At 60.1% G+C, this 99,034-nt stretch carries 85 protein-coding genes and 4 pseudogenes; 42 read left to right on the top strand and 47 right to left on the bottom strand.

Going from position 1 to position 99,034, the window contains the following annotated elements; genetic code table 11:
* Positions 1-137 precede the first annotated feature (137 nt).
* The 4 genes from repB to C7U61_RS05790 all read right to left on the bottom strand — a co-directional run bounded on the left by repB (position 138) and on the right by C7U61_RS05790 (position 3,825).
* Positions 138-1,172: a plasmid partitioning protein RepB gene (gene repB, locus C7U61_RS05805; RefSeq protein ID WP_106997203.1), complete on the bottom strand. Its 1,035-nt coding sequence runs from the start codon at positions 1,170-1,172 to the stop codon at positions 138-140.
* Positions 1,169-2,392, bottom strand: coding sequence for a plasmid partitioning protein RepA (gene repA / locus C7U61_RS05800; RefSeq protein ID WP_106997202.1), 1,224 nt, complete (start codon positions 2,390-2,392; stop codon positions 1,169-1,171). Before repA ends, repB begins: the two co-directional genes overlap by 4 nt.
* 403 nt (positions 2,393-2,795) lie before the next feature.
* Positions 2,796-3,032, bottom strand: coding sequence for a hypothetical protein (locus C7U61_RS19470; RefSeq protein WP_181315803.1), 237 nt, complete (start codon positions 3,030-3,032; stop codon positions 2,796-2,798).
* Between the two features lie 43 nt (positions 3,033-3,075).
* A complete protein-coding gene (locus C7U61_RS05790; RefSeq protein ID WP_106997201.1) occupies positions 3,076-3,825 on the bottom strand; it encodes a 2OG-Fe(II) oxygenase in 750 nt (249 codons plus the stop codon).
* A 235-nt stretch (positions 3,826-4,060) separates the two neighbouring features.
* Here C7U61_RS05790 and C7U61_RS05785 point away from each other — a divergent pair, with 235 nt between their 5' ends.
* A complete protein-coding gene (locus C7U61_RS05785) occupies positions 4,061-4,570 on the top strand; it encodes a cytochrome P460 family protein (RefSeq protein ID WP_106997200.1) in 510 nt (169 codons plus the stop codon).
* A gap of 159 nt (positions 4,571-4,729) precedes the next feature.
* Here the strand turns inward: C7U61_RS05785 and C7U61_RS05780 are convergent, their stop codons facing one another.
* The 3 genes from C7U61_RS05780 to C7U61_RS05770 form a co-directional block, all read right to left on the bottom strand.
* A complete protein-coding gene (locus tag C7U61_RS05780; protein WP_106997199.1) occupies positions 4,730-5,881 on the bottom strand; it encodes an MFS transporter in 1,152 nt (383 codons plus the stop codon).
* 383 nt (positions 5,882-6,264) lie between these two features.
* Positions 6,265-7,476, bottom strand: coding sequence for an MFS transporter (locus C7U61_RS05775; protein ID WP_106997198.1), 1,212 nt, complete (start codon positions 7,474-7,476; stop codon positions 6,265-6,267).
* Between the two features lie 12 nt (positions 7,477-7,488).
* A complete protein-coding gene (locus tag C7U61_RS05770) occupies positions 7,489-8,313 on the bottom strand; it encodes an aldo/keto reductase (protein WP_106997197.1) in 825 nt (274 codons plus the stop codon).
* A gap of 165 nt (positions 8,314-8,478) precedes the next feature.
* Between C7U61_RS05770 and C7U61_RS05765 the strand changes: the two genes are divergently transcribed.
* Positions 8,479-9,387, top strand: coding sequence for a LysR family transcriptional regulator (locus tag C7U61_RS05765; RefSeq protein ID WP_106997196.1), 909 nt, complete (start codon positions 8,479-8,481; stop codon positions 9,385-9,387).
* A gap of 71 nt (positions 9,388-9,458) precedes the next feature.
* Here C7U61_RS05765 and cueR read toward each other — a convergent pair whose 3' ends face one another.
* On the bottom strand, positions 9,459-9,908 hold the full coding sequence (gene cueR, locus C7U61_RS05760) for a Cu(I)-responsive transcriptional regulator (protein WP_106997195.1): 450 nt from the start codon (positions 9,906-9,908) through the stop codon (positions 9,459-9,461).
* 538 nt (positions 9,909-10,446) lie between these two features.
* Here cueR and C7U61_RS05755 point away from each other — a divergent pair.
* The gene (locus C7U61_RS05755; protein WP_106997194.1) at positions 10,447-11,781 is read left to right on the top strand and encodes an acetyl-CoA hydrolase/transferase C-terminal domain-containing protein; all 1,335 of its coding nucleotides are present in this window, start codon (positions 10,447-10,449) and stop codon (positions 11,779-11,781) included.
* Between the two features lie 176 nt (positions 11,782-11,957).
* On the opposite strand, the gene C7U61_RS05750 is transcribed toward C7U61_RS05755, so the two are convergent.
* On the bottom strand, positions 11,958-13,049 hold the full coding sequence (locus C7U61_RS05750; RefSeq protein WP_106997193.1) for a porin: 1,092 nt from the start codon (positions 13,047-13,049) through the stop codon (positions 11,958-11,960).
* 463 nt (positions 13,050-13,512) lie between these two features.
* On the opposite strand from C7U61_RS05750, the pseudogene C7U61_RS05745 reads away from it, so the two are divergent.
* Positions 13,513-14,126 (top strand): annotated as a pseudogene (locus C7U61_RS05745) (substrate binding domain-containing protein); the annotation flags it as partial.
* 52 nt (positions 14,127-14,178) lie between these two features.
* Here the strand turns inward: C7U61_RS05745 and C7U61_RS05740 are convergent.
* From C7U61_RS05740 to C7U61_RS05730, 3 genes are all read right to left on the bottom strand, one after another.
* Entirely contained in the window at positions 14,179-15,186 is a 1,008-nt protein-coding gene (locus tag C7U61_RS05740) for an ABC transporter permease (RefSeq protein ID WP_106997192.1), read from the bottom strand.
* 80 nt (positions 15,187-15,266) lie between these two features.
* Positions 15,267-16,808 carry a sugar ABC transporter ATP-binding protein gene (locus C7U61_RS05735; RefSeq protein WP_106997191.1) on the bottom strand — a complete coding sequence of 514 codons (1,542 nt, stop codon included), beginning with the start codon at positions 16,806-16,808 and terminating at the stop codon, positions 15,267-15,269.
* Between the two features lie 107 nt (positions 16,809-16,915).
* Positions 16,916-17,872 carry a sugar-binding protein gene (locus tag C7U61_RS05730; RefSeq protein ID WP_106997190.1) on the bottom strand — a complete coding sequence of 319 codons (957 nt, stop codon included), beginning with the start codon at positions 17,870-17,872 and terminating at the stop codon, positions 16,916-16,918.
* 453 nt (positions 17,873-18,325) lie between these two features.
* On the opposite strand from C7U61_RS05730, the pseudogene C7U61_RS05725 reads away from it, so the two are divergent.
* Positions 18,326-19,384, top strand: a pseudogene (locus tag C7U61_RS05725) (LacI family DNA-binding transcriptional regulator); the annotation flags it as partial.
* A 314-nt stretch (positions 19,385-19,698) separates the two neighbouring features.
* Here C7U61_RS05725 and C7U61_RS05715 read toward each other — a convergent pair.
* The 4 genes and pseudogenes from C7U61_RS05715 to C7U61_RS05700 form a co-directional block, all read right to left on the bottom strand.
* Positions 19,699-20,465: pseudogene (locus tag C7U61_RS05715) on the bottom strand (SDR family oxidoreductase).
* A gap of 155 nt (positions 20,466-20,620) precedes the next feature.
* Positions 20,621-21,382: an ABC transporter ATP-binding protein gene (locus tag C7U61_RS05710; protein ID WP_106997189.1), complete on the bottom strand. Its 762-nt coding sequence runs from the start codon at positions 21,380-21,382 to the stop codon at positions 20,621-20,623.
* Positions 21,379-22,419: an iron chelate uptake ABC transporter family permease subunit gene (locus C7U61_RS05705; protein WP_106997188.1), complete on the bottom strand. Its 1,041-nt coding sequence runs from the start codon at positions 22,417-22,419 to the stop codon at positions 21,379-21,381. Before C7U61_RS05705 ends, C7U61_RS05710 begins: the two co-directional genes overlap by 4 nt.
* The gene (locus C7U61_RS05700; protein ID WP_245410753.1) at positions 22,416-23,426 is read right to left on the bottom strand and encodes an ABC transporter substrate-binding protein; all 1,011 of its coding nucleotides are present in this window, start codon (positions 23,424-23,426) and stop codon (positions 22,416-22,418) included. The genes C7U61_RS05705 and C7U61_RS05700 overlap by 4 nt, the downstream gene beginning before the upstream one ends.
* Positions 23,427-23,656: 230 nt before the next feature.
* Between C7U61_RS05700 and C7U61_RS05695 the strand changes: the two genes are divergently transcribed.
* From C7U61_RS05695 to C7U61_RS05685, 3 genes are all read left to right on the top strand, one after another.
* Positions 23,657-24,130 carry a VOC family protein gene (locus tag C7U61_RS05695; protein WP_106997186.1) on the top strand — a complete coding sequence of 158 codons (474 nt, stop codon included), beginning with the start codon at positions 23,657-23,659 and terminating at the stop codon, positions 24,128-24,130.
* Positions 24,131-24,636: 506 nt separating this feature from the next.
* Entirely contained in the window at positions 24,637-25,758 is a 1,122-nt protein-coding gene (locus C7U61_RS05690; protein ID WP_245410752.1) for an efflux RND transporter periplasmic adaptor subunit, read from the top strand.
* Positions 25,759-25,767: 9 nt separating this feature from the next.
* Complete coding sequence (locus tag C7U61_RS05685) at positions 25,768-28,848, top strand: efflux RND transporter permease subunit (RefSeq protein WP_106997184.1); 3,081 nt, start codon at positions 25,768-25,770, stop codon at positions 28,846-28,848.
* Positions 28,849-28,905: 57 nt separating this feature from the next.
* Here C7U61_RS05685 and C7U61_RS05680 read toward each other — a convergent pair whose 3' ends face one another.
* From C7U61_RS05680 to C7U61_RS05650, 7 genes are all read right to left on the bottom strand, one after another.
* On the bottom strand, positions 28,906-30,009 hold the full coding sequence (locus C7U61_RS05680; RefSeq protein WP_106997183.1) for an ABC transporter substrate-binding protein: 1,104 nt from the start codon (positions 30,007-30,009) through the stop codon (positions 28,906-28,908).
* Positions 30,006-31,400 (bottom strand): sensor histidine kinase, encoded by a 1,395-nt coding sequence (locus tag C7U61_RS05675; RefSeq protein WP_106997182.1) that lies wholly within the window; start codon positions 31,398-31,400, stop codon positions 30,006-30,008. Before C7U61_RS05675 ends, C7U61_RS05680 begins: the two co-directional genes overlap by 4 nt.
* Entirely contained in the window at positions 31,390-32,061 is a 672-nt protein-coding gene (locus C7U61_RS05670; protein ID WP_106997181.1) for a response regulator transcription factor, read from the bottom strand. Before C7U61_RS05670 ends, C7U61_RS05675 begins: the two co-directional genes overlap by 11 nt.
* Before the next feature lie 102 nt (positions 32,062-32,163).
* Positions 32,164-33,225, bottom strand: coding sequence for an ABC transporter ATP-binding protein (locus tag C7U61_RS05665; RefSeq protein WP_106997180.1), 1,062 nt, complete (start codon positions 33,223-33,225; stop codon positions 32,164-32,166).
* Positions 33,218-34,984 carry an iron ABC transporter permease gene (locus C7U61_RS05660; RefSeq protein WP_181315802.1) on the bottom strand — a complete coding sequence of 589 codons (1,767 nt, stop codon included), beginning with the start codon at positions 34,982-34,984 and terminating at the stop codon, positions 33,218-33,220. The genes C7U61_RS05665 and C7U61_RS05660 overlap by 8 nt, the downstream gene beginning before the upstream one ends.
* A 90-nt stretch (positions 34,985-35,074) precedes the next feature.
* The gene (locus C7U61_RS05655) at positions 35,075-36,139 is read right to left on the bottom strand and encodes an ABC transporter substrate-binding protein (RefSeq protein ID WP_106997219.1); all 1,065 of its coding nucleotides are present in this window, start codon (positions 36,137-36,139) and stop codon (positions 35,075-35,077) included.
* 350 nt (positions 36,140-36,489) lie between these two features.
* On the bottom strand, positions 36,490-37,074 hold the full coding sequence (locus C7U61_RS05650; protein ID WP_106997178.1) for a protein-tyrosine-phosphatase: 585 nt from the start codon (positions 37,072-37,074) through the stop codon (positions 36,490-36,492).
* Between the two features lie 468 nt (positions 37,075-37,542).
* On the opposite strand from C7U61_RS05650, the gene C7U61_RS05645 reads away from it, so the two are divergent.
* The 13 genes from C7U61_RS05645 to C7U61_RS05585 all read left to right on the top strand — a co-directional run bounded on the left by C7U61_RS05645 (position 37,543) and on the right by C7U61_RS05585 (position 50,339).
* Positions 37,543-38,238, top strand: a complete 696-nt coding sequence (locus C7U61_RS05645) for a GntR family transcriptional regulator (RefSeq protein ID WP_106997177.1) — start codon at positions 37,543-37,545, stop codon at positions 38,236-38,238.
* 21 nt (positions 38,239-38,259) lie between these two features.
* A complete protein-coding gene (locus C7U61_RS05640; RefSeq protein ID WP_106997176.1) occupies positions 38,260-39,171 on the top strand; it encodes an agmatinase in 912 nt (303 codons plus the stop codon).
* Positions 39,172-39,521: 350 nt separating this feature from the next.
* Complete coding sequence (locus C7U61_RS05635; protein ID WP_106997175.1) at positions 39,522-40,124, top strand: amino acid synthesis family protein; 603 nt, start codon at positions 39,522-39,524, stop codon at positions 40,122-40,124.
* 33 nt (positions 40,125-40,157) lie between these two features.
* Complete coding sequence (locus C7U61_RS05630; RefSeq protein ID WP_245410751.1) at positions 40,158-40,985, top strand: alpha/beta hydrolase; 828 nt, start codon at positions 40,158-40,160, stop codon at positions 40,983-40,985.
* Positions 40,982-41,917 (top strand): flavin reductase family protein, encoded by a 936-nt coding sequence (locus tag C7U61_RS05625; protein WP_106997173.1) that lies wholly within the window; start codon positions 40,982-40,984, stop codon positions 41,915-41,917. Before C7U61_RS05630 ends, C7U61_RS05625 begins: the two co-directional genes overlap by 4 nt.
* Positions 41,914-42,954: an LLM class flavin-dependent oxidoreductase gene (locus C7U61_RS05620; protein ID WP_106997172.1), complete on the top strand. Its 1,041-nt coding sequence runs from the start codon at positions 41,914-41,916 to the stop codon at positions 42,952-42,954. Before C7U61_RS05625 ends, C7U61_RS05620 begins: the two co-directional genes overlap by 4 nt.
* A gap of 5 nt (positions 42,955-42,959) precedes the next feature.
* Positions 42,960-44,423 (top strand): aldehyde dehydrogenase, encoded by a 1,464-nt coding sequence (locus tag C7U61_RS05615; RefSeq protein ID WP_106997171.1) that lies wholly within the window; start codon positions 42,960-42,962, stop codon positions 44,421-44,423.
* Positions 44,424-44,428: 5 nt separating this feature from the next.
* Positions 44,429-44,743: an NIPSNAP family protein gene (locus C7U61_RS05610; RefSeq protein WP_106997170.1), complete on the top strand. Its 315-nt coding sequence runs from the start codon at positions 44,429-44,431 to the stop codon at positions 44,741-44,743.
* Positions 44,744-44,798: 55 nt separating this feature from the next.
* A complete protein-coding gene (locus C7U61_RS05605; RefSeq protein WP_106997169.1) occupies positions 44,799-45,809 on the top strand; it encodes an ABC transporter substrate-binding protein in 1,011 nt (336 codons plus the stop codon).
* 112 nt (positions 45,810-45,921) lie between these two features.
* The gene (locus tag C7U61_RS05600) at positions 45,922-46,794 is read left to right on the top strand and encodes an ABC transporter permease (RefSeq protein WP_106997168.1); all 873 of its coding nucleotides are present in this window, start codon (positions 45,922-45,924) and stop codon (positions 46,792-46,794) included.
* 1 nt (position 46,795) lies between these two features.
* Positions 46,796-47,596: an ABC transporter permease gene (locus C7U61_RS05595; protein WP_106997167.1), complete on the top strand. Its 801-nt coding sequence runs from the start codon at positions 46,796-46,798 to the stop codon at positions 47,594-47,596.
* Positions 47,593-48,672 (top strand): ABC transporter ATP-binding protein, encoded by a 1,080-nt coding sequence (locus C7U61_RS05590; protein ID WP_106997166.1) that lies wholly within the window; start codon positions 47,593-47,595, stop codon positions 48,670-48,672. The genes C7U61_RS05595 and C7U61_RS05590 overlap by 4 nt, the downstream gene beginning before the upstream one ends.
* 368 nt (positions 48,673-49,040) lie before the next feature.
* On the top strand, positions 49,041-50,339 hold the full coding sequence (locus tag C7U61_RS05585; RefSeq protein ID WP_245410750.1) for a divalent metal cation transporter: 1,299 nt from the start codon (positions 49,041-49,043) through the stop codon (positions 50,337-50,339).
* Positions 50,340-50,472: 133 nt separating this feature from the next.
* Here C7U61_RS05585 and C7U61_RS05580 read toward each other — a convergent pair whose 3' ends face one another.
* Positions 50,473-50,676 carry a cold-shock protein gene (locus tag C7U61_RS05580; protein WP_047631453.1) on the bottom strand — a complete coding sequence of 68 codons (204 nt, stop codon included), beginning with the start codon at positions 50,674-50,676 and terminating at the stop codon, positions 50,473-50,475.
* A gap of 323 nt (positions 50,677-50,999) precedes the next feature.
* On the opposite strand from C7U61_RS05580, the gene C7U61_RS05575 reads away from it, so the two are divergent.
* On the top strand, positions 51,000-51,371 hold the full coding sequence (locus C7U61_RS05575) for a hypothetical protein (RefSeq protein WP_245410749.1): 372 nt from the start codon (positions 51,000-51,002) through the stop codon (positions 51,369-51,371).
* 14 nt (positions 51,372-51,385) lie between these two features.
* On the opposite strand, the gene C7U61_RS05570 is transcribed toward C7U61_RS05575, so the two are convergent.
* From C7U61_RS05570 to C7U61_RS19350, 3 genes are all read right to left on the bottom strand, one after another.
* The gene (locus tag C7U61_RS05570; protein WP_106997164.1) at positions 51,386-52,351 is read right to left on the bottom strand and encodes a DUF72 domain-containing protein; all 966 of its coding nucleotides are present in this window, start codon (positions 52,349-52,351) and stop codon (positions 51,386-51,388) included.
* 63 nt (positions 52,352-52,414) lie between these two features.
* Positions 52,415-52,624 carry a hypothetical protein gene (locus C7U61_RS05565; RefSeq protein WP_106997163.1) on the bottom strand — a complete coding sequence of 70 codons (210 nt, stop codon included), beginning with the start codon at positions 52,622-52,624 and terminating at the stop codon, positions 52,415-52,417.
* Positions 52,625-52,735: 111 nt separating this feature from the next.
* Entirely contained in the window at positions 52,736-53,059 is a 324-nt protein-coding gene (locus tag C7U61_RS19350) for a hypothetical protein (RefSeq protein ID WP_112423048.1), read from the bottom strand.
* 166 nt (positions 53,060-53,225) lie between these two features.
* Here C7U61_RS19350 and C7U61_RS05560 point away from each other — a divergent pair, with 166 nt between their 5' ends.
* The 4 genes from C7U61_RS05560 (at position 53,226) to C7U61_RS05545 (ending at position 55,295) form a co-directional block, all read left to right on the top strand.
* Positions 53,226-53,783 (top strand): NADH-quinone oxidoreductase subunit B, encoded by a 558-nt coding sequence (locus C7U61_RS05560; RefSeq protein ID WP_106997162.1) that lies wholly within the window; start codon positions 53,226-53,228, stop codon positions 53,781-53,783.
* 262 nt (positions 53,784-54,045) lie between these two features.
* Positions 54,046-54,603, top strand: a complete 558-nt coding sequence (locus tag C7U61_RS05555; RefSeq protein ID WP_348627036.1) for a sigma-70 family RNA polymerase sigma factor — start codon at positions 54,046-54,048, stop codon at positions 54,601-54,603.
* 222 nt (positions 54,604-54,825) lie between these two features.
* The gene (locus C7U61_RS05550; RefSeq protein WP_106997160.1) at positions 54,826-55,095 is read left to right on the top strand and encodes a DUF982 domain-containing protein; all 270 of its coding nucleotides are present in this window, start codon (positions 54,826-54,828) and stop codon (positions 55,093-55,095) included.
* 2 nt (positions 55,096-55,097) lie between these two features.
* Positions 55,098-55,295 (top strand): hypothetical protein, encoded by a 198-nt coding sequence (locus tag C7U61_RS05545; protein ID WP_106997159.1) that lies wholly within the window; start codon positions 55,098-55,100, stop codon positions 55,293-55,295.
* Between the two features lie 33 nt (positions 55,296-55,328).
* Here C7U61_RS05545 and C7U61_RS05540 read toward each other — a convergent pair whose 3' ends face one another.
* On the bottom strand, positions 55,329-55,682 hold the full coding sequence (locus tag C7U61_RS05540; protein ID WP_106997158.1) for a hypothetical protein: 354 nt from the start codon (positions 55,680-55,682) through the stop codon (positions 55,329-55,331).
* 145 nt (positions 55,683-55,827) lie between these two features.
* Here C7U61_RS05540 and C7U61_RS05535 point away from each other — a divergent pair, with 145 nt between their 5' ends.
* The 4 genes from C7U61_RS05535 (at position 55,828) to C7U61_RS05520 (ending at position 60,174) form a co-directional block, all read left to right on the top strand.
* Complete coding sequence (locus C7U61_RS05535) at positions 55,828-56,472, top strand: UdgX family uracil-DNA binding protein (protein ID WP_106997157.1); 645 nt, start codon at positions 55,828-55,830, stop codon at positions 56,470-56,472.
* Positions 56,473-56,537: 65 nt separating this feature from the next.
* Positions 56,538-57,683 (top strand): HlyD family secretion protein, encoded by a 1,146-nt coding sequence (locus C7U61_RS05530; protein WP_106997156.1) that lies wholly within the window; start codon positions 56,538-56,540, stop codon positions 57,681-57,683.
* Between the two features lies 1 nt (position 57,684).
* Positions 57,685-59,292, top strand: coding sequence for a DHA2 family efflux MFS transporter permease subunit (locus tag C7U61_RS05525; protein WP_106997155.1), 1,608 nt, complete (start codon positions 57,685-57,687; stop codon positions 59,290-59,292).
* A gap of 75 nt (positions 59,293-59,367) precedes the next feature.
* On the top strand, positions 59,368-60,174 hold the full coding sequence (locus C7U61_RS05520; protein ID WP_106997154.1) for a Ku protein: 807 nt from the start codon (positions 59,368-59,370) through the stop codon (positions 60,172-60,174).
* A gap of 36 nt (positions 60,175-60,210) precedes the next feature.
* On the opposite strand, the gene ligD is transcribed toward C7U61_RS05520, so the two are convergent.
* Positions 60,211-62,787 (bottom strand): DNA ligase D, encoded by a 2,577-nt coding sequence (ligD, locus tag C7U61_RS05515; protein WP_106997153.1) that lies wholly within the window; start codon positions 62,785-62,787, stop codon positions 60,211-60,213.
* 2 nt (positions 62,788-62,789) lie between these two features.
* Complete coding sequence (locus tag C7U61_RS05510) at positions 62,790-63,665, bottom strand: Ku protein (protein WP_106997152.1); 876 nt, start codon at positions 63,663-63,665, stop codon at positions 62,790-62,792.
* Between the two features lie 300 nt (positions 63,666-63,965).
* Here C7U61_RS05510 and C7U61_RS05505 point away from each other — a divergent pair, with 300 nt between their 5' ends.
* From C7U61_RS05505 to C7U61_RS19715, 3 genes are all read left to right on the top strand, one after another.
* Positions 63,966-64,583, top strand: a complete 618-nt coding sequence (locus C7U61_RS05505; RefSeq protein ID WP_106997151.1) for a DUF47 family protein — start codon at positions 63,966-63,968, stop codon at positions 64,581-64,583.
* Positions 64,583-65,587, top strand: a complete 1,005-nt coding sequence (locus C7U61_RS05500; protein WP_106997150.1) for an inorganic phosphate transporter — start codon at positions 64,583-64,585, stop codon at positions 65,585-65,587. Before C7U61_RS05505 ends, C7U61_RS05500 begins: the two co-directional genes overlap by 1 nt.
* A gap of 174 nt (positions 65,588-65,761) precedes the next feature.
* Positions 65,762-65,890: a hypothetical protein gene (locus tag C7U61_RS19715; protein ID WP_280952753.1), complete on the top strand. Its 129-nt coding sequence runs from the start codon at positions 65,762-65,764 to the stop codon at positions 65,888-65,890.
* Positions 65,891-65,988: 98 nt separating this feature from the next.
* On the opposite strand, the gene C7U61_RS05495 is transcribed toward C7U61_RS19715, so the two are convergent.
* The gene (locus tag C7U61_RS05495) at positions 65,989-67,440 is read right to left on the bottom strand and encodes an MFS transporter (protein ID WP_181315801.1); all 1,452 of its coding nucleotides are present in this window, start codon (positions 67,438-67,440) and stop codon (positions 65,989-65,991) included.
* A 113-nt stretch (positions 67,441-67,553) separates the two neighbouring features.
* On the opposite strand from C7U61_RS05495, the gene C7U61_RS05490 reads away from it, so the two are divergent.
* The gene (locus C7U61_RS05490) at positions 67,554-68,429 is read left to right on the top strand and encodes a helix-turn-helix transcriptional regulator (RefSeq protein WP_106997148.1); all 876 of its coding nucleotides are present in this window, start codon (positions 67,554-67,556) and stop codon (positions 68,427-68,429) included.
* Between the two features lie 174 nt (positions 68,430-68,603).
* On the opposite strand, the gene dinB is transcribed toward C7U61_RS05490, so the two are convergent.
* Positions 68,604-69,701, bottom strand: coding sequence for a DNA polymerase IV (gene dinB / locus C7U61_RS05485; protein WP_106997217.1), 1,098 nt, complete (start codon positions 69,699-69,701; stop codon positions 68,604-68,606).
* A 382-nt stretch (positions 69,702-70,083) separates the two neighbouring features.
* On the opposite strand from dinB, the gene C7U61_RS05480 reads away from it, so the two are divergent.
* Complete coding sequence (locus C7U61_RS05480) at positions 70,084-70,407, top strand: hypothetical protein (RefSeq protein ID WP_106997147.1); 324 nt, start codon at positions 70,084-70,086, stop codon at positions 70,405-70,407.
* A 12-nt stretch (positions 70,408-70,419) separates the two neighbouring features.
* Here C7U61_RS05480 and C7U61_RS05475 read toward each other — a convergent pair whose 3' ends face one another.
* The 7 genes from C7U61_RS05475 to C7U61_RS05445 form a co-directional block, all read right to left on the bottom strand.
* Complete coding sequence (locus tag C7U61_RS05475; RefSeq protein WP_106997146.1) at positions 70,420-70,980, bottom strand: GNAT family N-acetyltransferase; 561 nt, start codon at positions 70,978-70,980, stop codon at positions 70,420-70,422.
* A 22-nt stretch (positions 70,981-71,002) separates the two neighbouring features.
* Positions 71,003-73,360, bottom strand: coding sequence for an Orn/Lys/Arg decarboxylase N-terminal domain-containing protein (locus C7U61_RS05470; RefSeq protein ID WP_106997145.1), 2,358 nt, complete (start codon positions 73,358-73,360; stop codon positions 71,003-71,005).
* 166 nt (positions 73,361-73,526) lie between these two features.
* Positions 73,527-74,879, bottom strand: a complete 1,353-nt coding sequence (locus C7U61_RS05465) for an NCS2 family permease (protein ID WP_106997144.1) — start codon at positions 74,877-74,879, stop codon at positions 73,527-73,529.
* Between the two features lie 46 nt (positions 74,880-74,925).
* Positions 74,926-76,704 (bottom strand): adenine deaminase C-terminal domain-containing protein, encoded by a 1,779-nt coding sequence (locus C7U61_RS05460; RefSeq protein WP_106997143.1) that lies wholly within the window; start codon positions 76,702-76,704, stop codon positions 74,926-74,928.
* Positions 76,694-77,692, bottom strand: a complete 999-nt coding sequence (locus tag C7U61_RS05455; protein WP_106997142.1) for a LacI family DNA-binding transcriptional regulator — start codon at positions 77,690-77,692, stop codon at positions 76,694-76,696. The genes C7U61_RS05460 and C7U61_RS05455 overlap by 11 nt, the downstream gene beginning before the upstream one ends.
* A gap of 159 nt (positions 77,693-77,851) precedes the next feature.
* On the bottom strand, positions 77,852-79,681 hold the full coding sequence (locus C7U61_RS05450) for an ABC transporter ATP-binding protein (RefSeq protein WP_106997216.1): 1,830 nt from the start codon (positions 79,679-79,681) through the stop codon (positions 77,852-77,854).
* Positions 79,682-79,719: 38 nt separating this feature from the next.
* Positions 79,720-80,916, bottom strand: coding sequence for an aminotransferase class V-fold PLP-dependent enzyme (locus C7U61_RS05445; protein ID WP_106997141.1), 1,197 nt, complete (start codon positions 80,914-80,916; stop codon positions 79,720-79,722).
* A 144-nt stretch (positions 80,917-81,060) separates the two neighbouring features.
* Here C7U61_RS05445 and C7U61_RS05440 point away from each other — a divergent pair, with 144 nt between their 5' ends.
* On the top strand, positions 81,061-81,846 hold the full coding sequence (locus C7U61_RS05440; RefSeq protein ID WP_245410755.1) for an IclR family transcriptional regulator: 786 nt from the start codon (positions 81,061-81,063) through the stop codon (positions 81,844-81,846).
* A gap of 68 nt (positions 81,847-81,914) precedes the next feature.
* On the opposite strand, the gene C7U61_RS05435 is transcribed toward C7U61_RS05440, so the two are convergent.
* The 5 genes from C7U61_RS05435 to C7U61_RS05415 form a co-directional block, all read right to left on the bottom strand.
* Positions 81,915-82,412, bottom strand: coding sequence for a RidA family protein (locus tag C7U61_RS05435; RefSeq protein WP_106997139.1), 498 nt, complete (start codon positions 82,410-82,412; stop codon positions 81,915-81,917).
* Positions 82,413-82,444: 32 nt separating this feature from the next.
* Positions 82,445-83,653 carry an amidohydrolase/deacetylase family metallohydrolase gene (locus C7U61_RS05430; protein WP_106997138.1) on the bottom strand — a complete coding sequence of 403 codons (1,209 nt, stop codon included), beginning with the start codon at positions 83,651-83,653 and terminating at the stop codon, positions 82,445-82,447.
* On the bottom strand, positions 83,654-84,532 hold the full coding sequence (locus C7U61_RS05425) for an ABC transporter permease (RefSeq protein WP_106997137.1): 879 nt from the start codon (positions 84,530-84,532) through the stop codon (positions 83,654-83,656).
* Positions 84,532-85,473 (bottom strand): ABC transporter permease, encoded by a 942-nt coding sequence (locus tag C7U61_RS05420; protein ID WP_181315799.1) that lies wholly within the window; start codon positions 85,471-85,473, stop codon positions 84,532-84,534. The genes C7U61_RS05425 and C7U61_RS05420 overlap by 1 nt, the downstream gene beginning before the upstream one ends.
* A 173-nt stretch (positions 85,474-85,646) precedes the next feature.
* Positions 85,647-87,173, bottom strand: a complete 1,527-nt coding sequence (locus tag C7U61_RS05415) for an ABC transporter substrate-binding protein (RefSeq protein ID WP_106997136.1) — start codon at positions 87,171-87,173, stop codon at positions 85,647-85,649.
* A gap of 178 nt (positions 87,174-87,351) precedes the next feature.
* Here C7U61_RS05415 and C7U61_RS05410 point away from each other — a divergent pair, with 178 nt between their 5' ends.
* Both C7U61_RS05410 and C7U61_RS05405 read left to right on the top strand, forming a co-directional pair.
* On the top strand, positions 87,352-89,772 hold the full coding sequence (locus tag C7U61_RS05410; RefSeq protein ID WP_106997135.1) for a glucan 1,4-alpha-glucosidase: 2,421 nt from the start codon (positions 87,352-87,354) through the stop codon (positions 89,770-89,772).
* A 40-nt stretch (positions 89,773-89,812) separates the two neighbouring features.
* Positions 89,813-90,550, top strand: a complete 738-nt coding sequence (locus C7U61_RS05405) for an ROK family protein (protein WP_181315798.1) — start codon at positions 89,813-89,815, stop codon at positions 90,548-90,550.
* 23 nt (positions 90,551-90,573) lie between these two features.
* On the opposite strand, the gene C7U61_RS05400 is transcribed toward C7U61_RS05405, so the two are convergent.
* The gene (locus tag C7U61_RS05400; protein WP_181315797.1) at positions 90,574-91,500 is read right to left on the bottom strand and encodes a LysR family transcriptional regulator; all 927 of its coding nucleotides are present in this window, start codon (positions 91,498-91,500) and stop codon (positions 90,574-90,576) included.
* Between the two features lie 103 nt (positions 91,501-91,603).
* Between C7U61_RS05400 and C7U61_RS05395 the strand changes: the two genes are divergently transcribed.
* The 4 genes and pseudogenes from C7U61_RS05395 (at position 91,604) to C7U61_RS05380 (ending at position 96,438) form a co-directional block, all read left to right on the top strand.
* Positions 91,604-92,170 (top strand): chromate transporter, encoded by a 567-nt coding sequence (locus C7U61_RS05395; protein ID WP_106997132.1) that lies wholly within the window; start codon positions 91,604-91,606, stop codon positions 92,168-92,170.
* Complete coding sequence (locus C7U61_RS05390) at positions 92,167-92,697, top strand: chromate transporter (RefSeq protein ID WP_106997131.1); 531 nt, start codon at positions 92,167-92,169, stop codon at positions 92,695-92,697. Before C7U61_RS05395 ends, C7U61_RS05390 begins: the two co-directional genes overlap by 4 nt.
* A gap of 327 nt (positions 92,698-93,024) precedes the next feature.
* Complete coding sequence (locus C7U61_RS05385) at positions 93,025-93,240, top strand: hypothetical protein (RefSeq protein ID WP_106997130.1); 216 nt, start codon at positions 93,025-93,027, stop codon at positions 93,238-93,240.
* Between the two features lie 171 nt (positions 93,241-93,411).
* A pseudogene (locus C7U61_RS05380) lies at positions 93,412-96,438 on the top strand (glycoside hydrolase family 38 C-terminal domain-containing protein).
* Positions 96,439-96,490: 52 nt separating this feature from the next.
* Here C7U61_RS05380 and C7U61_RS05375 read toward each other — a convergent pair.
* Together C7U61_RS05375 and C7U61_RS05370 are read right to left on the bottom strand one after the other, a co-directional pair.
* Positions 96,491-97,513 (bottom strand): ABC transporter permease, encoded by a 1,023-nt coding sequence (locus C7U61_RS05375; protein ID WP_106997129.1) that lies wholly within the window; start codon positions 97,511-97,513, stop codon positions 96,491-96,493.
* A complete protein-coding gene (locus tag C7U61_RS05370) occupies positions 97,497-99,017 on the bottom strand; it encodes a sugar ABC transporter ATP-binding protein (protein WP_106997214.1) in 1,521 nt (506 codons plus the stop codon). Before C7U61_RS05370 ends, C7U61_RS05375 begins: the two co-directional genes overlap by 17 nt.
* Positions 99,018-99,034: the final 17 nt, after the last annotated feature.

Here is a 99,034-nt window from a genome sequence, read left to right as displayed (position 1 = left end):
CAAAGACTCTTGACTGTGATTCGAGGAAATGCGATTCTTCAGTTGCTACATTGAAGAGAAGGCTTCCACGACGGCAACGTTTGGGGGCCTTTTTTCTTTTGCTGGGTTCCTTTCCAATCAAAAAACCCTGACAGCTGTCAGGGGTTACGCTTGTCTCTGGAACGAGTGAAGCGCTCCACAAGATCGGGCAGCTCCTCCTCGATAAATCTTACGAATTCTGTACCCAGTTTGCCCTCCACAGAGATTCGAACCTCTCGAGGGGAGGTCATGAGAACGCCCAACCTGGTTCCGGAGAGATCGGAAATCGCAATTTGCATGTTGCGTGCCTCAGGTGGAGGCTTGATCGCCTTCAGCGCCACTTGAAAGCGCTGATCCGAGGTTTCGGTGACCTCATTTGCTTCTGAGAGAGCGGCACGGACAACGTTAAGCGCATCCGGCATTGCGGATATTGCCTTCGCCAGATCCAGCCAACGCGGTCGGCCAACCTTTGGAGCTCTGCCGATCGCTTCGATGATATCCGCTGGGATTGCGCGGTAGACGCTCCGCATTCGCGCAAGCTCCGCATCTTCGATCGATAGGGCCGCATAGATGTGGCGCGCCTTAATGCCGGCATCATCCATGCGTGCGGCGAATAAGGCGCGCTCGATCCAGGTCAGGTCCTGCCTGCTGGCGTTTTCGATGCCCTGCGCTAGAACCAGATCGAGATCGGAAATCTCGACTTCTATGGCACGGACGGTGCGGCCGAGCTCTAGGGCTGCCCGCCATCGGCGATGGCCATAGACGACCTGATACCGATCGTTTGAAGAGGGATGCCGTCGAACCTGGATCGGAACCTTTTGGCCTTCCTCCTCGATGGAGCGCTTGAATCTTTCGAAATCCTGAGGATCGTCATCAGGCAGGCGATCCGGATAGGGAGAGGCATCGATCACCTGGGGATCGAGGTCCTGTATCCAGCCTTCACCGGATTCAACAATGGCGCGCAGCCGGTCACGCTCGGCCCGTATATCGCCGATCGCGCGATGCGCTGCGCCGATCACCCCGGCACCGACCCGGCCGGTCTGCGCGGGGGCAGGGGGCGGAGGCGTTGGATCCGTTTTGTTTTCGCTGCTTTCCAATTCGGCTGAGAGCAGGCCGAAACTGGCGACAATGGATTTTCTCGGGCTTTTGCTCATCCACGTCCCCAGCTTGCATTGATGAGTTGCACGATCGCCTCGTTGACGGCGTCGACGGCTTCACGCGCGCGCTTATGCGTATCTCGGCCGATCTGCCCCATTTCCAGTTCGTAGAGGGAGCGCTTGGCAAGTCCGGCAGCCTCGACTGCAGTGCTCTCGATCGCCGTCGGCAATAATACGTCGGTGCCGAAGAGGTGGCGCAGCATCGCAACGACCTGCGACTGCGGCGCATCGTTCGGATCGTGACGCGTCACCAGATAGCGGATGAAATCCTGATCGAGCTGCGCGCCACTTTCGTTGAGCACGCTGATCAGGTCGCCCATCATGAGCAGGAATTGGCTCATCGATGCCACGTCCAGCATGGCTGGATGTACCGTGATGATCATACTCGTTGCGGCATAAATGGCGCTAAGCGTCAGAAATCCGAGCGAAGGCGGCGTGTCGAGGATGACGATATCGTAATCGCTTTCGACTTCGGCCAGCGCCAGCTTGAGGCGCTCGAAAAAGATTGCACCGGAGCCGGATTTTTGAGCGAGGACGCGAGGCGTCTCATGCTCATATTCCATGACCTCGAGGTTGCCCGGAATAAGATCAATGCCGTCGAAATAGGTTTTGCGGATGATCTCACGAATGGGGCGCCTTTCGGCTGCCTCATATCTGAGCGCGGCATAAATAGTTTCGTTGGCGCCGACATCGATTTCCGGCTGCGCGCCAAACATGGCCGAAAGCGAGGCCTGCGGATCGAGGTCGAGAGCAAGTACGCGATAGCCATGCAGCGCGAGATAATGGGCGAGATGAACGCAGGTCGTCGTCTTGGCGCTGCCACCCTTGAAGTTGGCGATTGCCATGACCTGGAGATGTTCGCCCGGCCGGCGCCGAGGCAGGAAGCGAAGCGCTTCGGCCGGCTTCTGCTGGGCAAACAGCTCTCGCAATTCGTTGATCTGGGCAAGCGTATAGACCCGGTGATTGTTCTCCAACCGGCTGGGAACAGGACCGCGGCCTTCACTCGACATCAGCTTCAATGTCGAATCCGGGATGGAAGTGAGCTTTGACACTTCGTTGGTCAGGAACTGGCGTAGCATCTTCTCGGATTTCGGCGGATACATACGCGTTCTGAGCTGCTGGAGCTGACCAGACAGCACAGTTGCATGCCGCGCGATTTTGCTGGCTGCATTTTCCTTTGAAGGAGCTATTGTCTCCGTGCGGTTTGCTATCGCCATTTATCCCTCTTGGCGGCCTGTTGCCGGTTTGCCGACATTTGCCCGCCAGAAGGTAGAACACGATTCTGTCAGGCCGTCCAGATATTAACGGATAATCAGCGGTTAGCATGTGACAACCGGGGCTTTGCTTTGAGCATTTAATACGCTGCTTTTGCTGGATTTTCTGCGTAAACTGGGAAAAATAGCTGAGGCGGCGACGTATACTTTCGATTGCAGAAGCCCGGTGTTGTCGAATGCTGGACCTCTATCCGGCTAAGATTATCAGGGGCTAGGGCGGCAAGAATCACTCAATTGGGCTACCTGAGTCGGCTTCCTGCGGGTGACCTCACGCGAGATCCCCAGTTTCCAGCGATCATGGCAAAAACGCATTGAGCGAGCATCTATGGCACTTGTCAGGGCATATCTATCTGGTGACCAATTCGTCCGTCCAATATCGCAGGGCGATCTTGTCGAGGCCGAGCATCACCGGCGAGATGTTCGGCTTGCTGACGACATTGCACGCGGGGCAGGGGTCGCACCCCACACCCGTCTCGACGCCGCTCGCCCTGTCGCCTATGCCGGCTTCGCGCAACCGTCGATCGGACGCGTCCTGGCGGGCGACCAGAACCACGACGACGACACATACTGGGCCAACATGCACAGAATTATCCGAGAAACTACGCCGGCTTCGTCGGCTAACGCCCTTAGCGGGCGTCGTGAAAGATGATGCCGGCGGTGTGGCGCATGCCGGAGCGGATCCGGCTTACCCCGTGCCTGAGATTGACGCGGTAGTTTCCCTTCGTTCCCCGCACCGGCCGATTATGGACCGCAAAGGCGACGGCGTCGCCCTGTCGAAGCGGCACGACTTCCACCCGGCTTTGCATGCGTGGGCGCTGTTCTGTCAAAACGAATTCGCCACCGGTGAAATCCCGCCCCGGCTCCGACAGCAGAATGGCGACCTGAATCGGAAAGGCGAGCTCGCCATAAAGGTCCTGGTGCAGGCAATTGAAGTCTCCCGGCACATATTGCAGCAGCAGCGGCGTCGGGCGCCTCTGGCCTGCTTCGTGGCACTGCTTCAGGAAGGCGGCATGTTCATCGGGATAGCGCTCCTCGACGTCCATCCGTTCGTTCCAGCCGTTTGCGATGCCGGCAAGGTGGGGATAAAGCGCTGTGCGCAATCCACCGAGAAGTTCCGGCAGCGGATAGCTGAAGTAGCGGTATTCGCCTCGTCCGAAGCCGTGACGCGCCATGATGACATGGCTTCGGAAATGGCTTTCCTCGGGGTAGAGCGCGGAGATAGCACAGCATTCTTCGGGTGCCAGAAGCCTCGGGAGAACGGCGCAGCCGAAGCCGTCAAGCTCTCTTGCAAGCGACGCCCAATCATAGGCGTCGACTCGAGCCTCTACGGAGCTTTCCGCGAAGGCCGGTGCAAAAATGGATGTCGATGTGGTCATGTCAGATCCTCGGTCTGGGCGGGCCTTCAAGGGCGTTCAAGGCCCTCGGGCGCAGCAAGAGCCTGAAGCCTAGCGTTCGAAGCGGAGCGGTGGCCACCCGATTTCCGATGAGCAGCTCACACGAATGGGGCTTGGCGGAGCTACATTGCGATACAATCGAGCCGCTTCCTGAAATCTCGCGGATACAATTCCGGGCGATTTTCCTGCCAGTTCATCCATCGGGCAGGAGTCCAAAATGAAACTCGCATTCCTTGGCGCATTTGCCGTCTCGAGCCTTGCTGTGGGCGTCGCCGCGTCTCGGTCGGCCGGTTCTGCAACGCCGCCGGAAAATGCATCGCCGATCTACGGCGTGACCATGCCGGAAGGCTATAGGGACTGGAAATTCATTGCGCCGGCGCAGGAAGCTCCGCCGCTCGACGAGCTTCGCGCCGTGCTCGGCAACGATATCGCCATCGGCGCCTATAAGAAGGGCACCTTGCCTTTTCCGGACGGCTCGATCCTCGTCAAACTCGCTTACAAGCGCAAGCAATCGACGGAGTTCGCACCGGCAACGGTGCCGGGAGCGCCGACCACGGTGCAGGTCATGGTGAAGGACTCCAAGAAATATCCTGATAGCCACGGCTGGGGTTTCGGGCGGTTCGTCGACGGCAAACCGGTCGACGTTGCCCAGCATGAGACCTGTCTCAGCTGCCATGTCGGCAACGTTAGGGATCACGACTACGTCTTCACGCGCTATGCGCCGTAACGTCATCGCTTGGGATGCATTGTCGTCCGAGACCGCGCGGTCGGAGCTGGCCATTGTTCCCGGCTGGACGTTTCTCCTGCTGGGGTCAAGTCCGTGAAAGCGTCTAGGCGAGTGCAGCTGGATGCGACCCCTGGAAAAGGCGGAATGGACAACACGTCCTTACGCAAAAGCGCTGCGCCGGGCCGAGAGCGACCCGATGCCCATCAAGGCAGCAAGGATGACCGGGATGCACACGAGGTAGGCGGTACGGATACCGGCATGTTCGGCAACGAATCCAAGCAGCGGTGGTGCCAGGAAGAAGACGACGAAGGACATTTGTCCAAGTGCTGCAACATTGACATGGGCGGGGCGGTCGGTGCGCTGGGCAGCGGCCGAAACCGCAAGCGGATAGACCGCGCTGCAACCAGCGCCCATGAAGGCAAAGCCTAGTAGCGCCACATTGGGATGAGGCGCCAGCCAGACGGCGCAGAGGCCGGCGGTCGAAAGGAGCAGCAGGGAGAGTGCAACGGAGCGGGAGCCGAAGCGATCGACGAACCGGTCCGCAAACAGTCTTGCCAGCGCCATGAAAAAGGTGAACAGCGTCAATCCGAGTCCGCCGACGAACGGCTCGACGTGAAAGACGTCGCGCATGTAGATCGCAGACCAGTCGATGCCCGCGCCCTCGACGAGGAAGGCGGCAATACCGATGACGCAGAGGGGCAGCAGGCCGAATGTCGGAAGCGCGATATGGCCTGCATCGGCGTGGTCATGCGTTGGCCGGGCGGGCGCGTTGCGCATGCCGGCAATGACAAGCGAACCCACGATCAGCACGAAGGTGAATGTCAGGGCAAGGTGCAGATGCATCGAAACGCCCGCCTGGCGGATGGCCGACGATGCGAGCGCGGTGACGAAAAAGCCGAGGCTCCAGAACCCATGGGCGCGGTTCATCACGCCACGACCGAGCTGTGCTTCGATGCGGTCGATCTCGACATTGAGATTGATTTCGAGCGCTCCGGCGAGCAGGCCTTCGCAAATCAGGACGGCGAAAACAAGCGGAGCCAGACCCATCCAGGGTACGAGGGCGAGGGATGCGGACGTTCCGAGCACGGTGATGAATGCCGTATTGCGCGCGCCGAGACGTGCGACGAGGGGGGAGGCGAAAGTGAGCGATATCAGCGCGCCGATCGCTGCGCCGATCAGTGTCAGCCCGAGCTCGGATTTGTCAATCTGCAAGGCGTCCTGCAGGTCTGGAAGGCGTGACAGCAATGCGCCCATCGACACCGCAAAGAGGAAGAAGCAGACATAAATTCGCTGCTGCGGTTCAAGACGCATTTCGATGCTCCGGAAAATCTGAACACGAGAGATGGAAAGGGTCTATCCGAAAGCAACCAGCGCTGGCAATACGAAGCCCCTTAATTCATCAGACAAATTAGACGTGCCGGCCAATTCGGCAAGTGCGCATCGTTCAGCACCATACGATCACGGGTGCCTTCAGAATGAAGCTACAAGCTGCCGCCCAGGGTATCATTGGTCGCGGAGTATCGGCTATGAACGGAAGGTAGCGAGACAAAAGACTCTCGAAGCATCATTGGGGAAAGCGATCACTGGCGGGCACGCATTCCCGGGATGGCGTAAAGCCGCCTGCAGGCGATAAGACTGACCTGCAGACCGCTTAATCCTGCCCCATTGGCGAGGCTTGGGCGCTTGGAGCCTTATCAGGCGTTGCAATTTGCCGGCAGCGACGACGGTTTGCGCGTGCCGATCAACACCAGCACCAAGCCGGCAGCGGCCAGCAGGCCTCCGGCGATCGAGACCGCCGCATAGCCGAAACCAAGACTGATGACGGCTGCACCCGTTGCCGCCCCCAACGCATTGCCGAGATTGAAGGCTCCGACATTGATGGAGGAAGCAAGGCCCGGCGCTTCGGCCGCTGCTTCCATGACGCGCATCTGCACGGGCGGGACGATGGCAAATGCCGCGCCGCCCCAGAGAAGCAGGCCGATGGCGGCTCCCGCGTGAGTGATCATTGCCAATGGCAGCACGAACATGATGGCGGCAAGCAGAGCCAGGAAGATCTTGGTCGCACCGTCGAGCGACCAGTCGGCCAGCCGTCCGCCCAGCCAATTGCCGATCGTGAAGCCGATGCCGATCAGGACCAGTCCCAGGGTGACGAAGCTATTGGATGCGCCGGTGAGTTCGGTAAGGGTCGGAGCGACATAGGTATACAGCGAGAACATCGCGCCTGCCCCCATGACGGTGGTTGCCATGGCAATGAGCACCGTCGGACGGGTAAGCACGGCAAGTTCCCGCCTGACGTTGGGCATCGCACCGCGCTTACCTTTCGGCAGGGCGACCCAAAGCGCGGCGATGGCGGCAATACCGATTAGCGCCGTTCCTGCGAAAGCCATGCGCCAGCCGATCTGCTGACCAACCCAGGTTGCGGCCGGCACGCCGCCGATATTGGCGATCGTCAGCCCCATGAACATGGCGGCAACGGCGCTTGCCTGCTTTTCCTTTGGCACCACGCTTGCCGCCACCACCGCGCCCAGGCCGAAGAAGGCGCCATGGTTGAGGCTGGTGACGAGCCGGGCAAGCAGCAGCGTGAAATAGCCTGGCGCCATGGCCGACATGAGATTGCCGATCGTGAAGATGCTCACCAGCAGCATCAGTGCCGTGCGCTTGCCGAAGCGGCTGAAGGCGAGCGTCATGAAGGGGGCGCCGACCATCACGCCGATCGCATAGGCACTGATAAGGAGGCCGGCGGTCGGGATCGAGACATCGACTCCCTTGGCGATGACCGGGAGAAGTCCCATCGGCGAAAACTCGGTCGTGCCGATGCCAAAGGCTCCGATCGCAAGGGCGAGAAGCGCCCATCGGGCGTGAGAGGATGTTTGGGCCTTTTCGGCCGTCGAAAACTTGGTATCCATGTTGAAATCTCCTTAGGCGTCCCATTCGGGCGCGAGGCCGGGCGGGCTGACGATCCGGCCATCCGGGCGAGCGAGAGTGGCGATGGCGGCCATATCCGCCTCGTCGAGAGTGAAGTCGAAGATTGCGATGTTTTCCTTCACGCGCTCCGGATTGGCCGTCTTGGACAGGGCGATGTGGCCTTGCTGGATCAGCCAGCGAAGTCCGACCTGGGCGGCGCTCTTTCCGTATCTGGCGCCGATCCGCTGCAGTACCGGCTCCTTCGGCACAGCGCCGTCTGCCATGCCATAATAGGCAGTGATTGCAATATCGTTCGCTTTCGCCGCTGCGGCAAGGGCATGTTGGGGCAGATAAGGATGGATCTCGACCTGATTGGTCACGATCGGCGTACTGGAAAGTCTGACCGATTCCCGCATCTGCGCGATATTCTGGTTGCTGACGCCGACGAAGCGGGTCTTGCCGGTGGCCTTGACAGCGTTCAGCATTTCGATCTGCTTCGCGACCGGAACCTTGTCGCCCGGCCAGTGTAGCAGGAGAAGGTCGACGCGGTCGGTCTTCAGCTTGTCGAGGCTTTCGTCGACCGAAGCTGCGAACTTCTCGTTGCTGTAATTGTCGACCCAGACCTTGGTGGTCAGGAACAGATCGTCGCGTCGTGCGCCAGCCGTTTGCAAGGCCCGGCCGAGTGCTGCTTCGTTCTGATAGATCTGGGCCGTATCGAAATGACGGAAGCCGACTTCGAGTGCGGCGGGTATGACGCGTTCGACTTCCGCGTCCGACATGCGGAAGACGCCGAAGCCGAGCGCGGGAATTGTTGTGCCGTGGGCAGTAACGGTGAGCATCGAAAACTCCTTTGAAAACCTCAGCGGCTTTGGCCGCCTTGAATGGATCGGGCGCCGAATTTGAGGGCGCAATCTCTTCGCCTATGAAATAGAGAGAGCATACCCACTTGATAATTGGGCGAGTTTTCACATTATTTGTGAAACAAAATCAAAAATGGTGCTCCAGTGGATAATCGCGCAGGCGAAATGCAGGTATTTCTTCGCGTGGTGGAAGCAGGCAGCTTTTCCGAAGCGGCGCGCCTGCTGCGCATGACACCTTCAACCGTCAGCAAACTGATTTCACGCATCGAAGCCAGGCTAGGCGTGCGGCTCGTCGAGCGCTCCACCCGGCGCTTGTCGCTGACTCCGGAGGGCCAGATCTATTATGAGCGCAGCCAGGCCCTGCTGCATGATCTCGACGAGGTCGAACAGGAGCTGGCACAGGGCGCGACGACGACCGGCGGCACAGTGCGGGTCAATATCTCCGTTGCCCTGGGAGTGCTTGGGCTCGAACCCCTCTTGCCGGAATTCTGGCGGATCTATCCCAACGTCACCGTCGATCTGTCGCTGTCCGACGAGATCGTCGATCTTTACCTCGACCGCACCGACGTTGCTTTTCGGGTCGGGACCCTACCGGCTTCAGGCATGATTGCGCGCCGCATCGGCATTGCCCGCCGCAAGATCGTCGCCGCGCCCAGCTATCTCGATCGCCATGGAATACCGCTGCGTGTCGATGACCTCTCCCGGCACAATTGCCTGGGCTTCAATTTCCGCCGTCTTGCACCCGTCTGGCCGGTGCGGGAAAGCGGCCGCATCGTCGATCGTGCCATGACGAGTTCGCTGCTTGCCAATAACGGCGAAACCGTGCGGCGCATGGCGCTGGCAGGTGTGGGGCTTGCCCGCATGGGTGACTATCACGTCCGGGCCGATATTGCGGCCGGCCGTCTCGTCGAGGTGCTTGCCGATGTCATCGAGCCCGATGAGGAGCAGATCCATGCGGTCTTTCTCGGTGGCGCGCGCATGCCGCAGCGTGTCCGCGTCTTCCTCGATTTCGTCGTGCCGCGCCTCCGGCAATTCCTGGATGGGCGGGCCTGAGCGGCCTTGGCCAGGAGGTTATCCCGAGCTTTACGTCGGCAACGCGCCGCCCAAGAGATCGGGGGCAGGAATTATTGCGGGGGCCGCTCGATCGCGCCGGTTCGAGGCTGGATCGACAGGTTTTCGTCTTCCCGATCGGTCTCGAGGCGCTGCAGAATCGGGCAATGGGGGCGATGATCGCCCCGGCAGGAATTAACGAGCGTGGTGAGCGTATGTTCCATATCCTGCAGGTCCGCGATCTTTTTCTTTAGTGCCTTGATATGGCCTTGGGCGAGGGCCTTGACCTCCGCGCTCTGGCGGCTTTCGTCGCGCCAGAGTTCCAAAAGTTCGCTGATTTCGGCCACAGCAAAGCCGAGATCGCGCGCGCGGCGAATGAAACGCAGCATGTGCACGTCGGTATCCGAATAGTCGCGGTAGCCCGATGCCGTTCTGCCGGCCGCCGGAATAAGGCCGGTTTCTTCGTAATAGCGGATCATCTTGGCCGAAACGCCCGATGCTTTCGCCGCCTGTCCGATGTTCATGAATGTTCTCCCTGACCTGGAGCGGTTCCGCTTTTCACGGAATCTCTGATCCGCTCTGTCTCTTTGTTTGACGCTACTCCGGACGGAAAACCGCTGCGCGTTTTCCCGGAATTGCAAGGCGGCGGGCCCAGCGACCGAGTGCTTTCCTGCGACGCTTGGAAGTCGGCTCGAAGACGCCGCGTCGTACGGGCGCTGCCTCAAGAATACTTCCCATAATGCATCCTCTTCCAGACGACTCGGGTTCAATGATGCACCATCACACTGCGGAACTACACAATTAGTTGGTGGCCTGAAGCGGCGCAGGCACAGTTCGTTGCCGAGCATGAAGACGCTTCCCTAAGGCTGTGGCGCCGGCGGCGGCCTGTCTTGCCGGAAATTCAGCTGATGTTCGGGTCTTGCGCAAACAGCAGGTTCGGCGCTTTTATGTAAGCGCGTTCCACCGCAGCAAGCGCTCGTGGCGGCCTCGGAGGAGGGCCGGCCGCGATTTCGCAGTGGGACGCCAAATTGTGCTGACGGTGGCATTCAGGGGAGGGACTCGATGGCCGCTAATTATCAGACGCAATATCGCGAACGCGTGCGCTCTGCCCACGAGGCCGTTGCCTTGATACCGTCCGGGGCGAAGATCGCCATGCCGATCGCTGCCGGCCAGCCGCCCGCCGTACTTGCGGCATTGGCCCAACATGCGCGGGCCGGCGCGGTGGACAATGTCCGGCTTTACTACCTGCTTTACACGGGTGTTGCCGGTTCCAGCGTGCTCGACTTCGACCTGCGCGACCGCATCGTTCCCATGAGTTATTTTCATGGAGCGGTGGATCGCGCCCTGGATAAGCGGCGAATGACGGAGATGCTGCCTGCCGCCGAAATCGTGCCGTGCCATTTCAGCCAGGTGCCGCGCTCTCTGGTGGAGCATGTCGGCGTCGATACATTGATAGCTACCGTCTCGCTCATGGATGCGGACGGGAATTTCAGTCTTGGCGCCAGCACCGATTATGCCCTGGCGGTCGCCCGCAAGCCCGGCGCCCGGCTGATCCTCGAAGTCAATCCCAGCATGCCCTACATACGGGGCAATTGCATGATCCCGGTCTCAAGCGTCACGGCACTCGTCGAGAACGAGGTAAGCCTGCCGGCGCTCGCTGCCGCGCCTCGTTCGGAAGTCGATGATGCGATCGGCGCCATCATAGCGGGGCTTGTGGATGATGGCGATTGCTTGCAGATGGGCATCGGTGCTTTGCCTGACGCCGTTTGCTCCGGTCTCTCCCAGCACCGCCACCTCGGCATCCACACCGAAATGATGACATCAGGATTGGCCAATCTGGTCAGAACCGGTGTGGTCGACAATAGCCGCAAGCAGATACATGTCGGGCGGACCATCTTCACCTTCGCGCTGGGAGACAAGCCGCTTTACGACTTCCTGAACGATAATCCCGATGTCGAGGCGCATCCCGTCGACTATGTGAACAATCCGTTCGTCATCGCTCAGAACGACCGCATGGTGTCGGTCAATGCGACGCTGCAGATCGATCTCAACGGTGCGTGCAATTCCGAATTCATCAATGGAAGACAGTTCAGCGGTACCGGCGGTCAGGTGGATTTCGTTCGCGGTGCCTATGGCTCACGCGGCGGCCGCTCGATCATCGCCTGTCACGCGACGGCGGCGAAGGGAACGCTTTCGCGTATCGTTCCGACCCTCACAGGTCCGGTAACGACGTCGCGCAACGATATCCATATCGTGGTCACGGAATATGGTTGGGTGAACCTCAAGGGCAAATCGGTGGCAGAGCGGGCGAAGGCGATGATCGCGCTTGCTCATCCCGATTTCCGGGAGGCGCTGGATCGTGCCGCCCATCAGGCGGGATACTACGCGCCGGATTGATGCCGCCGTTTTGATGATGGGGAGGTCATCGGCTTTGCCGGGGCAATAAGAAGGACCCGGAGGGAAACCGGATCCTTCCGGCTTTGATCGGAGGTCAACCGATCGCTATGAGAAGCCTGATGGATCGGTACATCAGGCTTCCCGTACCTGGTCCCAGGTAGACCAGGTAATCGCTATTAGAAGCTGCGCTGGAAGCGCAGGATACCAGCCCACTGATCCTGGTTCACAGAATCGAAGTTGGTGTAGGAGACTTCCGGCTCGATGAGCAGGTTCTTGACCGGGTTCCACTTGACGTTGGTGGTCGCGGCAAAGATCTTCGAGTCGGTGTAAGCGAGCTGGAGGTTCCACTTCAGCTTTTCGTTGATCGGAACGCCAACGCCGCCCCAAACGGCCCAGTCACCCCAGCCGCACTTCGATGCATCGTTAGCCGGGCAAGAAGAACGGGCCAGGTTGGTGCCTGCATACTTGTTGAGGTTGTCGCCATCGGTGTTCCAGCCGCCCATCAGGAAGGCCGAGAATACGCCGAAGTCAGCGTCGACACGAGCCTTGATGGCGCCTTCCGACTTGATGGAGTCGTAACCGCCGACGACCTTGAAGCCCCATGCGCCGGACTTGAAGCCGGCACCGGCAACGACGTCAGGAGCGTAGTGGTTGGCCTTGTCGTCGCTTGCCCAGCTCGCGCCATAACCAGCGCCCGAGCCGGTGGAGTTGCTGTCTTCGAGCGAGACGACAGCCGTGAAGCCGTTGCCGGCGTCGTAGCTGTAGGTCAACTGGTTGAGTTCGTACGGACCGTCATAGATCACGTCGTCGTTGATGACGTCGCCGGCATAACCCGTGTAGTAGTTGAACTGCGAATCGGCCTTACCGACGAGGAAACCGCCGAGGCTGATGTTGGCCCAGAGCAGCTTCGTGGCGGTGGAGTTGCCCTCCTGCCAGTCCCAACGAATGACCGTGTTGGTCTTCAGCGGACCGTATTCGGTGTCGGTCGCTGTGTCGAGGCTCAGCTGAGCGCGGGTATGCCAGAGAGTACCGTTATGGCTATTGGCATTGTAGGCGTCGTACCACTTGCCTTCCGTACGAACCATGCCACCGACCTTGAGGCAGGTTTCAGTGCCCGGAATGAAGAAGTAGCCTGCGCCGTACGCATCGCAGATGCGGACGTATTCCAGCGGCTCCGGCTCAGCAGCGACGATCGCGTCAGCCGCATGGGCGCCGGAAACTGCTGCCAGTGCAGCAGCGGAGCCGAGAAGAAGGCTCTTGATGTTCATTATTAAACTCCTGGTTGTAACTGATCGTACACATTCCAAGGAGCGAGCACAATAGACCATCCTGGAGGAGCCTCTTGCAACAAGAAGCAAACACCAGCAACTGCATAAGACTGCCGGTATCATCCCCACCCCTTTGGAACCTCGTTAGCTGGCGGCTGAAACAACACCCCACCAGATCGCAAGCTAATTAGCTCCCGGTAACACAGCTATATACGTACTGATTGTTTGTAAATCCGTTCCGGAAATATCCGGAAACGGAAAAAAGGGTTGTTGATTTCATGCAACACATGTCAGACGCGAAAAGGGGAAGGAACCGGCCGCCTATAATCTCGAGGGAGGCCGACCGGACAGCGGGCGCGCTTAGAGCAATTCCAGGAGAAGTGCGTAGTGGTTTTCCGTCCGGAATTCCGTAAAACAAAGAGATAGAGCATCTTCGCGATTCGAAGAAAAGCGAAACGGCTCTAGCACTATGCCGCGCGGCACGCTGAAGCTTTATACCAGCGGCGCCATCCTTCGTCCTGCTTCCGGTGGTTAACGAATTCCTGACGCTATATCCGGCGATCTCACTTGATTTCAACGTCGGCGAACGGCCGATCGACATGGTCGCGGAGGGTTACGATCTGATGATCAGAACCCTACCCGCGTCCGATTCGACGCTCGTCGCGTGCAAGCTTGCGCCCTGGCGGCACATGCTCATCCGCTCGCCCGAATATCGCGACATGCATGCCGAAAGTGCCGGCCAATCTCGCGGAGCATAATTGCCTGCAATATACTTATTACCCTTATGGTGATGAATGGCGTTTCGAAGATGCCGCGGCATGCAGGTGGGGTTAAGATCTCGGGCAATGTTGTCTCGAATAGTGCCGGAATGCTGCGTTTTCTCGTGGCGAGCGAGCAGGGCATCTTTCTTACCCCGAGCTTCATCGTCTTCGAAGAGGTCGCTGTGCGGCCTTCGCCCGCGTGTCATGCCCGACTATCGGGCCGCGGAATTTACCATCAGCGCGATCTATCCGAACCGTAGCCATCTGCTGGCCAAGGTGCGATTGTTCATCGACCTGTTGCGGCGCGTTTGTTTAGCATCGCAAGTGGATGACATGAGTGATTTACCGCGGACCTGATCGCCGGTCGGCTAGGCTTGCGGCTGTTCGGCCGGCTGCCTTGCTTCCGCCTGTCGCGCCGCCGATACCAGGCGTCGCTGCGCCCGGATAGCGCTCCATTGCTGGTCGATCAAGACACCGATCAGGATGACGCCGCCCATGACGGCGAAGTTGAGCGAAGAGGGAATGCCGAGCAGATTGACGAGATTCTGCAATTCCTGCAGCAGGATCGTCCCCAGTACCACGCCGATGAGGGATCCTTCGCCGCCACGCAGCGAAAAGCCGCCGAGAACCGCCGCGGCGATGGCATAGAGTTCATAGAACTGCCCGTGGCTCGCCGGCGAGATGGAACGGGTGTACATGGCGAAATAGATCGCCGAAAGCGCCGTCAGCACCCCGCAGATGATGTAGGCCACGGTCACCATCTTCGTGGTGCGGATGCCGGAATATTTTGCCGCCTCCTCATTCTTGCCGATGGCGTAGAGATAGCGGCCATAGACGGAGCGGTGCAGAACGATCCACATGACGGCGGCAATGATCACGAGTGCGATGAAGGTGTTCGGCACGCCGTAGAACCGGCCGGCCGTCAGGAATTCCAGCGTCGGAAAGTTCTGGCCGAAGGCGAAGCCGGCCGTGCCGTCCGCCGTGTAGAAGCGCGCAGCACCACGATAGATCAGGAGGCCGCAAAGGGTGACGACGAAGGGTTGGAGATTGAGCCGGGTAATCAGCCAGCCATGGATCGCTCCCAGCACGCCGCCCAGGACCAGGATCAAGGGCAGGGCAATCGCCCAGGGCATGTTCTGGACGGCGATGAAATCGATGAACAGGACACCCAGCAAGGCAACCAGCGAACCGACGGAAAGCTCGATGCCGCCGGTGATGATGACGAAGGCCTGGCCGATCGACAATATCCCGAAGAGGCCGATGAGGTTCGACGTATTGGCGAGATTGATCGGCAGAAGGAAGCGCGGATTGATGAGCGTCACGACAATGCCGACGACGATGATCAACAGAAGCAGGCCCAGATCTTTCTTACTCATCGATATCAATTCCCATTGGCTGCAGCCGTTAGAACAATGAGATGGAGCAGTTTTATTCTTCCGCGAATAACTAAGCTGCTCTAGTGTAGCGTCTTGCCGACGGCCAGCAAAAGCACGTTTTCCTGACTGAACTGATCCTTCTCGAGGATGCCGGAGATCCGGCCCTCATGCATGACGGCGATGCGGTCGGAGACGCCGATCACCTCCTCCATGTCGCTCGAGATCATCAGGATTGCGACGCCAGCATCCGCAAGCTTGCGCATCAGTCCGTAGATTTCGCTCTTGGCGCCGATATCGATGCCACGGGTAGGCTCGTCGAAGATCAGCACCTTCGGATGCATCGCCAGCCATTTGGCGAGCACGACCTTCTGCTGGTTGCCGCCCGAAAGCGTAGCCGTACGGGTCGCGACCGACGGCGTCTTGATGGCGAGTTGCCGGCGCTGCGTTTCGGCCACGGCGCTTTCGCGCTCCGCTGAAACCATGGAGCGGCGCGCAAAGGCCGGAAGATTGGGTAGCGATATATTCTGCGAGATCGGCATATCGAGCAGAATGCCGTTCAGCTTGCGATCCTCTGGCACGAGGAAAATGCCATTGGCCACGGCATCTCCCGCGGATCGCAATTTCAGGTCGCGTCCGCCGAGGGCGATGTTGCCGCCATAGCTGTGGTCGACCCCGAACAGGACGCGGGCAAGCTCCGTCCGGCCTGAGCCGACAAGACCGGCAAGTCCGAGGATCTCGCCGTAACGAATGTCGAGATTGACGGGCCGTGTCGGATAGGCGGCCGTGCGAAGGGCTGCCACCTTCAGCGCGATATCGCCGGGCGGACGCGCCGCTTCCACGGAGCGTGCGGCCAATGCCCGGCCGATCATCAGCTTCACCATGCGATCGTGGTCGATCGCATCTTTCGGCAATGTGCCGACAAGCGTTCCGTCGCGCAGAACGATGACGCGGTCGGCAACGCGTTCGACTTCATGCAGGCGATGCGAAATGAAGATGACGCTGATGCCATCGGCCTTCAGCGAGGATATGACAGCCAGCAGCTTTTCCGTCTCGGCAAGCGGCAGGCTCGAAGTCGGTTCGTCGAGAATGACGAGGCGGGCGTTAATGGAGAGCGCCTTGGCGATTTCGACCATCTGCTGCTGGGCAAGCGACAGTGCTGAAACCGGCGTATCCGGCGAAAAATTGGCGCCGACGCGCTTCAAAAGAGGGGTGACCATGTCACGCAGGCGGGCGCGGTCGACCAGTTTCAGGGCGCCGCCGCGCAGCGGTTCGCGGCCGAGGAAAATATTGGCGGCAACATCGAGATTTTCAAACAGGTTGAGCTCTTGATGAACGAAGGCAATCCCGGATGCGATGCTGCTTTCGACGGTGAAGGCGCCGTGCTCGGCTCCGTCGAGCCGGATGCTGCCGTGGTCCGGCTTGACGACGCCGCCAAGGATTTTCATGAGCGTCGATTTGCCGGCGCCGTTCTCACCGACAAGGCCGATCACCTCGCCGGGCCTGACGTCCATTGAGAAATTATCGAGCGCTACCACGCCCGGATAGGTCTTGCCGATTCCCGAAAGGCTGAGAAACGGCACAGTGGTTTCACTCGTTACCAATGTATCCGAACGCTGGTTCATAACGAATATCATGCCTGTGCGATGTGGCTGCGAAAGCCGCGGCGACGTGAGCAGTTGCATTCGAGCAGCGCGCCGGTCCCCGCAACCGGCGCTGCTGCGGGCAGGCGTTAATTGCCAGCCATGGCCTTCAGATTGGCCGCATAGGCATCGACGTCATCCTTGCCGATGATCTTCGTCGGGATGATGATGAGCTTGTTGGCTGGAATCCCCGATTTGTCGCCCTTCAGATAGGCGGCCATCAGCTTCATGCCTTGATAGGCCCAGAGGTAGGGCTGCTGGACGACCGTTGCCGCAATCGTTCCTTCCTTGACGCCGCCGAGCGTGATCGGGTCGTCATCGAAGCCGACGACGGTGATCTGGCCGAGCTTGCCGGCTTCGCGCAGCGCTTCATAAATGCGCGGCGTGTTGTAGGAGTAGAAGCCGACCATGCAGGTGACGTCCGGGCTTGCAACGAGCGCGTCTTCGACATTCTTCTTCGCTCTCGTCTGGTCGATGTCGTCGCCGCGCACGTCGGTCAGCTCAATCTTCGTGCCTGCCAGGCCATCCTTCATGCCCTGGATGCGCTCCTTGGCATTGTCTGCGCCGAGAAGTCCCACGAAGCCGATGCATTTGCCCCCGTTTGGCATGGCTTTCTTGGCGATTTCGGCGGCCTGCTTGCCGGCATCGACGTTCGATGAGCCGATATAGGCGATGCGGTTCGTATCCGGTGCGTCGCTATCGGTGGTAAACAGCGCTGTTTCCGAGCCGATCTTGTTCAGCCCTTCCGTCGAGGTCTTGGGATCGACGGCGGAAACCATGATCCCCTTGACGCCGGCTGCCACGAGATCTTCCATCAGTCTCTGCTGGATCGCGACGGACGATTGTTCGGGATATTTCAATTCCATGTTGAAATCCGGCAGTTCGGCCTGAGCCTTTTTGACGCCGGCTTCGGCTGCCTTCCAGAAGTCGGATGCGCCGTTGACCACAAATGCGAGAGTGGGCTTATCGGCGGCGTAGGTCGCCGTAGCATAGCTCATCAGCAACCCTGCCGCAAAGGCGGCAGCGCCCCGTGTTACGTACTTCATGATCGTCCTCCCATAGATCCTCTGATGGGATCTAGTTGCAACCTGCGGCAGGGCGGGCCTGCCCCCTCCTAGGGTTCTCGCAGAACGAGAGATGACACGTCCAACCGCAACAGCGACCGTATACGACTAATTTCAATTAGTAAACAGTATTAGTAATATAATTTCACAGGAGCGAAGCGTTCTGTGCCAGGATTTCGGCAAGCTGCTTTAATTGAAGGCTAACTTCAGTACGAAGATGTGGGTAGCGATCGTATTCGCGTCCGCGCAGTTGCGCAGCTCGAGCAATCGATGATAATAGGTATTAGCGCGCGCGAAACCGGCCGTGGGGATTATAGGCCGATTTTGCCTCAGGGGAGATGAGACGCAGTTATGAAAAAGCTATCGGCCGCAAACGGCGACCGCACGGCCGCCGACAGGAGTCTATCGAAACGAAGCGGCCGCCGTTCCGGCAGCAGGGTCACGATGACTGATATTGCCAAGGCCGCCGGATGTTCGCAAAGCGCGGTGTCCTTCGTCCTCAACAATACGCCCGGCATGCGCCTGTCACAGCAGACGCGCGATAGGGTCATCGACGCAGCCCGCCAACTCGGCTACGTTGCGCCGGTACTTGCCGCGCCGCCGGCACTTCTGTCGCTCTCGAAGCTCGATGGCGTCATCGGCTTCGCCGTCGATCAGCTCGCGACCAGTCCGGAGGCGGTCGTTGCCATCGAAGGTGCGCGTCAGGCTTGCTGGAACGCCGGAAACGTTCTGCTCGTCGCGCAGACCATGAGCGATCCCATCATGGAGCCGAGAGCGATCAAGGCGCTCAGCAACAGCGGCATCTCGGCGCTCATCTACATGACCATATTCACCCGCGAAGTGGAGGTACCGGACTATCTCTACAATCTCGATATCCCGATCGTTCTTCTGAATTGCTATACGTCCGACTACGCCTTTCCGGCTGTCGTTCCAAGCGAGATTGCCGGCGGACAGACGGCGACCCGGCATCTGATCTCGCATGGGCATCATCGTATTGCGACGATCACGGGCGAGCCGTGGATGCAGGCAGCCCAGGACAGGTTGACCGGCTATCGCCGAGCCTTGGCGACGGCCGATATTCCATTCGATCCGGAACTTGTCATCGAAGGCGACTGGTCGGCGAGTGCCGGCTATGCCGGCACGATGAAGCTGCTTTCGCTTCCCGAACGTCCAACGGCGATCTTTTGCCAGAACGACCGTACCGCCATCGGTTGCTACGAAGCCCTGAAGGAGGCGGGGCTCCATATTCCGGAGGATATGTCGGTTATGGGTTATGATGACGAAGATATCTGCCGCCATCTCGTGCCGCCCTTGACGACCTCGGTCCTGCCCCACATGGCCATGGGCCAGTGGGCGATCGAACATCTCGAGACGGCCGTCTTGCCGCGGGAGCGCCGCTACCAGATCACCAAGCTCGAATGCTCGCTTGTCAAACGTGCATCGGTGGCCTCGCCGGCTGGCGTCAAAACCGGGCACAAGGTGCGAAAGGCTTGATGGGACTCCAGGCGGCTGCCATAAAGGTATCCGTTCGCTTGCCGCCTTGTAACAGCGGCTTCGCGGCCGTCGTTCCATTGATCCCTTGGCGGTTCTCTCCCAGGATACCCGCCCGCCGCTCCGGCTCCTGTTCCGGCTGCCATTGCTCCCTCTGCAATCGTGATGGTGCTCCTGGCAAGCGTTCATAAGCTGACCGCAATCACCGCCAATCTCAAACACTTCCTGTCGTTCGGCGTAGCCGTCAAATCGCTGGATCAGGTGGGGCGCTGACGCTGTCTCGACAGAACGTTCGCGGCGTTCCACTGCCTCAGTGATCAGATGGCGGTAAAGCCGTTGTCGACGAAGAGATGGATGCCGTTGACGAAGTTGGATTCGTCCGAGGCCAGATAGAGGGCGGCGCGGGCCACATCCTCGGGCTCGCCGATCCGGCCCTGCTGCGCGGCGATCGCCGCATCCGAGACATCGACGCCGAGGGCCTGTAGCTCGGCGACCTCGCGCAGCCCATGCGGCGTGCAAATGAAGCCGGGGCAGACCGCATTGCAGCGAATATTGCGATCGCGGAACTCGACGGCGATGGCGCGGGCAAACATATGAACCGCCCCTTTCGTCGTGTCGTAGAGCACTTCCATCGGCGTTGCGGCAACTGCCGAAATCGACGAGGTGCAGACGATGGAGCCGCCACCGGCTGCTATCATGCCCGGCAGCACGGCCCTGGTCATCAGGAACATCGAGCGGACGTTGACGCCATGGAGCCATTCCCATTCTTCAAGCGTCGTTTCGAGAAACGGCTTGATGACGATGGTGCCGGCATGATTGAAGAGCACGGTTACCGCACCAAAGCGGTCTTCGATGCTTTGACCGCCGCATTGACGGCCGCTTCATTCGAAACATCGGCAACCCAGTGGTCGGCAACCCCGCCGGCCTCGCGGATATCACGCACGGTCTCGGCTGCCGCATCGCCGTTTCTGTCGATGATCGCGACCTTGGCGCCTTCCGCCGCAAACAGGCGCGACGCTGCACCGCCCATGCCGGTGGCGCCGCCCGAAATGATGGCAATCTTGCCCTTGAGCCTGTCTGTCATGCATTCCCTCATCTGCCGGGCGCCGAAGATCGACGCCAATGCGGTCTCTCGCCAGTGTTGTGCAAAGCCCTCGACCCTGCCGAGGCTATCGCGGAAGATGCGCCCGGTTCTTCTGCGAGGCAAGAACAATCAAGCAAACCGATTCCGGATTCCTGTCATCGCAGGTAGTGAATATGCGGCCGGGAGTGATGGCGAGAAGTTTCGACCCTTGCCTCGACGGCAAAGACGTTTCTCAGGAGATCTTCGCTCAGTACGCCTTCCGGGGTCCCGGAGGCGACGATCCTGCCGTGCTGCATGATGATCAGCTCATCGCAGAACATGGCGGCATGGTTGAGATCGTGAAGAGCGATGATGCTGGTGACCGGCAGGCCCGCAACCAGGCGCATCAGACCGATCTGATGCTGGATATCGAGGTGGTTGGTCGGTTCGTCGAGGATCAGTTCCTTCGGCGCCTGTGCCAGGGCTCGTGCGATATGGGTGCGCTGCTTTTCGCCGCCCGACAGGCTCTGCCATCGATCGTTGCGTTTCTGTCTCATGCCGGCGCGTTCGAGAGCGTCTTCCACTGCTTCGTCATCCGCCGGCGTCCAGCCGGAAAACATTGAGCGATGCGGAAACCGGCCGAGCTTTACGACATCGATGACCCTGAGATTGGCGTTGGTTGTGCTGTGCTGCTCGACGAAGGCGACGCGCCTTGCGATCGAGCGGCGGGACATCCGCTGCAGATCCTTTTCTTCGAGAATGATGCGACCGGAATTCGGCCGTTTCAACCCGGCAAGCAGACGCAGGAGCGAGGTCTTGCCGGAGCCGTTCGGCCCGAGCAGGCCGAGCATCTTGCCTGCAGGCGCCTCGAAAGAGACCCCGTCGAGAATGGTCTTCGCGCCGATTTTCCAGCTGATATTGTCGGCCTTGATGCTCATGATGCGCGCTGGAACCGGTAGAGAATGATGGAGAAGAAGGGAACGCCGACGAGTGCCGTGACCACGCCGATCGGCAGAACCTGCTGTGGAATGAGGATGCGGGAGACAATATCGGCGAGAACCATGAAGATGGCGCCGGCAATTGCGCAGGCCGGCAGCAACCGGATGTGAAGCGGTCCGACGAAGAAGCGCGCCGCATGCGGGACGACCAGACCGACAAAGCCGATCGTGCCGACCATGCTGACGATGGTTGCCGTGATGATCGCGGTCAGCGCGAAGAGCGCGATCCGCGCCCGCCCGACATTGACGCCAAGAGACGAGGCGGCCTCATCGCCAAAAGCGAACGCATCCAGCACGCGTGCATAGAGCAGGCAAGCCGCGAACCCGAAACCGACAATGGTCGCGACCAGCATGAATTCCGGCCAGCGGACGCCACCGAAACTGCCGAGCAGCCAGAACATCACATCCCGCGCCTGCTGTGCGTTTCCCGATGTCGTCACGATATAGGATGTCGCAGCGTTGAACAGCTGGGAGGCGGCAACGCCGGCAAGGATGGTGCGGTCGGCGCCGCCTCGCGTGCCGTTCGAAAGCAGAGCGACGAAGAAGAAGGCTGCAAACGCGCCGACAAAGGCACCAGCCGAAAGGGAAATCGCTCCGGCGCCGATATTGAGTATGACGATGGCGACCGCGCCGGTCGAAGCGCCCGCCGAGATGCCGAGCACATAGGGTTCGGCAAGAGGGTTGCGAAGGAGCGACTGCATCATCGCTCCTGAGAGGGCCAGGCCCGCTCCGCAGAAAGCGGCCACGAGTGCCCGGCTGAGGCGATAGTCCCAGATCACCGTTTCGTGGATGCGGTTGAGTTCGATCCCCGTCCATCCCAGCCTGTTGGTGATGGCGTAGAAGGTCGTCGAAAGCGGGATCGGCATGTCGCCGATGCCGACGCTGACACCGATCGTCAGACAGATCGCCGCGAGAGAGGCAAAAAGCAGCAGGCCGATGATGGCGAGCTGCCTCAGGGTTCGATATGTGTCGGTCACTTCAGAAGACCAAGCGCCTTGAGTTGCTGGGCGACCTGCTCGGCGCCATAGATCGTCCGGATGGTGGGGTTCATGGCTTGGCCGTCCATGACGACGATCGCCTTGTTCTTGACCGCGGCTAGTTGGCTGACGGCAGGATCCGTGGTGAGAAACTTGATCTTGGCTTCCGGCTTGTCGAGCTCCCAGCGATTGCGGTCGAGGCTCGCGACGACGATGACATCCGGATTGGCGGCGATGATGCTCTCCCAGCCGAGCGTCGGCCATTCCGCTTCGGTGGTAATGGCATTGCGGCCACCAAGCAGGTCGGCGATATAACCCGAGGGGCTGTTCTTTCCGCCGACATAGGCATCCGCAGATGGCGACGGGCTCGAGAACCAGAAGACATAGGAGAGCTTCTTGCCGACGGTCGGCGCATTCGCGCGCAGTGCCTCTTCCCGCTTTTTGAAATCCGCGATCAGCGCCTGGCCCTTGTCGCGGACATCGAAAATCTGCGAGAGTTCATCGATTTCCTGGTAGAGAGCGCTCATGTTCCAAATCTGGCCACGCGCGGCATTGCCGTATTTGTCCTGAGCGGCGCCCTGGGCTGGGCAGATACTGGGGGAAACATAGGTGGGGATACTGAGCTTTTCGAAATCCTCGCGCTTTGCCACCTTGCTGCTCGGTCCCATCAGGGTCGGGAGCGCTGCCGTGACGAAGTCAGGATTTTCCGCGAGGATCGATTCAAAGGTCGGGAACTCGACCGTCAGCAGCTTGACCTTGGAATTGGCTTCCGCAAGCTGCGGCAGAACCTTGTTGGGCCAGAAGGCGGTGCCGCCCATTTTGTTTTCGAGGCCGAGCAGGAGAAGAATTTCGGCGCTGTTCTGGCCGAGCCCGATCGCGCGCTCCGGAGCCTTCTGGAACGTGACCTTGGCGCCGCAATTGTCGATGGTCAGTGGATAGCTGGTCGAAGCGGCAGAGACTGCCGATCCGGCAAAGCAAAGGGTCGCGCAAAGAACTGAAACGGCCAAAACTGATTTCAATATGGTCACGAAATATCCTGATGACTATTGTCGACGAAATCGAACGAAAGTGCGTGCGCGATATAGCTTTGTCATCGGGTAAAAACAAGAGAAAAATAATCATGTTTTTATGCGACGTGCATTTCACCGGGCACGGTTGAAATGGCGTCGATCAGGGTGGAGAAATGCGACCTCGCGCCTATTTCACATGCGGGAAACGGAGCAGGAGGAGCAGAATAATGGCAAAGAACACGATTTGCCTGTGGTACGACAAGGACGCAGAGGCCGCCGCCAATTTCTATGTCGAGACTTTTCCCGACAGCGCCATGGGCGCCGTCATCCGCGCGCCGGGAAACTATCCGGAAGGCAAGCAGGGCGATGTGCTGGTCGTCGAGTTTACGGTCGCAGGTGTTTCCTGCGTCGGCTTGAATGGCGGTCCGGTGTTTAAGCACAATGAAGCCTTTTCATTTCAGATCTACACCGAAGACCAGGAAGAGACGGACCGCTATTGGAACGCCATCGTTGGCAATGGCGGCCAGGAAAGCGAATGCGGCTGGTGCAAGGACAGATGGGGCGTATCCTGGCAGATCACGCCGCGTGTTCTGATGGAAGCGCTGCGCGAGGGCGGCGATCCGGCAAAGCGGGCTTTCGACGCAATGATGACCATGAGGAAGATCGACGTCGCGGCGATAGAAGCGGCCAGGCGCGGCTGACACCCGAACCGCCTCCTCAATATTCCTTTATCTCGATCGCCCACGCTGTGGCAATTTGCGATGGCTGCAGTGTCGACGCCATGATTGCTTTTATTCAAGACTCCATTAAATATGGTTTCAGGAATATGCAGCCGGCTGTTGTAGATCTGATACCGACAACCTATCCTTGATCGAGTGAGGAGGCGGCCGTTGGCGTTTGACTGGTGAGGTTGCAGGATGGCTGCACGAAACGCGGCCAGCCGGAATTATTGCAAGGTCAGTGTCGTCTTCAGCAGGCGAAATCCATTGTTGCGTGACAGGTGTAGCCGCCAGGGAATTCGGCTGATCGAGCCTGCAGTCTTGATAATGGCCACTTTCCATACCGAGACCGGCCGCGGGCTGCCATGGGCTTGCGACTGCCTCGGCCGGTCTCTGATAGAATTGCCGTGAAATTCTGCTGCGCCGCGCCAATAGAATTTCTACCGATCTGTTCCCGAAGAGTAGAGCTGACACTCATGATAAAACGCATGATCATCATGCTGATCATCATAGGCCTGATCCTTGGCGGGATCTTCGGCTTCCAGGCATTCAAGAACCGCATGATTGCGGCTTATCTGGCCAATCTCAAGGCTCCGCCCCAGACGGTCTCGACAATCCCCGCGGCAATGAGCCCATGGCAGACGACGCTGCAGTCGATCGGCAGCTTCAATGCCGTCGAAGGCGCCAATCTTTCGGCGCAGGTTCAGGGCATCGTCCAGAAGATCGGCTTCGAGGATGGTCAGGACGTCAAAAAGGGCGATCTCATCGTGCAGCTGCTTGCCGATCAGCAGATCGCGACCCTAGAACAATACAAGGCCTCGATGGCGAATGCGCAGATCGCCTATGAGCGCGATTCCAGACTGATCAAGGCGAACACCATCGCACAAAGCCAGGTAGACAGCGATCTGGCGAACTGGAAGGCGGCGCAGGCGCAGGTCGCGTCGCAGCAGGCACTGATCGATCAATATTCGATCCGTGCTCCCTTCGACGGCCATCTCGGCATCAAGCTGGTCAGCCTCGGCCAGTATCTGTCCGCTGGAACCGCGGTCGTCACCTTGCAGTCGCTCGATCCGATCCAGTTCGATTTCTCCATGCCGCAGCAGGCCCTGTCGCAGCTGAAGGTCGGGCAGGCGGTAACGGCAACGGTCGATGCCTATGGGAACCAGACATTCGATGGCAAGATCACGGCGATCAGCCCTTTGGTGGACACGCAAAGCCGCAACATCACCATCCGAGCGACCTTCCCCAATCCCGATCGCAAGCTGCTGCCCGGCATGTTCGGCAACATAACGGTGGTGGTCGGCGAGCCGACGGAATACATCTCCCTGCCGCAGACAGCGGTTACCATCAATCCCTACGGCAATGTCGTCTACGTGGTGACCGATAAGGGCAACGGTGCGGATGGAAAGCCGCAGCTTGTCGCCAACCAGAAGTTCGTCACCACCGGACCGGCGCGAGGCGACCAGATCTCGGTGATCAAGGGTTTGAATGCAGGCGAAGTGGTGGTCACGTCAGGCCAGCTGAAACTCAACAACGGCTCGCCCGTCATCATCAACAACGACGTGCAGCCCTCGAACGATCCCAACGCGAACCCGGCAAACCCCAACTGAGGTGTGGCGATGAATATCACCGATATCTTCATCAAGCGCCCCGTCCTTGCTCTCGTGGTCAGCGCGTTGATTATCGTGATCGGCTATCAATCGTTCCGCTCGCTGACCGTGCGCCAGTATCCGCAGACCCAGAACGCCGTCGTCACCGTGACGACCACCTATCCCGGCGCGGCCCCGGACGTCATCGCCGGCTTCATCACGACGCCGCTCGAAAACGCCATCGCGCAGGCCAACGGCATCGATTACATGACCTCGACGAGCACCAGCGGCACCTCGACGATCACAGTCAACCTGCGGCTCAACTACAGTGCCGATGCGGCGATGACCGAAATCAACGCCAAGGTATCCTCCGTTCTCAATCAGCTGCCCACGGGTACGCAGCAGCCGATCATGACGGTTTCCATCGGCCAGTCGATCGACGCCATGTATATCGGCTTCCGCAGCGATGTCCTGGCCAGCAACCAGATCACCGACTATCTGACGCGCGTGGTCCAGCCGAAATTGCAGGCGGTCAACGGCGTTCAGACGGCCGAAATTCTCGGTGCGAGAACCTTCGCCTTGCGAGCCTGGCTGCAGCCGGACAAGCTCGCCGCCTATGGCTTGTCGGCCGGCGATGTCTGGACCGCGCTTAGCGCCAACAACTACATCTCCGGTATCGGCACCACGCGCGGACAGATGACGCAGACCGTACTGACGGCGCAGACCGATCTGCATTCGGCGGATGAATTCAAGGAAATGGTGGTCAAGCAGATCGGCAGCGCGATCGTGCGGCTGAAGGATGTGGCGACTGTTGCGCTCGGATCCCAGAACCCCGACGTGCAGATCGGTTTCGATGGGCAGGACGGCGTGTTCATGGGTATCCAGATTGCGCCGACGGCCAATCTGCTCGATGTGATCGCCGGCGTGCGCGCGGTGTTTCCGAGTATTCAAGAGCAATTACCGCAGGGGCTTGAAGGCTACATCGTCTACGACTCCAGCACCTTCGTCACGACGTCGATCGATGAGGTGGTGAAGAGCCTGGTCGAAGCTCTCCTGATCGTCATTTTTGTCGTGTTCGCTTTCCTCGGCTCGCCGCGGTCGGTCGCCATTCCCGTCGTCGCCATACCTCTGTCGCTCGTCGGCACTTTCGCGATGATGTTGCTCTTCGGCTTCTCCATCAATCTTCTGACGCTGCTCGCCCTGGTCCTGGCGATCGGCCTCGTCGTTGACGACGCCATCATCGTGGTCGAGAACGTCAACCGCCACATCGAAGAGGGATCGACGCCCATGAGGGCGGCGCTGGATGCGGCGCACGAACTGGTTGGGCCGATCCTTGCCATGACCGTGGTGCTGATCGCCGTCTACGTGCCGATCGGTTTCCAGGGCGGCCTGACGGGCGCATTGTTCACGGAGTTCGCCTTCACGCTGGTCGGTGCCGTTACCGTGTCGATGATCATTGCGCTGACGCTGACACCGATGATGTGCTCGCGCATCCTGAAGCCGCACCTGACCGATCGCAGTGGCTGGGAAGAGCGTATTTCCGACTTCATCGACCGCCGCTTCTCGGAAATCCACCGGCCCTATGTGCGCATGCTGCATGGCAGCCTGAACACAGTGCCGGTGGCGCTGGTTTTTGCGGTGATCGTGCTTGGCAGCATCTATTTCCTCTATACCAGCGCCAAGTCCGAGCTGGCTCCCAATGAAGACCAGGGCTTCCTGGCCGCGCAGGTGACCAACCCTCCCAATGCGACGCTTCAGCAAAAACTGCTGAATTCCGACCAGGTCACGAAGATCTTCCGCAGTTTCCCGGAGGCCGACAAGACCCTGCAGGTCGAGGTGCCGGGCACGTCCTTCGAGGGCATGGTGCTGAAGCCGTGGGACCAGCGCACGAGAACGGCCGATCAGCTGCAGCCGCTGGTACAGGCCGATCTGGCGAAGATCGCCGGCGGACAGTCCGTCGTCTTTCAGATACCGCCGCTGCCTGGCGCCAGCGGTTTGCCCGTGCAATTCGCCATCGGCAGCACCAGCGGCTTCGAACAGCTCAACGAGGTGTCCACGGCTTTCCTGCAGGAAGCGCAGAAGTCGGGCGAATTCATCTTCCTGACGAAGGATCTCTATGTCGACAATCCGCAATATTCGATCCACATCGACCGCAGCAAGGCTTCGGCTCTCGGCCTGTCCATGAACAATGTCGGTTCGGCGCTCGCCGCCATGCTGGGCGGCGGCTATGTCAACTATTTCAGCATCGACAACCGTTCGTATCAGGTCATTCCGCAGGTGGAGCAACGCTCACGTCAGACGATCGACCAGATCATGAACTATCCGATCGCAAACGTGAACAGCAACAAGATCCCCCTTTCGGCGATCGCCACCGCGAAACTCCAGGCTACACCACGCTCGGTCGCGCATTTTCAGCAATTGAATTCGGCCACCATCTCCGGCGTACCGGCACCGGGCGTGGCGGTCGGCGATGCCCTCAATACGCTGAAGTCGATCGCAGCGCGGACATTGCCGCAGGGCTACTCGGTCGACTACGGCGGGCAGTCGCGCCAGTACGTGCAGGAATCGAGCGGCATGGCGACCACTTTCGCGCTTGCCCTGATCATCGTGTTCCTTGCGCTTTCGGCGCAGTTCAACAGCTTCCGCGACCCGTTCATCATCCTCGTGTCCGTGCCGATGTCGATCGCAGGCGCGCTCGCCTTCATCAGCCTCGGCATCGGCGGCGCCACGATGAATATCTATACCCAGGTCGGCCTGGTGACGCTGATGGGACTGATCAGCAAGCATGGAATTCTGATCGTCGAGGTGGCGAATACGCTGCAGGCCCAAGGAAAGACCAAGCGCGAAGCCATCGAAGGCGCTTGCGCCATCCGCTTGCGGCCGATCCTGATGACGACGGGCGCCATGGTTCTCGGCGTCGTGCCGCTGATCCTGGCGACGGGAGCAGGAGCTGCCGCCCGCTTCAACATGGGCCTGGTGATCGCCACCGGTCTTGCGATCGGAACGCTGTTCACGCTCTTTGTCGTGCCTGCGGTTTACATGCTGCTCGCAGCCGACCATCATAAGAAGGATGCACCGGAAATAGAAGCAGAGCCGGCCCCTGAGCATTGAGTGGCGGTCCGGCAGTGCCGGCTTCGTTTGTGTAGGCGGATGGCATCGTCTCGCAGCTCACGGCGATGATGCCGGCTGACTCAGCATCGAGCGGCTCCAGTCGTCTATGAAGCGACGACGTTGCGCCTCGTCCTGCGCGGCAAGCAGTGCCGGACCGATGCGGATCGGCTGAACGAAGCTCAATTCGCCGAGGGTCGAAGGACCGTCGACCCCTTCCGGGATCTCGCCTTTCTCGGCGAAGAAGAAGGCCTTGCGCCGCGCCACGTCCTGGCCTCGCTTGGAGAGAAGATAATCGAGAAAGCGTCGCGCGAGGTCCGGCCGCTGCGATGTCTTCGGTACCAGCACGCCGCGGCTCAGGATCAGCGTATAGTCGCGCGGGATGACGACCTTCATATCCGGATTGGCTTTGGCCGCCGCATAGGAATAGGACCCGATCATGTTATAGGCGAGATAGATCCGCCCACTGGCGATTTCCTGAAGGATGGTTCCGGTGCAGCAGCTGACCTTCACGTCGGCGCGGCTCATGCTTTCGAGAAGGCGGCCATAGGTCGCGGTCGCTTGGCGCGCGTCGCTGAAGGCGAGGAGGTAGCCGACACCGGATGTTCTGATGTCGAATGTTCCGACACGGCCCCGATAATAATCACGCCTGCGCCGCAGGAGTTCGGCAAGCTCGGCGCGAGTGCGTGGAACCTGGCTCTCCGGCACGTAGCGCGCATTGTAGACGAAGACCGCCGGCTCGAAGGTGAAGCCGAAGACCTCGTCACGCCAATTGGCCCACTTGGGCACCTGGGCGGTTTCCGACGAATGATAGGCCAGGGCGCAGCCATTATTGGCCAGACTGACGAGCTGATCGAGCGAAGAGGAAAGCCATAGATCGCCGAGCGGTGTGTTCTGCTCGCAGGCGGCGCTCGCCCTCCGATACAACTCGTTCGTGACATAATCGGAATAGTCGACCGCAATATCCGGTGCCAGCTCCTGAAAATCCCGGATCAACGGCTCCATGGCCTGGAGATCGGCAGCGCCGTGGATCGATAAGCGGGCCGTCTCGCCATTGATCGCCGGGAAGAGCCTTGACGTGCCTTCAACGGCCATTGCCATGGCCGGTGCGAGAGCGAAGGCTGCAAACCCTGCCCAGTGCGCAAAGAAGAGCCGAGGTTTCATTTTCCCTCCCTGTGAATACGCGGAAGAGCGAGGATGACGGTGAAGCCGTGCGTATCACCCTTGGCGCGAAACTGCAGCGCACCCCCATGCGCAGCCGCAACTTCGGAGGCGATGGCAAAGCCAAGTCCAAGTCCCGCACTTCCCTTACCGGCTTTCGATGTCTGGAAACGCTGCGTGACGCGCGACCATTCTTCGGCGGGAATGCCAGGCCCGTCATCTTCGACCTCGACATGGGCAAGGGAGCCGGCATCCCGTACGCGCACCTCCAGCTTGGAAAGGGTCCCGTGGCGAAGCGCATTGTCAATGACGTTGACGATCGCCTCGCGCAGACTGACCGGATCGCCGACGACGGCAAGCTCGACATCGGCCTCCTCAAAGGAGACGACGATATCGGGATCGACGGTGATCGGCACGGCCACGCGAAAGGCCCGCCTGGCGATTTCGTTGAGGTCGAGGGGTTCGAGCTGCACGGACTCGGCACGATGAATGACCATGGCATGGCTCAGCAACTGGTTGGTCAGTCTTGCCAATTCGTCGGCACGCTGCTGCACGCGCCCGAGATGCTGCCTGTCCGCCTCGTCCAGCCTGCCGTTGTTCAAGAGATCGAGCTGCGCGTTGAGCGCGGTCAACGGCGTCCGGATCTGGTGTGCCGCATCCGCGATGAAGCGCTGCAACAGGACCACACGCTCGTTGAGGCGGCCCATGAAATGATTGATGGAGCCGACAAAGGGACGAAGCTCGCGCGGCACCGCTACCGAAAGCGGCGTCAGATCCTGCGGATCTCGCCGACGCAGCGCTCCGCCCAGTTGATCGACCGGGCGCAGCGCCTGGCGGATCGAGAGGATCATGACGACGAGTGCGAGAAAGCACATGATGACGATGGTAATCGCGGCTCCAAGCGTCAGCTCATGTGTGAGCCCCCGGCGCGCTTCGACGGTCTGGGCGAGGATCACATGCGCCCAGCCGGACGCCGCCGGATCCGAGAGGGCCCGCCCGACGACGGCGATACGCACGGCTTCACCCTTGTAGAGACCGGAGCTTAGGATCGGCTCGCGACGAACCGTGGCAAGGTCGATGTCCGTCTCCAGATCGCGGTGACCGGTGAGCGTCTTTCCGGACGGATCGAGGATGCGGTAGAAGATGCGATCGCGATCGGCAAGCCCGAGCATCTCGAATGCGGATGCCCGCAAATCGACAATGAGCTCCCCCTCCTGGACGGCAAGGCCATCGGCGATCTGCAGCGCAGCGCCGACCAGCAGGCGGTCATAGGCGTCGTCGGCCGCCGTGCGCGCCGAATACCAGCTTGTCGTCACCAGCACCGCCGCTCCGCCCATCAGCAGAACGCAGATGACGACCGTCAGTCGGCCAAAAAGCGAACGTTCAATCGTCATCGGAGACCAGCTGATAGCCGATGCCGTGCAGCGTGACGATGCGCGCCTTCGCCCCTTCAAGCTTCTTGCGCAGCCGTCCGACATAGAGCTCGATCGCATTGGCGCTGACGGCTTCGTCGAAGCCGTAAAGCTGATCGAGCAGCTCCTGCTTGCTGAACACGCGTCCCGGCCGCGAAGCAAAGATTTCCAGCAGCGTCATCTCCCTGCGCTTCAGCTGCACCTCGCGCTTGCCGACCTTCACCGAGCGGCTGGTGCGATCAAGCACGACGTCGCCGCAGGTGACGAGATTGGTCGCGTCACCGCTGCGCCTACGTAACAGCACCCGGGCGCGGGCTTCAAGCTCGCGAAAGTCGAAGGGCTTGACGAGATAATCGTCGGCACCGAGGTCTAGGGCGCCGACGCGATCATCGACCTCGGAGCGTGCGGTCAACATGAGAACCGGCGTGGTTACGCGGGCACGCCGCAATCCCTTGAGAATTTCGAAGCCGCTAAGACCGGGCAGCATCACGTCGAGGATGACGAGATCATAGTCCGTGAAGGCGAGAATCTCAGCCGCGGCGGCGCCATCGGTCTGCCAGTCGACTGTGTGGCCGGTCGTCTGGAAGCGCCGGCAGATGGCTTCGCCGACATCCTGCGTATCCTCAACGAGCAGAATGCGCATGGCGCTGGCCCGCCCCGACGCTTGTGAATTGCAGACGCAAAGTTCCTCCCTTTCGTCAGCGGTTCGGCTCTTGATGGAACGCCGAACCGCTTTCATATTGCCTTATGCCGCTTCCGGGTAAAGCCAAACGCTCTCCCGCGGTATCTCGGCCCAGACCGTGCCTGCCGCCATCAGTTTCGGGCCGAATGCCTTGGCCTTGAAGTCACCGTAGGACAGGCGGTATTCCCAGCGGTCGCCGAGGAACAGGCATGCCTCCAGCTGCATCTCGATGCGGCCGGGTGCCAGCTGGTCGTAAACGGCCACCTGCTCGACGCGAATGACGGCCTTGCCTTCACTTTCCGCTCCGTCCCCCATCATCACGCCATCGAGCTGCCAGTTGCTACCATGGATGCTGGCGATAGCGCCATCGCGTTTGATGCGCCCGGAGGCAACGTTGTTCGCACCGAGAAAATCGGCAACGTAGAAGCTCGAGGGCTTCGAATAGATATCCTGGGGCGGGCCTTCCTGCGCAACCTTCCCGTTGCGCAGGAGCAGGATATTGTCGGAAGCCGCCAGCGCTTCGGCCTGATCATGCGTGACGAGAACGCCGCAAATGCCGAGATCGAGAACGAGCTTGCGGATCCAGTAGCGGGCTTCTTCGCGCAGCTTAGCATCCAGGTTGGACAGCGGCTCGTCCATGAGCAGGATCTTCGGTTCGTAGACAAGCGCGCGGCAGATGGCGACACGCTGCTGCTGGCCGCCGGAAAGCTGATCCGGATAACGTTCGGCAAGGTGGCCGAGGCCGATCTTGCCGAGCGTGTCGAGGACGCGCTTTTCCGCATCGGTCTTGTTGACGCCCCTGAGCTTCAGGCCATAGGCGACATTTTCCGCGACGGAGCGGTGTGGCCACAGGGCATAGGATTGGAAGACCAGTCCGATATTGCGGTTTTCGGGCGCAACGGTCAGCCGCTTGTCGCCATCGAAGACCACCGAGCCGCCGATCTTGATCTGACCGACCTCGGGCTGTTCGAGACCGGCGATGCAGCGCAGCAAAGTCGTCTTGCCGCTGCCTGAGGCTCCCAGCAGCGAAACGATCGATCCGCGATTGGCGGTAAACGAGGCGCCCTGAAGGATATGCAGACCACCGAGGTACTTATGCACGTTTTGCACGATGAGATCAGTCATGGATCTTGGCTCCGAGACGAAGGGCGAGGGCAAGACCGCCGCCGGTAAGAAGGATGCTGACAAAGGCGAGGGCTGCGATCGTATCCATGGCGCCTGACTGGAGCTGCGCCATCATAAGCGAACCGATGACCTCGGTACCGGCGCTCATCAGATAGATGCCGGTGGCGTAGTCACGTAGAAACACGATCATAATCAGTGCCCAGGCGCCGACGAGACCCGGCCGGATGATCGGGATGACGATGTCGCGCCAGCTCCGGCCCATGGTGGCACCCGTGGTGCGCGCGGCCTCTTCCAGCTCGGGGCTGACCTGGATCAGCGTGCCCTGCAGCAGGCGTAGCCCATAGGAAAGGCCGACGATCACATAGGCGGCAAAGAGGCTGATCAGCGTCGTTCTGAGCGGAATGAGGAAGGGCACGAACAGGAACAGCCAGAAGAAGGCCAGGCCGATGATGAGGCTCGGCATGGCGCGCGGCAGCAGTACCATATAGTCGAGCACGGTATTGGAGAGGCCCCTGTGGCGGTGTCCCGCAAGCCCGATCAGAAGATAGATCGCGACCGCTGCCGCTCCACCGACGACCGAAAGGACGACGGTGTTGACGATGCCGCGAAACAGCGTCGGTACTTCCATGAGCGTTGCGAAATGGGCAATGGTCAGATGCGCCAGCGGATTGACACCCTGGCCCCAGGCATCGACGAAGGCACGCAGCACGATGCCGCCGATCGGCAATACCACCGAGACGAACAGCCAGAAGCCGATGAAGGAAAGGGCGATGATCTGGCCGGGCGGACCCAGTCGCATCACGGTTGTCCGCGGCCCCTTGCCTCCCAGGGCGGCATAGCGACGGCTATGGCGCAACAGGCGGCGCTGATACCAGACGAGCGGCAATGTGAGTAGCACGAGCAGGACGACGACGACGGCCATCAGCTGATAGGTTGGCACGCCGAACAGCGTCGTGAGCTTGTAGACATAGGTCGTCAGAACGATGATGCCGCTCGGATCGCCGAGAACGTAGGGGACGCCGAACATCTCGAAGCCGATCAGAAGGTTCAGCGCGGTGGCAAAGACCAGCGCCGGCAGGACCATGGGCAGCGTTACGTCCAGGCAGACCCGCCAGATCGGCGATCCCATCGAGCGTGCTGCCTCCTCCAGATCGGAGGGCAGGTTGCGCATGGCCGCCGAAACATAGAGATAGACGTGCGGCACATGGGCGAGGCCTGTGACGATAACGATCCCGGTCAGCGAGTAGAGGTTCCATGGCGCCGATCCGAAGAGGTCGCGCGACAGCATGGTGAGAAAGCCGGCCGGGCCGACGGCGACGGTGTAGCCGAAGGCAAGCACGATCGCCGAAATGAACATCGGCACAAGAACGACGACTTCGAGCGCCTTGCGGAACTTGACGTCCGTTCGTGTCAGCAGGAAGGAGAGCGCGGCGCCGAGCGGCACCGCAATCGCCACCATGCCGACTGCCATGATGACCGTGTTCCAGAGCGCGTCGTAGAACATTTCGTCGGTCAGGATATAGCGATAGGCCTCGATGGAAAGCTTGCTCTTCGGCGCGAAGAACGGCCCGTCGAGCAGGCTCTGGTAGATAATCAGGGCGATCGGCGCCAGCACGACGACGGCAAGCAGGCCGATGACGATACGCCTGAAGCCGAGGGCATTGGCTGGGTGCGGGATCGGGGTAAATGTTGGGCTCGCATGAGCCGCTGGTCGCCCGGCGTGAGACAGGGTCGATACAGGCGTCGACGGTGCCGACATCGGCGTGCCTCCTTCTCGATGGCTGTTGGTTCGGAGCATTCCCGCTTCCGTTCGGGCCGCGGGAATGCTCTCAGGCGGTGGGGCGTCGCGTCAGCTCTTCACCGAGGCGCGCCACTTCTTGAGGAAGTCGAGGCGCTTCATGGGATCCATGAATTCTAGGCGCGAATCATCGAGTGCGATGGGCTTGAGGTTGCCGCCGACCAGCTCGTTGATGGTGTTGATATTGTATCCCTGGTCGACATCCGTGCGCAGCGATGGCATGCCCTTCGAGGCAATGGCGTTCTGACCTTCCTGGGACAGCATGAAATCAAGGAAGAGCTGCGAGGCATTGGGGTGCGGCGCGTTCTTGATGACGGCGGCGACACGCGAGAAGGCCGGCGTATAATCCTGGCCGAAGGCAACGCCGAGATTGGAAGCGCTCTTGACCCAATCGAGCGCATAGGAGCCGATGAGGTTGAAGGCGATCACGTTCTCGCCCGAAACCACCGTTTCGCGCATGGAGCCGGTCGAGGAATAGGTCTTGCCCTTGGCCGTGCCGAAGGCCGAAACCAGATCCCAGTAATCGCTACGCTGTTTGGAATCATTCGTCTGGATCATGAAACCGACGCCGGACTTTTCCGGATCGAAGGTGGCGACCTTGCCGGCAACATTGGCCTTGCCGAGGAACTCGATCAGCGCCGCCCGCGTCCGCGGGACCTCGTCTTCCTTCAGGGCGACCTTATTATAGATCATGCCGATCGGCTCGAGCGTCGTGGCGTAGACCGTCTTGTCATAAACGGCCCAGCTTGGCAGCGCGCCGATTTCCGTCGAGGCATAGGAGGCGAGATAGCCGTCGGCGGCGAGCTTGACTGTCTGGTCCATCGCCGAGGTCCAGACGAGATCGCCTCCGACCTGGCCGGCCGCGGCTTCGGAAATGATGCGGTTATAGACGCCGTTGGTGCCGATATCGTTGTAATCAATGCGAATACCCGGATATTTCCTGGTGAAGGCATCGAGCAGGGCCTGGGCCTGCGACAGATCGGTTGCGGCATAGATGGCGATCACGCCTTCCTTCTTTGCGGCCGCGATCAGATCTTCGCTCGCCGCAAAGGCTATGCTGTTGATACCGATCGCTATTGCGGCTGCGATGCCGAGTTTTTTGAATAGCAGTGACATTTTGAATCCTCCCGTTGATTGCTGCATGATCTTGATCGCCGCTGGCCTGCCGAAATTTGAGACATGCACAAGCGGCGCGGCTTTCCTGATGGAAGGCCGGTGAATAGGATGTGATTGGCTGGTGATGACCGGCGGCGGATGCCGGATGATGGGCGCTAATCGAGGCCGAGCGCGGTTTTCATGATATATCCTCCTGATGGCTGGCCGGCTCATGAGCCGACCGTCTCTGTCCTCTACAGATTGCAGCCAAGGTGACATCGATTCCTGTCAGGGAACTGTCACGGCCGGGGAGGATGCAATAATGGAGCTCTTTCGTGCAGACGGACCCTCTTCAGGCCAGAGGCATACCTTTACGCCGGAATTGCCATATCGAGTTCCGCCTGACGTCCGAGATGCGTCATCCAGTCGACAAAGTCAGGCCGCCCCTTGATCTGCCGGCCATAATGACGGGCAAGTGCCGCGTTCAACTCCCCCTTCCGGCCGAGCTGTTCGTCTGCAAAACCGATCATCTGGGAGTTCGGCCAGGCCTGCGGGCGGATGACTGCCAGACGGGCAAACAGGCTCTCGCCGGATTCATCGGGGTTTGCCTGCGCCATCAATGACAGCATGGCAGCGGTGGAGCGCGATACGCCCATATGGCAATGCACCAGCAGGTGGCTCGACCCCTCCGGATCCTGTTGCGCCTGAAACTCGGAGCCGAATTTAAAGATCGCTTCGATATGTTCCGGCTTGGGCATGACCCGCCCTGGAGCCGTGGCGATGATATCGTGAAAACGAAGCGTCATGCGATGATGTCTGGCATAGGAATGGAAGACCTCGAGCTCGGGATATTCCGGATCGAGAAGAGAAAGCACATGGGTGACGTTTCGCACGCGCTGATCGGGCAGCTCCTCGATGCCGCAGACCGTGAGTTCGGGAGAAAGAAGCATGCCCATTGTCCTATCCTCAAATCAGCCGGCGATCCCGCCGTATCCGATACGATAAGTGTCATCGCTCTGAAGTGAAAGCGCTTTTGCTCCTTGCTGCTGCCATGCGGCATGGCAAGATGCCTGCCCGTGCTCCTTGATGGCCGCGCGTGACCGGTCGGCGAGCTCGCCTACGCCGCCGGCGTGACGGCGCAGACGGCCAGTTCGCGTCTCGAAAGCTGCTGGCCGGCGGGCGGCTGGTGGCGGAAACCGAAGGGGGCATCGTTTACCTTACTCCTCTTTGCAGAGGGCCGCATAAGGTGCTCGCCGCCGTCGCGCCCCGTTGATGCCACGCCAAAAGGCTGGAAGGTGCTGAAAGAGCACTTGGACATCCAGGAGCCGCCTTGTTGAGAGGTGTGCTCTGCTGCATTGACTTCATTTCCACAATGAAGGATTTTGGTAGGCCATATTATGGCATCCGAAGATCGAGGCCCAGAAATGAATGATAATGCGCATAGCGCCGCGATTCGCGTAGAGCGTCCGGCAAAGACGCTGCGTGAGCTTGCCCTCGACAAGGTGCGCGAGGCAATCGTCAGCGGCTATTTTCGCCCCGGTGACCGCTTGGTCGAACGTGATCTCTGCGCCCAGCTCGGCGTCAGCCGTACGATCGTGCGCGAGGTCCTGCGCCATCTCGAGTCCGAAGGTCTCGTTGCCAATCTTCCGAACAAAGGGCCGATCGTCGCGCAGCTCAATCACGACGAAGCCAAGCAGATCTACGAAATTCGCGCCGCACTCGAAGGTATGGCGGCGCGGCTCTGTGCCGAGCAGAACAATCCCGCGATTGCCGATGCCCTGGACAAATCGCTGGAAGATATAAAGCGGAGCTACCGCGAGAAGGACATGGCTGGCGTGCTGGCCCATACATCGTCCTTCTATCAGACGCTGTTCAGTATGGTCGACCGCCATGTGGCCTGGGGCGTGGTCAATCTTCTGACCGTGCGCATCAATCACCTGCGCTCCATGACGATCAAGACGGAGAATCGCGACGTCCAGGGTCCGGCGCAGATGGCGCGCATCGTGGACGCGATCCGGCGTGGCGACGGCGAGGGGGCTTATCAGGCGGCGATGGACCATGTCACCAGCGCAAGCGCCATCGCGCAGGCCGTGCTTTCGGGGCGGCAGCCGATCGATTGATTTCTCGCTAGGGCCACGAAGATGACAGCTTCCTCTTCCTTTCTCGGCTTTTCGGACCGCCTTGAGGATGGTCGCCGGCCGCGCGTCGTGATCTTCGGCGCTGGTCACGGCAGTACCTATCCCGGCAAGGACAGCAGCGGCTATGCCCTGTCGGCGGGAGCCATCCGCGCTGCCAGCCAGGGTGATGCAGCACTTGTCGAACATTGGGATTTCGATCTCGGCGGTCCGCTGTTCGCCGGGAAGCCTATCTCCTGCGTCGACGTGGGGAACATCGAGACCGTCATGCATGACAATGTCGGTAACCGGGAGCGGATCGAGGCGAAGACGCGGGAGGTCCTGGCATTGTCCGCCGTGCCGGTTCTGCTTGGCGGCGACTGTTCCGTGACGATCCCTTTCGTCGCCGGTTTTGCCGATGAGGAGCCTGTCTGGATCTTGCAGATCGACGCCCATATCGACTGGCGTGATGAGCTGCAGGGCGAGCGTTATGGTTATTCGAGCCCGATGCGCCGGGCAAGCGAGATGCCGCGTGTGGCCGGAATGGTGCAGGTGGGCTTGCGAAGCGTCGGCAGCGCCCGCCCTTCGGACGTTAAGGAAGCACAAGGCTATGGCAGCCGCTTTGTCGCTGCCCGTGAGATCCACGCTCAAGGAGTCGAGGCTGCCCTTCGGCATATTCCCGAGGGAGCTCGGGTCATCGTCACGCTGGATTGCGACAGCATCGATCCCAGCATCATGCCGGGTGTGGCGGCGCGGACACCCGGCGGCCTCACCTACACACAGGTCATCGACCTGATTGCCGGCCTCGGCAAGCGGGCAAAAATCGCGGGCTTCGATCTGGTGGAGCTCTATCCGCCCGCCGACATCGAGGGTCTTTCGGCCCTGACCGCCGCGCGCATCGTGGTCAATGCAATAGGCGCCATCGTTCGCCAGGGGTAAAGCCGGCGGATTTCCCCTGGAGGATGCGGGCCGGTTCATGATGCCGCACAATGTCGATGCGCGTCCTGCTTCATCAAATTGTCGTTTGGCTGACGATGCGGATTGACGTCCTTCCACTTTGAAGGTGCCGGCATACCATAATAAGGAATTCAAAAACGCAGCGGCCGTTGCTGATGTGCGCGGCTAACAAGCATGGCCTTCGCGATTGCTTCTCGCTGTCTATTCATAAGCTCCTAGTATTTAAAGCTTTTCTAGTGCCCGGCAGAACTTTTTCATCCGGTTGCTCAAAGCAGCTTGACAGTTTGGTATTATGGCATACCATCATACTTAATGTTAGATGAGAGCGAGCCATGAGCCTTCAGATCCGAAAAACCGTCCTGCAGATCGAAACGACGCTTGTCGAAGGGGGCAAGGCAGCGGCCACGCCGCTGAAGCTCTTCTCGGCATGTGCGATCGTTAAAAACCCCTGGGCCGGTCGCGGCTTCGTCGCGGATCTGAAGCCCGAGATTCATGCCGCCGCACCTGTTCTCGGTGAATTGCTCACCAAGATGATCATCGATGCGGTCGGATCGGGCGATGCGGTCGAGGCCTATGGCAAATCGGCGGTCGTCGGTCTGGATGGCGAGATCGAACATGCCTCCGCGCTGATCCATACCCTGCGGTTCGGCAATCACTATCGTCATGCCGTCGGCGCCAAATCCTATCTCGCTTTCTGCAACACGCGCGGACCGGCTAATGCGCCGATCATGATCCCGCTGATGGACAAGAATGACGAGGGCCGCCGTTCGCATTATCTGACGATCCAGACCTCGGTCCCCGATGCACCTGCCGCCGACGAGATCGTCGTGGCGCTCGGCGCCTCTGTCGGCGGACGGCCGCACCATCGCATCGGCGATCGCTATCAGGATCTGAAGGATCTGGGACAGGACGTCTCGAATCCGGCGGGCGTATAAGAGATCGGATTCTGGATGCCGGCGATGGAAACCATGGACCAGAAAAAAGCCGATCATCTGAATATGGGAGGCTTGCTCCGCAAGCACACGGCGCGTGGCACCGCCTATCATGACGTCGGCGAAGGCGAGCCGCTGGTTCTGATTCATGGCGTCGGCATGCGGCTTGAAGCCTGGGCGCCGCAGATCGCGGCCTTCTCCCGCAGTCATCGGATCGTTGCCGTCGATATGCCGGGGCATGGCGAAAGCGCAGCCCTGCCCTCCGGCAGCAAATTGGAAGCCTTCGTCGCCTGGTTTGGTGGCTTTCTTGATGAGATGGCGCTTGGCGAGGTCAATGTTGCCGGCCACTCGATGGGCGCGCTGATTGCCGGTGGGGCTGCTGCCACTTTCGGTGAGCGGATCAAGCGGGTCGCCTATCTCAACGGCGTCTATCGTCGCGACCGCGAGGCCAAGGCGGCCGTGCTTGCCCGTGCCGCGGCCATACCGCTTGTCGGCGTCGACAAGGAAGGCCCGCTGCTGCGCTGGTTTGGCGACGACGCGCAAAGCGCGGCGGCACGGGAGCTTACGCGCAACTGGCTGAGCCTTGTCGATCCGCAAGGCTATGCCACCGCCTATGCGGCTTTCGCCGGCGGCGACGAGACCTATGCAGATCGCTGGCCCGATGTCAGCGCGCCTGCACTGTTCCTGACCGGGTCAGACGATCCGAACTCGACACCGCTGATGGCGGAGCAGATGGCTACTGCTGCACCCAGAGGCTGGGCGCGGATCGTCGAGGGTCATCGCCACATGGTGAACCTGACGGCACCGGACATCGTCAACGAGCTGCTCACCGAGTGGCTTTCATGCGGGGAGGACGCAAGATGACGACGCAAGATTTCGGCCCAAGGGCGCTGCGCGACGCCTTCGGCGCATTCCCGACCGGTGTGACGGTCGTGACCGCGCGGGATCAAGCCGGCCTGCCCATTGGTTTTACGGCCAATTCCTTTACCTCGGTCTCGCTCGATCCACCGCTCCTTCTTGTCTGCCTTGCAAAGACCTCGCGCAATTTTGCGGCTATGACGAGTGCGAAGCACTTTGCCATCAATGTGCTGTCGGAGACGCAAAAGGCCGTTTCCAACACCTTTGCGCGGCCTGTCGAAGACAGGTTCGCCGCCGTCGAGTGGAATTCGGGTGCGGATGGCTGCCCGATCCTTGCCGATGTCGCCGCCTGGTTCGAATGCGCCATGAGCGAAGTGATCGAGGCCGGCGACCATGTTGTCCTGCTGGGGCGTATCGTTTCGTTCGACAATAGCGGCCGCAATGGGCTCGGCTATGCACGCGGCGGCTATTTCACGCCGATCCTGGCAAGCAAGGCGGTCTCTGCAGCTGCGGAAGGCAATATCGAGTTGGGCGCGGTCGTGGAGCGCGATGGCGAAATCCTGTTGCTTGGGGACGAGGTTCTTGCTCTTCCGAATTGCGTGGGCAGCGAAGGAAGCCCCGCCGACATTCTTGGCCATTACCTGCAGGCGCTGACCGGTCTTTCAGTCACGGTCGGCTTTCTCTACTCGGTCTATGAAGGCAAGAGCGACGGCAAGCATCATATCGTTTATCGCGCCTTTGCCTCGCCAGGTGAGCCGCGCGAGGGTAGGTTCCTCAAGCCGGATGCATTGAAGGCGGCGCATTTCAAGACCAGTTCGACGGCCGATATCGTCGCTCGCTTCGCGCTGGAAAGCCAGATCGGCAATTTCGGGGTCTATTTTGGCGACGAGACCTCCGGCATGGTGCGGCCGGTTTCCGGGAAGGCGGTGCAGGCATGAAATTCTCTCTCTTCGTTCATATGGAACGCCTCGATGCGAGCCAGACGCATAAGAGCCTCTATGAAGAATTCGTCGCGCTGTGCGAGATCGCTGACAAGGGCGGCATGCACGCGATCTGGACGGGCGAGCATCATGGGATGGATTTCACCATCGCGCCTAATCCCTTCGTGACCATCGCCGATCTGGCGCGGCGGACATCGCGGGCGAGGCTCGGCACGGGAACGGTGATCGCGCCCTTCTGGCATCCGATCAAGCTCGCCGGCGAAGCGGCCATGGCCGACATCATCTGCGACGGCAGGCTCGATATCGGCATCGCCCGCGGCGCCTATTCCTTCGAATATGAACGGCTGCTGCCGGGTCTCGACGCCTGGGGTGCCGGCCAGCGCATGCGCGAGCTGATCCCCGCCGTCAAAGGCATTTGGCAGGGGGACTACGCCCATGATGGCGAGTTCTTCAAATTCCCCTCGACGACCTCGGCGCCGAAGCCGCTGCAGCAGCCGAACCCGCCGATCTGGGTTGCGGCGCGCGATCCGAATTCGCATGAATTTGCCGTCGCTAATGGCTGCAATGTTCAGGTGACGCCGCTTTGGCAGGGCGATGACGAGGTCGAGGCGCTGATGGGCCGTTTCAACGATGCCTGCGCCAAGAACCCGCATATCGAGCGGCCGAAGATCATGCTCCTGCGCCATACCTATGTCGGCTCGTCCGAGGACGACATTGCTCGGGCCGCCCACGAGCTCAGCGTCTATTACAATTACTTTTTCGCCTGGTTCAAGAACGAGAAGCCGGTCCATCAGGGGCTGATCGAGCACATTTCCGAAGAAGATATTCGCGCCAATGCCATGCTGTCGGATGCGGTCATGCGCAGCAATAACGTCGTCGGAGACGCGTCGACTGTGATTGCCCGGTTAAAGACTTATGAGGCGATGGGCTACGACGAATATTCCTTCTGGATCGACACAGGCATGTCCTTCGAGCGCAAGAAGGCTTCGCTCGAACGCTTCATCGCCGAGGTCATGCCGGCATTTGCGGAGTAAACGCCATGCATCGCTTCCAGTATTATATCGACGGCGAGTTTCTGGAGGGGGAAGCCCGCTTCCAGAGTATCGATCCCGCGACCGGCGACGTCTGGGCAGACATGCCGGAAGCGCGGGAGGCCGATGTCGACCGCGCCGTCGATGCTGCCGAGAGGGCGCTTTACGATGGTCCCTGGGCGAAGATGACGGCGACGCAGCGCGGCAAGCTTCTGTACAGGCTCGCAGATCTCGTTGCGGCCAATGCGCAAAAACTGGCCGAACTGGAAACGCGCGACACCGGCAAGATCATCCGCGAAACTTCTGCGCAGATCGTCTATGTCGCCGACTATTATCGCTACTATGCCGGTATCGCCGACAAGATCGAGGGCTCCTATCTGCCGATCGACAAGCAGGACATGGATGTCTGGCTGCGCCGCGAGCCGGTCGGCGTCGTCGCCATGGTCGTGCCCTGGAACAGTCAGCTTTTCCTCTCGGCGGTCAAGATCGGCCCGGCGCTCGCCGCCGGCTGCACCACGGTCGTCAAGGCTTCGGAAGATGGGCCGGCGCCACTACTGGAATTCGCGCGTCTGGTTCATGAAGCCGGTTTTCCAGCCGGCGTCGTCAACATCATCACCGGGTTCGGCCCGTCCTGCGGCGCGGCCCTCGGGCGGCATCCGAAGGTCGCGCATATCGCCTTTACCGGCGGACCGGAGACGGCACGCCACGTTATCCGCAACTCGGCCGAGAACCTTGCCTCGACCTCCCTGGAATTAGGGGGCAAATCGCCCTTCATCGTCTTTGCCGATGCCGATCTCGAAAGTGCGGCCAATGCCCAAGTTGCCGGCATTTTCGCAGCGACGGGCCAAAGCTGCGTTGCCGGCTCCCGCCTGATCGTCGAAGCCGGCGTCAAGGACGCCTTCCTGTCGATCCTCAAGCGCAAGGCCGAAGCAATCCGCATCGGCTCACCGCTCGACATGGCAACCGAGGTCGGTCCCCTTGCCACCAAGAGACAACAGGATCATGTGGCCGCGCTCGTTGAGAAATCCATTGAAAGCGGGGCTAGGCTTGTGACGGGTGGCCAAAGGCCTGAAGGTGCGGGCTATTACTTCCCGCCGACGATCCTCGATTGCGATGGCGTCTCCTCGCCTTCATTGGCCGAGGAATTCTTCGGGCCGGTCCTGTCCGTGGTCTCCTTTGAGACGGAAGCCGAAGCTCTGAGATTGGCAAACGATACGCGCTACGGACTGGCATCCGGTGTGTTCACGCAGAACCTCACGCGCGCTCATCGCCTGATGAAGGGCATCCGCGCCGGTGTCGTCTGGGTCAACACCTATCGCGCCGTATCGCCGATCGCGCCGTTCGGCGGCTTCGGACTTTCCGGTCATGGCAGGGAAGGCGGGCTTGCGGCGGCTCTCGACTATACCCGCACCAAGACCATTTGGCTGCGCACGTCGGATGATCCGATCCCCGATCCCTTCGTCATGAGGTGAGGCCGATGTTTTATGAGATCCGCACCTACCGGCTGAAGAACGGCACGATTCCGCAATATCTGAAGGCTGTCGAAGAGGAAGGAATTGCCATCCAGAAGGCGCATCTCGGCAATCTCGTCGGCTACTTCTTCTCGGAAATCGGTGTGATCAACGAGATCGTGCACATCTGGGCCTATTCGAGCCTCGACGATCGCGAGGCGCGGCGGGGGCGGCTGGCCGCCGACCCCGAGTGGGAGGCTTTCCTGCCCAAAATCCGCGACCTGATCGAACAAGCGGAAAACAAGATTATGAAGCCCGCCGGTTTCTCCCCCTTGGGATGAACGGGCGGCTGCGTAAGGCATGCCTCCAAAAACTGAAAAACAAGGACAAGGGAACATGAAAGCAAGAATTGCACTCGCGGCCTTTGCCGCAATGATGGCCGCATCCATGCCTGCCAAGGCCGATACCATGGTCTTCACGAGCTGGGGAGGAACGACGCAGGATGCGCAGAAGGTTGCCTGGGCGAACCCATTCACGGCAAAGACCGGCATCGGCGTCATGCAGGACGGCCCGACCGATTACGGCAAGCTGAAAGCGATGGTTGAAGCCGGCCAGGTCGGCTGGGACGTCGTCGATGTGGAGGGCGATTATGCCGCGCAAGCCGGCAAGGACGGCCTGCTCGAAAAGCTGGATTTCTCCGTCATCGACAAGTCCAGGCTCGACCCGCGTTTCGTCAGCGACTACTCGGTCGGTAGCTTCTATTATTCCTTCGTCATCGGCTGCAATGCCGATGCTGTCAGCGCCTGCCCGAAGACCTGGGCCGATCTCTTCGACACCAAGAAGTTTCCCGGCAAGCGTACCTTCTACAAATGGTCCGCGCCGGGCGTCATCGAAGCGGCATTGCTGGCCGACGGCGTTCCCGCCGACAAGCTCTATCCGCTCGATCTCGACCGCGCCTTCAAGAAACTCGATATGATCAAGTCGGATATCGTCTGGTGGTCGAGCGGCGCGCAGTCGCAGCAGCTGCTGGCATCCGCGGAGGCGCCCTTCGGCAGTCTCTGGAACGGCCGCATGACGGCGCTTGCCAATAGCGGCGTCAAGACGGAGACTTCCTGGAGCCAGAACATCACGGCGGCGGATTCCCTTGTCATCCCCAAGGGTGCGCCGAACCTGGAAACGGCGATGAAATTCATCGCGCTCGCGACCTCGGCGCAGCCTCAAGCCGATCTGGCGAAGGCCACCGGATATGCGCCCATCAATCTCGACTCCGCAAAGCTGATGGATCCCGACACGGCGAAGACTTTGCCGGATCAGCAGACGGCGAGCCAGGTCAATGCCGACATGAACTACTGGGCCGCAAACCGCGATGAGATCGGCAAGAGATGGTACGCCTGGCAGGCAAAATAGGCGCTGGAGATAACTAGGCCACCGCGGGTCTCGGCCCGCGGTGCGGCAATGCGAGGTGTGGCCCTTTCGGCAGCCATGGTTGCCGGCAGCGCCCCGGTGGGAAGGAATTGCCATGTCGACATATATGGACGTTGCGGACGAGGCAGCACCGGCGCGCAAGGCGGCGCAGCCCACGGGGTTTGCCCAGGTGGCGCCGGCTCTCGCCTTTGTAGCGATCTTTTTCATATTTCCCGTCATCGCGCTGCTGTTGCGCAGCGTGATGGAGCCGGCATTCGGGCTTGGCAATTATGCCGAGTTGCTGGGTTCTGCAACCTATCTGAAGATTTTCGCCAACACCTTCATCGTATCGGGCGTCGTCACCGTCATATCGCTTTTGATCGGCTTTCCCGTCGCCTGGACCCTGGCGATCATGCCTTCACGATGGGCTTCGCTGATCTTTGCGATCCTGCTTCTGTCGATGTGGACCAATCTGCTTGCGCGCACCTATGCCTGGATGGTGCTTTTGCAGCGCACGGGATTGATCAACAAGATACTGGTCGGCATGGGTTTGATCGACAAGCCGCTCGCGCTGGTCAACAATCTCACCGGCGTCACGATCGGCATGACCTATATCATGCTGCCTTTCATCATCCTGCCGCTTTACGGCGTGATCAGGAAGATCGACCCGGCCGTGCTGCAGGCGGCGGCACTCTGCGGTGCAAGCCGATCTCAGTGCCTCACCCGCGTCCTGTTGCCGCTCGCCGCCCCCGGCATGATGGCCGGTGCCTTGATGGTGTTTGTCATGTCGCTCGGTTACTATGTCACGCCCTCGCTCCTGGGCGGTACGGCCAACATGATGCTGGCCGAGCTCATTGCGCAGTTCGTGCAATCCCTGGTCAATTGGGGCATGGGCGGGGCTGCCGCCTTCGTCCTGCTCGCCGTCACTCTGATGCTCTATGCCGTGCAACTGAAGCTTTTCGGCGTGCAGAACGCGGGAGGGCGCTGAGATGCTGCTCAATTTCGATCGCCTCGGCTGGTGGAAATACGTGCTGCTCGTCATCACGGTCCTGACATCGGCCTTCCTTTTGATGCCGATCCTGTTCATTGCCGCCTTGTCGTTCGGCTCGTCTCAATGGCTGATCTTTCCGCCGCCGGGCTGGACGTGGCGCTGGTATGCGGAGCTGCTTTCCGATCCGCAATGGCTGGCTTCCGCCTGGACGAGCTTCAAGATCGCCGCGATCGTCACCGTGCTTTCGGTGCTCCTCGGCCTGGTGACCTCCTTCGGCCTCGTGCGCGGAAAGTTTCTGTTTCGCGACGCGCTGAAGGCGCTGTTCCTGACGCCGATGATCTTACCCGTCGTTGTCTTCGCCGTGGCGCTTTATGCCTTTTTTCTCAGGATCGGGCTTGGGGGCACCTTGATAGGCTTCGTCCTCTCTCACCTCGTCCTGGCGCTGCCCTTTTCCATCCTGTCGATCTCCGGCGCGCTCGAAGGCTTCGACAAGTCGATCGAGGATGCGGCCGTGCTTTGCGGCGCCTCTCCGCTCGAGGCGAAGATCAGGGTGACGCTGCCGGCGATCAGTCATGGGCTGTTTTCGGCCGCCGTCTTCTCGTTCCTGACGTCCTGGGACGAAGTGGTCGTGGCGATCTTCATGGCGAGCCCGACGCTGCAGACCTTACCCGTCAAGGTCTGGGCAACGCTCCGGCAGGACCTGACGCCAGTGGTCGCCGCTGCCTCCACGCTTCTCATTCTGTTGACGGTCATGTTGATGACGCTGGCCGCGATCATACGCAAGGTTCTGAGATCATGAGTGAATCCTTCCTGAAGATCCAAGGCATCCGCAAGGAATACGGCCCCGTGGTCGCGGTCCACGATGTCAATCTCGAGGTCAAGCGCGGCGAGTTTCTGACCTTCCTTGGCCCATCCGGCTCAGGCAAGAGCACGACGCTTTATATCCTCGCCGGCTTCGAGAGCCCGACCAAGGGCGATATCCTGCTGAACGGCGAGACGCTGCTGTCGACGCCGTCGCATAAGCGCAATATCGGCATGGTGTTCCAGCGCTACACGCTGTTTCCGCATCTGACCGTTGGAGAGAACATCGCTTTTCCGCTGAAGGTCCGCCGCAAGTCCAGGGCCGAGATCGACAGCCGGGTCAAGGAAATGCTGCGTCTCGTCCGCCTGGAAGGCTTCGAGGATCGCAAGCCGGCGCAGATGTCGGGCGGCCAGCAGCAGCGCGTCGCTCTTGCGCGGGCGCTTGCCTATGATCCGCCGGTGCTTTTGATGGACGAGCCGCTATCGGCGCTCGACAAGAAGCTACGTGAAGAGATCCAACATGAGATCCGTCGCATTCACCAGCAGACGGAAGTTACGATCCTCTACGTGACCCACGATCAGGAGGAGGCGCTGCGGCTCTCAGATCGCATCGCCGTTTTCTCCAAGGGCGTCATCGACCAGATCGGAACCGGCCCGGAACTCTACGCCAATCCCAAAACCCGCTTCGTCGCCGAGTTCATCGGCGATAGCGATTTCATCTCCTGTCATCTGCTTTCCTCGGACGATGGCCAGGCGACGATCTCGCTCGGCGACAAGACTGTTTTCGACAGCATTCCGGTGCACGGCCGTCCGACATCGGGCGGCAAAGCGGCATTGATGCTGCGGCCGGAGCGCATCCGGCTCGGACGCAAGGCGGGCGGCAGCAACGGCCTCAGCGCCACGGTCAACGATATCACCTTCCTCGGCAATAACGTGCATGTGACGACCCGGATCGCAGCCGGCGAGACCCTGTCCGTGCGGCTGCCCTTCGGCCATGAAGCGATCTCGGGCTTGAGCCGCGGCGACACTGTGCATCTGGAGTTCGATCCGGATGCTGCGCATGTCTTTTGCTGAGCGCGGAATCGGAGGGGATTCTGCCATTCGCCGCCTGCACAAAGGAAGGATGCTGCGCCTGAGCGAAAAGGATGCCGTTTCCATCCGGCGCGGCGATCGCGATGTCTGCCTATGCAAAATCTGTAACCGGCTTGCCGAGCGTGTGCACCAAGCGGTTCGCGCAGCCGAAGAGGGCTGAGGGCAGGGCGTCCGGAATTGCGTGAAAACAAAGATAGAGCGGTTTAGAGTTTCATCATCCCGCGGCGACTAAAACTCGGCAAACTCCATTCCGGCAATCTGCTTCTTGGGAACAAAACGCCTGCAAACGCGATTCATTCGCACCGGCAGCAATGATGATGCGCGGTGCCGGTTTCTGCTGGGAGGCGGTCATGAGCGAGTATCAGATGGATGACAAAAGCGAGGTTGTCGAACCGTCAAAGCCGAGGATATTTGAAATCCTGGGGCCTGGTCTGGTCACCGGCGCCTCGGACGACGATCCCAGCGGTATCGCGACCTATTCGCAGGCCGGAGCACAATTCGGTTACATCGCAAGTTGGACCCTGCTCCTGACCTATCCGCTGATGACTGCCGTGCAGATGATCAGCGCGCGCATCGGCCGGACCACGGGACGAGGTCTGGCGGGCAGCATGGCGAAGTGTTATCCCCCATGGGTGGGGATAAGCGTCACTTTTCCGCTCCTGATTGCCAATGTCATCAATCTCGGCGCCGATCTCGGTGCGATGGGTGATGCCGCACATTTGCTGCTGAGCGGCAGTTCGTTGATTTACGTTGCGGCCTTCGGCATCATTTGCATCCTTCTGCAGGTCCTTCTCAAATACAAACGTTATGTTGCCGTTCTGAAATGGCTGAGCTTGGCGCTTTTGTCCTACATCGCGACCCTGTTCGTGGTGCATATCGATTGGTCTGCCTTCACCCGCGGGCTGCTGCTGCCGACCTTCAAGGCTGATCCGAATTACTGGTCCATGATCGTCGCGATCTTCGGAACGACGATCAGCCCCTATCTGTTTTTCTGGCAGGCGTCCCAGGAGGCCGAAGACCTGAAGGAGAAGCCTGAGCAGGAACCACTCGTGAAACACCCTCAGGAAGCGAAAAGGGCGGACACTCGCATCACGCTGGATACCCTCATCGGCATGGCCGCATCCAACATTGTCGCGCTCGCGATCATCATGACGACAGCAGCCACGCTTAACAAGGCCGGCGCGACGAGTATCGAAAGTTCCGTCGATGCAGCGAAGGCGATCGAGCCGCTGGCCGGACAGTTTGCCAAGGTCGTTTTTGCCACAGGGATCATCGGAACAGGCCTTCTCGCTGTGCCCGTTCTCGCCGGGTCGGCCGCATATGCCGTCGGGGAGGCAGCGCGATGGAAAGTCGGGCTGTCGCGCGAGCCGAGCGAGGCAAAGGCTTTCTATACGACGGTGAGCCTGGCGACGGTGGTGGGCATGCTGCTGAATTTTACGCCCATCCCGCCGATGAAGGCCCTGTTCTGGAGCGCCGTCATCAACGGTGTCGTCGCAGTTCCCGTTATGGTGATCCTGATGTTGATCGCCACCAATCGCGACGTCATGAAGCAGTTTGTTATCCGAGGTTGGCTGAAAGCGCTTGGCTGGATTGCCTGTGCCACAATGTTAGCGGCCGTGATCGGCATGGCCGTAACCGCTTTTTTGTGAGGGCGATCGGGCGACGCAAATCGCCGTCTCGGCTGAAGATGGATTGGGCGGGTCGTCGGCAGGCACCTGCATGGATTCCTGTGGCGACCGAGTGCACTACCCGAGATGCCGGGTAGTGACAGGTTTATAATCGTCAGAGCGGTCTGACGTTTTCCGCCTTGCTCTTGCCTGTCTTCCGATCCTGGCCGAGATCGTAGGAAACGGACTGTCCCTCCCGAAGCACGTTGCCATATTGCAGGGCGGAGACGTGAACGAAAACATCAGGTCCGCCGCTTTCCGGCGTGATAAAGCCGAAGCCCTTGTCTGTGTTGAAAAACTTAACCGTGCCAGTTGGCATGACATCCCCATTTCTTTGCGTTTGATTGCCGCGGCAACCTAGCGGGCAACCGCCGTCAGATCAAGCAGATCTGCTGCAGCTACTTGCAAATGCCTCTGATCAGACCGCCGATCCAGCCTCACGCTGAATTAGGCTGAAGATTTCTTATGCGTCCAATCGCCCGGCTTGGCCGCGCGGCCTAAAGCAATTCCAGGAAAAGGGCCCAGCGGTTTTCCCGGAATTACGTGAAACAAAGAGCCGGAGCGGTTCAGAGATTCCGTGAAAAGCTGACCCCTCTAATTCCCATTCGGGTGGGGAACCAAGGCGGAGGAGGACGGTTTGGATTGTCACGGATCGGCCGGGTGCATGCGGACGAAATGCGTGGCCTTCTTGGAATGGCAAGGCATTGCCCGGCCCGAGAGGCCATCGAGGTCAGGAGGTGTAACGTGGAAATCTATCACCGATATCGCGAGAACGCCGTCGCGCCGGGTTCTATCGCCGTCAAGTTCTATCATTCCGGCGATCAGATCCGGGGATTCCTGCGCGAGGTCACGCCGCCCGGAGACGATGATACCATCTTTCCAGGTGAAGAGATGGAGCCCCACGCCGCTTTCCGGGCGGCCCGCAACAAAATGTCCGGTGACGTTATGCGGCCCATTTACGTCGAATTGTCGGAAGGCGTGAATTGGAATCCGGCATGGGGTCAGCTCGAATAAATGGGCTCAGTTGATTACGCAAGCCGGTGATGTGGCCCGGACTTCGGGATGTCGCGCCGGCGAGGCCGCAGCTTCGTGGCAGGCGCAGGACTCTCCTTTTGTGAGGCGAGTCCGAGACGCTCGTTTAACCGCCGCGCGTCGGCTGGCGCCCGTACCTTCGCATCATTGTCGAAATAGACGTAGACGTCGCGGCCAGGCTGTGGCTGTTTCAGCGGCTCCACGACACGGTTGGCCCTGGTCGGTTCGCGTCCGTGCGCCCAGTCGTCGATGCGTTCTGCCCAGACCTCCAGAGCCTCGTCGTCATATCCGCTGACATATAGCTCCTCCGAGCCGTGCAGGCGGCAATAGAAGAAATCTGCCGTGACATCCATGAGCAATGGCCATTCCACGGTATCTGCGCAGACGAGCCCGATCTGGTGTTCCCTCAAGAGTTCGATGAAGTCCGCGTTCACGAAGCTCTCGTTGCGAATTTCGAAGGCATGGCGGAGGGGTATCTTTTCTCCCGCCCGCAGCCAATCGCGGCCGTTCACCCGCTCGTCATGCCGCCTGGCCAGATGCGCGGCTTCATCTGTATCTTTCGGCAGCATTTTTATGAAAGCGGAAAATAGCGCCGGGTCGAAGCGCAGTCGTGGGGGGAATTGCCATAGGATGGGGCCGAGTTTTGCTCCCAGGCGCAGCACGCCGGATGCCATGAAATTGGCAAGCGGCACCTCGACATCGCGAAGCCGGCGCAGATGGGTTATGTAGCGGGAACCTTTGATCGCGAAGACGAAATCATCCGGCGTCGCATCCCGCCACCGCGCAAAAGTCTCGGGAGTTTGAAGGCTATAGAAAGTGCCATTGATTTCGATAGATGGGAATTGCGAGGAGGCGTAAGCGAGTTCGCCTTTCTGCGGCACGCCCTTCGGGTAGAAAACACCCCGCCAGGGAGCGTAAGTCCAGCCTGAAATACCGATGCGGATAGTTCCAGTTCTTTTCATGTTCCTGCTGCGCTCGCCTGCCGCGTAAGGGGCGATATAGAAAAGTCCAATGCCGGTCGATCCTTACGTGACGTTGATCGAAGGCAGGAACGACATGACTTCGCTGCGCCGCTTAGGCGGGAGGCTCTCGATCTCCTTTTTCCAGAAGGCTTCCGCTTCGAGGGGATCGGCCTCCCAGCTGTTTGTCGATAGGATGTTGTCATCCATCACCAGCAGTCTTTTGCCGCCAAGCCTCAGATATTCCTCGGCAAGCTCTTGAGCACTGTTCATCATGATTCTGCTCCTCGAATGATCCGCCTGCCGCCGGCGATCCACCTTGTGAATGCCGGTGACAAGCGGAGTTCGTGAAATTCAGATAGTGTTTTCACGTTTCATCAGCCGCCGTCACTGCGGGCAATTGCTGCTCGATGTGCTATCGCTCGACTGGCTGCTGCTTTGTGTATCAGTACCTTGCGCGGTATTCTTGCCGGTTTTCATGGCGTTGCAATCTTGCGACTGACCATTGGAATTCGGAGTACCAGTGGTTCCGGTCGTATTGCTCCCACCTCCATTTCCGCTGGGGGTCGCTCCGTTCTGCGAGTTGGCGCCAGCGCCGCTGCCGCTGCTTGAACCACTCGTGCCGGCTGCGCCGGAGCCCGATTGCTGCGCCATGGCTGCCGTCGCCATGCCGATCGAAAGGGCACATACTGCGATCATTTTCGTCAACATTGGTATTTCCTCTCTTTGACTTTGCCGCCTTCAAACTGGAAAACCGCAATGTTTGTTTCCGCATTTCTGGATTTTTCCTCTGTTGGGGCGGATCGGCTGCAATTGCCACAATGCCGGGAACAAGCCGTCCGTATGAAAGTTGAGCTCTTTTTTCGGAGACCCGATCATGTCTTCCTTTAAGGATCGTCCTATCATCGGCGACTTTCAGCAGCCCGGCGAGGCTCCGAGCGGCGATCCGTTTCTGGGCTGGATCGATAGCGAGCTCGCCGATAAGGGCTTCCTCGTCACCAGTACGGACGAACTCGTCACCTGGGCTCGCACCGGCTCCTTGATGTGGATGACCTTCGGGCTTGCCTGCTGCGCCATCGAGATGATGCAGATGTCGATGCCGCGCTACGATGTGGAACGCATCGGTGCCGCACCGCGGGGCAGTCCGAGGCAATCGGATCTGATGATTGTTGCAGGCACCCTTTGCAACAAGATGGCGCCGGCTCTGCGCAAGGTCTACGACCAGATGCCCGAACCGCGTTACGTCATTTCGATGGGATCATGCGCCAATGGCGGTGGCTATTACCATTATTCCTATTCGGTGGTGCGCGGATGCGATCGGATCATTCCAATCGATATCTATGTGCCTGGATGTCCGCCCACTGCGGAGGCCCTGCTGTACGGCGTTCTGCTTCTTCAGCGCAAGATTCGGCGCAACGGAACGATCGAACGATAGCAAGAATAAGCCTCTTTCGTTCCCTCCCGATCGTCGGGTTTCGACATGCCGCAATTATTTGGATTCTCATGGAACAAGCTTCAGGTGCAACCGTTCCCTTGGAAGATGCGAGGAGCATCTCGAACGCTCCGAAGCATCCTGAATATGAATCACCGCGCATAGCGAACAGCAAATCCGCACAAATCATCAGGGTCGTTTTATTGAAAACGCACTTCTGAGTGTGCCTACGTGCGTTGCGTTCGGCAGCAGCCGAGTCCCGGCATTGCGAGCCAATGCCGCGGGATACGCTATGCGCCGTTTCCCAGGGAGAAGGCTTGTGAGCGATATGTACCGAACGGCCGGTCTGCAAGATGAAATCGTTGAGCTTATTCCGGCTCTTCGCGCCTTTGCGCGTAGCTTTCACAGAAATGCCAATGACGCCGATGATCTGGTCCAGGAAACCTTGGCGAAAGCGCTGGCCAATCTCGATCAATTCGATCAAGGCACCAGGTTGAAGTCCTGGCTGTTCACGATCATGCGCAATACGTTCTGCACCAAATTCCGCATTACCAGGCGCGAAGCTCCCGGCGCCAACAAATGCGTTTCCGGCGACGGAGTGGCGCAGCCGTCACAGGAATGGACTATCCGGGCAAAAGAGCTTGAGGAGGCATGCAATCTGTTACCGGAGCATTATCGCTCCGTGCTCCAATACGTCGTCATCGAAGGGCGTTCCTACGATGCCGCCGCGGAAAGATTCGGTTGCGCGATCGGTACGGTGAAAAGCCGGATCAACCGAGCTCGCCAGCAATTGGCGGCGCGCCTCGGCGAAGACACTCATTGACGATCTCCTCATCCCAAGATCCTGCCTCCACCAGACTTCCGCTTGGTGCAGATCGCCATGTCGCCGCGAATGCCCGTCAGATGGAGGTTTCCGACCTAACGGAGAGCCCTCTGGAAAGCTGCTCTGTATCGGAGGATTTCAGGAACAAATGCCGATATTCAGTGTTCGATCCTGCGGGAGGCGGACATCCAGAAGATGTAGAGAGAGGCAGGAGAGGATTGGATGTACGATGTCATTGATGTGGAATTCACGACGCTCTGGACCAAGCCAGTTCGTCTTGCAGCCGGTAGCCCAGACGATCGGATGATCCGTGGGCCCGAAGAGGCAATCCATTTCCTGGCGAGACGATGGCCGTGCGAAAGAAGCTCCGCTTACGTCGATGCGAAGGCGAAATGCGCTGCAGCCGTCTTGCACAGGGTTCCGCTCGAAGCATCAAGGACTGCGTTCGTGACTGCCTGCCTCGATGCACGCCTTGTATTGGAGCAGGTATAGCCATGAAAATCGGCAGCGAGGACAGGAATTCCGAAGAGGACGCCTATGAGCTCGGCAGAAGGGCCTTCACGAAAGGGGCGAGCAGCGACAACAATCCGTTTCCGCAGGGCGATCGTCGGTGCGATGACTGGGCGCATGGTTTTATGGATGCCCAGAAGATTCGCAGCGATCAGCATCGCCCGGGCCACTCGCCGAACTGATCAAGCGGTGATCGCCAAGAGCGGAGAACAGATTCAGCGCCCGCTTTCCCGTTCGTTGATATCGATCTGACCTTTTTCCGCCAGGATCGGCAGGGCGATATTGTGTTGCGCCTCGTTCATCTCCTGGACCGTGACCAGCGTTCCTCCCTGTTCCAGCGCCGCCGCATAGGCTGTGCGCTGTTCTTCATGAAAGAAGATGCCCGTCAATGCGTCGAGAAAGCCCATATGATCCATCGGCGATGTGTCGGGCCGATTGCCGGGCGTCATGGTGATCGCGTCCTTCGGTATGCCGGCCTCCGTCAGTTCCTGGACCGCAGCTTCCGCATCATATTCATCGGCGAAGAAAGCGCTGAGCGCGAGGGAGCCGGGTTCGCTTTGACTGCTCATGAGGATTTCTCCTTTTGGATGTTCTATCGTTCTAACGAATGCCGGTAGCGCGGGTTCCCCGCCGCGGCAGGACGCCGCGCGAATGGAACAAACAGAAGGGCGGTTAGTTGATCGTTGGAGAATCTGGAACCATTGCGAGCCTCCAATGCTCGAGAGATTTGCTTCGGCCGGCGCAGGCCCTTCACTAGCGTATGAACATGCAGACGCAGAGACACTCGACGAACTGCACGACGATGCGCAATCATGCCGACGCTGCGACCTCTATCGCAACGCCACTCATCTTGTATTCGGCGAGGGACCTCGTACCGCCGAAATCGTACTCGTCGGCGAGCAGCCCGGCGACAAGGAGGATCAGGCTGCGCGGCCTTTCGTCGGGCCGGCGGGTCGCCTGCTGGATCAATGCCTTGATGAGGCGGGCGTGGATCGCGACCGCTGCTATGTCACCAACGCCGTCAAGCATTTCAAATATCGGATGCGCGGCAAGAAGCGTCTGCACGCGAGGCCGAATGCCGGCGAGATACAACGTTGCGCCTGGTGGCTTGGCGCGGAACTTGAGCTGCTGAAGCCGAAGCTGGTCGTCGCACTCGGCGCAACCGCAGTATCCTCCTTGCTCGGGACGAAGGTGAAGGTCATGCGTGATCGCGGACATATCCTGCATTCGCCCGCGAAGCTCGATGTTCTCGTTACCATCCATCCATCGGCCCTGTTGCGGATCAGAGAGGCCGACGAGAGGGAAAGAAACCGGGCCGCCTTCATCCATGATCTAAAAAAGATCGCGCGCTTTCTATAGCGCTGACCACCTTTTCATTGAACCGTCGAAGTCAGATTGAGCAGGACAGAAGCAAAGGTCATGTCATGGCTGACAATCAATCCACAACCTTGGAAACCAGGCCGGACCGGCCAGCACAGCAGGCTTCAGATGAAATCGAACGTCCGAAGGAGGCTCCGCAGGAAACAAAGCGTCCCTCCTTCGTTCGCCGTCATCCCTTCTGGATCCTGCTGGGTGTGGTCGCTCTCCTGGTTCTCATTGCCGCCGCATGGTTTGGCTGGAAAGTATATTTCTATCCCTACGAGACAACGGACGATGCCTTCGTCGACGCCCGCAGCTTCTCCGTTGCCGCCAAGGTCTCCGGCTATGTTTCCGAAGTGCCGGTGACCGACAACCAGCATGTCAAGGCCGGTGATGTCATCCTGCGGATCGAGCCTCGGGACTACCAGATCGCACTGGACCAGGCGAACGCGCAGGTAGAGGTCGCCAAGGCCTCCGTCGATAGCGCAAGCGCGCAGATCGAGGCGGCTGCCGCTTCCGTCGATGTGGCAAGGGCACAGTTGAACTCGGCCAATGCGGCCCTGCAATATGCACAGCAGGAGGCCAATCGCCAGCAGCAGCTCGTCAAATCCGGATCGGGTAGCGTACAGGCGGTACAGCAGGCAACGTCGACCTTGCAGCAGGATCAGGCAAGCCTTGCCCAGATGCAGGCGAACGTAGCGTCCGCGTTGAAGAACAAGGCCGTGGCCGAGGCGCAGAAATCGAGCGCGCTGGCAAGCCTCAAGCAGGCGCAGGCACAGGCGGAGGAAGCCCAGCAAAATCTCAACTATACGACGATAACCGCTGCGCAGCCCGGTCGCGTCGTTCGCCTCACCGGCGCAAAGGGCCAGTTCATCGATGCCGGTCAGGCGATCGCCACTTTCGTCCCCGATGAGGTCTGGATCACTGCGAATTTCAAGGAAACCCAGCTGACCGACATGCGTCCCGGCCAGCCGGTGGATGTGACGATCGACGCCTATCCGGATCATGCGCTGCATGGCAAGGTGGCCTCGGTACAGCCGGGCTCCGGCACCGCCTTTTCGCTTCTGCCGGCGGAGAACGCGACAGGCAACTACGTGAAGGTCACGCAGCGCGTCCCCGTCAAGATCGTGGTTGACAAATGGCCCGCCGATGTCCCCATCGGCCCCGGCATGTCCGTCGTGCCGACGGTCACGGTTAGACCGAGGAACTGAGATGAGCGGCGCAGCAACGGCAAACGGTGGCGCGGCTTCATCCGAGCGCGCCACGAATCCTTGGCTCATCGCCATCGTCGTGTCGCTCGCGACCTTCATGGAGGTACTGGATACCACGATCGCCAACGTGGCGCTGCGGTACATTTCCGGCGGCCTTGCCGTCAGTTCCGACGAGGCCTCCTGGGTGGTAACGACGTATCTCGTCTCGAATGCCATCGTGCTCGTTGCCAGCAGCTACTTTGCGGAACGCTTCGGCCGTCGGCGATTTTATCTCCTGTGCCTCGCAACATTCACCATCGCTTCCATCCTGTGCGGGTTGTCCTGGAACCTCGAGGCGCTACTGATCTTTCGGATGATCCAGGGTTTTGCCGGCGGCGGCATGGTGCCGACCTCGCAGGCGATCCTGGCGGACGCCTTCCCGCCGGCAAAGCGCGGTCAGGCTTTTGCGCTCTTCGGTGTTGCCGTGGTCGTCGCGCCGGTTATCGGGCCGACCCTGGGCGGCTATCTCTCAGACAATCTTTCCTGGCACTGGTGTTTCCTTATCAACGGCCCTGTCGGCGTCTTTGCCTTCATCCTCGTTTATGCCCTGCTCACGGAAACGCCGAAGACGAAGAAAATGCGCGAGGAATTTCGGCGCAAGGGCGTGCGCTTCGACATTGTCGGCTTCCTGCTGGTTGCGACCTTTCTGGGTTCACTGGAGCTTACGCTCGACCGGGGCCAGACCGATGATTGGTTCGGTTCCAACTTCATCATCCTCATGGCGGCCATTTGTCTGCTGTCGTTTCTTCTTGCCATTCCCTGGGTACTGACGAAGGCTAATCCGATCATCGACGGCTGGCTGCTCGGAACGCGGCAATTTGGTTCCTGTTTCATCGTCATGATGGCGATCGGCGCGATCCTGATCGCAACGACACAGTTCATTCCGGAGGTCGTGCAGCAGAACTACGGATATACCGCAACATGGGCGGGGCTGGCATTGTCGCCGGGCGGACTTGTCACCATGGTGATGATGTTCGTTGCCGGACGCGTCAATTCCATTGTTCAACCGAAGTATCTGATCGCCATCGGTGCGGCTATCATTGCCGTATCCATGTGGCAATTGACCAAGCTTTATCCCGGACTGAACTTCGGTTTCTTCGTGTGGTCGCGCCTGTATATAGGACTGGGTTTGCCCCTGATCTTCATTCCGATCACCTCGGCCTCCTATTATGGCCTGAGGCCGGAGCAGACCAATCAGGCCTCCGCCATGATCAATGCTGCCCGTAACATCGGCGGTTCGATCGGCGTCTGCATTGCGTCGAATGTGCTTGCTCATCGCGAGCAGTGGCATCAGAGCCGGCTCGTCGAGCACATCACGCCGTCGTCACCCGCCTATCACGATGCGCTGCAGACCATGACGCGCTATTTTGCCGAGAAGGGAGCGACGATGGCGGACGCGAAGGCGCAGGCGATTGCCTGGATCGGCCAGCAGGTGCAGACCCAGGCGAGCTTTCTGGCCTATATCGATGTGTTCCATGTGTTGATGCTCATCGTGCTTTGCGCCATTCCACTCGCCTTGATCCTCCGCAATGTCGATCTCAAGGAGGGCGGCGGCGGTGGCATGCATTGACCCTCGGCCCTAATAACATCCCGTCAGGGAACCATGAAATGCCGGAGATCGTTCCCTGATATTGGAGGGAAAATCATGGCTGCGCGTTCTTTCTGGAAAGGCTATCTCAAACTGTCGCTGGTGACGTGCCCGGTCGCGATGGCCCCGGCGACAAGCGACAATGAGAAGGTTCGCTTCCACACGCTCAATAGAAAGACGGGCAATCGCATCGTCAGCCACTACGTCGATTCCGTCACGGGCAAGGCAGTGGATGAGGACGATGAAGTGAAGGGCTATGAGCGCGGCGAGAATGACTATGTCATCCTTGAGGACGAGGAGCTCGATGCGGTCGGGCTCGAAAGCACCCGGACCATCGATATCGAGATGTTCGTGCCGCGCGACAGCATCGAGTGGATCTGGTTCGATACGCCGCATTATCTGACGCCCGACGATGCTGTCGGCGAAGAGGCTTACTGCGTCATCCGCGATGCGATGGCCGCCAGCCGCATGGTCGGCATATCCAGGCTCGTGATGTATCGCCGCGAACGTGCCGTCATGCTGGAGCCCAGGGACAAGGGGATCGTCCTCTGGACCCTGCGGTTCGGCGACGAGGTGCGCGATGAACGGAACTATTTTGGAAATATCGGATCGGAAACCGTGGACGGCAAGCTGATGAAGCTCGTGGGCGAGCTGATAGATGAACGAACGAAACCATGGGATCCGGAGATGGTTTCGGACCCGGTTCAGGAAAAGCTGCTCGATATCATCGCTGCCAAGAAAAAAGGGCGCAAGCGCCCCGCCAAGGCAAAGGTGGAGGAGGCCCCCGCGCCAAGCAACGTCATCAGCATCATGGATGCCCTTCGCAAGAGCCTTTCGCAGGAAAAGGGTGCAAGGAAGCGGTAGCCACTTTCCGGCTTCCGCCAGGAAGAGGTTTGTTCGTTATGACTTACGCTTGACCTTCGCGGATGGCTGTTGCAAGGGTTCGGCGGCTTTGCGGAAGTCCGCCCAGGGGTCCGAATGCAGCGCGGCAAGCCGCGTCGGCACGTTGAGCACGGTGAAATAGTCCGGACCTATCGCGGGGCTCAACTCCTCCCAGGATAAAGGCATCGACACCGCCGCGCCCGGCCGGGCGCGGGTGGAATAAGGCGCGACGGCAGTCGAGCCCCGTTGATTTCTCAGATAATCGATCAGAATCTTGCCATGCCGTTTCGACTTGGTGATGGTGGAAACATAGCGATCGGGGCTGTCGGCAGCCATGGCATCGGCTATACCCTTGGTAAAGGCTTTGACGGCGGGCCATTCGGCCTTGGCAGCCAGCGGGCAGACGATGTGCAGCCCTTTTCCGCCCGATGTCTTCACGAAAGGCACGAGGCCCGTTTGCCTTAACCGTTCCGCCGTTTCTTCCGCGGCGGCGATGACCCTGCTCCAGGCGACGTCCGGACCCGGATCCAGGTCCATGATGATCATGTCCGGCCTTTCCCAATTGCCGATCATCGATCCCCAGGGGTGGATTTCGAGGACAGCCGCCTGCACGAGGCCGATCAGGCCGTTCAGGTCATCGATGCTGACATAAGGTTCTTCGTCTTGCGGATCTTTCGCCAAGGCGATGTTCCGGTTCATGCCCTTCCATGCATGCTTCTGGAAGAAATGCTGGCCGGCGATACCGTTGGGACAGCGCACGAGCGCGAGCGGCCGCCCCGCGACGAAAGGCCCCATATAGCGCCAGACCTCAGTATAATAATCCGCAAGTCCCGCCTTCGTAACGCCCTCTTCGGGCCAATAAAGGCGATCGCCATGGGTCAAGGATACGCTGGCTCGCGCAGGCTTCTCAGTCGAAGACTTCCTCGTGGATCGTGGTATTTCGCGAACGATGTCGAGCGGATTTTTGTCCTCTCTCAATCCGCGGAAGGAGGCGTGGCGCAAATGGCCGTCTGCCGTCCAGGCGCGGAATTCGACTTCCGCAACCAGTTCGGGCCGCACGAAGCGGACACCGCGATGTTCTTCCGCAGTCAGCTTGGTCGCGAAAGGATTTTCCTTCGCCTGCAGACGGCCTAACCTTTTGAAGAGCTGCTCGGCGACAATGTGCGTGTAACCCGTGCCGACGCGGCCGACATGTTCAAGTTTGCCGTCTTCATAGACACCGAGCACCAGCGAGCCGATGGCCTTTCGCGACGTTGTCGAAGGAACCCAGCCGCCGATCACAAATTCCTGCCGGGACGAGCATTTCGATTTGACCCAGGTCTTACCGCGGCCGGGGCGATATGGATCATTGGCGATCTTCGATACGATCCCTTCCAGGCTCAGCCTGCAGGCATGCGACAACAGCAAGTCGCCATTTTCATCAAAATGACTGCTGAAGCGAAGGATCCCGGTTTCGGACGGGATGATCTTCCGCAGCAATTCCTTGCGGGCGATCAGCGGCGAGGCCTTCAGGTCATAACCGTCGAGATAGAGGAGATCGAAAGCATAGAAGACGAAACGGTCGCTGCGGCCCTCGCTGAGATCCGCTTGCAGGGCGGAGAAATCGGAAGCGCCCGCCGCCGGCTCGACGACCAACTCGCCGTCGATGATTGCGGTGCCGACGGGGAGATCCCGGAAGGCGCCGACAATCTCCTTGCCGAACTTGTGGCTCCAGTCGAGGCCGCTGCGCGTCAGCAGCTTGACGCGGCCCGCCTCGATGCGGACCTCGAGCCGATAGCCGTCGAATTTGATTTCGTGAAGCCACCGAGCGCCTGAAGGTGGCTTGGATACCAACGTCGCCAAAGCGGGTTCGACGAAGGATGGCAGAGCGGCCTTGCGGGCGCTCTTCAGGGAAGATGGATCAACCGGTGTCGCGTCCGTTTGCGTTTGGGGTCCGCCGGCTTCCTCCTTGCCGGCATCGGCTTTCTTTCCGGCGGTCCTGCGACGGATCTTCCCGGTCTTCGAGGACCATCCCGGCTTTTCGTTCTCGACTTCGTCCATGATGCGTCCCGTTTTTGCCGATTCCGGCCGTTCATCGAGAATATCGGGAGCGCCTTCCGGGCGGGCCGTCTCGTCTTCGCCTTTGATCAGCAGCCAGTTTTCCCGTTTCTCGCGTGGCTTTCCCGCCATGCGGATCAGATGCCACCGACCGCCGAGTTTCTTTCCATGAAGCTCGAATTCGAGATGTCCCTTTGCAAGGCCCTTATGGGGGTCGCCGAGCGGCGTCCATGAACCTTTGTCCCAGACGATGACAGTCCCGCCGCCATATTCACCCTTGGGGATCGTGCCTTCGAACCCCCCGTACTCCAGCGGGTGATCTTCGGTCTGCACCGCCAGCCGTTTTTCGCCGGCTATCAGGCTTGGCCCCTTGGTCACGGCCCAGCTCTTCAAAACGCCGTCCAATTCGAGGCGAAAATCGTAATGGAGCCGGCGCGCATCGTGCTTCTGGATGACGTAGCTGTTGCCGGATACTGCGATCTTTTTCTTGCCGGTTCGCCCTCGCGGCTCGGCTGTCTTGCTGAAGTCGCGTTTGCGGTTATACGTCTCCAGCGCCATTCTCAGCTCGCCTTGCGTTGCGGCCGCGACGAAGATTTTGCCGCCTTGCGGGAGGCCGCGCCCGATTTTCTGGCAGGTTGCCTCGCGCCGGCCTTATCTTGGCCACCCATGCCCGCGCTCTGGCGCAGAGCCTCCATGAGATCGGTCACCTTGGCGACCTTCGCCGGCTGGCGCTGCGGAATCTTCTTGCCCTCGATCTTGGCCTTTACCAGCTCTGCAAGCGCGGCCTCATAGCGATCGTCGAATTCGCTCGGATCGAATTTGCCTTTTTTGGTGGTAATGATGTGCTTGGCGAGATCGAGCATTTCGCCCTCGATTTTCATATCGGGCACATCTTCGAAGGCTTCTTTTGCCGAGCGAACCTCATAGTCGAAATTCAATACTGTCGCGATCAGCCCTTTGCCGTGAGCACGGATCATGACGGTCCGCAGGCGGCGAAACAGCACGGTTTGGGCAATAGCGGCAACCTGCTTCTTGCGCATTCCTTCACGTATCAGTGCGAAGGCCTCTTCGCTCGCAGAAGTGGAAGGGGCGAGATAATATGGCCGATCGAAATAGACGTCATCGATATCGCCGCATGCCATAAAGGCCTTGATCTGCAAGACCTTGTCGCTTTCCGGCACCGCTGCGGCAATTTCCTCGGGTTCAAGGACGATGTAATCGTCCTTGTTGAGTTCGTAGCCTTTGACCTGATCCTCGCGCGGCACCGGCTTTCCAGTCACGCCATCCATGAACTCCCGGCGAACGCGATTGCCGGTTGCGCGGTTCAGCGTGTGAAAGGAAATCCGCTCGGAAGTGGAAACTGCCGTATAGAGCGCAACTGCGCAACCGACCTCTCCGAACTTCAAATATCCTTTCCATTGCGCACGCGCACTCATCGGCGAACTCCATCTCGACGGGAGTCAAACGACATCCAGTGGTCATTGTTCCCTGTTGTCCTTGTTCTTGTTGAGGAAGCTGGCTTGAGTGCATGACGATTCCTTTGGGTCCGCTCTCCACCGCCCTTGCGCCGGGTGAAGGCCCGAACGACCCCTACACAGGCGTTCCAATCCTCGTGACGCCGTCGGAGCGGGCGGTTTCGCGGACACGTTGGCTTTTCATGTCGGCCTCCATCATTTATGACGGATTTATGACAACGCACGTTCGGAGCACCGAGAGTGAACTGGTTCCGTAAACTGATGCCCCGGGAAGATCGCTTTTTCGATTTGTTCGGCCGGCATTCCCGTACAATTGTCAGCGCCGCAGAAGCGCTGAACGAACTGCTGGGCGGCAAAGACACCGAGCAGCACTGCAAACGCATCGTCGAACTCGAGAACGAGGCCGATAATATCACGCGCGAAGTTCTGCTTGCCGTTCGGCGCAGTTTCATCACGCCTTTTGATCGTGGCGACATCAAGGATCTCATCATGTCGATGGACGATGCGATCGACATGATGCACAAGACGGTCAAGACAATCCGCCTGTTCGAGCAGAATAGCTTCGATCCCGGCATGCAGGAGATGGGCGGCGCGATCGTTCAGGCGGCAAAACTGGTGGCCGATGCAATTCCGCTTCTCGATCGCATGGGCGCCAATTCCTCCCGCCTCAGCGCGCTCACGGAAGAAATCGTTGGTGTCGAAGAGCGTTCCGACGAATTGCACGATCAGGGGCTGAAGGATCTCTTTCGCCGGCATGGCGCAACGAACCCCATGGGCTATATCATCGGCAGCGAGATCTATGGTGAGTTGGAGAAGGTCGTCGACCGGTTCGAAGATGTCGCCAATGAAATCAGCGGCATTGTGATCGAGAACGTCTGATGGAGGCCACGCTCGCTTTTCCGCTGCTGGCGGGTCTCATTGCGGTGGCATTGTTCTTCGACTTTTTGAACGGACTGCACGATGCTGCCAATTCCATTGCCACCATCGTCTCGACACGGGTTCTGCGGCCGCAATATGCCGTGCTATGGGCTGCATTCTTCAATTTTATCGCCTTCCTTTTCTTCGGGCTTCACGTTGCCGAAACCCTCGGCACCGGCATTATCGATCCCAACATCGTCACGCCGCAGGTCATCTTCGCCGCCCTGATGGGGGCGATTGTCTGGAACATCGTGACCTGGGTTTTCGGCATTCCATCAAGTTCATCCCATGCGCTGGTCGGCGGCCTTGTCGGCGCGGGCCTGGCTAAAATCGGCATGGGTGCCATTGTCTGGTCGGGCTTGCTGAAGACAGCCGGCGCCATCGTCATGTCTCCTCTGCTGGGCTTCATTCTCGCACTTTTCCTGGTGCTGTGCGTGACTTGGATATTCGTTCGCCAGACGCCCTTCGCCGTCGACAGCACCTTCCGCGTACTGCAATTCGTCTCCGCCTCCCTCTATTCCCTTGGTCATGGCGGAAACGACGCTCAGAAGACGATGGGAATCATCGCCGTTCTGCTCTATTCCCAGGGTCATACCGGAGCGCAGTTCCATGTACCCCTTTGGGTCGTATTGTCCTGTCAGTCGGCGATGGCGCTCGGGACGCTGTTTGGCGGCTGGCGGATCGTGCATACGATGGGTTCGAAGATCACCAGGCTCAATCCAATGCAGGGTTTCTGTGCCGAGACGGGCGGTGCTTTGACGCTGTTTGCCGCGACATGGCTCGGCATCCCGGTCTCAACCACCCATACGATCACGGGCGCTATCATCGGCGTCGGCGCAGCGCGGCGCGTCTCCGCGGTGCGCTGGGGATTGGCGGGTAATATTGTCATCGCTTGGGTAATAACCCTTCCGGCCGCGGCTGCCATCTCGGCGCTCGCCTATTGGATGACGAATTGGGCCGGATAGAATCGTGACTTCGGATTGAGGGCACGCCAGGTACGAATATTCTATAAACTAGTAGAAAAAGAACGACCTGTCTTTCTGAGCCGGAAGGTCACGTTAGCATTCTGTTCTGATCCGATGATGGAAACCATAGGACGCCGATAAGCCGACCGAGGAAGCAGGTTGCCGGCAGGCGCAATGAATGATCTCGATCTGGTCGGACAGGATCTGGGTGTCAGGAAGGCAGGAAGTCTTCCCTATCTGGGGCCGGCCGGCGGCGTTGCCATCGTCCTGATCGCCAATCGGGTCTTCCAGCTGCCGGCGTAGCCGCATCCGGTGGAAGACGAGGTTCATGCCTGCAAGTCCGGTCTGTCACCAGGCCGGACATGCTATTGATCAACCGATTGTTGAAGGTAACCGTCCGATCATTCGGGCGCGACGATGAGGGTGTCGTCGATCTCGGCGTCTTCAGATCGGCTGCGCTGCCGTGCCAATCGCAGAAGCGTGGCCACCAGCAGGATGGCCATCAGCCCGAGTTCGACGGCGATCGCTGTTACCCCGGCGGAGAGATAGGCGCTGGAATATTGCAGTACCTGGGCAAAGACCGCCCCCAGGATCGCCGGCCCGAGACCCAGCGACACTTGTTGCATGGTCGCGAGCATGGCGCTGCCGGCGCCGGCATGTTCATGCGGCACGTCCGCCAGCCCCAGCCGGTAGAAGCTGTTGACGATGAGCGCCTGGCCGAAGCCGATCAGCACGGTGGATGGAATGAGGTTGATGACGCCGGGTTGCGGCCAGACCGTTTCGAGCGTCACGATGAGCAGCGCAAGCCCTGTCATCTGGATCATGCAGCCCATCGCCAGTATGAGCTCGCGGCGTATGCTTGCAAGGCGAGGTGTCACAAAAGCGGCCGAGACGAAATAGGAGCCGCCGAGCGCAATCAAGGCATTGCCTGATTGCAGCGGTGTCAGCCCGGCGCCCGCCTGCAAGGTAAGAGCGAAGACGAACATGAAGCCGCTCCAGCAGGTGAAGAAGAGTATGGCGATCAGCCCTCCGAAGCGCATGCTGGAGATGCGTGTGAGCGAAGGCGGCAGGATCGGGAAGGCGCCGCGCGCCTCCTTGCCGCGTTCGATGCGCCAAAGAAGCGCCACCAGCGGCAGGATCGGCACGAAGCCGAGCAGGCAAAGCCAGTTCCAGTGGAGCGATGGGCCGAGCGCGGTCGGCAGCAGGACCGATAAAGTCAGAAGCGCCAGCGTGATCATGCCCGACCAGTCGACCGGAACCCTGCCTTGGCCACGCGTTTCTGGAACATGCCGCCACACGCTGAGCAGGATCAGGATGCAGACCGGCAGATTGATGAGGAAGATGCTGCGCCAGCCGGAGCCGGCAATATCGGCCGAGATGAGGAAGCCGCCAAGAACCTGGCCGACGATGAAGGCGATGCCGCCGATCGCGCTATAGAGCGAGACGGCGCGGGCGTGATCGCGCCCCGTCAGGCTGACATGGATGGTCGCCAGCACCTGCGGCACCATGAGTGCAGCCGCAATTCCCTGCAGAGCGCGCGCAACGATGAGGAAGGTGACTGAAGTCGCCACCCCGCATAGAAGGGAGGCGAGGCAGAACAATAGGACGGCCAGGCCAAACATGCGCCTGCGGCCGAAATTGTCGCCCATGCGCGCACCCATTGCCAGGCAGACGGCAAAGGCGACGCCATAGGCGGCGACGAAAAGTTCAAGTTCGGTCTCGCCGGCATGCAGCGAGGCGGAAATGGCGGCGAGGCCGACATTGATGATGGAGAAATCGAGCTGCAGCAGCAATTGGCCGGCCAGCAGGATCAGCAGGCCGAACTGGCCGAGCCGGATTGGTGCGGATGACATGGGGGACCTCAAAGTATTTCCAAAACTGAGTCCACAGCGTTCTACACTCATGTTAAACTGGTACAAGATACCTGTTTAGACTGGTATAAGAAGTGTCAGGCTGGAGAAGGAAAATGCACGGAACGCTCGATATGGTTCCCAATCAGGTGCTTTCGCGGGCACAGGAACTCGGCGAGATGTTGCGAAGACGGCGGGAAACCCTCGATCCGCAAAGATTGGGACTTGGTCGGGCAGGGCGGATTCGTACACCCGGATTGCGGCGGGAGGAAGTGGCGTCGCGAGCCGATATCGGCATTACCTGGTACACCAAGCTGGAGCAGGGTCGCCCGATCCGCGTGTCGCCGCGCGTGCTGCTCTCGGTCGCGCATGCTTTGGAATTCAACGACGTCGAGACGGAGCACCTGTTCAGATTGGCCAATCTGCCGGTCCCGCCCCGGCTCGAAAATCCGCGCGCCTGCGAGCCGCTGACCGAAGCCAGCCAGCGCATTCTCGATCATCTCTGTCCCTATCCCGCTCTTATACAGACGAAGCGCTACAATATACGAGGCTTCAACGAGGCCTATCGCCGCCTCGTCGGCGTCGATCTCGATGCCATTCCACCCGAGGACCGGAACTGCATCTATCTATCCCTCGTCAATCCTGCCTGGCGCGCAAGCCAGGCCGATCCCGACGAGATGCTGGCCAATATGGCAGCGCTGTTTCGTGCCTCCATGGCTGAGCATCTCGATGATCCAAGCTGGGAGCGGCAATTGGAACGCTATATGAGCGCTTCCGATCAGTTCCGGATCGTATGGGATCGCTATCAACTCAAAGGCATCGAGAATACCGTCAAGCGTTTCCGGCTGGCGGATGGCACGATCCTGCCGCTGCAATCCAACAATTGGTGGGCAAGACCCAGCAATGAGGACCGCATGATCGTCTACACGCCCGTCGACGAAGCCGGGGCGGAAAAGCTGAACGCGATGATGAAGCGGAGGAGGGCTTCCTGAGCGGTAGTGCTGGCAGATCGTGAAAGGAGGAACCCCATGCATGGCCAGTGCCGGCCTCGTCTCCTTCTTCCCGTGGGGGAGAAGGAGTTTCCCACGCCGATCCGGCTCATACGCGATTGCCCTGCTCGACCAAGGGGAGCGCCGAGTATATCCCCGATGGCGGATCAGCCCCCTTCAGATGCCGAGATCGAGCTGAGGCTGTGATCTCCCAGTATCGGCCTCTTCGTTCGTCAAAGACGAAAGCGTAATGCCGAGCAGCCGGATCGGTCGCGTGAACGGATGGACGGTGGCCAGAAGCCCCGACGCTGTCTCAAGAACGGCGCCGACGCCGACGACCGGCAAGGAGCTTGTCCGACTGCGCGTCGCCTGGGTGAAGTCCGAATATTTGATCTTCACGGTCACCGTCTTGGCGCTGAAGCCGCCTGTTTCGCAGTAGCGCCAAACCTTCTGCGCAAGTGGCTGGAGCTCCGCCGTCGCCCGCGCGAGATCGTCGATATCTACGGCGAACGTATCTTCCGCCCCGATGGATTTGCGGATCCGATCCGGTTTTACCGGGCGCTCGTCGATGCCACGGGCAATACCGTAGAAATAGGGACCCGCTTTTCCGAAATGCTCCTGGAGGAAGGCGAGCGATTTCGATTTCAGATCCAGCCCGGTTTCGATCCCGTATTTATGCATCCGCTCGGCGGTTGCCGGCCCGACGCCATGGAATTTCTTGACGGGAAGCATTTCGACGAAGGCCGGCCCGTTCTTCGGCGTGATGACAGCCTGGCCATTGGGCTTGTTGAGGTCGCTCGCCATCTTGGCGAGGAACTTGTTGTAGGAAATGCCGGCAGAGGCGTTGAGACCGGTGACCTGCTTGATCTTGGTCCGGATCTCCAGCGCGATCTCGGTGGCGATTTCCATACCCTTGAGGTTCCGGGTGACGTCGAGATAGGCTTCGTCAAGCGACAGCGGCTCGATCATCGAAGTATATTCGGCAAAGATCTCACGGATCTGCTGCGACACCGCCCTGTAGACGTCGAAGCGCGGCGGCACGAAAATCAGGTCGGGGCATTTCCGCTTCGCCGTGACCGAAGGCATCGCCGAATGAACGCCGAAGGCGCGGGCCTCGTAGCTTGCTGCCGCCACGACGCCGCGCGCCGCCGACCCGCCGACCGCAAGCGGCTTGCCGCGCAGCTCCGGATTGTCCCGCTGCTCGACCGATGCATAGAATGCATCCATATCGACATGGATGATCTTTCTGACCGGGTTCGAGCTCGTGTCGTTCATGGCGATTTCGGTCATCACGCTGCAGGTTCAGCATGGGCCTTTCGATTGTGGGCTGAAACAAATACAGAACATATCATTCCCGATGACGATATCAAACCGGCTCCCTTGCCGGGCCCGGGAGACGCGGGCAAATCGCTGTGGAACAGTCATCCGCAAGTGCCACCTTGAGATGTCTTCGAGGCTTCTTATCTCTTGTCCATCCCCCAATACGGAGCCTTAAGATGTGCCAAATCGCAACCGAACCCCTTTCCGACCTGCTGATGGAGATCCTTCCACCCGAACGCGATGAGGAATCGCGATCGGATGGAACTGCGTGCCTGTGCTGTCGAAGGCTGCGATCGGCGAGGAAGATGGATGAGGACGGCTGCGGCATATGTGACGAATGCCTGGCGCCATGACGGACGACGCGCCGCAGCTGCCGCCCGTCGAATTGTCGGATTTCGAACATGCGCTTGCGAAGCTGGCTGGCGGCTATTCGGAGGGGCGTGTTCAAAATCGCCCCTGGGGCGTGACGGTCAAACGATCGGCTGACGGGAAACGGATCTGGCTTTATGGCGAGGAGCTTGGCGGCACCGATGTCGTCAGCTTCAATCTCTATGTGCTCTCCGGAGCAAGCCTCGCCCTCAAGCCTTGCGAAATGTCTTCGTCCAAGGTCGTCGATTTCGTCCTGGGCTTCAGACCGGTTCAAGCCAAGCAGCCGGTATAAGCCTGCTCTGCTTCAGCGGGTGGAGAGCGGCGGCGGAGGCGGCTGCGTCGTGGAGCCGGGACCAAGCGAACGCTGGACCATCACGGTATCGGCCCAGCGGCCGTAGCGATAGGCAACGGCCGGCAGCAGGCCAACGCGAACGAAGCCGAAGCGCTCGTGCAAGGCCAGCGACGCGGCGTTGTCGGCGTCGATATAGCCGATCATCTGCCGGAAACCGGCCGCGGCGCAGGCGTCGATCAGCCCGCGCATCAGCAGGCTCCCGACGCCCTGACCCACATGGTCGTGATGAACATAGATCGAATGCTTAACGGTGTAGCGATAGGCCGGGCGCTTGCGGAACAGCACCACATAGGCATAGCCGACCACCTTCTCACCATCGATCGCAACGACATGCGGGAAGCGTTTGTCCTTCAAATTCTTGCGCCGTTCGCGCAGATCGTCCGGCTGCGGGGTGTCGCTATCATCAACCCCGGCTTCGACACCGCGGTGAATATGGCGGCGATAGATCGCCAGCATGGCATCCACATCGCTCTCCCGGGAGGGGCGAACGACGATTGCTTTATCCTGCTTCATGTCCGAACCTGAATTTCCAAGCCTATTCCGCGACGACGTAGGTATAGAGCCGGATCTTTCCGGATGCATCGACTTCGCGATAGAGCCCCTGGATTTCCACCTCGAAGCCGGGGAAGGTGTTGAAACAGGTTTCGAACATCTTGAGATAGTCGATCATCGGTTTTGCTCTTTCCGTCAGGCGCTCGCCCGGCACGATGGTTGCGATCCCCGGCGGATAGACGACGAAGGGTGTGGTTGCGATGCGGCCGGCAATGGCGTCTATCGGCAGATAGTCGACATCGTTGCGCACCAGGCAGCGCGCAGCATCGTGCGGCGACATGGCGATCGGCGGCAAGTGTTCGGCGGAAAACTGTTTCGTCTGCAGGGCGCTGACATCGGCCTGGCGGAAGAAATTGTGCATCTCAGCGCAGAGATCGCGCAGGCGCACGCCGGCATAGCGGCTCGGACGGCGGCGATAGAATTCCGGAATTGCTTCTTCTACCAGCGCATTATCGTCATGAAGCTTCTTGAAGGCGACGAGACCGCTGATCAGCGTGCCGGCCTTGCTGGCTTCGACACCCGGAGTGAGGAGGAAAAGCAGCGAATTGAGGTCGTTCTTTTCCGCAACGATACGGTTTTCGCGCAGGTATTGCGCGACGACGGGCGCCGGTATGCCGTGTTCGGTATATTTCCCCGTCCGGCGATCGAAGCCCGGCGTGAGCAAGGTAAGCTTGTTGGGGTCCGTCATGGCGAAACCCGGCTCCATGCCGGAAAAGCCATGCCATGCCGCATCGGGCGTCAGATGCCAGAAGGCGGGATTGGTGGCGAGCTGGTCGGTGGCGACGCTTTCCCATGGCACGTCGTGCACAGCGCCGGGGCTCGCCACATCCGGGATCGCCACCCGATCCGGCACGAAGGGCTCGAAGAACCAGCGGCGCTCCGCGCGATGTTCCTTCTCCTCGAATTCGCGGCGCACGGCGCGGATCTTCTTGCGCAGCTCGATGCCGAGGCGGATCGTATCGTCCCAGAGCACTTCGCCAGAGCGTCCCTTCATCATCTGCGCGCCGACGTCGAGCGAGGCGAAGAGCGGGTAGAAGGGCGAGGTCGAGGCGTGCTGCATGAAGCTTTCGTTGAAGCGACGGTGCTCCACGCGGCGCTTCTGGCCGGTAATGTGCCGGTCCTTCATGTGAATCTGCGAGGCCTGCGAGAAGCTCGCCAGCTGCTTGTGGGTGGATTGGGTGGCGAGGATGCCCGGCGCATCAGGGCCGAGGTCCGAAAGACCCATGGCAAAGCGCCCGGCATACAGCGGGTGAAATTTCATGAAGCCCGCCCACGCCTCGTCGAAGAGGATGTAGTCGCAGAGAGGGCCGATGCGCTTGAGGATCATCTCGGCATTGTGGATGGTGCCGTCATAGGTGCATTGCTCGACGACCGCGACGCGGAACGGCCGAGGTTTCTTGTAAGCCTCCGGATCCTTCACCAGCGGATGGGTGCGGATACGCTCGCGCAGCGCGTCCTCGTCCATTTCAGTGAAATCCATGGGACCGATCAGGCCATAGAGATTGCGTCTGGTCGGCAGATAGATCGGAATGCCGCCCGAGATCATCAGGGCGCCGTGATGGGCGGCCTTGTGGTTATTGCGGTCGAACAGCACCAGATCACCATCGGTGACGAGCGCCGAAAGCGCGACCTTGTTTGACGTGGAGGTGCCGTTCAGAACGAAATAGGTCTTTTCGGCCCCAAAGATCTTGGCGGCTTCCTTCTGCGCGGCAAGCGCGGGCCCCTCATGGGTCAAGAGGTCGCCCAGATCGAGCACGGAATTGTCGAGATCGTCGCGGAAGACCGCTTCGCCCAGATGCTCCATGAAGACCCGGCCGATGGGGCTGCGGCTATAGAATATGCCGCCATTGTGCCCCGGGCAGGTCCAGAGATGATTGCCCTCCTCGGCATAATCGACCAGCGCGCCAAAGAACGGCGTCTTCAGCGTCTCGGCATATTGCTTGAGGCGGCTGATGAGGCTTTTGGCGATGAAGGCAGGCGTTTCTTCCGACAGGAAGACGTAGCCGTCGATGAAATCGAGGACTTCGACGGGCACATCCTCGAAGCGCTTGCGGCGGATGAGCAGGATGATGGGGAATTCGAGGCCGCGCCGGCGCATGAGGTTGATGAGAGCAGCAGTTTTGCCTTCGAGCCCCTTCTTGCCCCAATCGACCAGCATGCAGCCGATCGCGGCATCGGTCTGCACGGCGATCTCGGCGTCTTCGAGATTGCGCGCCCGCACCACCTCGAAACCGGAGCGTTCGATCTCCTCGACGATCTGATTGTAGCGGGCGCCTTCCAGATCCTCATTGTCGAAGGTTGGCGTTGCGAACAGAAAGTTGAAACGTCTGAAATAATCCATATCGATACCCGCTCCTGATTTGGCATGAGGTGTCGACGCATTTCATGACATGGATGTGACAGAATAGAGGACGTCCGAAACACGGCCGATGGGCATCGCCAATCGGATCGCCGGTCCGCGGTTTCATGCTGGATGAGTAATGCTGAATCTATGGATTTTTGGCCGCTCAGTGAGCGGCCACGGTCCAGAAATAATAGGCAAGCGGGATGGCAAGAAGGTACATGCCGATGGAGACCTGCCGTGCTTCCCCCGACAGGACCTTGACGATGACGTAGAACAGCAGTCCGCCGGCGATACCGGTTCCAAAGCTGTTGGAGACCAAGGTCAGAAGGACCATCATCAGCGCGGAAAGACCGTCGGAGAAATTCTCCAGGTCGACGCGTTTCAATGCGCTGAACATCGACATGCCGACGAGGATCAGAGCGGGTGCGGTGGCAGCGGCCGGGATCATCAGCGCGATCGGGGTAAAGAGCAGAGTAAGGGCAAAAAGGGCTGCGGTTGCGAGCGAGGCGAAACCAGTACGTCCGCCGGCTTCCGCGCCGGTGGCACTTTCGACGAGCGCCGTGGCGGAGGGAATGCCGAGCAGGGGACTGATGGTGGCGGCAATCGAATCGACGAGGAACGGTTTGCCTAGATCCGCCATGTTGCCTTCCTCGTCGACCAGACCGGCCTTGGCGCCGACGGCGAGCGTCGTGCCCAGGGTCGAGAAGAACTCGGATGCGAAGAAGGCAAAGAGATAGGGGAAATAGTCTATCTTCAGCGCGCCGAGGAAATCGAGCTGGAGGCCGATCTCGGAGATACCATGCGGCGCTCCGAAGAATGTCTCAGGCACCTTGGTGACGCCGAGCGGAATGCCGAGCAGCGTGCTGCCTAGGATGGCCCAGAGGATCGGCCCCGGCACTTTGCGCCCGCGCAGAAAGACCGCGAGGAAGATGCCGAAGACGGCAATGATCGCCTGTCCGGAGTTGAACGAGCCGAGCATGAGAGCATGGCTCTTGACGTTTACGTCGACAAGTCCGGCATTCTTGAAGCCGAGCAGCGCGATGAACAATCCGATCGCCGCCCCCAGGCCAAGCTTGATCTGGGCCGGAACCATGCGAGCAATAACCTGGCGTACACCGAGGACAGTCAGCAAAACAAAGATGACGCTCGACCAGAAGGAGATGGCAAGGCCGGTCTGCCAGGGAATGTGCTCCACGGCCGCCATCGTCGGGCCTACCAGAACCGAGCCGCCGATGCCCGGCCCCACCACGAAAGGCATATTGGCATAGAGCGCCATGAATAGGGTTGCGCCGATAATGACGAGAATGGTTGCCGTCGTTGCGGCGGCGCGGTCGATACCTCCGGCGGAAAGCAGGGACGGAATCACGACGAGAAGATAGGCCGACGCCAGGAAGGACGTCATGCCGGCGATGATTTCCGTCTTCGCATTGGCCTTACGCTCGCCCATGCGAAAGTAAGTCTTCCAGCGCGGTTCGTATGTGTCGCCCGGCTGCCCGACATTCGTATCTGAGGTCATTGTGATATCTCCTAAGTCGGCAAACGCTGCCGTGCGGCGGGTGACCTCAATTTTGGCTGGCAGCCAGAAGCGGTCTGATGTCCTGGGTGGTTCCGTCGGTTAGCCCGAGATCGGTGACGTGCGGGCCGGGGTTGCAGGCAAGGCTTGCCCCGACGACTGCCTTGAAGGTGCGAATGGGCGGCATCCAGTCGGCAATCGCATCGGCTGCCGCGCGCAGTCTGGCGAAGTCGTCGGCCACGTTCTTCGCGGGTGCATCCGACAGCAGGCCGCAGACGGGCAGGGCGAGCAGTGCTGTAACCCTGCCGTCGGCGGCCGTTGCCATGCCGCCGCCGGCCTCGATAACGGCGTTGGCCGCCGCAGCCATATCCGCGGGATTGCGGCCGAAGACGGTGAGGTTATGGCTGTCATGCGATATCGTCGTCGCAAGCGCGCCGCGCCAATGGCCCCAGTCCTCCAGGATGCCGATGACGGGGATCGGTTCCTTCCTTCCATGGCGGTGGATGACGGCCATCAGGAGCATGTTGTCGGGAAGGACGAGTTTGCCATCTTCGACTTTGACGACTGCCTGTCCCCATTTTGTGAACCGCGGGGTCACGATGGTGTTGACGCGAGCCTCACTCATACCAGGCAGCTCGATCGCGAAATCGGCAGCAGAAAGCCTGCCGAGCTTTACGGTGTCGCGATAGGCATCCGAGGACACGCTCTTGCCGCTTCCAATAAGATTGCCATCTCTGGCAACTTCACGCCCAGATGCATAGACGCGGTCGACCACGATCCTTTCCAGATCGGAGAGAATGACGATATCGGCGCGGCGGCCGGGCGCGACCAACCCCAGATCATAACGGTTCAACCACATGGCGGCGTTGAGCGTGGCGGCGCGGATGGCATCGACCGGCTTCATTCCATAGCCGATGAGACGTCTCAGAACGGATGACATCGCTCCATCATTCACGAGCTCGTCGGGGAAGACGTCATCGGTGCAGATCGTCAATGTTTGTGGCAGATGCGGTAGCTTTTTCAGCACTTCGACAACGCCGGGCAGGACATAGTCGTGGGAACCGCGCAACTCGATCGTCAGGCCCGCCCGCAATTTCGCCAGCAAGTCCTCGCCCGAGGTGAGTTCGTGATCGGATTGGATGCCTGCGGCAACAAAGGCCTGCAACTCCGCGCCTTCGAGCCCGCGGGCATGGCCGCAGACGCGCTTGCCGCTCGCAAGTCCGGCTTCGACGACGCCGCGCATCGGTTCGCTGCGCTCAAGAACACCGCGCATGTTCATCACTTCGGCAACGCCGGAGATCTCCGGCCAGCTCAGCATGGTTGCCATTTCGCCGGAGCGGAATTCCGCACCGGCAACTTCCAGGCCGGGCGCCGAAGGCACGCAGGATGGCGCCAGGGTCAGGAAGCGCAGCGGCAATTGGCGTGTCTCTTCAAGCGCCCATCGAATACCGTCGAGGCCGGCGACGTTGCCGATTTCATGCGGGTCCCAGCAGACCGTCGTCGTCCCTTGGGGAACGACTGTTTCCGCGTATCGTCTCGGCGTTACCATCGAGCTTTCGACATGCATATGCGTGTCGATGAATCCGGGCGTGATGAATCGTCCTGAGGCATCGACGATCTGGCTTGCGTCCTTCCTAGTGCCGGAGGGATGAACGCTTGCGATCAAGGGGCCGACAAGGCCGATATCGGCCGGCCTTGTTTCCGAGGTTGCGACATCGACCAGCGTTCCACCGCTAATCAGCACATCGAAGGGTTCAAGCCCTAGCGCCGCTCGCACGGCGCGATCGCGCAGCTCGGACGAATGAATATCCTGGGGTTCATTCGGCATGTCTGCCTCCTTTGGCAAAGGCGGACGGGCCGGCGGTGGATTGCCGCACGACAAGTTCCGTCGGAAATATTCCGCTGGCCTCGGTCTCTCCGGCAACGAAGGCGAGGGCGTGGTTTGCCACGGCTTCAAGATCCTGCCGGACGGTCGTGAGCGGCGGAGAGACGATTTGAGCCCACATCAGATCATCGAAGCCTGTGAGCGATATGTCGTCCGGAATGCGGTAGCCTCTGTCTCCAGCCGCAATGGCAAAACCGATGGCGAGAGCATCATAGGCGGCGGCGCAGGCTGTAAAATGGCTTAGATCGAACTCGTGGCCGAGGGCGCTGCCGGCTTCGAAGGTTGCGTCGCTATATCGCAATGCCGGTTCGGCCCCGGCCTGGCGGAAGATCTCGCACATTCCGCCGACGCGCTCGCGCGCCACCAGCGAATTCTCCGGGCCGGCGAGGATAAGAATCCGGTCGTGACCAAGCTCCAGCAGGTGCCGGGCGATGAGGCGCCCACCCTCGCGATGATCGCTGGCTGCCACATTGCCTGTTGTGGCGGCGCTGTCGATCACGGCGACAGGTACGGGCACATCCGTGGGCTCAATCGTCGTGCCGCGCGTCGGTATCACGATCAGCGCATCGACGCCGCGGGCGATCATGGTCCTGATTTCGAAATCCTGCTGATGCGGATCGCCCTGACTATCGCCGATCAGAACAGCGAGGCCGCGTCGCTTGGCGGCGCGTTCGATCGCCTGGGCAAAGGCGGGAAACAAGGGCTGCCCGATATTCGGGACCAGCAGGCCTATCGTATTGCTCTTGCCGGTGCGCAGGGCACGCGCCGTATGGTCCGGCACATAGCCGCGCCTGTCTGCTTCCAGCCGGATTTGGGCAGCAAGGGTGGAGGACACCCGTCCCGTACCGCGCAGGGCGTTCGAGACCGTTGCCGTGGAGACACCCAGTTTGAGGGCAATTTCCCGAATCGAAGAGAGGCGTGTCTGGCTCATCCAAGAATGCGTTCCGATTTCCGTGATTAAACGATTAATCAATGCCGCGCGCTTTTGCAAGAGCGTCCTCTTGTTGAGGGAGAAAGCAAGCTTCTGCAATGCCGGTGCCTGCTGCAGTTGCGGATGATGAAGGGCGTTCAGCCCATCTGAATCGAAGTGTCAGACGGCAACCAGATGGCCGGGTGAGACGGTTCGATACTCGCGCGGCTGGGCCAGGTAATCGATCGGCCGGATTGGGCTTTTCAGCTCGTCGCTGGCACCTGCGCGCTTTTCGCGCCGCCGGTCGGGATCTGGCACCGGAACGGCGGCCATCAGCTTCTTCGTGTAATCGTGCTGAGGATTGCCGAAGACGTCGGCACGCGGGCCGATTTCGACGATTTCGCCGAGATACATGACCGCAACGCGGTGACTGACGCGCTCGACGACGGCCATGTCGTGGGAGATGAACAGAAAGGAAAGGTTGAGGCTCTGCTGCAGGTCGAGCATCAGGTTGATGACCTGGGCCTTGATCGACACGTCGAGCGCGGACACGCTTTCGTCGGCGACGATCACCTTCGGCTGCAGTGCCAGGGCGCGGGCGATGCAAATGCGCTGGCGCTGACCGCCGGAGAATTCGTGGGGGTAGCGGCCGGCCATATCGGGCGTCAGCCCGACCTTGCGGAGCATGTCGGCGACGATCTCTCTTGCCTCCTTGGCTGTTCCCGTCCTGTGTTCGAGATAGGGTTCGGCGATCGCCTGGCCGACGGTCATGCGCGGGTTGAGCGAAGCGAAGGGGTCCTGGAAGATCATCTGCACGGATTTGCGCATCGCGCGCATGTCGCACTTGCCGAGCGAGAGCACGTCGCGACCGTCGACGATGACGGAGCCGGATTGTGGCTCGATCAGCCGCATGATGGCGCGCCCCGTCGTCGATTTGCCGCAGCCGGATTCGCCGACAAGCGACAATGTTTCGCCGGCAAAGAGATCGAACGAGACATTTTCGACCGCATGCACGCGGCCTCTGAGCTTTCCGAAAAGGCCGGAATGGATGTCGAAGCGCTTGGTGAGGTTCTTCACCTGCAGAACCGGCTTTTCCTTTGCCACCGTATCCGGCACCTCGACCGGCGTGTCGGATTCTCCCGTTGCCGTATTGACGACGGGAAAGCGCAGCGGCCGGTCATAGGCCTGCATCGAACCGAGCACCGGCACAGCTGACAAAAGTGCGCGGGTATAGGGATGCTGGCCCCGATGAAAGATGTCGGCCGTAGCACCCGTCTCCACCTGCTCGCCGCGATACATGACGACGGTGCGATCGGCGATCTCCGCGACCACCCCCATGTCATGCGTGATGAACAGGACGGAGGTTCCTTCCTCCTCCTGCAGCATCTTGATGAGATCGAGGATCTGGCCCTGGATCGTGACATCGAGCGCTGTCGTCGGCTCGTCGGCGATCAGCAGTTTTGGCTTTGAGGCAAGCGCCATGGCGATCATGACGCGCTGGCGCATGCCGCCAGAAAAGCGGTGCGGATATTCGTCGAAGCGTGAGGCGGCCGAGGGAATGCGGACTTTCTCCAAAAGCCGGATCGTCTCGGCCTTGGCATCCGCCGCCGACATGTCCCTGTGGCAGAGCAAGGCCTCGGAAATCTGGTCGCCGATGGTGAAGAGCGGATTGAGTGACGTCATCGGCTCCTGGAAGATCATCGACACCTCGTTGCCGCGCACCTTGCGCATCTCATGCTCAGGAAGCGAAAGCAGGTTTCGGGGCCCCAGCATGATTCTGCCCTCGATGCGGCTTGAATCGCTCTGTAGCAACCGCATGACCGAGAGCGAAGTCACGCTCTTGCCCGAGCCGCTCTCGCCCACGATCGCCACCGTCTCGCCCGGCGCGACCGAAAAGGAAACATTGCGCACGACGGGCTTCCATGTTCCATCCACCAGAAATGAGGTGGTGAGGTTCTCGACGGAGAGGATGGTTTCGGCGGCCCCTGCGGCGGCCTTTGGCTGCGACATATTCATGCTCGTTCCCTCGTTGCGATCCCTGCCGCGGCTCAGTCCGGCCAGTTCAGCATGCCGTCGAAGCGATGCCGGCTGCGGTTTTCGATCGGTGTCATGATGATCTCGTTGGAGGCGCGCGCCTTGTCGAGTTCTTCGGCAAGCCGCGCCGCCACGATCGCCTCCTGACCCGGATGCAGGTTGCACGGGTCGAGATAGAAATAATGATGCTCCACTTCGTGGTCTCGGACGATGACGGGCGGGTTGCCGCGGGCAAGCGCTGCGGCGAGATCCCAGGCGCTGATATGCGCGTCGGGCGCAGAGATAATGACCCGCATGCGGTCGAGCGGATTGTTGGTGGGATCGGGCTCGATCAGTGCGGTGACGCCGGGGCGGCCGTCGAGAGTTCGTTTCCAGAGATTCAGATAGCCGGTCTCGCGTTCTCGGATGCCGGCATGGTCGCGCTTTTCCCAGGCCTCCAGCGCAGCCATGACGCCATAGATGCTTTCCTTGCCGACCTTCATGCCGCGGCCGATGCCCATGTTCTGCAGGAAGGCGTTGCGCACCAGTTCCTTCCTGCCCGCGACGATGCCGGATGTCGGGCCGCCGAGGAACTTATGGCCGGAATAAAGGGCAATGTCGGCGCCCTGCGCCAGAAAGAGCCTGAGGTCATATTCGGAAGCCGCATCGACGATAACGGGCACGCCCTTGGCATGAGCGATCTCGACGAATTCGGAAAGATGAAGCAGGCCGTAATCGACGACATGATGGGAGACGACATAGACGGCTGCCGCCGTCTTCTCGGTTATGGCGTTTTCCATATGGAAGCGATGTGTCGAGGTCGCCTGGCCGATCAGGATGACCTTGCCGCCGGCAAGGCGGATCGCCTGATCCACGGGAGCGCCATAACTCACGACATGGCCCATCTGCACGATGATTTCGTTCTTGTCCGGTACGGTATCAGGCAGTCTCTCTATAGCAAGGAGGTTGTTGCCGGTAATGGCGCCGGCAACCGCGAGGCTGATGCCGGAGGAGCAGGATGCCGTCACGAAACCCGCCTCGCCGCCCGTCAACCGCGCGATGACGGCGCTGGCCTTGCGCTGGAGGTCGTTGATTTCAACAAATTGCGGGAGGATCGCCGCCATTGCCGCAATCGCCTCGGGCACGACGATCGATGCGCCGAGGCTCGTCATGGTACCTGATACGTTGATGACGGGCCTCAGGCCGATCTTGCTGCGGATATCATCGGACATTCTATCCCTCCAAAGTGACGACCGGCTGCCGATTGTCATCGACAGCTATGCCATAGTAATGTAATAGCTTCTCGAAATCTCACGAGGAGCGTTGATTTGGACGCCAAGGCCCTACCCGCAACACCCCCTGAAGACGCCGATTCCATCGGGGAAGCGGAAACCAAAGGCGTGCGCCGTTCGCGCGTCAGCGGCATCGACCGCGCGCTGCAGGTGATCGACTACCTCTACGAAACGGGCGCACCGGCCGGCGCCTACGCGATTGCCAAGGCGATCAAGGCACCGCTTTCGACCGTCTATGTGATCATCGACGATCTGGTGGAAAAGAACATGCTCGGCCGCAATGCCGGTGGTACTGTTTGGCTCGGGGCGCGCCTTTACCATTATGGCCTCGCTTACGCCCGATCGCTCGATTTCATGAGCGTCGCCACCCGCGAAATGCACGATCTTTGCCGGCAGGCGAGCGAGACGGTGCAAGTCTGCGGCCGGGACGGCGATTCCATGCTGGTGCTGGCGATGGCGGACGGACCGAGCCATTTCCAGGTCGCTTCCCGTGTCGGAACCCGCGTGCCGCTCAACTGGACCGCCTCGGGCCGGCTTCTGGTCGGGCATTTGCCCGAAAAGGAAAGGATCGAGCTTTTCAAGCGCTGTGCCCGCACTTCGCCGACCGGACGGGCCGAGGTCGATGCCCGCGTGCTTTCCGATGCGGCGGGCAAGGCCTTTGAAGAGCGCTTGTCCATCCAGGTGGCGGAGTCCGATTATGCGGTTGCCTGCATCGCTTCGCCGGTCGTTGATCGGGATGGTCAATGTGTCGCGACCATTTCCATCGTGCTGCCCGAACAGAAAGTCGTTTCCGACGGCAACCATTATAGCGAACAGGTGCGCGCGGCCGCCGAGCGGATCGAAAAGCTGATGGGCTGGCGCAACCACTGAATTCGTCCTCCTTTGAGCAATTCCAGCAAAAGTGCGACGCGGTTTTGCGTCCGGAATTGCGCTAAAAACTAGTCGTTGAGCGATACGATCGCTTCGATCTCGACCGTAATATTGCCGGGCAGTGATCCGAAGCCGACGGCCGAACGGGCATGCTGGCCCGCCTCGCCGAAGACTTCAACGAAGAGGTCCGAGCAGCCGTTGATGACGCTTGGATGATCCTCGAAATGCGGCACGGCATTGACCATGCCAAGCAGCTTCACCACCCGCTTCACCCGGGAAAGATCGCCGAGCGCACCGTGCATGACGGCAAGCAGATTGATGCCCGTCAGCCGCGCATGCTGATAGGCCCGGTCGACGCCGACATCACCGCCGACCTTGCCGGAATGGAGATGGCCGTCTGCTTCCCGCGGTCCTTGGCCCGAAAGGTAGAGTACATTGCCTTCGCGGACATGGGTGACGAAGTTGGCGATTGGCGGCGGCGGCGGCGGAAGCTCGATCCCGAGCGCAGCCAGTCGCTGGTAAGGTGTTTGCGCTGCCGAAGGGGCCTGTGTTGGGGACGTGTTCACGTATGCTCCTGCTATGCGAGCCTGGTGTTTGATTAGCGCCACGAATAGCCGTGGCTGTGGCGAACGAGCTTGCGGGCGCGGGGCACGTAGCGGCTGGCTGTGACCGCCTCCGCGCCGATGATTGCATAACGCGGTTCGAACAGCTTCTGCAGGCGCGAGACGTCGCCATTGGAATCGGTCGCCTCGAGATCCGCGTCCACGAGATCGAAGATGGTGAAATCAGCCCGTTCGCCGATAGACAGCCGGTTGTCCATCGAAAGCTTGATGACCGAGGCGGGCGCATGAGTGACGGCGTCGACCACCTTATCGAAGGGCATGCCGACCGAGAGCAGCTTGGACATGGTGGTCGCCAGATCCCAAACCGGGAAGTTCATCGAATGCCCGTGCAGGTCGGTCGAGATCGAGTAGGGCAGCAGGCCGCGTCTGATCGCTGCTTCCGCGACCTTGAAAGAGAAGGACGCGCCTCCATGGCCGATATCGAGCCGGATGCCTTCGCCGGCGCAACGTTCGGCGAGATTGTAGAGGTCCTCGTCTTCCATGATGCTCGAACCCGCCTTGCCATTGAAGCAGTGCGTGACGACATCGCCCGGTCCGAGAATTTCGAGCACTTCGTCGTAGAGCGCGGGCGGCTCGCCGACATGCACCATCATCGGTACCTTCAGGATCTTTGCGATCTTCTTGCCGAGCTTGACGGGGGTGACCCCCCAGGAGCCGGTAATCACATGGCTGGCACGCACCTTGATGCCGACGATGTGTTCGCTGTTCTGAGCGTAGCATTCTAGGATGCGGTCGAGATCGATATCCTTGATATCGCGCAGTTCCGGAACGCGATTGCAGGCAACGAGGCCGATCGAGCCGAGATTGAGGAAGGCCTTGATGCGCTCTCTGGATGGTTCGATGATATATTCGCGAAAACCGTGAAAATTGGCTTCGCCGGCGGAGCCGGCATCGACCAGCGTCGTGACGCCGCGCTCGGCGCCGCATTCGGACGGGCGGATCGAGATATCCGTGCCGCCATGCCAGATATGAACATGCAGGTCGATCCAGCCGGGCGAAATCCACGCGCCCTTGCCGTCGACGCGTTCGACATTGCCGGCAGCGGTAAGCTGCGGGCCGAACGCGGTAATCTTGCCGTCGGCGCCGATGAGAATGTCGATGATGCCGGCCTGCGTATCGCTGCCGAAAGTCATGGGCTTCACATTGGTGAGGAGGAGCGGTTTGCCCGCTTTTTCACCGGTCATTTACAGGTCCTTTCGAAGTCTTGGATCGAGCATGTCCCGCAGGCCGTCGCCGACCATTTGCAGCGAGAGCACGGAGAGGATGATGGCAAAGCCTGGGAAGTAGGTCATCCAGTCGGCCTGGCCGATATATTGCCGGCCGGCGGCGATCATGGTGCCCCAGGTGGGGATTTCAGGGCTGACGCCGAGGCCGAGGAACGAGAGCCCGGCTTCGGCCAGCATGGCGCTGGCGAAGAGAAACGAGCCCTGCACCAGGATCGGCGACAGGAGGTTTCTAAGGACATGCCGCGTCATGATGTGGAATGTCGATATGCCCAGAGCCTTGGCCGCCTCCACGTAAGGGAGTTCGCGGATGACAAGGGTCGAGGCGCGGACGATGCGGGCCAGCCGCGGTGCGTACACGATCGATAGCGCGACGATGACCGTCGTCAGTGACGGACCGAGGGCTGCGACCAGCGCAATGGCGAGCAAAATGTCGGGAAATGCCATCATCGCGTCGATGAGGCGGGCGATCGGCGTGTCGAGCCTCTGGAAGAAACCGGCGAGCAGCCCGAGGGTAACGCCGATCGCGGCCGATAGGGCCACGACGGCGGCTCCGACGAGCAGCGACAATCGTCCTGCATAGATGGTGCGGGAGAAGATATCGCGGCCGAATTCATCGGTGCCGAACCAGTAGATCCCGCTTGGTGGCTTTAGCCGGTTGACGATCGAGAGCTTCGAAGGCGAGTAGGGGGCGATCCACGGGGCGAGGATGGCAAGCAGCACGAAGATCGCCAGTACGGTGAGGCCGGCGGCGACGGTCTTGCGCTTCAGGAGCCGGCGAAGGAACTTGCTTCGCTCGCTTTGCGCCTGTCTGGGTGTGTCGGTTGCGATATCGGCCATCAGTAGCGCACCCTCGGATCAACCAGCAGGTAGAGCATGTCGATCGCAAAATTGATCAGGACGTAGAGGCCGGCGATGACGAGCAGGGCCCCTTGGATCACCGGATAGTCGCGGCGCAGCACCGCCGAGACGACGAGGCTTCCGACACCCGGCAGACCGAAGACCGTTTCCGTGACGACGGCACCGGAAATCAGCACGGCGGCCGTCAGCCCGAGAACGGTCAAAATTGGAATAAGCGCGTTCTTCAGCGCATGTTTCAGGACGACGCGGCGTTCGATCAACCCCTTTGCGCGCGCGGTCCTGATATAGTCGTCTCCGAGCACGTCGAGCATCGATGCGCGAGTGAAACGCAGGATCAGCGCCGAGGAGACGAGACCGAGTGCTACGGCCGGCAGCGTCAGATGATACATGCGATCGAGGAAACCTGCGCCCGGTCCGCCATAGCCGGAAACCGGAAATATTCCCAGGCGCACTGCGAAGATCTGCATCAGGATGAGGCCAAGCCAGAAGCTTGGTATGCTCGCCGCCAGCATGCCGATCGCCATCGAAGCCTGATCGACGAACGATCCGCGCCGGTAAGCGGCATAGATGCCGATCGGCAATGCGATGATGCCTGCGATGAGAAGCGAGAAGAGTGTCAGGAAAAAGGTCGGCTCGGCGCGTTCGAAAAGCGCGGAGGAAACCGGGATGTTCAGGAAGATCGATTGGCCGAGATCGCCCTTCAGCAATTGCCCCACATAGAACGCGTATTGGATGAGGATAGACTGGTCGAGGCCTAGCCGGGTACGCAGCTCTGCGATATCCTGTGCGGTCGCATCCGGGCCGAGCATGACGGCGGCCGGATCGCCCGGGGTCACACGCACGATCACGAAGACGATCGTGACGACGAGAAACATCACGACGATCATGCCTGCAAGACGTTGAAGGATGTAGCGTATCATCGGGTCGGTTCCCAGCATGGTTCCGCTTCTTTTCCGGAACCACGCTATTTCTTTGTTCTCTCGCAATTCCGAACGGAAAACCGCGGCGCACTTTCCTGGAATTGCTCTAGGTCACACTGACAGGATCGGGAACGGGCGCCGGCCGCGGCCGGCGCCCGAATGCCTTGGGAGGCTTATTTCTTGATCGATGCGTTCCAGAAGTAGGGCCACGGCGCGGGGTCGACGCCCTGAAGCTTGGTGGAGATGGCCGCAACGGCGTTGAAATCGCCGATCTTCATCATGGGAGCTTCGTCATAGATGGTCTTCTGCACATTCGCCCAGAGCTCGATGCGCTTCTTGGGATCGACCTCTGTGTTGAACGCGTCGATCGCAGCCTTGCTCGTCGGCGTCGTCCACCGACCGGGCGAGCTTGGTGAGAGCGTGCCGATCAGCGCCGGCTCCGGCAGGAAAGGGCTGTGGCTGATATAGATGTCCCACAGTGCCTTGTCGGCACGGCGCTGGGTGAGCGTTGCCCAGTCCACAACTTGAAGGTCGACCGTGAAACCCGCCTGTTTCAAATATTCGGCCGCAACCTGCGCCATCTTGTAATGGAATTCATACTGGCGGCTGGTCAGGATACGGATCGGTTCGCCCTTGTAGCCTGCTGTCTTGGCGGCAGCAGCAGCGCCTTCCGGATCGGCGACGTTATAATTTCCTTTGACCCCGGCATCGGTGCTCCAGGTAAAGGGGGCAGGGTACATGTTGCCGTCGACGGTGTAGAAATTCGTGCTGCCGAAGGCGGCTGCCAGCATATCCTCCATGCTGAGCGCCTGCCGGATCGCCTTGCGGATCGCCACATTCTTGGTGATGCCCTCGGCGGTATTGAAGACGAAAACCGGATAGCCGAACGGCTTCAGGAGCAGGGGCTGGGTCGCCGAAGCGGACTTCAGCTTGTCGAAGGATTCGACCGGAAGACTGTCGATATAGTCGTACTGGCCGGAAATGGCGGCTTCCACGCGAGTATTGGCGTCGGGCACTGGGACGAAGCGGATTTCGTCGAGATATTGATGCCGGGCGCCCCCGTAACCATTGCTTTCGCCATCGCGCGGCTTGTAGCCGTCGAAACGCACCAGCTGGATATATTGGTCGGGCTTGCGCTCCTTCAGCATATAGGGGCCGGTGCCGATGAAATCGGTCATCGTATCCGCCTGCTTGCTGGCCGGAATGATGATGGCGGCCGAGTTGTTGAAGGCGAGCAGCGAGGTGAGCGGGGCATAAGGCTGCTTCAGCTTGATGATGACGGTCGCCGGATCCTGGGCGGCAATCGATTCGATGAAGCCGCCCGCCTGCTTGCCGCGCGACGCCAGCTTGACCCAGCGGTTGAGCGAGGCGACCACATCGTTGGCGGTCATGACGCTGCCGCCATGGAACTTGATACCGGTCCTGAGTTTGATCGTGTAGGTTTTGCCGTCGGCACTGATCTGCGGCAGGCTCTCGGCAAGGAGCGGCGTGACGTTCCAGCTCTTGTCGAAGGTGTAGAGCGTTTCGAAGATATGTTGGGTGACAATACCGACGAGATCGGCAGTGGAAGTCATGGGATCGAGCGTCGGCGGCTCGCCGATTGTCGCGACATTGATGACGCCACCTTTTTCCTGCGCCATCAACAGCGAAGGCGCGGCAATCAGGGCAGCCGCAATCAGGAATCCGAGTCTGAACCTCATCGATATTCTCCCAATTATGTTCCACAATTATGTTATATAGAATTTTATAACAGAATACAGGACGAGCGGAGGCTGTCAATGGCAGTAAAACCTGGGCGCATCAGCTTGAATGCGCATAGCTTCCGTCTTGCCGAAATACTTTGGCCGGAGCAGATTGCAGCGACAGAGGAGATAGTGCATGGCGCCTTACGATGCTTCCGGCCCCAGCGTGAACGGTATCGAACCTCGCTGGACGTCCAGTGCAAAGAGCGGAGTCGGCACGGCGCTTTCGCCGGCCTGCCGCATCTGGTTCACTCTCAGCCACGGTATTCTGAACGAAATCTATTATCCCCGCGTCGACAGCGCCTGCACCCGCGACATCGGATTGATCGTCACAGGGCCCGATGGTTACTTTTCGGAGGAAAAGCGCGATACGGAGAGCGTCGTGACGACGCTCGAGGATGGCGTCCCGGCCTATCGGTTGATCAACACTGCAATTGACGGTCGTTACCGGATCATCAAGCGCATCATCATCGACCCGATGCGCAGCAGCCTGCTTCAGCAGATATCGTTCGAGCCGCTGGAGGGGACGATCCACGATTATCGTCTCTACCTGCTTGCGGCTCCGCATCTGGTCAATGCCGGTTACGGCAATACGGGCTGGGTGGGAGACTATAAGGGCACGCCGATGCTCTTTGCCACGGGTACAGGCGGCATCTCGATGGCCCTTGCTGTCAGCGGAGGTTGGCGCACGGCCTCTGCCGGTTATGTCGGTATTTCCGACGGATGGCAGCAATTGCGAAAGGAGGCTCGGTTGGACCCGGTCTTCGCGCGTGCCGCCGACGGCAACGTCGCCCTGACCGGAGAGATCGATCTGATCGGCGGCAGCGACACCGTCACCGTATCGCTCGGATTCGGAAGCCATGCCAAAGAGGCCGGCTATAATGCTCTTGCCAGCTTGCAGGCCGGCTATGACAGCGCTGAGCGCAGCTATGTTGCCGACTGGCGGACATGGCAAGCCGGATTACTGGCTCTCGACGAACCGAGAGCGCCGCCGCCCGAAGTCAATCGCTATCGAATATCGACAGCCGTGCTGGCAACGCACCGGCCTCTCTCCTTCGAAGGGCCCGCCGTTGCCTCTCTTTCCATTCCATGGGGTTTTGCCAAGGGCGATGAAGACCTCGGGGGCTATCATCTGGTCTGGCCGCGCGATCTGGTCGAGACCGCCGGCGGCTTCCTGGCTGCGGGCGCCTCGCAGGATGCGCTGCGCATTCTGGCCTATCTGCGCGTCATCCAGGAAGAGGATGGCCATTGGCCGCAGAATTGCTGGCTGGACGGCGAGCCTTACTGGACCGGGATACAGATGGACGAATGCGCCTTCCCGATCCTGCTTGCCGATGCGTTGCGCCGCGAAGGGGTCCTCACGGGCGATCTGCTACTGTCCTACGTGCCGATGGTCGAAAGGGCAGCACGCTACGTCGTCGTCAACGGTCCCGTCACGGGTGAGGACCGCTGGGAGGAGGATGGCGGCTTTTCTCCCTTCACCTTGGCGGTTGAGATCGCCGCGCTACTGGCGGCGGCCGATATTCTGGAAATTGCCGGTCAGACGCACAATGCGGATTATCTGCGGCAGACTGCGGATGCCTGGAACGACCAGATCGAGCGCTGGACCTATGTCAGCAGCGATGCGGAAAGCGCCGCTCTCGGGATCAAGGGTTATTATGTCCGTATTGCGCCGCCTGAGATCGCCGACGGAAGCTCGCCGGCCGAGGGTTTCGTGCCGATCAAGAACAGGCCGCCCGCTGAATCGTTCCTGCCGACCGCCCGCGTCGTCAGTCCCGATGCCTTGGCGCTGGTGCGGTTCGGATTGCGTGCCGCCGACGATCCTCGCATCCTCGACACCGTCAGGGTTATCGATGCCCAGCTCAAATGCGACCTGCCGCAAGGTCCTTTATGGTATCGTTACACCGGCGATGGCTATGGCGAGCATGAAGACGGCGGCCCGTTCGACGGCACGGGCATCGGGCGTCCATGGCCCTTGCTTGCAGGCGAGCGCGCCCATTATGAGCTTGCGGCCGGCCGGCCGGAAGCGGCTCTTAGGTTGCTCAAGACACTCGAACAATCTGCCGGGGAGGGCGGGTTGCTGCCGGAGCAGGTGTGGGACCAGCCCGATGTTCCGGGGCAGGGGCTTGTCTTGGGAAAACCTTCCGGCAGCGCCATGCCGCTCGTCTGGGCTCATGCCGAGCATATCAAACTCCTGCGATCGCTGAGAGACGGAGCCGTTTTCGACATGCCGCCACAAGGTGTCGAGCGTTACGTGACAAACAAGATGACGGCGCGCTTCGTGCCGTGGCGTTTCAACAATAAGCTGTCGCAGCTTTCCGTCGGCAAGCGCCTGCGGATCGAGGTCATGGCGCGAGCGGTCATTCGCTGGAGTTTCGACGGTTGGGCCAGCGCCAGCGATACCGAAACGAGCCAGAACGGCTTCGGGATACATGTTGCCGAGCTTTCATGCGAACGCGTGCCTAAGGGCAGGTCGATTGCCTTTACCTTTTACTGGGCTGACACCGATCATTGGGAAGGAGAGGATTTCTCCGTCTCGATTGTGGAAGCGGCATAGTGCGATTGATGCCCGACGCGAATAGAAAGTGTGGACGAATATGAGTGCAATAGAGAGCCGCAAGACGAACATAAAACTGGAGAAAGCGGTGGCACCGGCTGCGATAGAAGAGCTTGTCGTCTTGGCAGTCGATCTCGGCGGTTCGCATGTAAAAATGCGCCTCAGCTCCGGCAGCGACCGCCGGGCAGCCGTCTCGGGGCCTGCAATGTCGGCAAAAGAGATGGTTCAGGCCGTCAAGGATCTGACGGGTGATTGGCGATACGACGTGATCGGCATGGGATATCCTGGACCTGTTTCGAACAACAGGCCAGCTATGGAACCGCACAATCTCGGAGGCGGCTGGCAGGATTTCGACTTTTCCGCCGCTTTCGGCAAGCCGGTCAAGCTTGTCAACGACGCCGTGATGCAGGCAATCGGCAACTATAAAGATGGCAATATGCTGTTTCTCGGTCTCGGCACCGGATTGGGTTCGGCGATGATTGCCAATCACGTCTGCCTGCCCATGGAGCTTGCCCACCTCCCCTACAAGAAGCGGGGTACTTTCGAAGACTTCATCGGCGAGCGCGGACTTAAAAAATACGGCAAGAAAAAGTGGCGCCAGTCGGTCGAGGATATCGTCGAAAGATTGAGAGCGGCCTTGCTGCCGCATGAAATCGTCATTGGCGGTGGCAATGCCGAAAAGCTCAAGGAACTGCCTCCCGCCTGCCGTATTGGCGAGAACGAAAATGCGTTTCTTGGGGGATTTCGCCTCTGGAAGGATGCGAACTTGAGCTTCTAGGCTGCGCAGGGAAGATAGCCGGCTCAAGGTTGGTGTTTCATCGAGGCCTTCTCGTGCTGAACAATGTCGGCAAATAGCTGCAGCGCGCCGCTTGGCTGCTCATCCTTTCGCGCGAGATAAAGCGGCGCCACGAGATTGGCGCCTGGGTCGAGCCTCAGATAGGCGATGCCGTTCGTTTCCAGCCGGGCGATCGATCCTGGAATGATGGAGATTCCGAGTCCAGCGGCGACCAGACTGAGCGTCGACAGCAACCGGGGAGCCTCATGCCGTATTTTGGGGCTGAAACCCGCGGCAAGGCAGGCGGCTATGATACTGTCATATAACCCCGGTCCCGAGGGACGGCGATAAAGGATGAAAGCTTCGTTTGCGAGCTCCGACAGTTGAATGCGCCGAGGCTTCTCTCCTTTCGGCATCGCAAGCGGATGACGATCTGGAAGAGCGACCAGCATCTCTTCATCGAGAATTCGGGAAATCACAAGGCCGCCCGACTGGGCAACGGGAGAGCGCACGAGCGCGACGTCGAGCAGGCCCGAATGCAGCATGGCGATCAGATCGGGCGTGCTGGCTTCCTCAAGCTTGAGCGCCACATCCGGCGATGTCTCGCCGAGCGAGCGGACGGCCGAGCTGAGCAGCGGATGAAAGGCGGCCGAACTGGTAAAGCCGATGGCGAGGCTTCCCTCCTCCCCGCGCGCATTGCGTCTCGTCGCCTCTATCGCAAGATCGACATCGTGGAGGATGGTCCTTGCCCTCTCCACGAAGGTTCGCCCGGCCTCGGTCAGCTCGACGCCTCTCGGCAGGCGTTTGAAGAGCGATGCACCGACGATCGCCTCCAGCTTGGCTATCTGCTGGCTGAGCGGCGGTTGCTGGATGCCCAGTCTTTCCGCGGCGCGGGTCATATGGCCCTCATCGGCAACGGTGACGGCATAGCGCAGATGTCGAAGTTCAATCATGGCATATCTCAAACATATGGATACTGATTGATCCATATATTGGACGCATGGGCGGTAAAAGCCTATTTTGACGCCTGCTCGACATAAACATATAGGCCACGACATGGATGCCATTTCTCATTCCAGTGCTGCTCAACGCGAGGGACCGACAGTCGCGGAGCTCTTTCACGGCTTTTTCAAGCTCGGTCTTATCGGTTTTGGCGGGGTCCTGCCGCTGGCACGCCGCATGGTGGTCGAGGATCGTAAGTGGCTGACCGGGGAGGAATTCACTGAACTTCTCGGGCTCTGTCAGTTCCTGCCGGGCGGCAATATCATCAACATGGCGGTTGCGATCGGCTCGAAGTTTCAGGGCGTGGCGGGGGCTTTTTCAGCTCTTTTCGGCCTGATTGTCGCGCCGACGGCGATCGTGATCGGCCTCGGCGTCGTGTATGACCATTTCAATAGTGATCCGCGCATCCAACACATGTTCGCAGGCCTTGCCGCGGCGGCGGCGGGTCTGCTGATTTCGATGGCCGTGAAGATCGTCCTGCCGCTGCGCCGCAAGCCGGTCACCCTGGTCATTGCGGCCGTTTGCTTTGCCGCGATCGCCATAGCCGGCTTGCCCTTGCTGCCGACCATGCTGGTTCTAGCACCCCTCAGCATTCTCGCCATCTGGAAGTTCGAAGCATGACTGCGACTTTGTTTGCTCTCACAATCATTTTCACCCAGCTTTCGCTGCTGGCTTTCGGCGGCGGCAATTCCATTCTCCCTGAAATGCACCGGCAGGTGGTTGACGTACAGCATTGGATGACGGCGCAGCAATTCGGTGCGCTGTTCGCCCTGGCGCAGGCGGCTCCCGGTCCGAATCTGATGGTCGTGCCCCTGGTCGGCTGGCATGTTGCCGGATGGGCGGGCGTGCTGGTCACTTCCGCGGCAAAGTTCGGGCCTTCTTCAGTCTTGACCTATCTGGTGCTTCATCTCTGGAACCGCTTCAAGGACAGGCCGTGGCGCAAGATCGTGCAGGCGGGATTGGTGCCGATGACCGCCGGGCTTGTCACCGCCAGTGCGGCTGTCATCACCGAGGCGTCGACCCAAGGGTGGATTCTGGCGGCAATCGCGGCCGCTGGCGCGCTTGTTCTTTCGACGACGCGCGTGCATCCGCTCATCGTTCTGGGCATTGGCGCATTGATCGGCTTGAGCGGCATCGGCCAGCTATGAGGCAGAAATCGTCCGACGGCAGATTTCGGTGCAGATACCCTTCAGATTGCCAGGGCCTATTTTTTCGAGCGGCGCGCTGCGGTCGTTCGAGTGGCTGCTGCCAAGAATAGGGAATTGCCGTCGAAACGGAGGAAAAATTGATCCGCCGCGACCCGCTTCCCTCTTGCAGGCCGAGCGTTTGTACTGCCGCAACATTTTTGTCGAAATGAACCCTCACGCATTTGTGACAGTTTCCATGATTCCGGGGATATCTTTGCGGCAAATCAGGACTAAAGTGTCGGCACTCGTTCTATCTCAAAGGCGCCCCGACTTTTGGAAGAGAATCCCATGCAGCAGCGGAAAAGCGTATCGGTTGAAGAACTTCCCGAGAATACGGCACTTGCAATATATGAGCTGATCGGCGGGACGTTCCGCAACTATTCCGAGGTCCTGTACATTCGCGTACCGGATGTGACCGATGACGGCAAGTCCATGGGCGGCATTGAAATTACCATCCGCAAGACGGCTTTTGCTGGATCGCTGCCTGCGGCTTCACCAAGGTAATAAACATCTCTCCTCGAACGAACTCCGAGCGTGTTCTGGCGGCGGTGTAACTTAATCTAGTTCCGGCTGTGCGATCCGCTGGGAGGAGATGGGGCGCGGGGCCGGCAACTTATTTGCGTCGATATATTCCCTCCTCCGCCTTCAGTTGCCGATTTTTAGATAGGACCAGCCATGTCTCTCACTATTGCCCAACGTCTCGATCGCCTGAAAGTCCGCACTGCCGAGCTTGCGTATTGGCGTGACCGGCAAAGCCTCGCGATCGACGGGTGGACCTTCGATGGGGAACCAATCGCACATCATCAGGATTGGCCGCGCCGCAACGGGACGGTTCGCTTCGCTGCCAAGGCAAAGGCGCCGCAGGACTGGCCGCTCGAACAGATCCGCCTGCAGCTCGATCTCGGCGGCGAGAGCCTGCTGACGCTGCGCTACCCTGATGGCGAAAAGGAGACTTTCGGACTCGACCCCCATCACCAGGAGTTTCCGATCAAGGGTAGGGATTTTCAGATCGCGACCGAAAGCGTCGCGCGCTTTCCGTTCGGCGAGCCGAACAGGGCGCCGAAGCTGAACAGGGCGCGCTTGATCTGGCTGGATGAAGCCGTCCACCGGCTGCATCTCCTGTTGCAGCAGATCGGCGAAGCGGCCGATATTCTTGACGGCCATGAAGTCGTGCCGCATCTGATTGACGCCGGCGAACGGGCGCTGCGCAGCCTCGATTGGCCGTCGGATACATCAGCCTATATCTCGCGCACCTCAGAGGCGGCGATGCAGCAGAAGATCTGGGAACTGCCGGAGCTTCAGGACAGTCCGGCCGGTCTCAGCGAAGCACAGAGTGCTTCGGCAACTGCTGCTTATGATCGCCTGCTGGCTCAGCTGAAGGAACTTCAGAAGCGTTTTCCGCAAAATGGCGAGCTGCTGCTGACTGGCCATGCCCATATCGATCTGGCCTGGCTTTGGCCCTATGGCGAAACGCGCCGCAAGATGCGCCGCACCTTCAACACCGCGCTTTCGCTGATGGAACGCTCCGACGATTTCCGCTTCAACCAATCGACCGCGCAATATTATGCGCAGATCGAGGAAGATGATCCGGAACTGCTCGAGCGGATCAAGAAGAAGGTGGCCGAAGGAAAATGGGAAACGGTCGGCGGCATGTGGGTCGAGCCCGACACCAATATGCCCACAGGCGAGAGCCTCGTGCGCCAGGTGCTTTATGGCCAGCGTTATTTCGAAAAGCATTTCGGTCTGCGTCACAGCGTCTGCTGGCTGCCCGACTGCTTCGGCTTCTCGGGCGCCCTGCCGCAGATCCTGCGGCTCGGGGGCATCGACAGTTTCTTCACGATCAAGGTGAACTGGAGCGAAAGCAATCGCATTCCGTCCGACCTGTTCTGGTGGAAGGGGCTCGACGGCAGCAAGGTTCTCACTCATACGTTCGATAATCCCATGGAAGGCTATAACGGCTTCGTGCAGCCGGATTGCTTCGTGCCGACCTGGAAGAATTTCCGTGGCAAGACGCAGCATGACACCTCGCTGCTCGCCGTCGGCTATGGCGATGGCGGCGGCGGTGTCACGCCGGAAATGGTGGAGCGCGAAGCGCAGCTGCGCGATTTTCCGGCAATTCCGAAGGCGCGTTGGGGCACGGTAAGGGAATACTATGAAAAGGCGCATCGCACCGCTGAGGAAAAGGAGCTTCCGGTCTGGGATGGAGAAATCTATCTCGAACTGCACCGCGCGACGCTGACGACGCAAAGCGGCGTCAAGCGCAGGCACCGCCAGGCCGAACGCGCCCTGATAACGGCGGAGACGATTGCCTCGCTCGCCCATCTGCTGGGTGCTGTCAAACCTAAAAGCCTAGAGGCGGATTGGCGCGTCGTTCTGAAGAACGAGTTTCACGATATCCTGCCCGGATCGAGTATTCGCGAGGTCTATGCCGATGCCGAACGGGAACTTGACGGCGTGATCGACAATGCCAAGGCGGAGTAGATCAGGTCCCTGACGACGCTGTGTGCCCATCTTCCGGCCGGCGGAGTCACGGATGCGCTTGTTGTCGTCAACCCCTCGCTTTCACCACGCCCGCTCACCGCAACGCTGCCTGATGGAACGGTTCTGGCCTCCGCCGATCCTGTCGCACCTCTTTCCGTCGCGGTCTTCGATCGCAAGGCGCTCAGGCCGGCCGGGCAACTGAAAGCCGATGCTCATCGCCTCGAAAACGAGCATTTGTCGGTTATCATCGGCGAGGATGGTGCCGTATCAAGCCTTGTTCATAAGGCAACGGGACGAGAAGCAGTCGAAGGGGCTGCCAACCAGCTCTGGGTCTATCCCGCCGACAAGCCGCGCAACTGGGATGCCTGGGACGTGGATGCCGATTATGCCGAGAAAGGCATTCGGCTGGATCGGCCCGAGAGCATCCGCCTGGTTGAGGAGGGACCGCATCGCGCCGCCATCCAGGTTGTCTATAGATATCGCAACTCGACCGTGACCCAGCTTTATGTTCTGACGGCCAATGCCCGCAGGCTGGATATCGAAACGACCATCGACTGGCACGACCGGCGAACGCTGCTGAGAACCCTCAATCCGGTCGCCGTGCGGTCGCGCAACGCCACTTTCGAATGCGCCTTCGGTGCCGTCGAGCGGCAGACGCATACCAACACCTCCTGGGAGCAGGCGATGTTCGAGGCGGCGGCGCATCGGTTCGTCGATCTCAGCGAACCGGGCTTCGGCGTTGCCCTGCTCAATAATGCCAAATACGGCCACAGCGCTCGCGGCAATGTCATCGGCATGAGCCTCGTGCGCTCACCGATCTATCCCGATCCGCTTGCCGACGAAGGCCAGCAGAGTTTTACATATGCGCTGATGCCGCATGAGGGCGCCTGGTATGACGGCGGCGTTCTATCGGAGGCAATCGATCTCAACCAGCCGCTGGTCAGCATGGAGGCAAGCGGTCTTGCCGCCGGCACCTTGTCCCCGCTTGGCATCGAAGGCACCCCAGTCGCCTTCTCCGGCCTAAAGCCGGCCGAGGAAGGAGAGGGCCTTATCCTCCGGCTTTACGAACCGGCCGGCCGGCGCGGCCGCCTGTCCCTGGCCTTACCGTCCGGATGGGAGGCTTCGGGCCCGCTGAACATCCTGGAAGAGGCGATCGAACGCACCGGCCCTGCCGACATCATGCCGTTTGAAATCCGGACCTGGAAGTTACAGCGGACCTGACGGCAAAGTTCGGTCTTGATGGGCCATCGCCTTGCTCCAAAGAGCCGCCTCGTCAGCGGCTCTCCAATATCCGCATCAGCCGGCCGCGATAGCTGTCGAGAATGACGGCCAGCACGATGACGGCGCCGATGACGATCGGCTTGATGTTGTCGTCGGCCCCCAAGAGCTGAAGCCCCGTGGACAGCACCTGCAGAATGCAGGCACCAACCAGCGTTCCGATGATCGAGCCCTTGCCGCCGGAGAGACTCGTGCCCCCGATGATGACGGCTGCGATCGCATTCAATTCATAGCCGATGCCCGCAACAGGGCTACCGACATTGAGGCGGAGCAGGTAGATCATGGCAGCAATGCCGGCGGTCAGTCCGGAAATGGTAAAGACCGCGATCTTGTATTTCTTCGGCTCGTGGCCGGAGAGGCGAACCGCCTCCTCATTCGTCCCGATTGCGAAGACGAAACGCCCGAACACCGTGTAGCGCAGCACGAACCAGCCGATGAGAACAACGACGATCGCGATCAGGAAGATTGACGGAAGAACGCCCCAGAAGATCAGATTGCCGAAATCGACGAAGGGCTGCGGCAGGCCTGTGATGGTGGAGTTGTCGCTGACAACGCGGGCAAGTCCGCTTGCGACGTTGAGCATGCCGAGCGTGACGATGAAGGATGGAAGTTTCCACTTCTCGCAGATCCATCCATTGACGGCACCCAGGATCGCGCCGGTACCCATCGAGGCGAGCGATGCGAGAGCGATCGCCTGCCAGGGAGAAAACCTCGGATCGATCATGATCGTCGCGCCGATGACGGTGCAAAGCGCCAGCAGCGATCCGACGGAAAGATCGATACCGCCCGTGAGGATGACGAAGGTCATACCGGCAGCAAGCACCGTGTTGATGGCGATCTGCACGAAGATCTTCAGGAAGTTCTCCGGCGTCGCGAAATAGGGCGCCGTCAGCGAGAAGAAGATCAAAATCAGCACGAGGGCGATGGCGACGCCGGCCTCTTTCATCGAGATCCGGATGAGCTTGTCCCAGACGCTGGCCTCTTTCGCCTCGATCGTCTTTTCAATGTTGCCGGACACGACTGTACTCCTTGTAAGCGAGCGAGAGGATCCTGCTCTCGTCAAATTGATCCCGGGGTATTTCGCCGGCTATCTTGCCGTCCGAGAAGACGATGATGCGATGGCAGATGCTCATGAGTTCCGGCAGGTCCGAAGACACGACGAGAACGCCTTTTTCCTCAGCGGCAAACTTCCACAGAAGCTCGTAGATTTCCGCCTTGGCACCGACATCGATGCCGCGCGTCGGCTCGTCGAAGATCAGCACCTTGGGGCCGCGAAATAGCCATTTGGCGATGACGACCTTCTGCTGGTTGCCGCCCGAAAATGTCCTGACAGCCTGATGGATGGACGGTGTCTTGATCCGCAATTCACGCACGAGGCGCTGCGAGGAATCGTCCTCCGCCTTGCGCAAGATCAATCCGTTACGGGAAATCTTGCCGAGATTGGTAATCGTGGTGTTTTGCGCACAGCTCATATCGAGCATGAGGCCTTGAATCTTGCGATCTTCGGTCGCGAGACACAGTCCGGCTGTTACGGCGTCCTTGGGTGAGGCAATCTCGACCGGTTTGCCATCTATGCGGATTTCGCCTGCAGCCTTGGCGTCGGCGCCGAATATGGCCCGGACCGCCTCCGTGCGGCCGCTGCCGACAAGCCCGGCAATGCCGACGATTTCCCCCTTTGCGACGGCAAACGACAGTTCCGGGCTATGGCTCGTCACTTTGAGGCCGGAGACGCCGAGCGCCTCGCCGGAGATGGTGCTGTCGCCGCGGAAGGCGTCGTGCTGGGCGAGTTCGCGCCCGACCATGAGTTCGACGATTTTCGGAATTCCAAGCCCTGCGAGCGGCCGCGTGATCACATGCTGTCCATCGCGCAGGATGGTGACATCGTCGCCCACCTCGAAGATCTCTTCGAGCCTGTGCGATATGTAAAGCGTGGTGACGCCGCGCGCCTTTAGCCGCTTGAGAATCTCGAAGAGACGATCAACTTCCTTGGAGGTCAAGGTCGCGGTCGGTTCATCGAGAACCAGAAGCTTGCTTTCGTTGGAGAGCGCCTTGGCGATTTCGAGAAGCTGAAGCTGGGCGACGCTCAAGCTGCTGGCAAGGGTCGTCGGCGCGACGTTGAGGCCGACTTCCGCCAGCAGTTCCGCCGCCCGAGCGTTCATTTGCCTGTAGTTCACCAGACCATATCGGCGCGGCAGATGCTCAAAGAGGAGGTTTTCGGCGACGGTGAGATTGGAAAGGGGATGCAGCTCCTGGTGAATGACCCGGATGCCGGCTTGGAACGCCTCGAGCGGAGAGGAGGGATGATAGGCTTTGCCGTCGAACAGAATGCGGCCGTCATCCGGCTTGAAGACGCCGCCAAGCAGATTGATCAGGGTCGATTTGCCGGCACCGTTTTCACCGAGAAGAATGTGACCCTTGCCGCGACCGATCTCTATGGAGACATCCTTCAGAGCCACGACGCCCGGGAAGCGCTTGCCTATTCCTTCCAGCTTCAGGATGGCATCGTCTGTTGTTTCTGGCACGTCCACCTCTGCGTGTT

Source organism: Rhizobium sp. JAB6, from assembly GCF_003024605.1.
Taxonomy (GTDB): domain Bacteria; phylum Pseudomonadota; class Alphaproteobacteria; order Rhizobiales; family Rhizobiaceae; genus Rhizobium.
This window is presented reverse-complemented; position numbering and strand designations above follow the sequence as displayed.

Bases quoted from the DNA above. Each gene is read 5' to 3' on its own strand.
- repB (WP_106997203.1), bottom strand. From the start codon at position 1,172: ATGAGCAAAAGCCCGAGAAAATCCATTGTCGCCAGTTTCGGCCTGCTC.
- repA (WP_106997202.1), bottom strand. From the start codon at position 2,392: ATGGCGATAGCAAACCGCACGGAGACAATAGCTCCTTCAAAGGAAAAT.
- C7U61_RS05790 (WP_106997201.1), bottom strand. From the start codon at position 3,825: ATGACCACATCGACATCCATTTTTGCACCGGCCTTCGCGGAAAGCTCC.
- C7U61_RS05785 (WP_106997200.1), top strand. From the start codon at position 4,061: ATGAAACTCGCATTCCTTGGCGCATTTGCCGTCTCGAGCCTTGCTGTG.
- C7U61_RS05780 (WP_106997199.1), bottom strand. From the start codon at position 5,881: ATGCGTCTTGAACCGCAGCAGCGAATTTATGTCTGCTTCTTCCTCTTT.
- C7U61_RS05775 (WP_106997198.1), bottom strand. From the start codon at position 7,476: ATGGATACCAAGTTTTCGACGGCCGAAAAGGCCCAAACATCCTCTCAC.
- C7U61_RS05770 (WP_106997197.1), bottom strand. From the start codon at position 8,313: ATGCTCACCGTTACTGCCCACGGCACAACAATTCCCGCGCTCGGCTTC.
- cueR (WP_106997195.1), bottom strand. From the start codon at position 9,908: ATGAACATCGGACAGGCGGCGAAAGCATCGGGCGTTTCGGCCAAGATG.
- C7U61_RS05755 (WP_106997194.1), top strand. From the start codon at position 10,447: ATGGCCGCTAATTATCAGACGCAATATCGCGAACGCGTGCGCTCTGCC.
- C7U61_RS05750 (WP_106997193.1), bottom strand. From the start codon at position 13,049: ATGAACATCAAGAGCCTTCTTCTCGGCTCCGCTGCTGCACTGGCAGCA.
- C7U61_RS05740 (WP_106997192.1), bottom strand. From the start codon at position 15,186: ATGAGTAAGAAAGATCTGGGCCTGCTTCTGTTGATCATCGTCGTCGGC.
- C7U61_RS05735 (WP_106997191.1), bottom strand. From the start codon at position 16,808: ATGAACCAGCGTTCGGATACATTGGTAACGAGTGAAACCACTGTGCCG.
- C7U61_RS05730 (WP_106997190.1), bottom strand. From the start codon at position 17,872: ATGAAGTACGTAACACGGGGCGCTGCCGCCTTTGCGGCAGGGTTGCTG.
- C7U61_RS05710 (WP_106997189.1), bottom strand. From the start codon at position 21,382: ATGAGCATCAAGGCCGACAATATCAGCTGGAAAATCGGCGCGAAGACC.
- C7U61_RS05695 (WP_106997186.1), top strand. From the start codon at position 23,657: ATGGCAAAGAACACGATTTGCCTGTGGTACGACAAGGACGCAGAGGCC.
- C7U61_RS05690 (WP_245410752.1), top strand. From the start codon at position 24,637: ATGATCATCATGCTGATCATCATAGGCCTGATCCTTGGCGGGATCTTC.
- C7U61_RS05685 (WP_106997184.1), top strand. From the start codon at position 25,768: ATGAATATCACCGATATCTTCATCAAGCGCCCCGTCCTTGCTCTCGTG.
- C7U61_RS05680 (WP_106997183.1), bottom strand. From the start codon at position 30,009: ATGAAACCTCGGCTCTTCTTTGCGCACTGGGCAGGGTTTGCAGCCTTC.
- C7U61_RS05675 (WP_106997182.1), bottom strand. From the start codon at position 31,400: ATGACGATTGAACGTTCGCTTTTTGGCCGACTGACGGTCGTCATCTGC.
- C7U61_RS05670 (WP_106997181.1), bottom strand. From the start codon at position 32,061: ATGCGCATTCTGCTCGTTGAGGATACGCAGGATGTCGGCGAAGCCATC.
- C7U61_RS05665 (WP_106997180.1), bottom strand. From the start codon at position 33,225: ATGACTGATCTCATCGTGCAAAACGTGCATAAGTACCTCGGTGGTCTG.
- C7U61_RS05660 (WP_181315802.1), bottom strand. From the start codon at position 34,984: ATGTCGGCACCGTCGACGCCTGTATCGACCCTGTCTCACGCCGGGCGA.
- C7U61_RS05655 (WP_106997219.1), bottom strand. From the start codon at position 36,139: ATGTCACTGCTATTCAAAAAACTCGGCATCGCAGCCGCAATAGCGATC.
- C7U61_RS05650 (WP_106997178.1), bottom strand. From the start codon at position 37,074: ATGGGCATGCTTCTTTCTCCCGAACTCACGGTCTGCGGCATCGAGGAG.
- C7U61_RS05645 (WP_106997177.1), top strand. From the start codon at position 37,543: ATGAATGATAATGCGCATAGCGCCGCGATTCGCGTAGAGCGTCCGGCA.
- C7U61_RS05640 (WP_106997176.1), top strand. From the start codon at position 38,260: ATGACAGCTTCCTCTTCCTTTCTCGGCTTTTCGGACCGCCTTGAGGAT.
- C7U61_RS05635 (WP_106997175.1), top strand. From the start codon at position 39,522: ATGAGCCTTCAGATCCGAAAAACCGTCCTGCAGATCGAAACGACGCTT.
- C7U61_RS05630 (WP_245410751.1), top strand. From the start codon at position 40,158: ATGGACCAGAAAAAAGCCGATCATCTGAATATGGGAGGCTTGCTCCGC.
- C7U61_RS05625 (WP_106997173.1), top strand. From the start codon at position 40,982: ATGACGACGCAAGATTTCGGCCCAAGGGCGCTGCGCGACGCCTTCGGC.
- C7U61_RS05620 (WP_106997172.1), top strand. From the start codon at position 41,914: ATGAAATTCTCTCTCTTCGTTCATATGGAACGCCTCGATGCGAGCCAG.
- C7U61_RS05615 (WP_106997171.1), top strand. From the start codon at position 42,960: ATGCATCGCTTCCAGTATTATATCGACGGCGAGTTTCTGGAGGGGGAA.
- C7U61_RS05610 (WP_106997170.1), top strand. From the start codon at position 44,429: ATGTTTTATGAGATCCGCACCTACCGGCTGAAGAACGGCACGATTCCG.
- C7U61_RS05605 (WP_106997169.1), top strand. From the start codon at position 44,799: ATGAAAGCAAGAATTGCACTCGCGGCCTTTGCCGCAATGATGGCCGCA.
- C7U61_RS05600 (WP_106997168.1), top strand. From the start codon at position 45,922: ATGTCGACATATATGGACGTTGCGGACGAGGCAGCACCGGCGCGCAAG.
- C7U61_RS05595 (WP_106997167.1), top strand. From the start codon at position 46,796: ATGCTGCTCAATTTCGATCGCCTCGGCTGGTGGAAATACGTGCTGCTC.
- C7U61_RS05590 (WP_106997166.1), top strand. From the start codon at position 47,593: ATGAGTGAATCCTTCCTGAAGATCCAAGGCATCCGCAAGGAATACGGC.
- C7U61_RS05585 (WP_245410750.1), top strand. From the start codon at position 49,041: ATGAGCGAGTATCAGATGGATGACAAAAGCGAGGTTGTCGAACCGTCA.
- C7U61_RS05580 (WP_047631453.1), bottom strand. From the start codon at position 50,676: ATGCCAACTGGCACGGTTAAGTTTTTCAACACAGACAAGGGCTTCGGC.
- C7U61_RS05570 (WP_106997164.1), bottom strand. From the start codon at position 52,351: ATGAAAAGAACTGGAACTATCCGCATCGGTATTTCAGGCTGGACTTAC.
- C7U61_RS05565 (WP_106997163.1), bottom strand. From the start codon at position 52,624: ATGATGAACAGTGCTCAAGAGCTTGCCGAGGAATATCTGAGGCTTGGC.
- C7U61_RS19350 (WP_112423048.1), bottom strand. From the start codon at position 53,059: ATGTTGACGAAAATGATCGCAGTATGTGCCCTTTCGATCGGCATGGCG.
- C7U61_RS05560 (WP_106997162.1), top strand. From the start codon at position 53,226: ATGTCTTCCTTTAAGGATCGTCCTATCATCGGCGACTTTCAGCAGCCC.
- C7U61_RS05550 (WP_106997160.1), top strand. From the start codon at position 54,826: ATGTACGATGTCATTGATGTGGAATTCACGACGCTCTGGACCAAGCCA.
- C7U61_RS05545 (WP_106997159.1), top strand. From the start codon at position 55,098: ATGAAAATCGGCAGCGAGGACAGGAATTCCGAAGAGGACGCCTATGAG.
- C7U61_RS05540 (WP_106997158.1), bottom strand. From the start codon at position 55,682: ATGAGCAGTCAAAGCGAACCCGGCTCCCTCGCGCTCAGCGCTTTCTTC.
- C7U61_RS05535 (WP_106997157.1), top strand. From the start codon at position 55,828: ATGCTCGAGAGATTTGCTTCGGCCGGCGCAGGCCCTTCACTAGCGTAT.
- C7U61_RS05530 (WP_106997156.1), top strand. From the start codon at position 56,538: ATGGCTGACAATCAATCCACAACCTTGGAAACCAGGCCGGACCGGCCA.
- C7U61_RS05525 (WP_106997155.1), top strand. From the start codon at position 57,685: ATGAGCGGCGCAGCAACGGCAAACGGTGGCGCGGCTTCATCCGAGCGC.
- C7U61_RS05520 (WP_106997154.1), top strand. From the start codon at position 59,368: ATGGCTGCGCGTTCTTTCTGGAAAGGCTATCTCAAACTGTCGCTGGTG.
- ligD (WP_106997153.1), bottom strand. From the start codon at position 62,787: ATGGCGCTGGAGACGTATAACCGCAAACGCGACTTCAGCAAGACAGCC.
- C7U61_RS05510 (WP_106997152.1), bottom strand. From the start codon at position 63,665: ATGAGTGCGCGTGCGCAATGGAAAGGATATTTGAAGTTCGGAGAGGTC.
- C7U61_RS05505 (WP_106997151.1), top strand. From the start codon at position 63,966: ATGCCCCGGGAAGATCGCTTTTTCGATTTGTTCGGCCGGCATTCCCGT.
- C7U61_RS05500 (WP_106997150.1), top strand. From the start codon at position 64,583: ATGGAGGCCACGCTCGCTTTTCCGCTGCTGGCGGGTCTCATTGCGGTG.
- C7U61_RS19715 (WP_280952753.1), top strand. From the start codon at position 65,762: ATGAATGATCTCGATCTGGTCGGACAGGATCTGGGTGTCAGGAAGGCA.
- C7U61_RS05495 (WP_181315801.1), bottom strand. From the start codon at position 67,440: ATGTCATCCGCACCAATCCGGCTCGGCCAGTTCGGCCTGCTGATCCTG.
- C7U61_RS05490 (WP_106997148.1), top strand. From the start codon at position 67,554: ATGCACGGAACGCTCGATATGGTTCCCAATCAGGTGCTTTCGCGGGCA.
- dinB (WP_106997217.1), bottom strand. From the start codon at position 69,701: ATGAACGACACGAGCTCGAACCCGGTCAGAAAGATCATCCATGTCGAT.
- C7U61_RS05480 (WP_106997147.1), top strand. From the start codon at position 70,084: ATGCCTGGCGCCATGACGGACGACGCGCCGCAGCTGCCGCCCGTCGAA.
- C7U61_RS05475 (WP_106997146.1), bottom strand. From the start codon at position 70,980: ATGAAGCAGGATAAAGCAATCGTCGTTCGCCCCTCCCGGGAGAGCGAT.
- C7U61_RS05470 (WP_106997145.1), bottom strand. From the start codon at position 73,360: ATGGATTATTTCAGACGTTTCAACTTTCTGTTCGCAACGCCAACCTTC.
- C7U61_RS05465 (WP_106997144.1), bottom strand. From the start codon at position 74,879: ATGACCTCAGATACGAATGTCGGGCAGCCGGGCGACACATACGAACCG.
- C7U61_RS05460 (WP_106997143.1), bottom strand. From the start codon at position 76,704: ATGCCGAATGAACCCCAGGATATTCATTCGTCCGAGCTGCGCGATCGC.
- C7U61_RS05455 (WP_106997142.1), bottom strand. From the start codon at position 77,692: ATGAGCCAGACACGCCTCTCTTCGATTCGGGAAATTGCCCTCAAACTG.
- C7U61_RS05450 (WP_106997216.1), bottom strand. From the start codon at position 79,681: ATGTCGCAGCCAAAGGCCGCCGCAGGGGCCGCCGAAACCATCCTCTCC.
- C7U61_RS05445 (WP_106997141.1), bottom strand. From the start codon at position 80,916: ATGTCCGATGATATCCGCAGCAAGATCGGCCTGAGGCCCGTCATCAAC.
- C7U61_RS05430 (WP_106997138.1), bottom strand. From the start codon at position 83,653: ATGACCGGTGAAAAAGCGGGCAAACCGCTCCTCCTCACCAATGTGAAG.
- C7U61_RS05425 (WP_106997137.1), bottom strand. From the start codon at position 84,532: ATGGCCGATATCGCAACCGACACACCCAGACAGGCGCAAAGCGAGCGA.
- C7U61_RS05420 (WP_181315799.1), bottom strand. From the start codon at position 85,473: ATGATACGCTACATCCTTCAACGTCTTGCAGGCATGATCGTCGTGATG.
- C7U61_RS05415 (WP_106997136.1), bottom strand. From the start codon at position 87,173: ATGAGGTTCAGACTCGGATTCCTGATTGCGGCTGCCCTGATTGCCGCG.
- C7U61_RS05410 (WP_106997135.1), top strand. From the start codon at position 87,352: ATGGCGCCTTACGATGCTTCCGGCCCCAGCGTGAACGGTATCGAACCT.
- C7U61_RS05405 (WP_181315798.1), top strand. From the start codon at position 89,813: ATGAGTGCAATAGAGAGCCGCAAGACGAACATAAAACTGGAGAAAGCG.
- C7U61_RS05400 (WP_181315797.1), bottom strand. From the start codon at position 91,500: ATGATTGAACTTCGACATCTGCGCTATGCCGTCACCGTTGCCGATGAG.
- C7U61_RS05395 (WP_106997132.1), top strand. From the start codon at position 91,604: ATGGATGCCATTTCTCATTCCAGTGCTGCTCAACGCGAGGGACCGACA.
- C7U61_RS05390 (WP_106997131.1), top strand. From the start codon at position 92,167: ATGACTGCGACTTTGTTTGCTCTCACAATCATTTTCACCCAGCTTTCG.
- C7U61_RS05385 (WP_106997130.1), top strand. From the start codon at position 93,025: ATGCAGCAGCGGAAAAGCGTATCGGTTGAAGAACTTCCCGAGAATACG.